This window comes from Sphingomonas sp. 4RDLI-65 (assembly GCF_049472435.1).
Taxonomy (GTDB): domain Bacteria; phylum Pseudomonadota; class Alphaproteobacteria; order Sphingomonadales; family Sphingomonadaceae; genus Sphingomonas.
Map to the genome: position 1 here is coordinate 115,344 of NZ_JBCEBT010000005.1, position 110,861 is coordinate 226,204.

Below are 110,861 nucleotides of genomic sequence, written 5' to 3' on the forward strand. Positions count from 1 at the left end.
TTGGACGACATGGCCGAGGAGGGGGTGACGCAGGTGTTCTACCCCGACATCGGCTCGAACTGGATCATCGGCGTGGTCGGCCAGCTCCAGCTCGAAGTGCTGCTCTCGCGCCTCGACGCGGAGTACAAGGTCGCGGCGGGGCTGGAGCCCGCGCCGTACGAGACCGCGCGCTGGATTTCGGCGGAAGACCCGCTGGAGTTGAAGACCTTCGCCGAGATCAACCGCGGCGCGATGGCCAAGGATCGCGACGGCAACCCCGTGTTCCTCGCCAAAAGCGCGTGGGAAGTGAACTACATCGCCGAGCGCTATGCGAAGATCCGCTTCGCCGCGACGCGGGAGCGATAGGTTACCCGCTAATCCTCCCCTTGCAGGGGAGGATCATGTGGAAGAGTCAGTCCGCGGCCAGAGCCTCGGCGAGCATGTCGCGGATCGCTCGTAGGGCGGTCATCGGCGACTCGGCCTGCGCGACGATCTCGCTCGGTCCCGGGATCGCAGCCGAGCCCTTCTCGCCCGCCAGCAATTGCTGGACGCCGCGCACGGTATACCCCTCGCGGTTGAGATACTGGTCGATCCGCCGCACCAAGGCGACGTCCTCCGCACGGTAATACCGCCGGTTGCCCGCGCGTTGCAGCGGCTTTAGCTGGGGAAAGCGCGTTTCCCAATAGCGCAGGATGTGCTGCGGCAGGCCGGTTTCGCGCGAAAGTTCGCCGATCGTCCGAAACGCCGCACCGGCCTTCTGCCCCCCGGCATCCGGTAGTGCGTCGTCAGTATCAGGCATCGGGTCGGTCAGTCGGCACCGACGATGCGTTCACGCATCATCTGGCTCGCGCGGAACGTCAGGACGCGGCGGGGTGCGATCGGCACCTCGATGCCGGTCTTGGGGTTGCGGCCGACGCGCTCGCCCTTGTCGCGGAGCACGAACGTGCCAAACCCCGAGATCTTCACATTCTCGCCATGCGAGAGCGCCCCGCACATCTCTGCGAGGATCTGCTCGACGATCTTGGAGGAGTCCGCACGCGACAACCCCACCTCGCGGTGCAGCGATTCGGCCAGGTCGGCCCGCGTCAAAGTACCTGTCATCGTCATTCACACGCTCCCACGCCCGGCGAACTACCTACACAAGCCGAGAGAGGACCGGAAGAACTTTTGTTCTGCATGCGAACCGATCGAATCCGGAGATATTAGAAGCGGATAACCGCCGCACCCCAGGTAAATCCACCGCCCATCGCCTCGAGCACGACGATCTGGCCCTGCCGTATACGTCCATCACGCACCGCAACGTCGAGTGCGAGCGGTACGGAGGCGGCTGAGGTGTTGGCATGCTGGTCGACCGTGACGACGACTTTTGCCGGCTCCAGACCCAGTTTCCGTGCGGTCGCATCGAGGATACGCGCGTTCGCCTGATGCGGCACGACCCAGTCGACCTGGTCCGCCTGTAGCCCGGCCATCGCCAGCGACTCGGTCATCACCGACGCCAGGTTGGTCACCGCATGGCGGAACACTTCGCGGCCCTTCATACGGAGCTTGCCGACGGTGCCGGTCGTCGAGACGCCGCCATCGACGTAGAGCAATTCGTTGTGACGGCCGTCGGCGTGCAGCTTGGTCGTCAGGATGCCGCGCCCGCCTTCGTCCGCAGTGTCCTGCGCCTCCAGCACGATCGCGCCGGCACCGTCGCCGAACAGCACGCAGGTCGTCCGGTCTTCCCAGTCGAGGATGCGGCTGAACGTCTCCGCACCGATGACCAGCGCGCGCTTGGCGACGCCGCTGCGGATCATGCTGTCGACGACCTGGACCGCGTACAGGAAGCCCGAGCAGACCGCGGCGACGTCGAACGCGACGCAGTCGTTTATGCCGAGCATCGCCTGCACCTTGGTGGCGCTGGCGGGGAAAGTCTGGTCGGGGGTCGCGGTGGCGAGCACGATCAGGTCGATGCTTGCGGCTTCGATACCTGCCGCGGCCAGCGCGGCCCGGCACGCGTCCGCGGCCAAGGTCGCGGTCGTCTCGCCTTCGCCGGCGATGTGGCGGAAGCGGATGCCGGTACGCTCGACGATCCACTCGTCGCTGGTGTCGACCTGCGCTGCCAGTTCGGCGTTGGAGACGCGACGCGCGGGCAGAGCGGAGCCGGTGCCGATGACAACCGAACGGATCATGCCGCCTTCTCCACGTTACCGAGATCGTCGGCGATCCGCCGCACAAGGTCGTTGCGGACCATCTTGGCGGCGTTGCCGATCGCGGTCGCCACGCCGCGCTCGTTGGCGCCGCCATGGCTCTTCACGACGATGCCGTTGAGCCCGAGGAATACCGCGCCGTTGTGATTGTTGGGATCGAGATGATCGCGCAGCAATTCGGTCGCCGGCTTCGAGATCAGGAAGCCGAGCTTCGAGCGGACCGAGCTGCGGAAGGCGCGCTTGAGCAGGTCGGCGACGAATCGCGCGGTGCCCTCGGCGGTCTTCAGCGCGATGTTGCCCGAGAAGCCGTCGCACACGACGACGTCCACGTCGCCACGCGACAGGCGGTCACCCTCAATGAAGCCCTCGAACTTCATGTCGACCGACGGCGTCGCACGCAGCTGGGCTGCGGCATCGCGAATCTGGTCGGTGCCCTTCATGTCCTCGCTGCCAATATTCAGCAGCGCGACACGCGGGTGCGGGATGTCGAGCGCGGTGCGGGCATAGGCGGCGCCCATGATCGCGAACTGGACGAGGTTGCGTGCGTCGCACTCGGTGTTCGCACCAAGGTCGAGCATCACCATGTCGGTATCGCCGAGCGTCGGCAGACGCGCGGCGAGTGCCGGCCGGTCGATCCCGGGCAGCATCCGCAGCGATATCTTCGCCATCGCCATCAGCGCGCCGGTATTGCCCGACGACACCGCGGCGGCGGCGCGACCCTGTTTCACCAGGTCGATCGCGATGCCCATCGACGTCTTCTTCGCACGCCTGATCGCCTGGCTCGGCTTTTCGCTCGAACCGACGACTTCGGGTGCGTGGACGATCTCGGAGTTCTGCGACAGGTTCGGATGGGCCTTCAGCCCCTCGCGAATCGCAGTCTCGTCGCCGACCAGGAAGAAGTGCGTGCCCTCGTAGCGATGACGCGCGCGGGCGACACCGGCGAGCATCACTGCCAGCCCGTCATCGCCACCCATCGCATCGACCGCGATCCAGCCGCTGTCGGGCATCGCTTATCCTTCGTTCAAGTTAGAGGTTCCGGATGGAAGCCTCAGCCCTCGATCGAGAGGATTTCACGACCGTTATAGTGACCGCACGAACCGCACAGGTTGTGCGGACGCTTCAGTTCGCCACAGTTCGGGCATTCCTGGAACGACGCGATCGTGAGCGAGTCGTGGCCACGGCGCATGCCGCGCTTGGAGGGCGAGGTTTTTCTTTTGGGGACGGCCATTTCGGCACCTTGTTCAATCTAAAGGTCGGGGCTCCGAGTACGTCCGGACACGGGACGCAGGCAACCGACATGAATGCCGGCCGCCTGAAGCAACCCATGCGGCCTGACGCTCGCGAAGCGTGGCGCTATAGCGATTTCACCCCGCGTTGCAAGCATTGGCCCGCGGTGGCAGGACCGGATCCGACATTCAACGAGGGGCAACGCCGTGATATTACCCGTAACGCTGACGATCGCCGCTGCGGCGGCCGTCGTCAATCTATGGCTCGCATTCCGAATCGTGCCGATGCGGCTGAAGGAGAGCGTGCTGATCGGCGACGACGGCAACCAGCGGCTGCAGGCGCGGATGCGCGCGCACGCGAACTTCACCGAATACGCGCCGTTCATCCTGATCCTGATCGGGCTGATCGAGCTGGCGGGCGGATCGACGTTTTGGCTGTGGATCGCTGGCGCGGTGTTCGTGATCGCTCGGATCGCGCACGCATTCGGGATGGACCGGACGACGTCGAGCGCACCGCGGGCAGGGGGCGCGCTGGCGACCTGGGCGCTAATGGCGTTGCTGGCCGGCTGGGCGCTGACGATCGCGTATCAGGCGAACAGCGTGCCGGCCGCCAAGACCTTCCAGGTCGTACCGTCGGGGTCGCAGGCATGAGCGCTCGTATTCTTGCTGTCGCTGCGCTGCTGGCCGCATCGCCTGCTGCCGCGCAGGTCTCCCCGGAGCGCCTGTCGGCCGACGTGAAGACGCTCGCCTCCGACGCGTTCGAGGGGCGTGCGCCCGGTACGCCTGGCGAGACCAAGACGATCGCGTGGCTAATCGCGCAGTTCAAGGCGATGAAGGCGCAACCCGGCGGCCCGAACGGCAGCTGGACGCAGCCCGTCCCGCTCGTCCACACCCGGATGGGCTCCGGCACCGTCCGCGCCGGCGACACCGCGCTGGTGCAGGGCCGCGACGTCTATCTCAGCACGGTCCGCGGGGTCGACCGCGTCGCGATCGCCGGCGCATCGATGGTGTTCGTCGGCTACGGCGTCAGTGCGCCCGAGCGCGGCTGGGACGACTTCAAGGGGCTCGACCTGAAGGGCAAGGTCGCCGTCTTCCTGGTCAACGATCCCGATTTCGAGGCGGTGGCGGGCGACGATTCGAAGGGTAAGTTCGGCGACCGCCGAATGACCTATTATGGCCGCTGGACGTACAAATACGAAGAGGCCGCGCGACGTGGCGCGGTCGGCGCGCTGATCGTCCACGACACGCCTGGTGCGGGTTATGGCTGGAGCACGGTGACGGCGCCGGCGGGCGAGAATTACGACATCGTGCGGAAGGACCCCGAGTCGCGGGTGATGCTTCAGGGCTGGCTCGAAGGCAGCGCGGCGAATCGCCTGTTCGCAAGTTCGGGCCTCGACCTGGCGACTCTGCGCAAGGCGGCGCGGCGGAGCGACTTCCGTCCGGTCGCGCTCAAGCAGGCGTTCACCACCGAGCTGCCGGTGAAGCACGACACCGCCGTCAGTCAGAACGTGCTGGCGAAACTGCCGGGCACCAAGCACGCGGACGAGGTCGTGATGTTCGGCGCGCACTGGGACGCGTACGGCATCGGCGCGCCCGACGCGCAGGGCCGCACGATCCGCCCCGGCGCGAACGACGACGGGCTCGGCGTGGCGGGCGTGCTCGAACTGGCGCGTGGGTTTGCCAAGGCGCCGCGGACCGATCGCAGCCTCGTCTTCGCGCTGTGGAGTGGCGAGGAGCGGGGGCTGCTCGGCTCGGAGACCTATGCGGTGAACCCGGTCTATCCGGCGGCGAAGACGGTCGCCAACCTGACGCTCGACATTCTCCAGACCGCAGGGCCGGCGAAGGACGTCATGCTGGTCGGCGCGGGCCAGAACAGTCTCGAGGACATGCTGGGCGATGCCGCAAAGGCGCAAGGCCGCGTCGTGACGCCCGAAGCGCTCCCCGAACGCGGGCTGTTCTACCGCGCCGACCATTTCTCGGTCGCGCGGCGCGGCGTGCCGACGCTGCTGCTGATGGCGATCAGTGGCGCACCCGATCTGGTCAAGGGCGGCCGGACTGCGGGGCAGGCTTGGCTCGATGGCTATATGAAATGCTACCACCAGACCTGCGACGCGTGGGGCGCGGACTGGGATCTGCGCGGTGCGGCGCAGGATGTCGGTCTGTTCCAGACGATCGGGACGAAGCTAGCGAACACGCGCTTGTGGCCGGAATGGCGCGATGGGTCCGAGTTCAAGTCGGTGCGCGGTGAAAGCGCTGGGGAGCGGAAGTAGGTCGACCACCCAGCTTAACACCACCCCGGCGAAGGCCGGGGCCCAATTGGAAAGGTTGCAGTAACGGAGCGCTACCTACCCAATCTATGTCCCCCAATTGGGCCCCGGCCTCCGCCGGGGTGGAGTGATCGGCAGGTCGCGCTTCTTCTTGTTCTCCCGCGAAGGCGGGAGCCCAGGGTTACAGCCGCTGCCGCTTGGTATCCTGGACCCCCGCGTTCGCGAGGGAACAGGAAGGTTCGCGGGGGAACGGCGGGGGCAGACGCTATTCCGCCAAAGCCCGATCGCTCACAAACATATTCGTCGCCCGCTCATGCGCAAACGTGCTCGCCGGCCCATGCCCCGGGATAAAGCTCGTATCGCTCCCCAGCGGCCAAAGCTTCTCGACGATCGACTTCACCAGCGTCTGATGATTCCCCCCAGGCATATCCGATCGCCCGACCGACCCCTGGAACAACACATCTCCCACCTGCGCGAACTTCGACGGTGCGTGGTGGAAGATCACATGGCCCTCGGTATGCCCCGGCGTCTCGTACACATCGAGCACCAGATCCCCGACCGACACCGTGTCGCCCTCGACCAGCCACCGGTCCGGCTCGAAATTGACCCCTGAAATCCCGTATTTCGGCCCATCCTGGTCGAGCCGCTGCAACCAGAAGCGGTCCGCCTCATGCGGCCCCTCGATCGGCACGCCGAGATCGTTCGACAGCCGCTTCGCACCACCCGCATGATCGATATGCCCATGCGTCAGCAGGATCTTCTCGACCGTCACCCCCGCCTGTTCGACCGCGGCCATGATCCGCGGCAGGTCGCCGCCCGGATCGATCACGGCCGCCTTCATCGTCGTCGTGCACCAGATGATCGTGCAGTTCTGCTGGATCGGCGTGACGGGCACGATTGCAGCGCGGAGGGGAGGATTTGTCATTGCCTCGAAATAGGATAGCGCGTCGGTTGGAGCAATCGCCGCTTGCGGTTTGCCCCGTGCCCCGTGCAACAGTCGCGGCGATGTGGACTGCGCCCTTCGTTTTGCTCGATGACGCCCGCGAGGGGGGCGCTCCTGCACGATTGTACCGCGACCCGGTCCGGATCGTCCGCGCCGATACGCTCGCCGAGGTTGGCCCCACACTCGAAGCGCTCCGAGACGCCCGCGCCGAAGGGCTCCACGCCGCCGGCTACCTCACCTACGAAGCCGGCACCGCGCTCGCGTCGAAGCCTCTCGACGTCCGCACCGAAGGCCCGCTGCTATGGTTCGGCCTGTTCGCAGACTATGAAACGATACCGACGCGGGACGTCGCTGCACTGCTCCCCGATCCCGCAGGCGCATGGACTGGCACACCCCGACCGCTGATCGACCGCGACACCTACGACGCCAGCCTCTCGCGCGTGCTCGACCTTATCGCGGCGGGCGACATCTACCAGGCGAACCTGACCTTCGCCGCCACCGTGCCGTTCGTCGGCGACCCGCTCGCGCTCTACGCCCGGTTCCGGCGCCAGGCGAAGGCCGGCTACGGCGCGCTGATCGACACCGGCGAGACGCGCTTCCTGTCGCTGTCGCCCGAACTCTTCTTCGCACTCGACGGCGACACGCTCACCTGCCGCCCGATGAAGGGCACCGCACCGCGAGGCGACACGCCCGACGCCGACCGCGCGCTCGCCGAGGCCCTCGCGTCGGACCCGAAGCAGCGTGCCGAAAACCTGATGATCGTCGACCTGATGCGCAACGACCTGTCGCGTGTCGCGCGCCAGGTCGCGGTCCCCGACCTGTTCACCGTCGAGACCTACCCCACCGTCCACCAAATGACCTCGACCGTCACCGCCACGCTGAAACCCGAGTGCGATGCGATCGATGTCCTGACCGCGTTGTTCCCCTGCGGATCGATCACCGGCGCCCCCAAACAGCGTGCGATGGAGGTCATCGCCGAGGTCGAGCACGCACGCGTCCGCAGCATCTACACCGGCGCGATCGGCCGCTTCGATCCAAACGGCGACGCGATCTTCAACGTCGCGATCCGCACCTTGGCGATTCAGGACGGCGCGGCGATGATGAGTCTCGGCTCGGGCATCGTCGCCGACAGCGACGCGGACGCGGAATGGGCGGAATGCCATGCCAAGGGCGCATTCGTCACCGCGGGCCAGCGCCCCTTCGACCTGATCGAGACGATGGCGTTCGATCCCGACGACGGGCTGCTCCGCCTCGAAGCCCATCTCGCGCGGATGAAGGCCAGCGCCGATGCACTCGGCTTCACCTTCGACCGCCACGCCGCGCGCAACGAACTCCAGGCAGCGACCTTCCGGTTGCGCGGGCCCCGCCGCATCCGCCTGCTGCTCAGCCCGACCGGCGCCGTCGCGATCGAGGCGGCCCCGCTTCCGCAATCGCCTGCGCAGGCAACCGTCGCGATCGTCCCCCTGCCGGTAGCGCCGACCGACTTCCGCCTCCGCCACAAGACGAGCGCACGCGGCTTCTACGACGACGCCCGCAAGGCCGCCGGCACGTTCGAGGTCGTGTTCGAAGATGCCGACGGCTTTCTCACCGAAGGCAGTTTCTCGAATCTGTTCGTACCGCGAGGAGCGGGTCTCGTGACGCCGCCGCTACGGAACGGCCTGCTCCCCGGCATCCTCCGCGCCGAGCTGCTCGAATCGGGCCGCGCGACCGAGGCGCCGCTCACCCGCGCGGACCTCGCCAGCGGATTCTTCGTCGGAAATGCGGTCCGCGGGCTCGTTCCGGCGATTGTTGCGGTTGCGAATTCAGTAACGCGGGGCGTATAGCCCGCGCGAATTCCGCGGCCCGAAACTGCGGACAACCGCAAAGGTTCCATCATGCACGCATCCGCCGCGCTCGGTCGCATCAGCCCTTCGCCGACGCTCGCGATCACTTCGCGCGTCCTCGAACTGAAGCGCGCAGGCGTCGACGTGATTGGCCTCGGTGCGGGCGAACCCGATTTCGACACGCCGGACTTTGTGAAGGAAGCCGCGATCCAGGCGATCCGCGACGGCAAGACCAAGTACACCAATGTCGACGGCACGATCGAGCTGAAGCAGGCGATCGTCGCCAAGTTCGCGCGCGACAACGGCCTGACCTACACCACCGACCAGATCAGCGTGAACGTCGGCGGCAAGCACACCCTGTTCAACGCGATGGTCGCGACGATCGATCCGGGCGACGAGGTCGTCATCCCCGCGCCGTACTGGGTGAGCTATCCCGACGTCGTGCAGTTCGCGGGCGGCGTGCCGGTGATCGTCAAGGCGGGCCCGAAGGTCGGCTACAAGCTCGATCCCGCCGCGCTCGACGCGGCGATCACGCCCAAGACCAAGTGGGTGATCCTCAACTCGCCGTCGAACCCGACTGGGGCCGGCTACACGATCGACGAACTGAAGGCGCTCGGCGCGGTGCTGGCGAAGCACCCGCACGTCTGGATTTTCGCCGACGATATGTACGAGCACATCGTCTATGACGGCTTCAAGTTCGCGACGATCGCCGAGGCCTGCCCCGAGCTGTTCGAGCGCACGCTGACCGTCAACGGCTGTTCCAAGGCGTATGCGATGACCGGCTGGCGGATCGGCTATGCGGGCGGCGCGGCGTGGCTGATCAAGGCGATGGCCAAGCTCCAGTCGCAGTCGACCTCGAACCCGTGCTCGATCGCGCAGGCGGCGGCGGTGGCTGCGTTGAACGGCGACCAGTCGTTCCTCGCCGAGCGCAACACCGCGTTCCAGGGGCGTCGCGATCTGGTCGTGGCGATGCTCAACGAGATCGACGGCATGCATTGCCCGACCCCCGAGGGTGCGTTCTACGTCTACCCGTCGTTCGCCGACCTGATCGGCAAGACGACGCCGAACGGCCGCCTGATCGATACCGACGAGGCGATGGTCGGCTATCTGCTCGACGACGCCAAGGTGGCCGTCGTGCAGGGCGCGGCGTTCGGCCTCTCGCCGGCGTTCCGGATCAGCTATGCGACCTCGGACGCGCTCCTCCGCGAGGCGTGCACGCGCATCCAGACGGCGTGCGCCGCGCTGAAGTAACCTTCGGCGAGCAACAATCGAGACACGCGGCGACATCTTCCGGCAACCCTGCCGGGAGATGAACCGATTGGCCACGCCGCGTTAATCGAGAGTTTCTAAAAACGACATTGTGGTTGTCCGGCATCTCTACGACATGCCGGTACGTAGCTGATGCAGACCAATCCGGTCGGCGTCATCATTTGGTTTCATTGGGATCGCATCATGCGCAGCATCGTAAAGTCGAGTTTCTTCTGGCAGTTCAGCGGCGGTTTCGTCCTCGGCGCCATCGGCTTGCTCGCATTGCAGCCGGCTGAAGCGCGCCAGACCTTTGCCAGCCATTTCGAGCACAGCGTTTCCGCCACCCGCTAATCTTGCGCCACCCGCTAATATTACGCCACCCGCTGATCTTACGGACATCTTGGCGAACGATCGCGGCAACCCCATGTATCTCCACATGAAAAAGCCGCTGATCGCCACGCTCGCCGCTGCCGGTATTGCCGGTGCGATCCTCTCCTCCGGCGCCGCGCAAGGCGCCCGGGCGGTCGTCATTCCAGCCGTGAAAACAGACGTTCCCGCCGCGCCCGGTTTCCAGACTGCGGTGCTGGCCGGCGGCTGTTTCTGGACGATGGAAGCGGTGTTCGAGCATGTGAAGGGCGTGAAGTCGGTCACTGCCGGTTACGCGGGCGGGACCAAAGACACCGCGACCTACGACCAGGTTTCGGCCGAAACGACTCGGCATGCGGAAGCCATCAAGATCGCGTACGATCCGCGTGTCGTAAGCTATGGCACGCTGCTCCGCGTGTATTTCTCGATCGCGCATGATCCGACCAGCCTGAACCGGCAGGGTCCGGACAGCGGTACCAGCTATCGCTCGGCGATCTTCCCGCAGTCGCCGGTGCAGGCGCAGGTTGCGCGAGCCTATATCGCGCAACTCGGTGCCACGCGTGCGTTCTCCGGACCGATCGTGACGAAGCTGGAGACGGGGGCGTTCTATCCGGCCGAGGCGTATCACCAGAACTTCTTCGACCGAAACCCGACGCATCCGTACATCGTGATGTGGGACAAGCCGAAACTGGCGGCGTTCCGCGCGGCGTTTCCGACGATCTCGAACTGAGGACTCCCTAAGCGCGACCCTGGCGAGCTAGCGGGGCCAAAGTAGCTTGTTCCCCCGCGAAGGCGGGGGTCCAGACTGGGCCCCCGCCTTCGCGGGGGAACAAGAAGGGCATGCTGTGGTGTTTTGGCACGCGCGGCGGCTCCGTCCGAAACGACTAACGGACGTTTAAGCCGCGACCGGAAATCGCAGCATCCGGTCCGCCACCGGCACCATCGCCTCGGCCCCAACCCCCACCGCCCGAACGATCTCCGGATGGTCGACATTCAGCCCCCCGGTCAGCGACCCGAACGCCGGCAAGATCAACTTAGTCGCGGTCGCCACGAAACAGCGCCGCGCGACCGACTTCCCCCGCACGCGCAGCCGCAGCTTCGGATGGAAATGCCCCGACAGTTCCGGTCGCGTCTCCGCCCGGTCGGCCTCGTGCCGCAGCACCAGCCCGTCGACGACCACCTCGTCCACCACCTCGCCACCGCACCGATCGAGGATCGCCGGATCGTGATTGCCCGTGATCCACGTCCAGCGCGTGGCATCTGTCATCGCCCGCAGCATGTCCTGCGCGCGCTGAGGCAGTCGCTCGCACCCGTCGCTGTCGTGGAAGCTGTCGCCGAGACACCAAACCTCGCCCGCACCTGTCGCGGCGACCAGTGCACTCAGGTCCGCCAGCGTCGCGATCGAATCATAGGGCGGCAGCATCTGGCCGCTTTTCGCGAACCAGCTTGCCTTCTCGAAATGCAGGTCGGCGACCAGCAGCGCGCGCCGCTCCGGCCAGAACAGCGCGCCTTGAGGCAGCGCCAGAAGCGCATGTCCGCCGAACGAAAAGGGAACCATCCGTCTGCCATGCCGCCCCGGCCGCACCGAATCAACCCGCCATCGTCGCGAACTGGGTGGGGCTTGCGCATGCCCCCAATCGGCGTAAAGCGCGCCGTCCCATCAGGAGGAGCGCTCTTCGCGCCATGACGTCCGTAGCCGGAACACCACAAACCGCCGTCGTGACCGAACCGACCGCCGATACGTCGGCGGGTCAGGCGGCGCAGGCGTGTGCGCCGGCCGATCTGTCGGCGGCGCATCTGCATCCACATCCGGCGCTGGCCGCGCTGACCGTCGGCGCGATCGGCGTGGTGTTCGGCGATATCGGCACCAGCCCGCTCTATGCGTTCCGCGAGGCGCTCGGCCAGACGTCCGCGGGCGGCATCGATCCGACCGAGATCCTGGGCGTGCTGAGCCTTGCGCTCTGGTCGCTGTTCCTGGTCGTCACGGTCAAATACGTCATCTTCCTGATGCGCGCGGACAACCAGGGCGAGGGTGGCGTTCTGGCGCTGGCCGCGCTCGCCCGCCGCGCGCTCGGCATGCGCTCGAAGATCGCGATCGTGCTCGGCGCGGCAGGGGCGTCGCTGTTCTACGGTGATGCGATCATCACGCCGGCGTTGTCGGTGCTCTCCGCGATGGAGGGCCTGCGGACGATCCCGAGCGCGGCGCACATCTTCGACGAAGGCACCGTACGCGCGCTGACGATCGCCATCCTGATCGCGCTGTTTATGATCCAGGCGCGGGGCACCGCGCAGGTGTCGAAGCTGTTCGGCCCGGTCTGCATCCTGTGGTTCGTGTCGATCGGTGCGCTGGGCATCTGGCATATCGCCGACGAGCCTTCGATCGTCCGCGTCTTCCTGCCGACCTACGGCATCTCGTTCCTCGCCACCCACGGCGTCACCGGCCTGTTCGTGCTCGGGGCGGTGTTCCTTACCGTCACCGGCGCGGAAGCGCTGACCGCGGACATGGGGCATTTCGGCAAGCTGCCGATTCGCATCGGCTGGTTCTTCCTCGTCTTCCCGGCACTCGCGCTCAACTATCTCGGGCAGGGGGCATTCGCGCTCGCCAAGCTCGAGGACGCGGCACGACAGGGCATTCCGTTCGTCAATCAGGACTGGTTCTTCCTGATGGCGCCCGAGCCGCTGCGCCCGGCACTGATCATCCTTGCCGGTTTCGCGACGGTGATCGCCAGCCAGGCGGTCATCACCGGCGCGTTCAGTCTGACGCAGCAGGCGATCCAACTCGGCCTGCTCCCGCGCCTGCGTATCCGCCAGACCTCCGCCGTGTTCGCCGGTCAAATCTATTTGCCCGCGATCAACTGGCTGTTGCTGATCGGCGTGCTGGTGCTGGTGATCCAGTTCAAGACCTCGTCGGCGATGGCGGCGGCGTACGGCATCGCGGTGACCGGCACGATGGTCGTCACCACCTTGCTCGCGTACATCGTCGTCCGTCACCGCTGGAACTGGTCGCGGCCATTGGCACTAGCGGCGATCCTCCCCTTCCTGACGCTGGACCTGATCTTCTTCGGCGCGAACATCCTCCGCGTGATCGAGGGCGGATGGGTCCCGCTCGTCATCGCCGCCGCAATCGGCCTGATCATCTTCACCTGGGTGCGCGGCAAGAAGATCGTCAGCGCGTTTGAGAAGCGCCAGAGCATCCCGCTGAGCGACCTCGCCGCAGCGCTGGAGAAGCGCCCGCCCGAGCGCGTGTCCGGGACGGCGGTGTTCCTCACCGCGAACCCGCATGCGACGCCGGGCGCGCTCCTGCATAACCTCAAGCACAACAAGGTGCTGCACGAGCGCAACCTGATCGTCAGCATTCGCACTGCGGACAGGCCGTTCGTCGAGGAATCGCAGCGGGCAAAGGTCGAGCGGGTCGACGATAATTTCTCGATCGTCGTGCTGACCTACGGCTTTATGGAATCCCCCGACGTGCCGCGTGACCTGGGGGTCGGGAACAAGACCGAGCAGCTTGGGCTGGACCCTATGCGCACCTCGTTCTTCATCGGCCGCAACACGCTGAAGCCCGATGCGGAGAAGGGCATGCCGCCATGGCAGGACCGGATCTTCATGTTCCTCCAGCGTAACGCGAGCGATCCAACGGACTTCCTGAAGATCCCGCCCGGCAAGGTGCTGGAACTAGGCGAACAGGTCACAGTCTAATCTCCCTCGCCCCTCCGGGGAGAGGGAAGGGGCCCGCGGCACTTGCCGTGGGAAGGGAGAGGGGAGTGAGGCTCGGGACGTGGATCCCAACTACCCCTCTCCCTTCCGTCGCCTAAAGCTCCTCCCTCCCTCTCCCCAGAGGGGCGAGGGACGTGGTATTCACCCCGCGAAGGCTTTCACCAGGTCGAAGAGGTAATCGCGGCCATCGTACAACGACGCCACGCGGATGCGCTCGTTGAGCCCGTGAATCCCCCCCATATCCTTGTCGATGAACACGCCCGGCACGCCGTACACCGGGATCCCGATCGCCTCGAAGAAGATCCCATCGGTCGCCCCGGTCGACATCATCGGCAGGATTGGGATACCCGGGAAGTGCTTCGCCGCAACCTTCGTCACCGGCCCCATGATCTTCGGATCGAGCGTCGGCGGGATCGCGGTCGGGCGGACCGGCTGGTTGGCCGTCACCGTCACTTTCGCCCCCGCGAGTTCCTTCAGCTTGGCGAGCGTGCCCTCCACCGTCTCGCCCGGAAAGATCCGGCAGTTGATGTTCGCCGTCGCGCGCTGCGGCAGCGCGTTCTCGGCATGACCCGCGTTCAGCAACGTCGCCACGCAGGTCGTCCGCAAGGTCGAGTGCATCGCCTTGTCGCGGCTGACGATAGCATCCGCCGCCTTGTCCTCGGGATTGGCGAGCAACCGCGTGATCGCACTGCCCATCTCGCCCGGCATCGCCTTCGCGCTTGCCGCGAAGAACGCCTTGGTCGTGTCGGTGAACTTCACCGGGAACTCATACCCCTGCACCGCCTTCACCGCATCGGCGAGTTCGTAGATCGCGTTCTCGGGCGTCGGCTGCGAGCTGTGCCCGCCCGGGTTGGTGGCGAGAAACGTGTAGTTCTGCGCGGCCTTCTCGCCGACCTGGATCGCCAGCAACTGGCGCTTGCCAGTGTCGTCGAGCCGCCCGCCGCCACCCTCGTTCAGCGCAAACTCCGCCGCGATCAGGTCGGGCTTCGCCTTCGCCAAATACTGCGCGCCGTTCCACGCGAACGTCGTCTCCTCGCCGCAGGTCAGCGCGAGCTTGATCGTCCGCTTGGGCTGGTACCCGCCAGTCTTGAAGCGGATCATCGCGTCGGACCAGATCGCCGCCTGCGCCTTGTCGTCGACGGTGCCGCGCGCGTAATAATAGCCGCCTTCCTCGATCAGCTTGAACGGATCGCGCACCCAATCCTCACGCTTAGCCTCAACCACGTCGAGATGCGCGAGCAGCAGCATCGGCTTGAGCGCCGCGTCCGAACCTTTCAGCACCGCGACCAGCCCGCCATCCTTGGGATGCTCGGGCACCGAGAAATAGGTGATGTCGGCATCGGCATAGCCCGCCGTCTTTAGTCGCGCGCCGATCTGCGCCGCCGCCTGCGTGCAACTGCCGGCGGACAGCGTCGTGTTGGTCTCGACCAGTTCCTTGTAGAGCCCGAGGAACGCCTTCTGGTCGGGCCGCGTCTGCGCCTGCGCCGAGAATGGTGTGGTCAGAATCGCCGCCGTGAGTAGCCAGCCAGTCGCGCGCATCGTCGTCCCCTTGTTCGTCTCTGCGCGGAGAGTTGCAGCGAACAGGCGCCGACGCAACCTCGACGCCGCGGCTCTCACCGTCGGCGTGTTCCGCGGGGCAAAGTGAGCCGCACCTCGCGATTGGCGAAGTCGATGTCGACGCGGCGGAACAGTTGCAGCACGTCCATCCCGAGCAGCATCGCCGGGCGCTCGGACAAGCCGAACTGGCGGAACGGCGGCGCATCGATCGCGGTGAACGCGACGGGCAGGTCGCCGAGCGTCAGGCTGCCGATCGAGACGCGGTCGATCGTCGTATAGTCGGCGACGACGGTCTCGCCGGTGACTCCGGTCAGCGACACCGGCTGCGACGCCCCCGCGCTGCCCAGTCCCTTGCGCGTCACCTTCCGGCGCAGCGCGCCATTGGCCATGCTGACCGACGTGCCGGTGTCGAGGATCACGCGAATACGGATGCCGTTGCAGTACGCATCGGTGACGACGAGCTGCCCGAACAGGCTGCGCGCGCGGATGACGATCTCGTCGGGGGCGGCGCGTTCGCGAATCTGACGTTTGCGCGAAGGGGTGACAGTCATCGTCTTCGTGTCGAAGTCGATCCCCACCGCATGATCCTGCAACATGTCGATCCCGAGCAACCCGCGCGCGCCGAGGTTGATCGCGCTGATCGCGGGCGCCTCGATCGCCTTGCTGCCGATCACGCTGACTTTGAGCGAGGGGATGATGACCGTGCCGATGCTGTCCGATCCGGTCATGCCGGTGACGCGCACGGTCCGGCCGGGCGCCAGGCCGAGCGTGGCGGCGAGTTCGCGCGCGATGACGGTGCGCTGCGCGCCGGTATCGACGATGAACGGGAATGGCCCGGCGCCGGCGATCGTGACCGGCACCGTCATGCGGGTTTCGTCGTCGCCGAACAGGAGCGTGGCGGGGTCTGGTTCTGCTGCGGATGCTGCACTCGGAGGGGGTGCAGCATTTGGTCGCGGGAGCGCTGCGTCCTGGGCGCTGGCCTGGGCGGCGATGCCTAGCAATAGAGGGGCTAGCCACCTGTGCATGCTGCAAATGCTGCGCCTGATTTTGCGTATACGCAACGGTCGTTGTTAGGGACGGACTTCGCTACAAACGGCACCACCCCGGCGGAGGCCGGGGCCCAGTTGGAAAGGTGGCAATAACGGCACGCCGCCCTTCGTTAGCAACGTCCCCCAACTGGGCCCCGGCCTTCGCCGGGGTGGCAGATTTTGGGGGGGGCGTGGTGGCAGGACGCGGCGGCGTTCGCCCTCAATCCGGCCGCATCGCGTCGGCGATCATCGCCTCCGCTTCGATCAGCAGCGCGTCGTCCGAACTGTTCGTCGCCACCTTCTCGCGCCCGATCAGCGTCAGCACGGGTACCGCCAGCGGCGTCACCCGCTCCAGGTCGACATGCACCATCGTCGCCGCCGCGCGGTCGAGCAAAGACGCCAGCCGCCCCACATCCGTCATCCGCGCGCGCGCATCCGCCCACGCCGCTTCCAGCAACAGATGCGTCGGCTCGTACTTGCGCAGCACGTCGTAGATCAGGTCGGTCGAGAACGTCACCTGCTTGCCGGTCTTGCGCTTGCCCGGATGCTGGCGCTCGACCAGCCCGCCGATCACCGCGACCTCGCGGAAGGCGCGCTTCAACAGATGCGATTGCTGCACCCACTCGACGAACTCGTGTTCGAGAATATCCGCCGAGAACAGCGCGGCGGGGTCCGTAATCTTCTCCAGCCCATACACCGCCAGCGCATAATCATTCGCGACGAAGCCGAGCGGTTTTAGCCCCTGCGTCTCCATCCGCCGCGTGATCAGCATGCCGAGCGACTGGTGCGCGTTCCATCCTTCGAAACTGTACGCAACCATGTAATGCCGCCCTTCGCGCGGGAACGTCTCGACCAGCAATTGCCCCGGCTCGGGCATCACCGATCGATAGGCCTGCATCTCCAGCCATTCGCGCACGTCGTCGGGAAAGCGCGCCCAGTCGCCGGGATGCGCGAGGAACCCGCGGACGCGGTCGGCGAGGTTGGTCGACAGCGGCATCCGGCTGCCCCCGTACGTCGGGATCCGCGCAGGCTTCGACGTCGCGCGCACCACCAGATCCTCGAGATCGATCTTCATCACCTCGAGGCTCAACCCCGCGAAGAAGAACGTGTCGCCGTGGCTCAACTGCGCCGCGAACGCCTCCTCGACCCGCCCCAGCACGCGGCCATTGCCGAACCGCACGTTGAGCATCGTCGCCTCGACGATGATCCCCGCGTTCAGCCGGTGCTGGCCGATGAACTTCGGGTGGCTGACCCGCCACGTCCCGTCCGCGTCCTTGGTCAGCCGCTTGAACCGATCGTACGCCTTCAGTGAATAGCCGCCGTCGCTGATGAAGTGCAGCACGCGCTCGAACGTCTCGGTCGGCAGCGCGGAATACGGGAGCGCCGAGCGAATCTCGTCGAGCAGATCCGCCTCGCGAAACGGCGCCGCGCATGCGCACGCCATCACATGCTGCGCCAGCACGTCGAGCGCACCGACGCGGAAAACGTCCGCATCGAGTTCGCCCGCCTCGACCGCGTCGAGCGCCGCGCGTGCCTCGAGATACTCGAACCGGTTGCCCGGCACGACGATCGCTTGAGACGATTCGTCGAGCCGGTGATTGGCGCGACCGATCCGCTGCAACAGCCGCGACGACCCCTTCGGCGCGCCCATCTGGATCACGCAATCGACATTGCCCCAGTCGACGCCGAGGTCGAGGCTCGACGTCGCGACCAGCGCACGCAGCTTCCCCTCGGCCATCGCGTTCTCGACTTTCCGTCGCGCTTCCTTGGCCAGGCTGCCGTGGTGGACGCCGATCGGCAGATTTCCCGCATTCACCTTCCACAGATCCTGGAAGATCAGCTCGGCGAGGCTGCGCGTGTTGCAGAACACGATCGAGGTTTCGTGCGCCTCGATCTCCGCCATCACCTGCGCGGCGGCATAGCGGCCCGAGTGTCCCGACCACGGGACGCGGCCTTCGGGCAGCAGGATCGCGATGTTGGGATCCGCGCCGGGCTCGCCGCGGACCATCGCGACCTGGTCGATATCGCCGTCGGGGGCGAGCCATGCGCGATAGCCGTCGGCGTCCGCGACCGTCGCCGACAGCGCGACGCGGCGCATCCCCGGCGAAATCGTCTGGAGCCGCGCCATGCAGAGCGAGAGCAGGTCGCCACGCTTGCCGGTCGCGAACGCGTGCACCTCGTCGACGACGATCGTGCGGAGGTTTTCGAACATCGTGATGCTGTCGGGATAGCTGAGCAGCAGCGACAATGATTCGGGCGTCGTCAGCAGAATCTGCGGCGGCTTGATCCGCTGCCGCGCCTTCCGGTCGGAGGGCGTGTCGCCGGTGCGTGTCTCGACGCGGATATCGACGCCCATCTCGTCGATCGGCGTCAGCAAATTGCGCTGCACGTCGACCGCGAGCGCCTTCAACGGCGAGACGTAGAGCGTGTGGAGCCCAGTCGTCGGCGCCTCGATCAGTTCGGCGAGCGTCGGCAGGAACCCGGCGAGCGTCTTTCCCGCGCCGGTCGCCGCGACCAGCAGGGCATGATGCCCCGCGCGGCCTTCCGCCAGCATCTCCAGCTGATGCCGCCGCGGCCGCCAACCGCGTGTGGCAAACCAGTTTTCCAAGGGGGAGGGGAGGTCGCTCACGGCCTGTTCACGCATCATCGCCATATGGGGGCGTCGCGCCGCACCGCTATGGACCGCGTGCGGAACGACCGCCACTTTGGCTAAAGCTCTGTTGTGAAAGACGATCGGTGTCGCTTTTTCGTTATCTCCTGCCCCTGCCGTTGCTCGCACTCCTGCCGTTCGCCAATGCCACTGCCGCCAACAAGTCGTTCGTCGGCGGGGGCGGCATGGTCCGCCTGTCCTATGCCTCCAGCCTGACGCCGACGCGCAATTTCGCAGGCCGGCCGCTGATGAACAGCGGCTGGCGACAGATGTGGGACGGCGCCCCGGTCGGGCGCGGCGTCGGCATCGTCCGCTTCTGGGAGGTCGCCAAGCCGACCGACGGCCAGGGCCAGGTAACCGAGATGATCCAGGTCGGCTTCAGCCGGAGCGCAGCCGTGGTCGCGACCTGCGGCACCGCAGGGCTGGTCTCGGGGCATGCGAAGCGCCTGCCGAACCGGATGCTCGGCGGCCACCGCTGGACGGTCTATACGAACGGCGATGCGGGCATGAGCCAGCAGGTCAACGCAACCAACTTCCGCAGCGTCATCAACGGCGCCTGCTACGCGATCGACCGCGTCACCTACGCGGTACGGGCAGCGAACCCCGCGAGCCGCAACGCGCCGACCCAGGCGGTGGCCGCAGCGCGGATGGACGCGATCCTCGCGACGATCAAGGTCGGCGGACGGCGATAAAGCAAGGACTTACGATCCTCCCCCGCCAGGGGGAGGTGGCTGGCACTTGCCAGACGGAGGGGGAGGGAGGCGATACGTCTGTTCCGTGTCCGCCCCCTCCGTCACCTTCGGCGACACCTCCCTCCTAGCGGGGGAGGATCGTTCGTTGCCGCAAACACGAGCCCGCGACGCCGACTTTAACTCGTCCTGGACGGGGGAATTACCGACCCACAACACTCCGTCACTCCGGACCCGTTCCGGGGTCCACCGTTCCGCGAACTCACCCCTCTCGAACGTGCGGAACCGTGGATGCCGGAACAAGCCCGGCATGACGGAGGCCATCGTTCATGGCACCACGCCCGCGCCGAGTGTTACGGCACCGCACGCCTTCGTCACGCGTTATCCCCGCATGGCAAAACTCGGCGACTGGCTCGAACCGCATCCGCACGGCATCCTCGTCAAGCCGATCGACGCGTGGATCGACCCGTCAATCCCGACCGCCAAGGCGCTCGTCACGCACGGCCATGCCGATCACGCGCGCGGTGGCCACGAGGCGGTCTGGGCCACGCCGGAAACGCTCGCGATCATGGACGCGCGCTATGGTCCGCAAGCCGGCAACCCGGTCGCGTATGGCGAGACGATCCGGATGGGCGAGGTGGATATTGGCTTCGTCCCCGCCGGCCACGTGCTTGGTTCCGCGCAGATCGTACTCGATTATCGCGGCGAGCGGATCGTTGTCTCGGGTGATTACAAGCGCCGCGCAGACCCGACGTGCACGCCGTTCGAACCCGTCAAATGCGATGTCTTCATCACCGAGGCCACGTTCGGCCTGCCGGTGTTCCGCCACCCCGACACCGGCGACGAGATCGACAAGCTGATCGCCGCGCTGCACGCCAACCCCGATCGCTGCGTCGTCGTCGGCGCCTATGCGCTCGGCAAGGCGCAGCGCGTGATCGCCGAACTGCGCGAGCGTGGTCACGAGGCACCGATCTACATTCACGGCGCGCTGCAAAAGCTGTGCGACCTGTATGCCGAGCACGGCGTGCGGCTTGGCGAATTGCTCCCCGTCGCCGATGCGAAGAAGGCGGACATGGCGGGGCATGTCGTGATGTGTCCACCGGGCGCGCTCAACGATCGCTGGTCGCGGCGGCTGCCCGATCCGATCACCGCGATGGCGAGCGGCTGGATGCGGGTGAGGGGTCGTGCGCGGCAGAAGAACGTCGAGCTGCCGCTGATCCTGAGCGATCATGCCGACTGGGACGAACTGATCACGACGCTGACCGAGATCGCGCCGCAGGAGGTGTGGGTGACACACGGCCGGGAGGACGCGCTGGTCCATTGGTGCATGACCCGCCAGATCAAGGCGCGCGCGCTGGCGCTGGTCGGGTTCGAGGACGAGGACGACTGAGGCCTTGCGCTTTACAGAGGCTGCGGCAGGATAGGACATTGCCCCTGTCGCAAGGATGATCCGTGGCCCGTTCGACCAAGTTCGCCGCTCTGTTACTGCTAGCGCTATCGACCACCGCCATCGCGCAGGACGCGCCGAAGAAGGACAAGTCGGAGAGCAACGCCGATCGGATGAAGGCCGAGGCGGAGGCGGATTACGCCAACGCACCGGTCGCCGAGCAGGAGGTCAAGTCGAAGGGCCGCGTCACGGTCGGCGGCAAGTCGCTCGGCTATACCGCGACCGTCGGCACGCTGACGCTGCGCGATACCGAGGGCAAGCCGACCGCCAGCCTGTTCTACACCGGCTACACGCTCGACGGGGTGAAGCCCGGGACCAAGCGGCCGGTGACGTTCTTCTACAATGGCGGGCCGGGGTCCCCCAGTTTCTGGCTTCACATGGGCTCGTTCGCGCCGGTCCGCCTGCGCACCGCCAACCCCGAATACATCAAGCCCGCGCCGTACGACTTCGGCCCCAACCCCGACACGTTGCTCGACAAGACCGACATGGTGTTCATCGACGCGGTCGGCACCGGCTATTCGCGGCCGCTCGGCGACACGAAACCGTCCGCCTTCTACGGCGTCGACGAGGATGCCGACGCGTTCGCCAAGGGCATCCTGCGCTACGCCACCAAATACGGCCGCTGGAACAGTCCGAAATTCCTGTTCGGCGAGAGCTATGGCACCACCCGATCGGGCGCGCTCGCCTACCAGTTGCAGGATCGCGGGATGGCACTGAACGGCGTCGTGCTGCTGTCGTCGATCATGAACTATGGCTACCGCCAGCCGGGGCTCGACGAGATCTACCTCAACTATCTGCCGAGCTATGCGGCGAGTGCCTGGTACCATAACCGCCTGCAGAACCGTCCCGCCGACGTCGCCACGACGGTCGCCGAGGCCCGCGCGTTCGCGACCGGGCCGTATGCGGCAGCGCTGTCGAAGGGGCAGACGATCTCGGACGCGGAGCGCGACACGGTCGCCACCCGGATGAGCCAGTTGATCGGGATCTCGCCCGACTTCATCAAGCGCGCCAATCTCCGCATCGACCTCGCCCGCTTCCAGAAGGAATTGTTGCGCGACCAGCGGCTGACGCTCGGCCGGTTCGATTCGCGCTATACCGGCATCGACAGCGATGCGGCGGGCGAGCGGCCCGAGACCGACGCGTCGGACACCGCGATCGCCGGCGCGTTCATCGCGACGTTCAACGACTATGTGACGCACACGCTCGGTTACAAGACCGAGATGCCCTACCGCCTCAGCGCGCGCGATGCGCCGGGCTGGACGTGGAACTGGAAGCACGACGCGCCGGGTCGTGGCGGCCAGTCGCAGAACAACCCCAACACCGCGGTCGACCTGGCCGCGGCGATGCGCGAGAATCCGTATCTCAACGTGCTGTCGATGAACGGCTATTACGACATGGCGACGCCGTTCTTCGGGACGGAGAACGATCTGGGGCACATGATGCTCGACCCGTCACGGCAGCGGAATTTGGCGTTTCGCTATTATCCCGCGGGGCACATGACGTATCTGAACCCCGAGGCGCTGCACCAGATGAAGGCGGATCTGGCGCGCTGGTATGATCAGGCGGTCGGCGAGGCGCGGAGCGCGACGCCGCCGGGTGGCGCGAGTGTTTCGGGTGCGGAGGGTTCGGGGCAGGTGCCGAACTAACCCAACACGCTCCGTCATGCCGGGCTCGTTCCGGCATCCACCGTTCCGCACAATCGAGAGACATGAGATCGCGGAACCGTGGGCCCCGGAACAAGTCCGGGGTAACGGAGTGGTTGGCGCACGTGGTCATCCGCACGCAAGCCGACAGCCTACCGAGCCCCTTCCAGCGCCTTCGCCCGGCGGCGTTGCACCGAGCTGCCGATCCCCAGCGCCTCGCGGTACTTCGCCACCGTCCGCCGCGCGATGTCGAAGCCCTTGCCGTTGAGCAATTCGACCAATGTATCATCCGACAGGATCTTCGCGCCCTCGGTGTCGATCAGCGCTCGGATCGCGGATTTCACCGCCTGTGCCGACACCGCCTCGCCGCCGTCCGCGGACTGGATCGCGCTCGTGAAGAAGTATTTCAGCTCGTACAGCCCGCGCGCGCACGAGACGTATTTGTTGCTCGTCACGCGGCTGACGGTAGATTCGTGCATCTCGATCGCGTCCGCCACCTGGCGCAGCGTCAAGGGCCGCAAGTGCGCGACGCCTTTCAAGAAGAACGCCTCCTGCTGCTTCACGATCTCGGTCGCGACCTTGATGATCGTCCGCTGGCGCTGGTCCAAGGCTTTCACCAGCCAGTTCGCGCTGGCAAGGCAGTCCGACAGCCACGCCTTCGACACCTTGTCCTGCTGCCCGCCCGAGAGTTCGGTATAATAACTGCGGTTGACCAGCACGCGCGGCAGGGTGGAGGCGTTGATCTCGATCGCCCAGCCGGCTTTCGTCCGCGCCACGAACAGGTCGGGCGTCACCGACTGCGACGGCTCGCCGCCATAGCGACACCCCGGCTTCGGATCATACCCCCGCAGTTCGCGGATCATGTCGGCCATGTCCTCGTCGTCGACGTCGCACATCCGCTTCAGACGCGTCAGTTCGCCACGCGCGAGCAGGTCCAGATTGTCGATCAACCGCGCCATGCACGGATCGTAGCGGTCCGCCTCGAGCGCCTGCAACGCTAGGCATTCGGCAAGATCGCGCGCGCCCACCCCGGTCGGGTCGAACGTCTGGATCGTCGCCAGCACGCCCTCGACGCGAACCAGCGGCACGCCGAGCCGGTTAGCGATGTCGAGCAGCGATACGGTCAGGTAGCCCGCCTCGTCGATCTGGTCGATCAGATGCGCAGCGATGAACGCGTCTTCGTGCGGGACCGCGGGCCCGGCTTGCGCGAGCAGGTGATCCGCGAGGCTGAGGCTGGTGTCGGCGAACGCGTCGAGATCGGGGCCGTCCTCGCCACCGACGCCGCCCGCGCTCGCGCCGGTCATCGAGAGCGCGCCGTCCATCCCGCTGCCGCCGTCGGCGACGCTGTCCTGCTGGTGACTTTCGGTGGCGTAGTCGACGTCGAGCGTCGGTTCGTCGCCTGCGCCGGTGCCGGAAACGAGTTCGTCGGCGGCGACGCGTTCGTCGCGGACTTCTGGGGCGGGTTCGCGGTCGGGGGCGTCACTGTCTTCGGCGGCGCTGGCTTCGAGCAAGGGGTTGCGCTCGACCTCTTCGGCGATGAACCCCTCGATCTCCAGGTTCGACAGCGCCAGCAGCTTGATCGCCTGCTGGAGCTGCGGGGTCATCACCAGCGACTGCGACTGGCGGATGTCCAGGCGAGGGGCGAGGCTCATGCGGGAGCCACCCATAACGAGTTCGACAACCCAATTCCGTCACCCCAGCGGAAGCTGGGGTCTCCCACGATCAGAGCGCGCGCCCTCACCGGGAGATCCCAGCTTTCGCTGGGATGACGGGTGGGGGTGGGGGCTGGGAGGGGGGGCGGCATAAGCTTAAAGCGAGAAGCCTTCGCCGAGATACAACCGTCGCACGTTCGCGTCGGCGACCAGTTCCTCCGGCGAGCCCGAGAACAGCACGCGGCCGTCATAGATGATGTACGCGCGGTCGACGATCTCGAGCGTCTCGCGGACATTGTGGTCGGTGATCAGCACGCCGATATCGCGGCGCTTCAGATCCTTCACCAGATCGCGGATGTCGGCGATCGAGATCGGATCAATCCCCGCAAACGGCTCGTCGAGCAGCATGATCGACGGATCCGCGGCCAGCGCACGGGCGATTTCCGCACGACGCCGCTCGCCGCCCGACAGCGCCATTGCCGGAGCCGCACGGAGCCGCGTCAGGCCGAACTCCTCGAGCAGCGTGTCGAGCTTCCGCTGGCGCGCCGCCTTGTCGGGCTCGGACAACTCCAGCACGGTCAGGATGTTCTTCTCGATCGTCAGCCCGCGGAAGATCGACGTTTCCTGCGGCAGATAGCCCAGGCCGAGGATCGCGCGCCGGTACATCGGCAGCTTCGTGATGTCCTCGCCGTCGAGCATAATCCGGCCAGAATCGGGCTTCACCAGCCCCATCACCGAATAGAAGCAGGTCGTCTTGCCCGCGCCGTTCGGTCCGAGCAGCCCGACCACTTCGCCGCGCCCGACCGACACCGACACGTCGGTCAGCACGACGCGCTTGTCGTAGGACTTGGCGATCGAGACGACCTGGAGCCCATTGCTCACCGGCGGCTCGGAAATCGGCTCGACCGCTTCGATCGGGGGCAGCGTGGTGGCGTCCATGGGATCAGGCCCTCGCAAAAGTCAGTCGCCGAACGCTCGGCGTGATGGTGTCGCCGAACCTCTGGGGTTTGGCAGGAAACATGCATGAGCGCGCCGCCGGAGGGAAGCCCCTGCGGTACGCTCGCGCGTCAGTTGCGCTTGGGGACCGAGAAGGTGCCGGTCACGCGGCCGCCGGTCTGCGTTACGGTGCCACCGCTCGCGGCCGATCCCGCGGCGCTGCCCCCGGCGACCGACGATCCGTCGATCACCGAGCGCCCGGTGTCGAGGTTCATCGTCAGGCGCCCGCCGTTCACGGTGTTGCCCGCCTGCGTCAGCGTGACCGCGCCGAGCATCGTGATGACGCGGCGATTGAGGTCGTAGATCGCGTACTGACTGCGGGCGGTCTGGTCGGGGCGCTTGACGATCACGCCGCCCGACGCGTCGAGCCGCGAGACCTGCGGGTTTCCGCCGATCACCTGGCCGGTATAGGCGACCGTCATCCGCGCCGAGTTCAGCGTCATCTCGGCCTGCTTGACCGCGACGTTGCCCGACAGGATGGCGCGGTTCGCCTTGTCCTGCAGCTCGATATGATCCGCGCCGAAATCGATCGGGGCGTTGGAATTGTGCGACTGCTGCGCGACCGCGGTCGTGGAGAGCAGGACGGCAGACAGAGCTGCTAATAAGTGAGTGGCGCGCATGGCGGTTATTTCGGCCCTCTGGGGATGATCCGCAAGCGCGCATTGCCATCGAGCGTCACGGTCCGCTCTTCGAGGTTCGCGCGCAGCTTGTTCGCGCTGAACGTTCCCTGCTGGACGGTGCCGGTCGCAGCACCGCCGCTTTCGAGCGTGCGCGCCTTCATGTCGATCGTCGCGTTGGTCGTCTTCAGGTCGTAGCCGCCCGCCGCAGTGGCGTTGAGCGGGCCGAACAGCTGCACCTTCTCGGTGTCCATGTCGTAGCGACCGTTGTTCGCCTTGATGTTGGCGGGGCCGTCGGTCAGCTGGATCTGCGCGGCGAGCTGGTTGAGCTGGACGATCGGTTCGGCCGAGCTTTTCTGGATCGCCGACTTCGCATCGAGCGTGAACGCCTGGCCCTTGCTGTCCTCGCCGCGATAGCGCGCGGCCTGGATCTTCATCCGCTCCTGCGCGACGTCGACCTTGTTCTTGTCGAGCAGGAACGACACGTCGCCGCCCGCGGTCAACGGCGCCATCACCAGGAACGCCGCCAGCACGCCGATCGCGGTCGGCAGCGCGACGCGCGCGATCGCGACGAATCGATCGTGGCTGCCACCGGGCGCGGCCCAGTCCTGCCGCGCGGTGCGTGCGCGACGGGCGACAGGTGAGGGCGGCGGAACGTCCATCAAGCGTGCGCGAAAATGTCGATTTCGGGCCAGCCGGCGAGATCGAGTGCGGCGCGGGTCGGCAGGAAGTCGAAGCACGCCTGTGCCAGCTCCATCCGGCCTTCGCGAATCAGGCGCTTGTCGAGCTCGGTCCGCAACCGGTGGAGAAAGCGCACGTCGGACGCCGCGTAATCCTTCTGCGCGTCGGACAGCTCGGGGCTGCCCCAGTCGGACGATTGCTGCTGCTTCGAGATATCCTGGCCGAGCAGTTCGCGAACCAGTTCCTTCAGGCCGTGGCGATCGGTGTAGGTGCGCACCAGCCGCGAGGCGATCTTGGTACAATACACAGGCGCCGCGACGACGCCGAGATAATGCTGGACCGCGGCGATATCGAACCGTCCGAAATGGTAGAGCTTCACGCGCGCCGGATCGGCCAGCAGCGCCTTCAGATTGGGTGCGTCATAGCCGGCACCCGCGGCGAAGCGGACGAGGTGCTCGTCGGGGCCGCCATCCGACAACTGGACCAGGCACAGCCGATCGCGCGGGGTGATGAGACCCATCGTCTCGGTATCGACGGCGATCGCGGCGCCGGCCGCGAACAGATCGGCGGGGATGTCGCCTTCGTGGAGATGAACTGTCATGACGGTGGCCGTAGCGGTCCGCGGCTGAACGCTCAATGGCCCAGTCATACGCAGCGGTGTCGAATCGGGCGATAAGATGGCCTGCTTGGCGCGCCTGCGACGAGTCGTGGCTTACAAGCGACACTTGCGTCAGTATCGATCCAAATCGCGCGACGTAGGACAAGAATCTATTCGCGACGGCTTGTAATTTGCGCTAAGGGTCTCCTCAAGGCGCAAAAGGTTTCGCGCTGGAAAACCCGCGTTCGTCGTCCGGCACAAGGGTTTTGAGAAATTTGCGGGCGAACCGGGAAGACGAACAGAGCTTATGGGTTTCGATAAAGGTGGCCGCGGGAACCGTGGCGGGCGTGGCCGCGACAAGCGCGACAGCTTCGGCGGCGGCGACAACGAGTTCGGCGGCGGCAGTAGCTTTGGCGGTGGCGGCGATCGGTTCGGCGGCGGCGGTAGCAGCTATGGCGGCGGCGGTGGCTCGAGCTACGGTGGCGGCGGTGGCAGCAGCTACGGTGGCGGCAGCAGCTTCGGTGGCGGCAGCGGCGGCGGCGGCGGTGGTTACCGCGGCGGCGGCGGTGGCGGCGGCTTCTCGGGCGGCGGCGGCGGCGGCGGTGGTCGCGGCATGCCTCCCCAGGTCGTCGGCGAAGGCACCGGCGTCGTAAAGTTCTTCAACGCGCAGAAGGGCTTCGGCTTCGTCGTTCGCGATGACGGCGGCGAGGACGTGTTCGTCCACATCAGCGCAGTCGAGCAGGCCGGGATGGTCGCGCTCGCCGAGGGTCAGCCGCTCGGCTTCACGCTCGTCGACCGCGGTGGCCGTATCTCGGCAACCGACCTGAAGATCGACGGCGAGCCGATGGCCGTCACCGATCGCGGCCCGCCGCGTGACCGTGATGCCGGCCCGGGCGCGCCCCGTGGTGGCGATCGCGACCGTGACGGTGGTGCAGGTGGCGCACAGCGTCAGCTCACCGGCGAGAAGGCGACCGGTACGGTCAAGTTCTTTAACGCGATGAAGGGCTTCGGCTTCATCCAGCGCGACGACGGACAGCCTGACGCATTCGTCCACATCTCGGCCGTTGAGCGCGCCGGCATGGCGACGCTGAACGAGGGCGACAAGCTCGAGTTCGAGCTCGAGGTCGATCGTCGCGGCAAGTACGCAGCGGTGAACCTGAGCGCAGGCGGCTGATAGCTGGCTGATCGTACCGTGTTCGGTAGGATAATGATTGCGGCCGGTCTCGCTTTGGCGGGGCCGGCCGTTCTCGTTTCTGGAGCGCCTGCGCAAACCGACGTGCCGGTACTGTCGGCAACGATCGTCGCGCGCTACCCGCACGACCGCACCGCGTTCACCGAGGGTCTGCTCTGGCACGACGGCGCGCTCTACGAGAGCACCGGCCAGGAACGCCAATCCGACGTCCGCCGCGTGTCGCTCAAGGAAGGCAAGATCCTGGCGAAGGCGCGTATCGACCCCGCGCAGTTCGGCGAAGGCCTCGCGCTGTGGAAGGACGAACTGGTCAGCCTCACCTGGCACGACGGCATTGCCCACCGCTGGGACATCCGCACGTTGAAGCCCAAGGGCGAAAACCGCTACACCGGCGAGGGCTGGGGCCTGACGAGCGACGGCGTGTCGCTGCTTCAGTCCGATGGTAGCGCCGACATCATCTTCCGCGATCCGCTGACGCTGGCCGAGCGGAAGCGCATCGCAGTGACGATCGACGGGCGCCCCTTACGCGACATCAACGAGCTGGAATATGTCCACGGCGTGCTGTTGGCGAACGTCTGGCACACCGGTTTCCTGGTTCGGATCGATCCCAAGACCGGCAAGGTTACCGCGGTGATCGACCTCCGCCCGCTGGTCGCTGAAATCGCCGCGACCGACCGCGAGGCGGTGCTCAACGGCATTGCCTGGAACGCGAAGGCCGACCGGTTGTTCGTGACCGGTAAATACTGGCCGACGCTGTTCGAGATAAAGATCGCCGCAGCCGCGCCGTAAGGCCTGCCCATCTGCCGAGGGATCGATCGAGGACAGCGGCCACGCTCCTCGATCGCCCCTGTCGCACCGTCAGGCCACGCTCATTTTTTCGGCGCGAACGAGAATAGTTCGGTCTTGATCGACGCCGGCGCACCAGGCTTGAACCAGTTGGTGTCCTGTATATGGCTGGCCGTCACATAGATCCGGCCATCCGGCCCTTCCGAAAACGTGTCGGGCCAGCGCAGGCGCGGGTCGGTCAGCACCGGCTCGACATGATCGCCGACCAGCCGCGTGATGCCATTGTCGGTCGGCGACGAGATATAGAGCACGCCTGCCTTGCTCATCCACAGGCCATCGGCGACGTGCGTCTGCGCGACCGTCTTCACGCCCGCCGCGCGGGTCGCTTCGCTGACGCCGACGCGCAACAGCGCGGTATCGATCGAATACAGCGTCTTGCCGGTCAGCGCCTGGTAATAGAGCGTCTTGCCGTCGTTCGAGATCGCGATGCCGTCCGCGGCAAAAGCGGGCTGGCGATTGTCGGGGCGGACGAGCGGCTTGCCGTCGGTCGTGACCGTCACGGTCTTGTCGATCTGTGTCGAGCCATGCCCGTCGAGCGCGCGGAAGCCTTTGCCGCTCTCCAGGTCGATGACGATGATCGCGCCGCGCGTGCCCGAATCGGTGATGTATCCGGTCTTGCCGTCGGGCGAGAAGCGGATGTCGTTGAGGTAGGTGCCCTGCAACGCGACATCGAGCGGCACCTTGATGACCTTGGTCACGCGGTTGGTGGCCAAATCGACCTTGACCAGCTTGGGTGCGCCTTCGAGGATCTTCTCGTTGCCGGGCGCGCCGGGATCGAGCACCCAGAGGTTGCCGTGGCCGTCGGGCACGATCGACTGCACGCAGACGAAATAGTCGCCGACCGGGAGTTCGTTGGCGCGCGCGTTACGCCAGCTGTTCCACTTCGCGTCGGGATAGGCCTTTAGCGAGCCGTCCTTCATCACCTCGGCGACCGAAATCGGCGCATCGTCGGTCCAGCGCGGGAAATTGACGAAGCGGCGGCCATCGGCGGTGACGGCGACGCCGGTCGCCTGGTGATCGAACTGCGCGACCTGGGTCAGTGGGCTTGCAGCAGTCTGCGCGTTGGCGACACCGATCGCCGCGGCCGCGACGACAGCAATCGCGGCGGCGCCGGCGAGAAAGGGCTTGGTCTTCGACATTAAGAGGCTCCGGTCGGTTTTATCGGATAGGTCGGCAGGATCGCCGGTGAACAGCTGGACGAGATGGCGCGCGACTGCGTCGGGGTTTTCGCGCTGAGGGAAGTGCCCGACACCGGCGAGTTCGACGAATGCGAACGGGCCGGTGAACTTGCCGGGCACGGCCTTGCCGGCGGAGGGTGGGTTCACGCCGTCGACCGCGCCCTGGACGTAGAGCGTTGGCAGCGACAGCGTGCGGGTCGTCTTGACCTTGTCCTCGAGCCACTGGCTGCGCGGATCGGGGTCAGCTTCGTCCCAGCGCGCGCGGTAACTGTGGAGCGTGACGTCGGCCCAGGCGGGGTTCTCGAACGACCGGGCGACACGGTCGAAAATTGCTTCGTCGAACCAGCCCGGCGGCGACCAGTTCTGCCAGTGGATGCGTGCAAAGCCCTTGTGATCGTCGCGCACTGCCTGCGCCCCGCGCTCGGTCGCCATGAACCAGTGATACCATTGGCGCTGCGCCTGCTCGAACGGTGGCGTCGGCATGCCACCGAGCCGGGGCGGCGTTGCCAGCATCGCCATCCGCTCGACGCGGTCTGGCCAGCCGACCGCCATCGCCTCGGCGGTGTTCGAGCCCCAATCGTGCCCGGCGACCATGAACCGCTCGATGCCGAGTGCATCCATCAATCCGATCATGTCCATCGCCAGAATCGCGCTGTTGCCGGTGCGGGGCGCGGCGTCGTCGACGAACCTCGTCGCGCCGAACCCGCGCAATGTCGGCACGATCGTCCGCAGGCCGGCGGCGTTGAGCTTGGGCACGACCGCATCCCAGGTGGACGAATCGTCGGGCCAGCCGTGGATCAGCAGGACGGGTCGTGCGCCCGGATCGCCTTGGTCGATATAACTGACGATGAGATCGCCAACGGTGATTTCAGGCATGGATTCGGCTCCGTGGGGACGGAGAGGTTAACCTGCGATACCGTGAAAGGTTCAGGGAGCTGCGTCAGATCAACCACTTAAGACGAAGGCCGGCGCCGCATTGCGACCCCGGCCCTTGTCAGCTTCACGATCCACCCCCTTGCGGCGGCGGATCGCTCAGTTGCTCCCGATCAGCGCTTCGGCGCGGCTGCGAACGCCATCTTCAAGCGCGTGATGGCCAGGGTGTTCGCGTCCTGTGCGCCGCGCACGATCATGCCCATGCCGAAGAACTCGTGCGTCACGCCCGGGAAGGTCCGCTGCTCGACCTTGTCTCCGGCGGACCGCATCGCGCGCGCCAGCGTCTCGCCGTCCGAGCGGAGCGGATCGATCTGCGCGTTGATGATCGTCGTCGGCGGCAGACCACGCAGGTTCGCCTTGACCAGGTTCAACCGCGGATCCTGCACATCGGCGGGCGTGCTCTGGTAATAATGACCGAACCATTTCAGCATCGCGGCATTGAGGGGCGCCGCATTCGCCGAATCCATGCGCGATGGCAGCGTGATGCTACTGTTAGCGATCGGATAGATCGAGACGATGTGCCGCGGCTTGGTCAGTCTGTTGTCGCGCGCGTAGATCGCGGTGGCGACGGCCAGATTGCCACCGGCACTCTCGCCGACGACTGCGATCTTGCGTGGATCGCCACCCCAGGCGGCGGCGTTCTGCAACGTCCAGCGATACGCGGCGGCGGCGTCTTCGTGCTGCGCCGGGAACTTGAATTCGGGCGCATGGCGATATTCGACCGAGACGACGATCGCACCAAGCTGTTTGGCGAGCAGGCGCGGGGCGGCGTCATAGGTGTCAACCGTCGCGATCACCCAGCCGCCACCGTGATAATACACGACCACCGGCAGGTTTTTCGCATTGGCCAGCGCTGCCGGCTTGTAGATACGGGCGAACTGCTGCGCGTCGCTGCCGTACGGCATGTCGCGCGTCGTCACGGTTGCGTCGGGCGTTCCCGCCAGACCGTGCTTGATCATGACCTGCTTGGCGGCATCGGCGGGCGAAGGCTGCATCCGCGCGACCGCTGGCGTCAGCGTCTCGATCGGCTTGCCGCCCAGGGCCGCGAGCTGGTCGAGTACGACCTGCATGTCGGGCGCCGCCTTGGCAGGCTGCGTCGCGGTCATCGCCGGGGGCGGTGGCGGGGCGGCATCGGCCGAGCGGGCCGACTGCGCCAGCGCCATGCCCGATGTGGTGACGAGTGCGGCGGCGGCGAGCGCCATCAACGATGCGCGCGACGAACGGCTGGTCATAGAACGGAATTCCTGTTTCGAGTGCCCCCACTCGCGGCTAGAACCTCAGCGCCGGGTTTCCGTTCCCTATATGCCCTAACCCGCGCAATTCACGGGCGATTCCTGGCGCGTAGGGCAGTCAGTGCAACGCGGACCGGTTGCATCGTCTGCGCCGGCCGGAACGAGAGCAGGGCGACCAGCGCGACGCCGCCGATCGAGGCTGCGCCGAGGAACCGGACGAATCGCTCGCCGGTCAACGGGGCGCCGCAGCAGACCAGCACGACGATCATGATCAGCGCCGCGATCAGGCGAAGCGCGCGGACCGTCGCGGGGTTGGCGATGCCCAGATCGCGGCGATATTTGAACGATGCCGCCGCCAGCAGCAACCAGGCGACGAAGCACATCAGCGCGGCTTCAAGCATATTCCTTCTCCCGTATCGTCCGGCGGACTTTCGCGGCCGGCTTGCTGCGCCCCGATCGCCACGCGCCCAGCGCAAGCAGCGCGGCGATCGCGAGCATCGCCAGGTCGAAGCCGGCGAACAGCATGTCGCCCGACAGCAGCGATCCCGGCAGGCCGCGCGAGGTGGTCACGATATCGACCAGCGGGATCGCCGCGAAGGCCGCCGCGCCCACCGCGAATCCTTCGCTCCAGGCACGGCGTGCGGGCCGGGCGAGCTGAAGCAGTGCTATGCCGCCCCATGCCCAGAACATCGCCGCGACCTCGGCCTCCGCGCGACCTGTGGCTGCCGCCGGGATCAGCCGGTTGGCGAGCAGGTATGCCGCCATGCCGATCGGCAGCCCGGCGATCACGCCGATATTGAGCCGCTCGACCAATTTCAGCCCGAAGAACGGCATGGCCCCCGGCTTGCGGCGCTTGGCGGTCCACAGCAGCAGCCCCGTACCGACCATCGCCGCGCCGGTCAGCCCGAGCAGGAGATACGCCCAGCGCAACGCCGGCCCGGCGAACTGCGCGACGTGCAAGCCCAGCATAACACCCGCCGTGGCCAGCGCGGGACCGACGTCGCCGGCCTTTTCGAGCAAGCGGCCGTCGCTGCCCGAATAGGTGATCGACGGGCCACGGCCGTTGAGCGATGCGGTCGTGCGGCGGTATAGCGTGACGGTGCTATCGCGGTCGTTCGGATGGCGGACGACCAGCGTCGAGACGGGGGCTGCGAACCGACGCTCCGCATCCGCGACGAGCGGACCGATCGGCACGAGCGGCGCAGGCGTCTCGCTCGCCTCCCGGTCCGCGGGCGTGCCGAACGCCGCGACGTAATAGTCGGCGGGCTTGGCGTAGTTCGCGGCGACCGGCCACGGCATATACATCGCCACCAGCGTGATCAGCCCGGTGTACGTGATCATCGCGTGATAGGGCAGCGCCAGCACCGCCGAGACGTTGTGTGCGTCGAGCCAGCTGCGTTGCCCCTTGTTCCAGCGCAATGTGAAGAAGTCGGCGAAGATCCGCTTGTGCGTAATCACGCCCGAGATGATCGCGCCGAGCATGAACATCGCGCACAGCCCGGCGACCCAGCGGCCCCAGATCGGCGGCAGCTGAAGCTGGAAATGGAAGCGGTAGAAATGCTCGCCACCGCGCGTCTCGCGGGCATGGACCTCATTGCCGGTCGCGGGATCGAGCACGATCTCGGGCGCGCGCCGGCGCTTTTTCGCGGCGTTCGGATCGGGCTTGCGCTGTTCGAAGATCCGCATCGCCGTCGTCCGCGCATCGGGCAGATACACATACCATTGGACGTCGTACGTGCCGACCCGCTGCATATGCGCGACCGCGGTTTCCGCCGCCTGCGCGGAGCTGACGGGGGCCGCGCGGTATTCGGGCTGCATCCACTGCGTGATCTCGGGCCGGAAATAGCTCGCGGTACCGGTCAGGAACATCGCGAACAGGATCCAGCCCGCCAGCAACCCCAGCCAGCCGTGGATCCACGCCATGCTCTGTCGCAGCGTCATCGTCACGGGCGGACACCGAGCAGCCAGAGCACGCCGCCACCGGCCAAGGCGATACCCCAGACCGCACCGGAGACCCGCACCAGCCGCGGCTCGTGGAAGCTCCACAGTCCGATCGCCGCGAAGATCAGGAACGACGCGATCATGCCCCAGCTGGTGGCCTCTACCCGTGCGATCGGGAGCAACCGGGCAAGCAACGTCGCCAGCACTGCCGCTGCGGCATAGCCACCGATCAGGGCGGTCATGCACCGGACTGTCATCGCCCAGACGCCTCGCCGCACCTTGCGACTGGCCGCCGGTGTGCGGAACGCCGCGCTACGGCCGCTCGTCAACTCATCGTCATTTCTTGGTGCCATCCATGGCGACCGTCTTTAGCGGCGTGTGCGAGTCATTATCAATATCAAAGTGGGCGGGGAGATTCGGCGATGGATCGACGAGCGCGCATCGCCTGCTGTTTCTTGGCCGGCAGTCATCATCTCGGCACGTCGCGCACCGATGTCGGCCCGCGGCGCTTCGCCGAGCGACGAAGCGGAACGATCGGGGACCGCCTAGCGTGCGTCCTCGATCGGTGCGGTCAGGATGACGCGGAGGCCGGGCATGTTGTCGTCCTGTTCGATCGCGCCCGACAGCCCGGCGACGATCGCCGTCATCATCCGGCTGCCGAACCCCTCGCGCGTGCCCGACTTGCCGACGCCATTGTCGGCAACGACCAGCCGCAGGCGGCTGCGATGCTGTTCCAGCGTGATCTCGATCGGGCCGGGGCGACCGGCATAGGCGTATTTGCTCGCATTGATGACGAGCTCGGTGAGCACCAGCCCGATATTGACCGCGCGATCGGTCGGCACCAGCACGGGTGCGAGATCGAGCGTCATCTGCGCCGCCCAGTCCGCGCCGAGCGAGGTCTTCATGTCGCCGGCCAGTTCCTCGAGATAGCGCGACAGGTCGACCGACTCGACCTGGTCGTCGCGGTAGAGCCGGCGATGCACCAGCGCGACCGCCGCGAGCCGCGCCTGCGCCTCGGCCAGATGCTCCTTCACCTTGGCGTCGTCGGACGATTTCGCCTGGAGCGACAGAAATGCGGCGACCAGCTGGAGGCTGTTCTGGACGCGGTGATTGACCTCCTTCATCAGGACGTCCTTCTGCGCGATCAGCGCATCCTTGTCGGCGAGCGTACGCTGCAGGTCGGCGTTCAGCAGTCGCAGCCGCTGGTTGACATGTGCATCGTGGAACGCGCGTCGCAGGCGGTGCGACGCCTCGATCTCCTCGCGCGTCCATCGTCGCGAGCGACCGCCGACCGCCTGCGTCCAGGATTCGAACGAGGTGCGCGGGGTCAGCACGGCGTTTGGATCGACCGACACCGCCTTGTGCGGATTGCCCGCCCATTCGATCTCCTCGACCTGCTCGGCACGGAACCACAGCAGGATCGCGCCCTCGTCGATTAGCGGCAGCGCCAGCACGCCGCTGGCCTTGGCACGATATGCCTCGGCGTAGGGATAGAGGGAGGAGAGCTCGTGCGTCGCAAACGGCTCGATGCCGCCGCGGACACGCGCCCAGCCAGCAAGGTCGAGGATGTCGTCGCGGTTCGGGCAAACCCCGGTGCGGTCGATGGTGGTCCCGTCGACGAACGCGAAACCGTCGCCATCGAGCATCCGCCGGAGGTCTTCGCGCAGTGCCTTGACGATGCTCAGCGGGGCAGGGTCTGTCGCAAGCTTCGGGATCACCGCGTCCTCCGCCGCGCGCAGCCGCAGCCGCTCGCGGTAAGTCTCGGCCTCCTCCTTCGCGCGGATCTGGCGCGCGAGGCCGCCGGCCAGCGTCGCCGCCGCCGCGCGGATGTCGGGCGTCAGGACACGCGGGGATCCGTGGTGGCAGGCGATCATGCCCCACAACAGCCCGTCCTTGACGATCGAGATCGACGCCGATGCTGCAACGCCCATGTTGGCGAGATAGCGGAGGTGGATCGGCGACACGCTGCGCAACGCGACATCGCTCAGGTCGAGCGTCTCGAACCCGGCGGGACGCAAGATCGCGGGGGTATAGTCGATCGCGGGGATCGTCCGGGTCCGGTTGCGGACGTAGAGCGCGCGCGCCTGCCGGGGGATGTCCGACGCGGGGAAATGATGATGGAGGAACGTGCCGAGCCCGGATACCTTGTCCTCGGCCATCACCCGGCCGGCCTCGTCGTCGAGGAAGCGGTAGATCATAACGCGGTCGAACCCGGTCAATTGCTGGAACGCGGTCGCGGCGCGTTCGCACAGCGCCTGGAGATTGCCTGCCCGCTCGAACGTGGCCGCCATCGCGTTCAGCCGCGCGAGCATGTGCGCCGCGGACATCGGCGCGGCCTCGACCGGCTCCAGCTCGACGAGCAGATGCGGCGCCGCACGGTGGATGGTGATATCGAAGCGTTCAGCCGGACCTGCCAGCGGAGCGCCGACGATCGCGCCGGTCGCCGGATCGCTGTCGGCGACCAAGGCAGCGATGTCCTGCGCGAGAACCGTGGAAAGATCCGCGCGAAGCCAGTCCGGGGTCAGCCGCGTTTCGAGATCGCCCGCGCCGGCGACGATAGCCAGGGTCGTCGCGTCCGCTACCAGCAACAGCCCATGTGGCTGGATCGCACCGGGAATGTGGATCGGCTCGCGGTCGCATGCCGTCAGATCAAGCCCCGTTGCGGCGGGGCCATCGGTATCGCTTGGCACGCTCATCTACGCGGAACTCTCCTGGAAGAGCCCGGACCATGCCGTCGCGCGTGGAACAAAGCAAATACCTGTAACGACTTACGGTATTAACCTGGCTCAATATCGACAGGTGCGGCATCGGCATAGCGGCGTGCGATCACCGCACAGGCAATCAACTGCAACTGGTGGAACAGCATCACCGGCAACAGGATCACGCCCACCTGCGCGGGCGGGAACAGCACGCCGGCCATCGGCACGCCCGACGCAAGGCTTTTCTTCGATCCGCAGAATTGCAGCACGATCGCATCTTCTCGCGGAAGCTTCATCAGCCGCGCGACCGCGAAGGTGAGCGCGAGCACGAATGCGAGCAACGCGGCGCACAACAGTCCAATAAGGATCAGGTCGCCGATCGACAGCTTGGTCCACAGCCCCTCGACCACCGCCGCGCCGAACGCGCTATAGACCACCAACAGGATCGAGCCGCGATCGACGACGGTTAGCATGGCTTTGCGCCGCGTCACCCACGCGCCGATCCATGGCCGCAGCAGATGGCCGGCAACGAACGGCACGAGCAGTTGCAGCACGATCGCTTCGACGCTCTCCATCGAGATCCCGCTGCTGCCGCCCCCGATATCCGACGTGTTCATCAGCAGCGCGACCAACGCGGGTGTGATCAGGATGCCGAGCAGGTTGGAGAACGACGCGCTGCATACCGCCGCCGCGACGTTGCCGCGCGCGATAGCAGTGAAGGCGATCGACGACTGCACGGTCGACGGCAACAGCGTCAAGAACAGGAGCCCAGCGGCGAGGGGCCCCGTCACGAACGGCAATGCGCTGAGCCCGAGCCCGAACAGCGGGAACGCGACGAACGTCACCGCGAGCACCGCGAGGTGCAGCTTCCAGTTGCGCAGCCCTGATAGAATCGCATCGCGCGATAGTTTGGCACCGTGCAGGAAGAACAGCAGGACGATGCCGATATCCGCCGCATACCCGACGATCGTCGCCATTTCGCCGCGTGCCGGCACAAGGCTCGCCAGGACGACGGTGCCGAGCAGCATCAGGATAAACGGCTCGAAGACCGACAGGAAGCGTCCGATCACGAATAGGCTTTCACATACGCATCCAGGGTCGCGAGGTGGCCGCTGAGCGCGTCGTCGTCGAGGAAGCTGCCGAGGAAGCTGTTGCGCGCGAGCGTCACCACCTGCTCGCGCGACAGTTGCCGCGCCGCCGCCGTCTGTCGAAAGTTCTCGCCGATATAGCCGCCGAAATAGGCCGGATCGTCCGAATGGATCGTCGCGCGCAGGCCGAGATCGAGCATCCGGTCGATCGGGTGGTTCTCGAGCTTGTCGACGTTGCGGAGCGCGACGTTCGACAACGGACACACCGTCAGCGTCATCGCGTCGCGGGCGAGGCGCGCGACAAGGGCGGGATCCTCCAGCGCGCGGTTGCCGTGGTCGATGCGGTCGACCTGGAGGATGTCGAGCGCCTCGTGGATATAGGCGGGCGGGCCCTCCTCGCCGGCATGCGCGCACAGCATTAGCCCGGCATCCGCCGACGCCGCGAACACGCGCGCGAACTTCGAGGGCGGATGGCCGACCTCGGACGAATCGAGCCCGACGCCGATGAACTGGTCTAGCCACGGCTCGGCCTGCGCGAAGGTCTTGAACGCGTCCTCCTCGTCGAGATGGCGGAGGAAGCTCATGATCAGCCCGACCGACATGCCGTGCTTCTCCTGCGCGACGTCGATCCCGGCGAACAGACCGCGCGCGACGACGTCGAACGGGATGCCGCGGTGCGTGTGCGTTTGCGGATCGAAGAAGATCTCGGCATGGACGACGCCGTCCTGCGCGACGCGGTCGAAATAGGCGACCGCGAGATCGCGGAAATCCTCCTCGGTCTGGAGCACGGCGGCGCCAGCGTAATAGATGTCGAGGAAGGTCTGCAGATTGGTGAAGCTGTAGGCCGCGCGGACGTCCTCGACGCTCTTGAAGGGGATCGCGACCTTGTTGCGCTCGGCCAGCGCGAACATGAGTTCGGGTTCGAGGCTGCCTTCGATATGCAGATGCAATTCTGCCTTGGGCAGGTTCGTGATGAAGTCGTTGGTCATAGCGAGTCCTGTCGAGAATAGGCGCGGTTACCAGCGATATAGGTGTGTGCGACCGCGCGGTCGTCCCCCAAAATCTGCAACGCGAACAACCGGTCGTGAAGCGAGGCGCCCGCGGTGCGGCGCGCGAGCAGCGGCGTGGCGGCGGGATCGAGCACGACGAAGTCCGCTTCCTGCCCCGGTTGCAACCCGCCGATCCGGTCGCCGATTCCGAGCGTCTTCGCGCCGCCCGCGGTTGCCAGATACAGCGCACGGAACGGATCGAGGCTGGTGCCGCGCAACTGGCCGACCTTGTACGCCTCGCCAAGCGTCGCGAGGATCGAGAAGCTTGTGCCTGCGCCGACATCGGTGCCGATCCCGACCTTGACGCCGTGCGCATCGGCTTGGGCGAGGTCGAACAGGCCCGAGCCAAGGAACAGGTTCGAGGTCGCGCAGAACGCGATACCGCTGCCTGCCTCGGCCATGCGTGCCATCGCCCGGTCGCTCACATGGACGCAGTGCGCGAACACCGACCTGGGACCGACCAGCCCGAAGCGGTCGTACACGTCGAGATAATCCGCCGCGTCGGGAAAGCGCGCCGCGACCGCGGCAATCTCGCCGTGATTCTCCGCGAGATGCGTGTGGAGCAGCACGTCGGGGTGCGCCTTCAGCAGCGCGCCGGCGTCCGCGAGTTGCGCATCGCTGGACGTCAGCACGAACCGCGGCGTCACTGCGTAGCCGAGACGTCCGCGGCCGTGCCATTTCGCGATCAACGCCTCGGTATCGGCACGGCCATCGTCGACCGTGTCGTGCAAGGTCAGCGGGCCCTGGTCCATCAGGACCTTGCCGGAGATGATGCGCATGTCTCGCGCGAGCGCGACCTCGAACAGCGCATCGACCGACTGCGCATGCACCGTCGCGAAGACGAGCGCGCTGGTGGTGCCGTTGCGCAGCAGTTCGTCGAGGAACACGCCGGCGAGCAGGTCGGCATGCGTGCGGTCGGCGAACCGCGCTTCCTCCGGGAAGATATGGCGGTCGAGCCATTCGAGCAGTTGCTCGCCGTGCGAAGCGATCCGGTCGGTCTGCGGGTAATGCACGTGGCAGTCGACGAAGCCGGGCACGATCGTCTTGCCCGGGAAGTGCGTGACCGGCACGCCCGCGAACCGTTCGGCAAGGTCGGCATACGCGCCGAACGCGACGACATGACCATCCTCGACCACCAGCAAGCCGTCCGCGTGATGACGGATTTCACCGCCGCCGGCGGGGTCTTCGGGTACGCTCAACAATTCGGCGCGGAAGGCGGTGAGCGTCATCGTGCAACTATTCCGCGTGCAGTGCACTTTCCGCAAGTGCGAATGGCGTTGCATGACAGCCCTGTCACGTTACCGAACGCGCACACTCACGCGAAGGACGGACTCGATGCCCACAGGACTGGTCGCACTGCTCGATGACATCGCCGGGATCACCAAGCTCGCCGCCGCCAGCCTCGACGATATCGCCGCGACCACCGGCAAGGCGGGCAGCAAGGCGATCGGCGTGGTGGTCGACGATGCCGCGGTGACGCCGCGCTACATGGTAGGGTTCGAGCCCAAGCGCGAACTGCCGATGATCTGGAAGATCGCGCTCGGCTCGTTTCGCAACAAGCTGGTCTTCATCCTGCCCGCGGCCTTGGCATTGAGTGCGTTCGCGCCGTGGTTGCTGACGCCGCTGCTGATGATCGGCGGCACTTATTTATGCTTCGAAGGCGCGGAAAAGATCCTTGAGGCATTCGGCGGCGGTCATGCCGAGGAGGTCGTCGCCGAGCCGGTCGATGCGGCAACGCTGGAGGCGCAGAAGGTGTCGGGTGCGATCCGTACCGACTTCATCCTGTCGGCGGAGATCATGGTGATCGCGCTGTCCGACGTCGCGACCAAGCCGATCTGGGAGCAGGCGATCGTGCTCGCGCTGGTCGGCATCGTCATCACCATCGGCGTCTACGGCGTGGTCGCGCTGATCGTGAAGATGGACGATATCGGGCTACATCTTGCGCAGCGCAGCAGTGCCGCGGTCCAGGCGATCGGGCGCGGACTGGTGAAGGGCATGCCGCTGGTGATGTCGGCGCTGTCGGTGATCGGGACGGCGGCGATGGTGTGGGTTGGCGGGCAGATCATCGTCCACGGGGTCGAGACGTTCGGGCTGACGACGGTGCCGCACTGGATCCATGATACTGCGGAGGCTGCCTCGCACGCGGTGCCGTTTGCCAAGGGGGCGGTGAACTGGGCGATGAATGCGTTCTTCTCGGGCGTCGTGGGGCTTATCCTCGGCGGCGCGATCGCGTTGGGGTTGCATGCGGTGAAGAAGCCGAAGGCGCACTGACCGGGAGAGCGTTGCTTGCCCTTCCTTGTTCTCCCGCGAAGGCGGGAGACCAGTCTGGGTCCCCGCCTTCGCGGGGAAACATGTCGCCGCTGGTTCTGAGGCGCAACCACCACCAAACACCACCCCGGCGGAGGCCGGGGCCCAATTGGAGAACGGAGGTAACGGCGGACACCCCCTCGTTACTGCGACCTTCCCAATTGGGCCCCGGCCTTCGCCGGGGTGGTGTTCATTCACCGGGGTGGTGCTTCTTCGCCGGGGCGGTGCCTGTAAGGGAGAGGGTTACCCCCTACTTCGCCGTCCACTTCCCCATCCACCCCAGCACCTCGCCATACCATTGCCGCGAGTTCTTCGGCTTCAGCACCCAGTGGTTCTCGCCCGGGTTGACCAGCAACCGCGACGGAATCCCGCGCCGCTGCAGCGCGGTGAACGTCGCCAGCCCCTGCGTGTACGGAATGCGGAAGTCCTTCTCGCCGGTGATCACCAGCATCGGCGTCTTCCACTTGGCGACGTAGTTGACCGGGTTCCACTTCTCGAACGCCTGCGGGTCCTCGTAATAGGCCTTGCCGCCATGCTCCCATTCGTCGAACCAGAGCTCCTCGGTTTCGTACGCCATCGCGCGCGCGTCGAACACGCCGTCATGCTGGACGATGCACTTGAAGCGGTCGGGCCACTGCCCCTCGATCCAGTTCATCATGTAGCCGCCGTACGATGCGCCGAGCGCACACGCGTTGTCCGCATCGAGCCACGCGAACTTGTCGGTCGCGGCCTTCAGACCCTTTTGCAGATCCTCCAGCGGCCAGCCGCCCCAATTGTTGCTGATCGCATCGGTGAAGCCCTGCCCGTAGCCGGTCGAGCCGTGGAAATCGACCGCGACCAGGCCGTAGCCCGCGGCGGCGAACACGGCAGGGTTCCACCGGTACGACCAGCTGTTGTTGCTCGATCCCTGTGGTCCGCCGTGCACCATGTAAGCGATCGGTACCTTACCCGCGGAGCCGTACGGCTTCACCGCATAACCCCAGACGGTGTCGGCGTTCGCGCCCTTGAAGTTGAACCGCGTGACGGTCGGCATGTCGATCCCGGCGAGCTTGGTCGCGTTGACCTGAGTCAAGCGCTGCGGTGCGCCGGTGCCGGCGACGCGGTAGAAATCGGCGGGTGCGGTGAGGCTGTCGATCGCCACCACGGGGCCGCGCGGGGTGATCGCGACCGCGCTGACATGACCCTCCTGAGTCAGCCGCGTGACCGCGCCGCTGCTCGCATCGACGCGGAACAAGGGCGTCTCCTGCGTGTCGTCTGCCGTCACGTAGAGCGACTTCGAGTCCGGGGCCCAGGCGATCGAGCCGACCGATCGGTCCCAGCGCTCGGTCAACGCGACCGTCTTGCCGCTAGCGATATCGCGCAGCGTCAGCACCTGCCGATCCGCCTCGAACCCCGGCCGCCGCATCGCGAAGAAGGCGAGCGTACGGCCGTCTGGCGATACCGTCGGGAGGTTGTCGGTCGCGGTGTTTGCCGCGGTCAGGTTCACCGGCGCCGCAGAGCCGTCCGCCGGGACAGAGAAGATGTCGAGATTGGTCGACAGCGCCTCGATCCGGCCGGCTTCGCGCAGCGCGAAATAGACGGTGCGGCCGTCGGGGCTCCACGAGACTTCCTCGCCGCCGCCGTAGGGTTTCGACGGCGTGTCGCCGACCAGCGCGCCGACCAGCGGAACGCCGTTGCCGGCCGCACCCGCTGCGGTCAGCGGCAATACGAACAGCTGCGACCGCGTGCCGTCCGCCCATGTGTCCCAATGGCGCACGAACAGCTGGTCGTAGGTGCGGCCTGCGCCCGCGTTCGGATCCTTCTTGATCATTGCGGGCTCAAGGCTCGGCGCACCTGGACGGCGGTCCGCCCAGACGAGTAGCTTGTCGCCGGTCGGCGCGACCTTGAAACCGCTGAATCCGCCCTTGAAGCTGGTCAGCTTGCGCGGCGTGCCGCCGGTGACGGGCACCGACCAGATGGCGTCTTCACCCCCCTTGTCGGAGGTGAAATAGACGGTGTTGCCGACGATCTGCGGATCGTTCTCGTTGACCTGCGGATCGGCGAGCAGCTTGACCGGCGTGGCGCCCTGCGTGCTGAGGTCGAGCCGCCAGAGGTCGAAACGTCCCTTGTCCGCGGCGAGATCGGTCTCGCGCTGCGCCCAGACGAGCCAGCGCCCGTCCTGCGACGCGGTCGGCGCGCCGACGCGGCTGAGCATCGTCACGTCGTCGATGGTGAGCTGCCGGGCGGCGGCAGGGGCACTCGCAAAGGCGAGCACGGCGAGGCTGGCGGAGAGCATGATCTTCATCGGCGTGTGATAGGACGCTTGCGGGATTATGCGCAATCACCGGGGTTTGGTTGCGGCCTAATTCACCGAGCACCACCCCGGCGAAGGCCGGGTCCAAGTGGAAAGGTAGCAATAACGACACGCACCACTCCGTTGGCACCGTCACTCAACTGGACCCCGGCCTCCGCCGGGGAGGTGGAATTGGTGGAACGCGAAGTTTCACGATCGGCCTGTCTGTCTGGCTGCGCTAAAGACACGCATGCCCCTCAAGCACTCCTTCCCCCCGATCGCGTCCCCCGATGCACGCGTGCTCGTCCTCGGCAGCCTCCCCGGTGATCGCTCGCTCGCTGCGGGGCGCTATTACGCGCATCCGCAGAACCAGTTCTGGCGGCTTATGTCGCCGGTCGTCGGCCGCGACCTCATGCCGCTCGCCTATGATGACCGGCTTGCCGCGTTGCGGGCGAGCGGCATCGCGCTCTGGGACGTCATCGGCTCGGCCCGCCGCGCAGGCAGCACCGACGCCGCTATCGTCGACATCGAGGGCAATGATCTGCTTTCGCTGATCGCCACGCTTCCCGGGCTCCGCGCGATCGCCTTCAATGGCGGCACCGCGCTGAAGCAGGGTTTGAAGCTGCTCGGCCGCGACTTTTCCGGTCCGGACATCATCGCGTTGCCATCCAGCAGCCCGCTCCACACGGTCGGGCTGGCCGCCAAGCAGCCCGCCTGGAACCAGCTGACGACGATCCTGTCCAGCCGCCTCGACGCGCGCAACCCGGGCCCCAAATAACCACGACTGGCTAAACGCTGCGCGGTCCGGCAAGGGCGGCGGATGTCGATCGAAAGCTTCATTTCGCAATACGGCCTCGCCGCGATCTTCCTTGGCGCAGCGTTCGAGGGCGAGACCAGCGTCGTCACCGGCGGGCTGCTCGCGCACCAGCATCTGGTGCCGCTGGCCGGCAGCGCGGCGGCTGCAGTGACCGGATCGTTCGCCGCGGACCAGCTCTTCTTCTTCATCGGCCGCCGGTACCGCGACACCAAGCGCGTCCGCCGGATCGCCGCCAAGCCCGCGTTCGCCAAGGCGCTCGACACGCTCGACCGGCATCCGACGGTGTTCATCCTCGGCTTCCGTTTCCTCTACGGCCTGCGAACGATCAGCCCGATCGCGATCGGTACGTCGCACGTGCCGGCGCGCACGTTCATGGTGCTGAACGCGATCTCCGCGCTGGTCTGGGGCGTGCTGTTCACCGGGATCGGCTATGTGTTCGGCGACGGGCTGATCGAACTGGTCGACGAGGTCATGCCCAGGCAGAAGCTGGTCGGGGTGGCGATCCTGGCTGTCGTCGCAGCGCTGGTGATCGCCGGTCTGCGCTATTGGCGCGGACGCCACGCGCGCAAGGCGGGCAGGGGTCAGGCGCGCGCGAACGCCGCCGCGGCTTCGACGTCGGATCGATCGGGACGGACGTCGGTATAGAGCACGAACTGCTCGAGCGCCTGCAACGTCGCGACCTCGGCGCCGGTGACGACGCGCTTGCCCGCCGCCCGTGCCGCGGCGAGGAACGGCGTTTCCGCGGGTAGCGCGACGACGTCGAACGCGACGTCGCACCGCGCGATCAAGGGCTTGGCGAATGCGAGTGCATCGGCATCTGCACCCGCCATGCCGAGCGGCGTCACGTTTATCAGCAGGCGCGCGCCGGCTGGATCAGGGTCTGCGGTCCAGTCGTAGCCGTGCGCGTCCGCGAGCGAGCGCCCGGCCGTCTCGTTGCGCGCGACGATCGTTCCCCGCTCGAACCCCGAGTCACGCAGGGCTGTTGCGACCGCCTTCGCCATGCCGCCCGATCCGCGCAGGATGAAGCGCATCGCCGGGTCGACGTCGTGCGACGTCAGCAACATCCGCACCGCGGTGTAATCGGTGTTGAAACCGGTCAGCGTGCCGCCGTCGTTGACGATCGTATTGACGCTGTCGATCGCCCGCGCCGACGGATCGAGCTCGTCGAGCATCGGGATCACCGCCTCCTTGAACGGCATCGACACCGCGCAGCCGCGGATCCCGAGCGCACGGATACCACCGACCGCGCCCGCCAGATCGTCGGTCGTGAACGCCTTGTAGACGTAGTCCAGCCCGAGCAGTTCGTAGAGCCGGTTGTGGAAGCGCGACCCGAAATTGCCGGGCCGCGCCGCCAGCGACATGCACAGTTGCGTGTCGCGACCGATCGGGGGTTTCACGCCCACCCGCTCAGACGTCGAGGTTGGCGACGTTGAGCGCGTTGTCCTGGATGAACTCGCGGCGCGGTTCGACGACTTCGCCCATCAACTGGGTGAATATCTCGTTCGCGCTCTCGGCGTTGAGCGCCGTCACGCGGAGCATCGAGCGGACCGACGGATCGAGCGTGGTTTCCCAGAGCTGTTCCGCGTTCATCTCGCCGAGGCCCTTGTAGCGCTGGATCGCGAGGCCCTTTCGCCCCGCGGTCAGGATCGCGTCGAGCAGGTGGCTCGGGCGCGAGACCTGCGTCGAGCCGCGTGCGGCGACGGCCGTGACCGACCCGATCACACCGGCACCGGCCTCTGCACCCTCTTCGGCCTCGGGCTCTTCGGCCTGCGAGGCCTTGCTGGCGGGAACGAGGTTTGAGGTCTGCGCATAGCTTTCGGCATGTTCGCCCGACAGCGCGTGGAGCTTGCGCGCCTCGGCCGACACCAGGAAGCTGGCCTCGATGATGTGGTGGTCGGTGACGCCGCGCCACGCGCGCTGGAAGTGGATGCCGCCGTCTTCGGTCAGCACCGCGGTCCAGCGGGCATCGCCGTCGTCGAGTTCGAGACGCCGCGTGACGATCTCCAGACGCGATGTGCGGTCGGCGACCGATGCCTCGGGATCGAACACGCCGCCGAGCGCGAGCGCCTCGATCATGCCGGCATCGTAGCGCTTGGGGACGTAGCGCATCAACGTCCGCATGCGGCGCGCGTGATCGACCAGGTCCTTGAGGTCACGCCCCGAACGACCGCCGCCTGGGCCGTCGAGCACCATCGTATTGACGCCGGCATCGACCAGATACTCGTCGAGCGCCGCGTCGTCCTTGAGGTACACCTCGGACCGGCCCTTGGTCGCTTTGTAGAGCGGTGGCTGGGCGATGTAGAGGTAGCCGCCCTCGATGATCTTGGGCATGTGACGATAGAACAGCGTCAGCAGCAGCGTGCGGATGTGCGCGCCGTCGACGTCTGCGTCGGTCATGATGACGATCTTGTGGTAGCGCAGCTTGTCCGCGTTGAAGTCGTCGCGGATGCCGGTGCCCATCGCGGTGATGAGCGTGCCTATCTCGCGGCTCGACAGCATCCGGTCTTCACGCGCGCGCTCGGTGTTGAGGATTTTCCCGCGCAACGGCAGGATCGCCTGGAAATGGCGGTCGCGGCCCTGCTTCGCCGAGCCGCCGGCGGAGTCACCCTCGACCAGGAACAGTTCGGACTTGGCGGGGTCGCGCTCTTGGCAGTCGGCGAGCTTGCCGGGCAGCGAGGCGATGTCCATCACGCCCTTGCGGCGCGTCAGTTCGCGCGCACGCTTGGCGGCTTCGCGGGCGGCGGCGGCGTCGATGATCTTCGCGACGATAGCCTTGCCGTGCGCCGGGTTCTCTTCGAGCCACTCGGCCATCTTGTCAGCCATCAGGCTCTCCAAGGGCTGGCGGACTTCGGACGAGACGAGCTTGTCCTTGGTCTGGCTGCTGAACTTCGGGTCGGGCAGCTTGACCGAGACGATCGCGGTCAGGCCTTCGCGCATATCCTCGCCGGTGAGCTGGACCTTTTCCTTCTTCAACATGCCCGATTTCTCGGCATAGTTGTTGAGCGTGCGGGTCAGCGCGGCGCGGAACGCGGCCATGTGCGTGCCGCCGTCGCGCTGCGGGATGTTGTTCGTGAAGGCGAGGACGTTCTCGTAATACGAGTCGTTCCACTGCAGTGCGACGTCCATCGTGACGTCGTCGCGCGTGCCGCTGATCGCGACCGGCTCGGGCATCAACGGCACCTTGGCGCGATCGAGATACTTCACGAATGCGGCGATCCCGCCTTCGTAATAGAGCTCGACGGTCTTCAGTTCCTCGTGCCGCGCGTCGGTAAGGAACAGGCGGACGCCCGAGTTGAGGAAGGCGAGCTCGCGATAGCGGTGTTCGAGCTTGTCGAAGTCGAAATCGGTGATCTTGAAGGTGGCAGGCGACGGGAAGAACGTGACGCGCGTCCCCTTCTGGCCTTCCGTGGCGGGGCCGACGACCTTCAATGGCGCGACCGCATCGCCGAACGCGAAGCGCATGTAATGCTCCTCGCCGTTGCGCCAGATCGTCAGGTCGAGCCATTCGCTGAGCGCGTTGACGACCGAGACGCCGACGCCGTGCAGGCCGCCCGAAACCTTGTACGCATTCTCGTCGCTCGTGTTCTCGAACTTACCGCCGGCGTGGAGCTGGGTCATGATGACCTCGGCTGCGGACACGCCTTCTTCGGTGTGGATGCCGGTCGGGATGCCGCGGCCGTTGTCGGTGACGCTGACCGAGCCGTCGGCGTTGAGGACGATGTCGATGCGGTCGCAATGCCCGGCGAGCGCCTCGTCGATCGCGTTGTCCGACACCTCGAACACCATGTGGTGGAGGCCGGAGCCGTCGTCGGTATCGCCGATGTACATGCCGGGGCGTTTCCGCACCGCGTCGAGGCCCTTGAGGACCTTGATCGAGTCGGCGCCGTAGTCGCCCATGTTCGGGAGGTTGGGATTATTGGATTCAGGGTTGGATGCCATGCCGAGCATATAGGCATCGGACGGCCGAAACGGAAGCGAAATGGCCTGTTGGAGGCGCTTGCCCACGCAGCGGGGTTTGTCCCTCTCCACTTGGGGAGAGGGAGGGAGGAGCCGTAGGCGACGGAAGGGTGAGGGGGAGTTGGAACGCGCTCCCGAGCCTCATTCCCCTCACCCTTCCCACTGCAAGAGCCGCGGGTCCCTTCCCTCTCCCCGTCGGGGAGAGGGAGCTGCTGCTCAGAAGCGATCCGCGCGCTGGCCCAGCAGCGTCACTTCGACGCGGCGATTGAGGCGCATCCCCGCCGCCGTTGCGTTGGTGGCGACCGGGTCGCGCTCGCCGTGGCCGACGACGCTGAACCGGGCGCGGACCACGTCCATGTCGTCGAACGCCTGGCGGACGCTGGCGGCGCGGCGCTCGGACAGGTCCTGATTGTGCGCGTCCGTGCCACGCGAATCGGTGAAGCCGTCGATCGAGACGCGTACGCCGGGGTTGCCGCGCAGATAGCGGGCGAGCGGACGGAGCTTCTCGATCGCGCCGGGACGCAACACGTCGCTGTCGGTGCGGAACAGCACGTCCTCCTGCAACGTCAGCGTCGCGCCGCGCGGGGTCTGCCGGAAGCCATAGTTGCGCATCGCGCCGCGATCCCACGTCGTGGTGGTCTCGACCACCGTCGTGCCGCCGCCGCGGTAGCCGCGTGGGTCACGGCCATACGCATCCCAGTCGAATCGGTCGCGGCGGGGTCCCGCGATCCGCGCGAATTCGCGGTTGGCGTCGTCGGCTTCCTGGCGGTTGATCCGGCCGTCGCCATTCGCGTCGAAGTTCGGCATTACGAACGCGCGGCCGCGTGGGCTATCGCGAAGTTCGGGGAACAGGATCGGGACGCCGGCGCCTTCAAGACGGTAGCCTGGGCGCGACCAGGGGGCGCGGCTCATGTCGTAACGGGCGCCGTCGCGGGCCTGCGCGAATGCAGGGGCAGTCGTTGCTGCGACCATCAATACGCCGAGGGCTGCGCGCGTGAAATTCCGGGTCATCATGATCTCTCCGTGTCGTCGATGGACGGAGCTTTGCCCGCGCCCGCTTGAACGCGCGGTGAGTCCGGTCGACAGCGCGCGTTCAGCCTAACGCCCGACCGCGATCCGCGTTGCGCGGCCGTCGATCGCGTCGAACAGCGCGTCCTCGGTGCCGGTCATCCACACCTGGCCGCGACCTGCGAGACGCGTGAAAAGGGCTGCACGGCGCGACGGGTCGAGATGCGCTGCGACCTCGTCGAGGAGGAGGACGGGGGGCTGGCCGGTGCGTTCGGCGACGAGATCCGCGTGCGCGAGGACGATGCCGAGGAGGAGTGCCTTCTGTTCGCCGGTCGACGCGAGCGAGGCAGCGCGTGCCTTGTCGAGATGCGTGACGATCAGGTCGACGCGGTGCGGGCCGGCGAGCGTTCGCCCGGCGGCGGCGTCGCGGGCGCGACCTTGGGCGAGGTCGGCTTGGAGGCGGGTTGTATCGCCGTTCCAGCCTTCGAGCGTGAGACCGGCGCGGGGAAACGGACCGTCGTCCTGATGCGCGAGCCGCGTGCCAAGCAAGGTGACGGTCTCGCGCCGGGCGGCGTCAACCGCGGCACCGTGCTCGGCCATCTGCGCTTCGAGCGCGGAGAGCCAGTCGCCGTCGGGGCGGCCTTCGTCGGCGAGCAGGCGGTTTCGCGCGCGCATCGCCGCGTCGTAGCGGGCGGCGTGGTGGGCGTGGGCGGGCGCGAGGGCTAATGTGAGGCGATCGAGAAAGCCTCGGCGTTCGCTGGCGGGGGCGACGAAGAGGCGGTCCATCGCCGGGGTTAGCCAGAGAATGGTGAGCCACTCGGCGAGCGCGTTCGCGGTGGTGGTGGCGCCCTGGATGCGGACGATGCGGCGTTCTGGGGCGGAGACTAGCGTGCCGGTGGCGACGTCGACTTCGGCTTGCACTTGTATTTCCGCACGCTTTTCTGCCTCCCCTCCCGCTTGCGGGAGGGGGCGGGGGAGGGGCGCGCTTTCCGCGACACCGGACGCCAGTACGTACGTCGCGCCCTCCCCTAACCCCTCCCGCAGGCGGGAGGGGAATAAGGTCGCCGCAACGCCGAAGCCGCCTGCGCTGCCCTGCCGCGCCATCTCGCCAAGCGCGGCGCGGCGCAGCCCGCGGCCGGGCGCGAGCAGCGATACGGCCTCCAGGATGTTGGTTTTCCCTGCGCCATTCTCGCCGGTCAGCACGACGAACCCTGAGCCCGGCTGGAGCGTCAGGTCGGCATGGTTGCGGAAATCGGTAAGGACCAGGCGCGACAGCATCGCCTCGGCCTTAGAGCAGTTTCGAAACCGATTGCATCGCCCTTTTCCGTTTGGGCTGGTTGAAGTCGAACGGCGGGGCTCAAGCTACGGTGCTGCGATTTCGCTCAGCACGAACGGTGGGGGTGGGGCGTTTGATCTGACACCCCGCTAGCGACGATTGCCGCGCCCTGCCTCCACTCAGGCGGCGATCCGCTCCGGCGCGGTCGCGGGTGCCGCCGCTGCGGTCGCTGCCTTCTGCGTGCTGAGATACGACGCAAGCGCCGGTCCGAGGTCGCGCTGCGCCCGCAGATAGGCGACCGGCGTGACGATCCCGAGCCGCGCGCGCGCCGCGTCGAGCGGTTCGTGGAGGAGGTGCAGATAATCCTCGCCCGAAATCCACTTCGCTTTGCGTCCGTTGCGATAGCCTTCCCAGACCGCCTTCGCGAACAGCTTGCTCCCCGTAACGCGCATGCTCTTCAACGCCGCCGCGGAACCGATCAGCGCCCAGCCGAGTCCGCCGACCTGCGCATAGCTGAACGCGACCAGCGCCGCCTCGCCCATGCTCTCGTCGGCCTTGTAGCCGGTGAGCACGTGCCAGATGTCGTGCGTGTCGCGCACCCGCCGGCCGAACCATGCATAGGGGTGCGCGATGTCGTCTTCGCTGGGCTCGAGCCGCGACACCTCGACCAACCCGTCCGCGGAATAGCCCGTCGTCTCGAGGAAATTGCGATACGCCGCCCCGACCGTGCCGGGCGCGAAGCTCGCGACGAACGCGGGGTCGGAGAAACGCTGCGCGAGTTCGACACGGTCATAGGCGATCCGGCCGCCCTGCTCGGAAGCGATCAACCGCGCGTAATTCATCGGCGCATTGCCGACGTTCAGCGCGCGCATGATCCGGAACACCTGCGTCGTGTCGTCACCGTTCGCGAGCAGTTTCCTGATCGCATCGAACGCGGTGCGCCAATCGCGACGACCGGTCGTACCGGGAAACGGAGGAAGCTTCGCCATCGAATCGACTCCTTACTGACATTGTTGTTAGTATTGAGCAACGGGCGGGGAGTCAATCGAAGACGGTATCTACTTCGACGCGCATTTGCCCGGCCGCTTGCGCAAGATCGTGATCGAGTGTCGCCAATGACCAGCCGCGATCCACGACGATCGCGAGATGAAGCGCATCGCCGGAGCGTAGCTTCAAATCACCGCGATCCATCAGCGCCGCCGCCCGCTCGAAATCGGCTGCGGTTATCGGCTCGACGCGCAGTTCTCCGGCGCAAAACCGCTGCCACGCCTTCATCACGCCGTTCCAGCCAACGGTATCGATGACGCCCAGTCGCCGTTTCATTGCGAGCGCCCCGGAAAACTCGGTGACGACCCAATGGCTAATCGCCAAACCGTCAGTCTGTCGCGTGAGCCAAGCACGAACATCCTCGCTTTGCGCCTCGGCGGTGAAGACCGAAACCATCACGGCGGTGTCGCAGTAAAGGGTCAATACCGCGAGTCGTCACGCATCTGCCGGACAAGGTCACGTGCAGATGTCGGATCATAAGGCAGCGACTTGGCCAACGCCTCTAACGCGTCGACGTCGATGGGCTTGCGGCGTGGTAACGGCGGTGCCTCGGGCGTGATCCGGGCGAAAGGTTGGCCGTTGCGCGTGATCTGCACGGCCTCGCCGGCTTCGAGCCGGTCGATCAACGTGTCCAGCTCGTCTTTCAGATCGGCGATGTTGATCGAGTCCATGATCCGGCTCCTGCCTGCCGCCCCGCTATACCACGAGGCGACGGGCAGACCGAATCACACGCGCATCGGCATTAGCACGTACAGCGCGGGCGACTTGTCGTTCTCGCGGATCAGCGTTGGGGCGGCGGCGTCGGCGAGGTGGACCTCGACCATATCGCCGTCGATCTGCGCGAGGATGTCCATTAGGTAGCGGCTGTTGAAGCCGATCTCGAACGGCAGCGCGACATACTCGCCGGGGACTTCCTCAGCCGCGGTGCCATTCTCTGGCGAGGTCACCGACAGCGTGATCTTGTCGCGGTCGAGCGCCATCTTCACGGCGCGGGTCTTCTCGGTCGCGATCGTGGAGACGCGGTCGACGCCTTCCATGAAGCTCTTCGGATCGATCTTGAGGATCTTGTCGTTGCCGGTCGGGATCACGCGGCTGTAATCGGGGAAGGTACCGTCGATCAGCTTCGACGTCAGGATCGCCTGGCCGAGATCGAAGCGGATCTTGGTCGGCGAGAGCGAGACGCCGACCGAGCCGTCGACCTCGTCGAGCAGTTTGCGGAGCTCGCCGATGCATTTGCGCGGCACGATCACGTCGGGCATCGATTCGGCGCCCTCGGGACGCGGCAGCGTGACGCGCGCGAGGCGATGGCCGTCGGTCGCGGCGGCCTTCAGCACCGGGTTCGAGCTGTCGCCGTCGGCCACGTGCAGGAAGATGCCGTTGAGATAATAGCGCGTCTCTTCGGTCGAGATCGCGAAGCGCGTCTTGTCGATGATCTGCTTGAGCGTCTCGGCGGGCAGCTCGAACTGGGTCGGCAATTCGCCTTCCGCGATCACCGGGAAATCGTCGCGCGGCAGCGTGCCGAGCGAAAAGCGCGCGCGGCCTGCGACGATGCTCATCCGGCCTTCCGACGCGGCGAGCTGGACCTGCGACCCCTCAGGGAGCTTGCGGGCGATGTCGAACAGCGTGTGCGCGGACACGGTGGTCGCGCCTGGCTGGTCGACCGCGGCCGCGATCGATTCGTTGATCTGGAGATCAAGATCGGTCGCCATCAGCTTGAGCGTGCCCTCGGCGGTTGCCTCGATCAGCACGTTCGACAGGATGGGGATGGTGTTGCGCCGCTCCACCACGGACTGGACATGGCTCAGCCCCTTGAGGAGCGTTGCGCGTTCGATCGTCGCCTTCATGAAAATCCCCCATGCCGCCGCGGTCTGACTCGATACCGGGGGCAACTCCAAACCTACCTACCCAACAACAAAGGGCCGGGGCAAGCACCCCGACCCTTCGATCATGCAGGTAAATTCAGGGTTAACCGACTCAGAAGCGGAAGCCGTAGCTGGCGACCACCTGGTGGCGATCGGTATCGACGTCGAAACGCCCGCTGGTGCCACCGGTCGCATAGTCGATGTCGCCGCGCTCATAGTTCGAATAGCGATATTCGAGCTTGGCGTAGCTGTTCGGGCCCATCGCGTGCTCGGCGCCCGCACCGACGCGCCAGCCGTCGAGTTTGAAATTGTTGTCGGTGGTCTGGCTGGTGCTGCCGGCGAGCACTTGGAGCTTCGAGTTGGTGTAGCCGCCCTTGACGTAGAGCATCGTCGTCGGTGCGACGACATAGCCTGCGCGTGCGCCGACGTAGATGTCGCGGCCCTGCTTGACGCGGCCATAGCCGAAGTCGCTGGTGTAATCGTTGCGGTCGCTCTTCGCGGTCGAGCCGGTCAGTTCGGCTTCGGCGCCAAGCACGATGTTGTCCGAGGTCGCGATATCGTAGCCGATGCCGCCGCCGTACAGCAGGCCGTCGATCTTCTGGTCGTCGCGCCCGTTGTTGTTGGACACGCTGCTGCCGGCGCCGGTGTGGTCGTAGCCGAGCGTGGCCTCGACGCGGGGGCCGGTGAAGGTCGGGTTGGTCTGCGCGAGGGCAGGGGCTGCGACGGCGGTGGTGGCGAGCAGCGAGACGGCGATAAGCTTACGCATTGTGGGTACTCCTTACTGATCTGGCGCCCCATTACGCGGGGCGGACCGTTCCAATGGACCAACCGCGCAGGCGTTGCATGAACCCCAGATAAACGCGGAAATCCGTTGCTTTTGCGCCACAGGGGGTTGAAACGCGGGCTATGATTCCAAGCCAACGGCAGGGTGAAGGCGACGCCCGATCAAGCGATATTTCACTCCTGCGCAAGGGTCGCGATTTCGTCGCGCGGCACGGCGAAACGGTGTTCAATGCGGCGCATCGGTTGCAGGGGGATGCGGCGCATACGCCGTTGACGCGGGCGGGGTTCGCGCAGGCGGACGAGCTTGGGCGGGCTTTGCGGGCGTTGCTGGGGGTGAAGCCGGCGTTGACGCTGTGGGCGTCGCCGACCGGGCGGGCATTGCAGACGCTGGCGGTGATCTGCGAGCATCTGGAACTCGACTGGCACGACGCGCGGACCGATGCCCGGTTGGTCGAGATCGACATGGGATCGTGGGGCGGGCGCTATTATGCCGACGTGATCGACGAGGTTGGGCCGGTGATGTTGCCGGGTGGCGCGCTGAAACCCGCACCCGATGGCGAAACCTATCCGCAGATCGCTGCTCGTGTGAGCGGATGGCTGACGGATACCGCGGATGATACGGGCGACCGCTTGGTGATCATGCACGGGATCTCGAGTCGGGTGATGCTGGGGGTGATGGCCGGGGCGCCGGTTGATCCGCTGCTGGGCGCGCCGGTCGCGAAAGGCCTGCCGCAAGGATCGGTGACGCTGGTCGAGAACGACCGCGCGACCGTGCCGCATCTCGGCACTGGTTTCGCCCCGGCGTGAGACTCGCTGGAGCGAGACTGGCGGCTCTGCTGATCCTCGCGATAGCGGTTCCGGCATCGGCGCGCGACACGATCGGCATCTACAAGGGCTGGGGCGCCTTTCGCGACACGACACCCGACCGGTGTTACGCGATCGCGCGCCCGGTGATGGCGGGGGGGCGGTCGAGCGGCTTCGCGAGCATCGCGACGTGGCCCAAACGCGGTCTAAGAGCCTCGCTCCATATCCGTCTCAGCCGGGAGCGGGATCGGTCCGCGGGGGCGACGCTGACGGTTGGCGAGCGGCGATTCGCGTTGGTGGCTAACGGGCTGGATGCATGGGCGGGCGATGCGCCGAGCGACCGCGCGATCGTCGCGGCGCTTCGATCGGGGCGGAGCATGAGTGTCGAGGCGGTCGGCGTCGGCGGGCGACCGTTTGCGGACGTGTATGCGTTGTCCGGGGCGGCGACGGCGATCGATGCGGCTGTGTTGGCGTGTAGCGGGGGGTGAAATTTGGGTGAGCCTCCATCCAATGGCACCACCCCGGCGAAGGCCGGGGCCCAATAGGGGGACGGGAGTGACGACACTCAGACCGCCGTTACGACGACCTTTCCAATTGGGCCCCGGCCTTCGCCGGGGTGGTGCTCTTCCTGGGGGAGGCCGGGATCAAACGGACAGACTCCGCCCCATCTCGCAGCCAGTAGAAAAATCAGCAAAATTCCGCTAAGGGCCCCGCCCATGCAGACCGCCGCGAACCTCATGCCTATTCCGGGGCACATCGATCCCGTGCCCGTTCCCCGCAGCTTCGTGCCGCGTAGCGATGGGCGGATCGACCTGCTCGGCCTGTCGCTCGCCGATTTGCGGATGGCGCTGGAGACGTCGCAGCTCGAGGAGAAGCAGGCCAAGCTGCGTGCCAAGCAGCTGTGGCACTGGATCTACAATCGTGGCGCGACCGAGTTCTCGGCGATGACCGATATCTCGAAGACGATGCATCCGTGGCTCGAGCAGCGATTCGTGATCAGCCGGCCGAACGTCGTCGAGGCGCAGGTGTCGACCGACGGCACGCGCAAGTGGCTGCTGCGCTCCGATGACGCGCAGGATTACGAGATGGTCTTCATCCCCGACGCGGATCGCGGCACGTTGTGCGTGTCGAGCCAGGTGGGCTGCACGCTGAACTGCACGTTCTGCCACACCGGCACGATGCGGCTGGTGCGCAACCTGACGCCCGCCGAGATCGTCGGCCAGGTGATGCTCGCACGCGATTCGCTGGGCGAATGGCCGAGCCAGCCGGAAGGCCGCATGCTCACCAACATCGTGATGATGGGCATGGGCGAGCCGCTGTATAATTTCGAGAACGTCCGCGATGCGCTGAAGCTGGTGATGGACGGCGCAGGGCTAGCGCTGAGCCGGCGGCGGATCACGTTGTCGACGAGCGGCGTGGTGCCGATGATGGCGCGCGCGGGAGCCGAGATCGGCGTGAACCTCGCGGTATCGCTGCACGCCGTGACCAAGGAAGTGCGCGACGAGATCGTGCCGCTCAACCGGAAGTACGGCATCGAGGAATTGTTGCAGGCGTGCGCGGATTATCCGGGCACGAACAACGCGCGGCGCATCACGTTCGAATATGTGATGCTGAAGGACAAGAACGACTCCGACGACGACGCGCGCGAGCTCGTGCGGTTGCTGCGGAAATACGAGCTGCCGGCGAAGGTGAACCTCATTCCGTTCAACCCGTGGCCGGGTGCGCAATACGAGTGCTCGACGCCCGAGCGGATCAAGTCGTTCTCGAGCATCGTGTTCGGCGCGGGGATTTCGGCACCGGTGCGGACGCCGCGCGGGCGCGATATCGATGCGGCGTGTGGGCAGTTGAAGACCGCATCGGAGAAGAAGAGCCGCGCACAGCTCGATCGCGAGGCTGCTGCCGAGTCCGACGCTTTTGCTTGAGTGGAGTGCGGTTGCGCTGGCGGCAGGGGCCGGGGTTCTCGGCGGGGCGATGAACGCGCTGGCGGGCGGCGGTAGCTTCGCGACGATGCCTACGCTGATCGGGCTCGGCGTGCCGTCGACCTTCGCCAATGCCACCAGCAACGTCTCGCTCCAGCCGGGCGCGATGGCGAGTGCGTGGGCGTATCGACATGGGCTCCAGCCGATCTCAGGCGTCGGCATGCGGACGATGGCGGGGGTGACCTTCGTCGGCGGGCTGGTCGGCAGCCTGTTGCTGGTCGCCACGTCGGCGCGCGCGTTCGACCTGATCGTCCCGTGGCTGCTGCTGTTCGCGACGCTGGCGATCGCGTTCGGGACGCGGGCGTCGTTGTGGCTCCGGTCGCGGGTCGAGATCGGGCCGAAGTCGCTGGTCGGGGTGCAGGCGCTGCTGGGGATCTACGGCGGGTATTTCGGGGGTGGCGTCGGGCTGATGCTGACCGCCGCCTGGGGGCTGCTGTCGGGCGCGACGCCCGCAACGCTCGCACCGCCGCGGACGTTGATGCTGGCGGTCGCGAACCTTGCTGCGACGATCATTTTCATCGCTACGGGGATGGTGGTGTGGGCGCTGTGCGTGCCGATGCTGATCGGCGGGATCGTCGGCGGGCATTTCGGCGCGAAGCTGGGGTTGTTGCTGTCGCCGCAGGTGATCCGCGTGTGGACTCTGCTGGTGACGATCGCGACGACCATCGTGTTCTTTTATAGGGCTTACGCCTGACACAATTTGTGTCACCGCGAAGGCGGGGACCCAGTCTGGGCACCCGCCTTCGCGGGTGAACACTCTCGCTGCGATTACCCCGGCCGGCGCATCTTGAAGAGCGCATCTTCCGTGATCTCGAAATAGTCCGCGGGGCCGCCGCCGCGCAGGATCGGGTTCGCACGGGCGGTCTGGTACACGCCCTCCTCGAGCATGCCGGAGTCGATGTGGATCGCGACCGCCTCGCCGAGCACCAGCCACTGGTCGAGCGCGCGACCCTCCTTGGTTTCCAACCTGATCAATTGCGTCAGCTTGCACTCGAACTGCGCGCGCGATGCGGCGACTCGGGGCGGCTTAACCTTGGTCGAGGCCGCCATCTCCAGCCCGGCCAGCGCGAACTCGTCGACGTCGGCGGCGACGTTCGCGGCGGTCGTGTTCATCGCCTCGCTCAGGTCACGGGACACCAGGTTCCAGACGAACTCGCCAGTCGCCTCGATATTGGCGACGCTGTCCTTCCAGCCCATCGACGAGAAGCCGATGATCGGTGGTGAATAATTGAACAGGTTGAAGAACGAATAGGGCGCGAGGTTCGCCACGCCGTCCGCGGACACGGTGCTGACCCAGCCGATCGGGCGAGGGGCAACGATCGCGTTTAGGGGATCGTGCGGCAGACGGTGGCCGTTCGCGGGTTCGTAAGAATGCCATTCGGTCATGCGCTTATCCCTGCTAGGGTCGTGTTCGACTGGCTATAGCGAAGGCCGCGCATGAACGATCCCATTGCTTCCTCCGATTCTGTCCTTGGTTCCGTCCCCGGTGCGGCGGCCGTCGTCAAACGCCACAAACTGGCGACGCGCGTCTGGCACTGGGTGACGGTGGTGACGATGTTCATCATGATCGGCAGCGGGATCGGCATCCTGAAAGCGCATCCGCGGCTGTATTGGGGCAGGTACGGGGCAAATTTCGACACAGCATGGACGACGCTCGACCAATGGCCGGGGTGGCTGGTGACGCTGCTCAACCTGCTGACGATCCCGGCAAGCTATAATCTTGCGATCTCGCGGCGCTGGCATCTGTTGTTCGCGCTGGTGCTCAGCTTCGCGCTGCTCGGGTTCATGGTCGTGAGCCTGATCAACAAGCATTTCCAGCGCGACCTTCGCGTCCGTGCCGCCGATCTGTCGCCGCGCGAGGTCGCGCATGACGTGAAAGAGCATCTCGCGTTCCGCTTCCACGATCCGAAGCGGCCGGGCGCGTACAATATTCTCCAGAAGCTGTCGTACGTCGCGACGATCTTCGTGTTGATCCCGGTGATGATCCTGACCGGGCTGACGATGTCGCCGGGGATGGATGCGGCATGGCCGTGGCTGCTGGAGGTGTTCGGCGGGCGGCAGTCGGCGCGCTCGATCCACTTCATCGCCGCGACCGGGCTGGTGCTATTCATCATCGCGCATCTCGCGCTGGTCATCCTGGCGGGCACCTGGAACGAGGTGCGGTCGATGATCACCGGACGCTGGCACGTCCCCAAGCACCCGTCGGAGGACGTTGCATGAGCGCGCTGATTACCCGCCGCTCGCTCGTTGTCGGTGCGTCCATCGGTGCGGGCGCACTGCTGACCGGCTGCGACAAGATCGCGCAGAACGGGTCGGCGCGGAAAATCCTGTTCATGGGCGAGGACATGAACCGGGGGCTGCAACGCGCGCTGACGAACCGCAACGCGCTCGCGCCTGAGTTCACGCCCGCACAGATGTCGCCGATCTTCCGCTCCAACGGCACGCGCGATCCGGGAACGCCCGGGTACAGTGCGATGGTCGCGAACAATTTCGCGGATTACCGCCTCAAGGTCGGTGGACTGGTCGACCGGCCTCTGTCGATCACCTTGCCGCAACTCCGCCAGATGCCGTCGCGCACGCAAATCACGCGGCATGATTGCGTCGAGGGCTGGAGCGCGATCGGCAAATGGCAGGGGCCGAAGCTCGGCGCGCTGCTGCAAGCCGCGCAGATCCGCGACACCGCGCGCTACATCGTGTTCACCTGCGCGGATCTGTACCGCGGTACGCCCTATTACGAATCGATCGATCTGGTCGACGCGTTCCACCCGCAGACGATCCTGGCCTGGGCGCTCAACGACCGCGTGCTCGACGTGGCGCATGGCGCGCCCGTGCGGCTTCGGGTCGAACGACAGCTCGGCTACAAGCACGCGAAATACGTCATGGCGATCGACGCGGTCGCCAGCCTCGCCGGGATCGGCAAGGGCAAGGGCGGCTATTGGGAAGATAACGTGGATTACGACTGGTATGCCGGAATCTGAGGTGCCCCGAGGGGTAGCGCAATTCCGTACCAGTCATTAGCTAACGCAGCATGGCTCTTTTCGATCGTTTCCTGGCCCGGCAGGTGAAAACCGGCGAACTCACGCTCATCCATGCGGACGGCACGACCAAGCATTTCGGCAAGCCCGACCCGGCCTATAACCCCGTCACGATCCGCCTGACTCAGCCCGGCGTGGCCGGCGCGATCGTCCGCCACCCGGCGCTCGGCGCGGCGGAGGCATTCATGGACGGACGCCTCGTGATCGAGCGCGGCGACATCCGCGACCTGGTCAATCTGCTCAAGGGCAACAGCCCTTGGGAGCGGGGCGGGGGGCTCAATCCTTCGCTACCGATCAAGCTGCTCGACAAGGTCGTCCACCGCGTCGACCGCGTGAACATGGCGCGCCGGTCGAAGAAGAACGTTGCGCATCATTATGATCTGTCGGACCGGTTGTACGACCTGTTCCTCGATGCGGACCGGCAATATTCCTGCGCGTACTTCACCGATCCGGGCAACAGCCTGGAGCAGGCGCAGTCGGACAAGAAGGCGCACATCGCCGCCAAGCTGGCGATCCAGCCGGGCATGCGCGTGCTCGACATCGGCTGCGGCTGGGGCGGCATGGCGCTGTACCTTCACGCGAAGACCGGCGCAGAAGTGCTGGGCGTGACGCTGTCCGAGGAGCAACTGAAGGTTGCCCGCCGTCGTGCCGAGGAGGCCGGCGTTGCCGACAAGGTGAAGTTCGAGCTGATCGACTATCGCGCGTTGACCGGCACTTTCAACCGGATCGTGTCGGTCGGGATGTTCGAACATGTCGGCCCCGCGCACTACAAGGCGTTCTTCCGCAAGTGCCGCGACCTGCTGACCGAGGACGGCGTGATGCTGCTCCACACGATCGGGCGGATGGGCGGGCCCGGCGTCACCGACACGTTCACGACCAAGTACATCTTTCCAGGCGGGTATAATCCGGCGCTGTCGGAGATCGTGAAGGGGTATGAGGGGCTGCGGATGTTCCCGACCGATATCGAGGTGCTCCGCGTGCACTACGCGATGACGATCGACCAATGGTACGACCGGACGGTGGCGGCGAAGGACGCGATCGTCGCGCTGTACGACGAGCGGTTCTATCGGATGTGGACATTCTATCTGGCAGGCGCGGCGGCGGCGTTCCGGACCGGGGGCATGGTCAACTACCAGATCCAGCTGTCGAAGAGTCGGATGACCCTGCCGCTGACGCGCGATTACATGATCGAGGGCGAGCGGGCTTTGCGCGAGGGCTGATCCGCCCACTCAGTCATTCCCGCGAAAGCGGGAACCCATACTGGCGAACCTTAACGATAGATTCGCGCACCTCAGCCAATATGGGTCCCCGCCTTCGCGGGGATGACGAAGAGGAATTAGGGACTCAGCGCGGCCCCTGCACGTCGGCCTTTGCAGCAGCGCGCTCGTCGCCGCCGATCTTGCCGTCCTTGTTGGCGTCGTACTTCGCGAACGTCGCCGCGAGCAGTGCCTGCGCTTCGGCCTGCGTGACCTTGCCGTCCTTGTTCTTGTCCGCGCTGGTAAACCACAGGTCCGCGAGGCGCTTGGCGTGGACCGGATCCGGGCGGCCTTGCCCGCCGACCTTCATGTTGCCGATCCGGGCCTGCACTTCGGCACGCGTGAGGACGCCGTCCTTGTTGGTGTCCGACGCGGCGAATTCGGCCTTGAACTTGGCCGAGGCAGACGCGCGGGTTTCCTGCGCGAGCGCCGGAGTCGCGAGGCCGGCGAGGACGAGAAGGGTGAGGCTTTGGCGTAGCACGGTGGGTAAACTCCAGAGGATTTGCGGCGCGGATAGACCGGTTTGGTTGTACGCGCCATGAATGCGCGCGGTTGCATGAGGGCCACTCAACGCATAGGGGCGCCGCATTGGATATTGCCCGAAGGACCCTGCCCGTGACCGATCAGATCAACCGCGTCGTGCTCGCCTATTCCGGTGGCCTGGACACGAGCGTGATCCTGAAATGGCTCCAGCAGACGTATAACTGCGAAGTCGTGACCTTCACCGCCGATCTCGGCCAGGGCGAAGAGCTCGAGCCGGCGCGCGCCAAGGCCGAGATGATGGGCGTCAAGCCCGAGCACATCTTCGTCGACGACCTGCGCGAGGAGTTCGTCCGCGACTACGTGTTCCCGATGATGCGCTCGAACGCGCTGTACGAGGGGCTGTACCTGCTCGGCACGTCGATCGCCCGGCCGCTGATCGCCAAGCGCCAGATCGAGATCGCCAAGATGGTCGGCGCCGACGCGGTCAGCCACGGCGCGACCGGCAAGGGCAACGATCAGGTCCGCTTCGAGCTCGGCTATTACGCGCTGTCGCCCGACATCAAGGTCATCGCACCGTGGCGCGAATGGGACCTGACCAGCCGCACCAAGCTGATCGAGTTCGCCGAGCAGCACCAGATCCCGGTGAGCAAGGACAAGCGCGGCGAGTCGCCGTTCTCGACCGATGCGAACATGCTGCACACGTCGTCGGAGGGTAAGGTCCTCGAGAACCCGTGGGACGAGGTTCCCGATTACGTCTATTCGCGCACCGTGAACCCCGAGGACGCGCCCGACGCGCCGGAATACATCACGATCGATTTCGAGCGGGGCGACGGCGTCGCGATCAACGGCGAGGGGATGAGCCCGGCGACGCTGCTGTCGACGCTCAACGACTATGGCCGCCGTCACGGGATCGGCCGTCTCGATCTCGTCGAGAACCGCTTCGTCGGGATGAAGAGCCGCGGCATGTACGAGACGCCGGGTGGCACGATCTATCACCTCGCGCACCGCGGCATCGAGCAACTGACGCTCGATCGCGGCGCCGCGCACCTGAAGGACGAGCTGGCGCCGCGTTATGCCGAGCTGCTGTATAATGGCTTCTGGTTCTCCCCCGAGCGCGAGATGCTGCAGGCGGCGATCGATCACAGCCAGGAGAAGGTGTCGGGCACCGTCCGGCTGAAGCTCTACAAGGGCGGCGTGTACGTGGTTGGGCGGAAATCGCCGAACTCGCTGTATTCGGAGAAGGTCGTGACGTTCGAGGACGACCAGGGCGCGTACGATCAGCGCGATGCGGAGGGCTTCATCAAGCTCAACGCACTGCGTCTGCGGTTGCTTGCGAAGCGCGACCGGTAAACCCCTGCTACGATTATACCTCCCCGGCGAAGGCCGGGGCCCAGTTGGGGGACGTAGCTAACGAAGGACGGTGCGTCGTCACGGAGACCTTTCCATCTGGACCCCGGCCTCCGCCGGGGAGGTGCACTTGGCGTGAGCGCTTCCGCTCCATCCCTTGACGCCTCCCGTTAACCACGCCTTAGGCATCTTCCTCCATAAATCCCGCATCTTGCGGGGAATGCCTGGATGCCGAACACACCTGTCGACGTTGCGATCATCGGAGCCGGCCCCGCCGGGCTCACCGCCGCCTATCTGCTCGGTAAGGCCGGCTATTCCGTCACCGTGATCGAGAAGGATCCGGTATATGTCGGCGGGATCAGCCGGACCGTCGAGCATGACGGCTTCCGATTCGATATCGGCGGACACCGGTTCTTCTCTAAGTCGCAGCCGGTGGTCGATCTCTGGAACGAGATCCTGCCCGACGACTTCATCGAACGCCCGAGGATGAGCCGGATCTATTACGAGGGCAAATTCTACAGCTATCCGCTGCGCGCGTTCGAGGCGCTCGGCAACCTGGGCATCTGGCGCTCGACTTTGTGCATGGCGAGCTATGCCAAGGCCAAGCTGCGGCCGAACCCCAACGTGCGCAGCTTCGAGGATTGGGTGGTCAACCAGTTCGGCCACAAGCTGTATTCGATCTTCTTCAAGACCTATACCGAGAAAGTCTGGGGCATGCCGTGCGACACGATGTCGGCGGACTGGGCCGCCCAGCGGATCAAGGGACTGAGCCTTGGCGGGGCGGTGCTCGATGGGCTGAAGCGCTCGCTCGGGCTCAACAAGCGGCCCAATGACGGGATGCAGACCAAGACCTTGCTGGAGAGCTTCCGCTATCCGCGGCTCGGGCCGGGGATGATGTGGGATGCGGCGCGCGACAAGGTGCTCGGCCACGGCAACACGATCCTGATGGGGCATGCGCTGAAGCAGCTTGCCGAGGATTCGACGGGTCGCTGGCGCGTCACCGCGACCGATCGGGATGGCGCGACCGTCACGATCGATGCAGGCCACGTGATCAGCAGCGCGCCGATGCGCGAGCTGGCGGGTCGGCTGCACCCGCTGCCGACGACGTTGCCGCAGGCGAGTGCGCTGCGGTATCGCGATTTCCTGACGGTCGCGCTGATGATCAAGTCGCCCGACCTGTTTCCCGACAACTGGATCTATATTCACGATTCGAAGGTGAAGGTGGGGCGCGTCCAGAATTTCCGCAGCTGGTCGCCCGAGATGGTGCCCGATCCGGACATCGCGTGCGTCGGGCTCGAATATTTTTGCTTCGAGGGCGATGGCCTGTGGGCGTCGAGCGATGCCGACCTGATCGCGCTGGCGACGAAGGAAATGGCGATCCTCGGGCTGTGCGATCCGGCGCACGTCACCGGCGGCGCGGTGGTGCGGCAGGAGAAGGCGTACCCGGTGTACGACGAGAATTACCGCGACAACGTCGATGCGTTGCGCGCGGAGATCGAGGCGCGGCATCCGAGCTTGCACTGCGTCGGGCGCAACGGGATGCACCGCTACAACAACCAGGATCACGCGATGATGACCGCGATGCTGACGGTGCGGAATATCCAGGCGGGGGCGCGCGTGCACGACATCTGGAGCGTCAACGAGGACGCGGAATATCACGAGGCGGGGAACGAGGGCGAGCAGACGGGGATCGCCGCGGCGCTGTCGAGTGTGCGTGAGGTACCGGAGCGGCTGAAGGCGGCGTGATGGGGGCGGCTGAGATCGACACGCCGCGACCCTGGCCGACCATCATTGGTGGGTGGGCGCTAGCGGCGATCGTGCTGTGCCTGGCGCTTTCCGGCCGAATAACCGCATTGCGTTTCCCCGATCCCGACGATGCGATGCGCCTGCTAGAGGTGCGGGACTGGATGGCAGGGCAGAGTTGGTGGGATGTCGGTCAGCACCGGTTAAACGGCGGCGCGTTCGCGATGCACTGGTCCCGGCTCGTCGACCTACCGCTGGCGGGCATCATGTTTATAGTGGATCCTTTCGTATCGACCGGCGCGGCCAACCGGATCGCGATGACGATCGTGCCGCTCGTCACCCTCCTGGCGGTGATGGCTCTCGCGGCCGAATTGACGCTGCGGACGAGCGGCGTGGAGCAGGCGAAGCTGGCCGTGCTGTTGGCGCCGCTATCCATTCCGATCCTCTATCAGATGCATCCGCTCCGAATCGATCATCACGGCTGGCAAATCGTTTGCGCCATGGCGGCGGTGACGTTGCTGGTCGGACGGGCGACTGCGCGGGCGGGCATGCTCGCGGGTCTTACCTTGGCGATTCTGATCACCATTTCGCTTGAAGGAATGCCTGTAGCGTTGGCGATCATCGCAACGGCGGCGCTTGCATGGGCGTGGGATCCGACCCGAGCTCGGTTCCTCGTCGGGCTGTCCGTCACATTCTTTGTGGCATCGTTGGCGTTTCAAATCGCTACTCGCGGCCCCGCCATGTTTGCAGCCGTGTGCGATGCCGTGTCGCCCGGTTGGCTCGCCGTATTGGGTAGCGCAGCGGCGGCGCTGTCGATCGCAACGCTGGTCGGATCACGAGGAATGGCCGTCCGGCTTATCGCACTCGTGCTGGGCGCCGTCGCATGCGGCAGCGTATTGATGCTTACCGCGCCGGAATGCCTACGCGGTCCTTTCGCCACGCTTGATCCGTTGGTTTACCGCGTTTGGTATCAGAATGTCGATGAGGGGCTGCCGGTCTGGCACCAGGGTTGGTCCATCGTCGCGATCACCTTCGGGTTTCCGCTGATCGGGCTGGTCGGCGGGATCTTGGCGTGCCGGCGCGCACACGGAGCAGCGCGGTTCCGGTGGATTTTGCTCCTTGGCGTTCTCCTTTCTGCATGCGTGCTGGCGGCAATGGTTATCCGCTCGGGCGCAACGGCCAACGCGCTGGCACTGCCCGGCGGCGCTTCGTTACTGCTGGTCATGCTCGAACGGGTGCGGCGGATCGTTGCGGTCGTACCGCGGACGCTTGCCACCGCTGCCGCTCTCGTCACCGCGTCACCAGGCCTAGCAGCCGGCGCAGTGTTCATGACGCTGCCTTCAGCGACGCAGCACCCGATGCTATCCGGACCAAGCCATCCGCCCTGCCACGGCGCAGCGGATGTTCGCGCACTTGCTCAATTACCGTCCGCACGGCTGTTCGCCCCCCTCGATGTCACGCCGGAAATTTTGAATACGACCCGGCATCAGGCGATCGCGAGCGGCTACCATCGCAATACTGCCGCTATTCATCGGGTGATCGCCGCGTTCACCGAGAGGCCAGATCAGGCCCGCCGATTGATCGACGAGACTCATGCTGGGTATCTGGTCGCCTGTCCCGGCATGTCCGAAACTGATATCTACCGCGAGATCGCGCCCAACGGCCTGTGGGCAAGGCTCGAACGCGGCGAGCGGTTCGCGTGGCTGACCCCCGTGCCGATCGCCGGATCGCCGGTTCTTGCATGGCGCGTGAACAACTTGTCGCGCGCACCCTTGTCTGGAGCGCCCGTCCGCCCCTAGGGTCGGACGATATGATTACTCAGGAGGAAACGCCGCACTGGTGGCAGACGCGCGGTTTCGTCGTCGCGGTGGCGCTGGCGTCGATGATACCGTTGCTGTGGCCGGAGATTCCGCCGCTCGTCGACCTGCCCGGGCATATGGGGCGCTACCGAGTCCAGCTCGCGATCGGTGATAATCCGTGGCTTTCACAATGGTATAACTTCCATTGGCAGATGATCGGCAACCTCGGCATCGACCTGCTGATCGAGCCGCTCGCGCCGATCTTCGGGTTGCAGCTGGCGGTGAAGCTGATTGTGATGACGATCCCGGCGCTCACTGTGACGGGCCTGCTGTGGATCGCGCGCGAAGTGCATGGGCGAATCCCGGCGACCGCGTTGTTCGCGTTGCCGCTCGCCTACAGCTATCCTTTCCAGTTCGGGTTCGTGAACTTCGCGCTGGCGATGGCGCTCGCGCTCAACCTGTTCGCGCTGTGGCTGCGGATGGGACGGCTCGGGCGGACCACGCTGCGTACGGCGATCTTCGTGCCCGTCTCGTGCCTGTTGTGGCTGTGCCATACGTTCGGCTGGGGCGTGCTGGGCGTGCTCGCCTTCTCCGCCGAGCTGATCCGCCAGCACGACATCCGCCGCGACAGCGATCCCAAGAGCTGGGCGCATGGCTGGTTCAGGGCGTTCGTCCAGGCGGGGCTGAATTGTCTGCCGCTCGCGTTGCCGATGGTGATGATGATCGTATGGCGCTCGGGCGATCATGTCGGCGGCAAGACGCAGGACTGGTTCAACTGGCGCTGGAAGATGAACTGGATCACGATGGTCCTGCGCGATCGGTGGATGGCGTTCGACATCGCCTCGGTCACCGTGCTGTTCGTGATCCTGTTCCGCGGCGTACGCGACCAGACGATCGAGTATTCGCGCAACCTGGGGTTGTCCGCGCTGTTCCTGGCGGCGGTCTACGTGCTGTTGCCGCGGATCGTGTTCGGATCGGCCTATGCGGACATGCGCCTCGCCCCGTTCGTGCTGGCGATCGCGGTGATCGCGCTGCGGCCTCGGCATGGGCTGTCGTTGCGTGGCGCGGCAGTGCTGGCGGTACTCGGGTTCGCGTTCTTCGCGGTGCGGCTCGGCGGGACGACGGTCAGCTATTTGATGTACGACCGCAGCTATGACCAGGCGATCGCGGCGATCGATACCGTGCCCGAGCGCTCCCGCGTCGTGTCGTTCGTCGGGCGCAAGTGCCGTGACGAGTGGGCCTATTCGCGGCTCGAGCACGTGCCTGCGCTGCTGCTGGAGCGGCGACTTGCGTTCACCAACGACCAATGGTCGATGGCGGGCGCGCAGTTGCTGACGACGCATTATCCGGCGGCGAAGGGCTTTGCGCACGATCCGTCGGAGATCGTCAGCGACATCAAGTGCCGGGGCCAGTTCTGGCGGCCTATCTCGATGGCGCTGGAGAAATTCCCGCGCGACGCGTTCGACTATATGTGGCTGATCCACCCGCAGAAGTTCGATCCGGCGCTGGTCCGCGACCTGACCCTGATCCGGCGCGACGGCACCAGCCTTTTGTACCGCGTCAACAAGCCTGCTGCTCGCCCCGCCGGAACGGAGTGAGCTCGCCGAGATACTCCTGCTGTTCGGCGACGGCCTCGCGCTCGCGGACGAGATAGTCGGCGATCGCGCGGCGGAAGCTCGGGTCGGGGATGTAGTGCGCGGAATAGGTCGCCACCGGCGCATAGCCGCGAGCGAGCTTGTGTTCGCCCTGCGCGCCGGCCTCGACGGTCTGCAGCCCCCGCGCGATGGCGGCGTCGATCGCTTGATAATAGCAGAGTTCGAAATGCAGGAATGGCACCTCCTCGGTCGCGCCCCAGTAGCGGCCGTAGAGCGTGTGCTCGCCGATCAGGTTGAGCGCGCCGGCGATGGGAACGCCATCACGCTCGGCGAGGATCAGCAGCACTTGATCGCCCATCGTTTGGCCGATCTGGTTGAAGAAGGCGCGCGTGAGGTACGGTTGGCCCCATTTGCGCGCGCCGGTGTCCTGGTAGAAGACCCAGAACGCGTCCCAGTGTGCGGGCGTGATCTCGGTGCCCGTGAGGTGGCGGATCGTCAGGCCTTCGACCGCGGCGGCACGTTCCTTGCGGATCGCTTTCCGCTTGCGGCTGGCGAGCACGGCTAGGAAGTCGTCGAAGCTGGCATAGCCGTCGTTCTTCCAGTGGAACTGCGTGCCCTGGCGGATCAGCCAGCCAGCCGCCTCGAACAGCGCCACTTCGTCGGGGTCGATGAAGGTCGCGTGTGCGGAGGACAACCCGCTCTGGTCGGTCACCGCCTCGAGCGCGGCGATCAGCGCGGGGGCCTGCTCGCGGTCGCGGAGGAGGAGGCGCGGGCCCGGCACCGGGCTGAACGGCGCGGCGATCTGGAGCTTCGGATAATATTGCCCGCCGGCCCGCTCCCAGGCGTCGGCCCAGCCCTGGTCGAAGACGTATTCGCCCTGGCTATGGCTCTTGGCATAGGCGGGCGCGATGGCCGCGGGCTTGCCGTCTGGGCCATCGACCACGATCGGTAGCGCTTGCCAGCCGGAGCGGCCACCGACGCTCCGCGACGTTTCGAGTGCGGAGAGGAAGGCGTGGCCGACGAACGGGTTGGCGGTGCCGGAGCACGCTTCCCAGTCCTCGGCCGCGATCGAGGTGACGCCTTGGGCGATGCGAGCAGTGACCGAATTCATCACTGCCTTAGGTAGAGACGCGAGGGCACGCCTCCAAGTGAGGTCAGGCGGAAACCTGTACGATCGCATCGATCTCGACCGCGGCGCCGAGCGGGAGGACGGGGACGCCGACTGCCGAGCGTGCGTGCTTGCCAGCATCGCCGAACAGAGCGACCATCAGGTCCGACGCGCCGTTCGCGACCTTGGGCTGGTCGGTGAAGTCGCCGGTCGAATTGACGAACACGCCGAGCTTCACGATCCGCTCGACGCGGCCAAGCGTGCCGAGCGCCGCCTTCATCTGCGCGACCAGCATGAGCCCGCAGAGCTTGGCTGCCTCCTGCGCACCTTCCAGAGACACGTCGTCACCGACGCGACCCTTGACGAGCTGGCCGTCCTCGAACGGCAACTGGCCCGAGATGTGGAGCATGCCGTTCGCCAGCACGGTCGGGACATAGGCGGCGACGGGCGCGGCAGCCTGGGGAAGGGTGAGGCCCAGCTCTTCGAGCTTGCGGTCGATACGATCGGTCATGGCGGAGGTATCACCACAGCGGTGGGGGATGGGTCAAGTGGGCGAGCATGCCCAACCCCTATCCTCCCCAGCAAGGGGAGGTGGCGGCGCGCAGCGCTGACAGAGGGGTGACCCGCTCTCGATAGCGCGATACCCCTCCGTCGCTTCGCGCCACCTCCCCTTGCAGGGGAGGATCGAGAGGTCAGCCGCCAGCCGGCACACCCGCTTCGAACCGCGCGGCGATCCAGTCGGCCGCCTCGCGCCAATCGTCGATCCGCGCGTGTGCTTCCGGCGCTTTAGGCACGTTCACCGCCAGCGTCGGTTCGGAGACCATGTGCAACCGGTGCACCCCCGGCGCGTGCTTCGCGACCGACTCGTGATGCACCGCCAGATCGTCGACGAACACCGTCACCGGCGACCCGTATTCCTCGACCAGTCGCGACACCGGCGTACCCTTGCCGCCCTGATTGCATTCGACCCGGTGGGCGATGCCGAACTTTGCGAGTTGCTCGATCCGCGGCTGGCGGCATTCGTCCTGGAGGTTGGTGAGGATGACGATGTCGGCCACCTGCGCCAGCCGCTCCAGCGCCTCGACCGCGTGCGGGACCAGCGTCTGGCGGTGCATCTCGCCGGGGAAGAACTCGCCGAGCATCGCCCACATGTCCTCGCGCGACGGCGGCGGGCTACCGTCGCGCCGGGTCATCGCGGTCGCGAAATCGCCGTGCTGGATCGCGAAGTCGATGTCGTGGCGCTCGTCGAGCCAGACGCCGAAATGCTTGACCATGTGCAGCAGCACTTCGTCGCAATCGCTGATCAGCAACGGCCTCATGCTTCAAGCTCCATACGGGCGCGGACCAGCGCCTCGGGCTTCACGCCGAGCGATTCGGCGCACGCGATCAGGTCCGGCTCGTGGTTTTCGAGGAAGCCGAGTGCTGCGGACAACACCGTCGGGTCGCTTGCTCGTGCGCGGAGATCGTGCGGCTCCAGCCCGGTCACCGACAGCAGCCGCATTGCGCGGTCGGGCTCGACCAGCGTCCATACCAGCGCGCGCAGGGCGAGCGCTTCGGCGTCTTCGTTTGAATCGCGGTCGCGCATTGCCTATCGTGCCCTCTTTCCGGATAAGGTGCGGCGGTGACAAAGAAGGTGCTCGTTGTCGAGGACAACGAACTGAACCTCAAACTATTCTGCGACCTGTTGCGCGCGCATCAGTTCGCCGTCGAACCCGTGCGCGACGGCCGCGAAGCCGTTGCGCGGGCGCGCGATTTCGTGCCCGACCTGATCATCATGGACATCCACATGCCGCACGTGACCGGCTATGAGATCATCCTCGAGCTGAAGGCGGACGAGGAGCTGCGTGCGATCCCGGTGATGGCGGTGACGGCGTATGCCGGGCGCGAGGACGAGGAGCGGATCCGGGCTGCGGGCGCGGATTCGTATGTGTCGAAGCCGATTAGTTTGGCGCGGTTCATGGATGCGGTCGGGGCGTTGATCTGAGGCAGAAGGGGGACTCAGCGCTTCCCGTCGCTTCCGAAGCTGACTCACAACCCACGGCCTTCCCCCACTTCCGTTCGTGCTGAGTAGAGACCGAGTAGCTTCGCAGAAGCGTATCGAGGGCTCGTATCGAAGCATGGGTTCCGCGCGCTAACCTGTCCTTCGATACGCCCTCTCGATACGCCGCCTACGGCGACTACTCGATGGCTACTCAGGACGAACGGAGGGGAGAGGACGAACGGAAGGGAACCACAAACGCCAAAAGCCGCGGAGTTACCCGCGGCTTTCACGATCTTCGCAATCAGTCGACGGCTCGCACCGCCAACCCGATTACTTGATCTTGGCTTCCTTGAACTCGACATGCTTGCGCACGACGGGATCGTACTTCGAGAAGGAGAGCTTCTCCGTCTTGGTACGGGGGTTCTTCTTGGTGACGTAGAAGAAGCCGGTGTCAGCGGTGCTGAGCAGCTTGATCTTTACGGTGGTCGGCTTGGCCATGAGCCCAATTCCTATGGCTTGAAAATGCGAAAGCGGCGAACTGACGCCGCCGCTCCATCAGGGGCGGCGCATGGCGGACGTAAGGAACGAAGTCAAGCTTTACGGCCCCCGCATGTACCGCAACGCCGCGTTTAACCCGCTATTCACCACCGCAAGCGCATCATATCATCAGATAAAAAGGAGCGGGATGATGGGGCAGGCGCTACGACTCACCGAGATGGTACCCGTGGACACAGGACGAATCGACGCCATGATCGCGGTGAAGGCCGACCTTGCCGCGCGAATCGCGGCTATCGACGTCCGGGCGCCCTATTCCCGCCCCTGCGACATCGCCACCGAGATCGACGCCATCCGCGTGATCGCGCACAGCAACGGCCTCAATCCCGCCGTCACCGTCGCACACTTCGTGGACTCGGCGCTGTCGCGCGGTGAGAACGGCGCGCTGGTGCATGGCTGGCTGGCGATCCTGCGCGATGCGGTCGGCTGCGAGCGGCAGGACGTCCAGGCGTGTCACGCGTTCGCCGCCGCCTGTTCGGTGCGTCTTGCGGGATAATCCATGGACGCCTTGATGGCGGCTCTGGTCGTGGCCGCGCTCGCGCAGGTCGGCGATCGGACTGCGTGGCTCGCCGCGATCCTGTCGGACCGTTATGCGAAGCCTGGACTGGTGATCGCGATGGCGGCTATTGCGTTGCTCGCGGCGAGCGGACTGGCGGCGACCTTCGGCGCAGTGATCGGACCGAAGCTCGCCCCCAATGCACAGCAACTGATGCTCGCGCTCGCGTTGCTGCTGCAGGGCGGCGGGTCGTTCTTTCCGGCCAAGGCGCCCGAGCGGCTGACCGGCTGGAAGATCGGCGCGCTCGCCACCGCCGCGCTCGGCCTCTTCATCCTCGCGTTCGGCGATGGCGTGCAGTTCATCGTCCTGACGCTGGCCGCCCGCACGCCCGTTCCTGCGCTGGCGGCGATCGGCGCGACGATCGGTTCGCTGGTTGTCATCACCCCCGCCGCGCTGATGGGGGAGGCCGCCTGGCGCAAGCTTCCGCTCAAGCCCCTGCGAATCGCGATCGGCATCCTGTTCCTGGTCTTCGGCGTCGTCCTCGCACTTGGCGCATTGCGGCTCGTCTGATCGCGGGGAGCAATTCGGCGTTCGGATCGTTAACGCAACGACTTTCAAGAACCGGAGCTTCCCATGGCCGATATCAACCCCGCCCTCGACACGCCAACCGACCTGCCGAGCAACAGCACCAAGTCGGTCGCCGACGCGCTGAACGCCGCGCTGGCCGATTGCTACGCGCTGTATCTCAAGACCAAGAACTTCCACTGGCACATGTCGGGGCCGCATTTCCGCGATTACCACCTGCTGCTCGACGACCAGTCCGCGCAGATCCTCGGCATCACCGACGCGATCGCCGAGCGCGTTCGCAAGACCGGCAACACGACGCTGCGCTCGATCGGCGACGTTTCGCGGCACCAGACGATCGCGGACAACGATGCGGCGTTCGTCGGCCCGACCGAGATGCTCGCCGAACTTCGCGAGGACAATCTGAAGCTCGTCGAGCAGTTCCGCATCGTCAAGGACGCCGCCGACGCCGCGAAGGACAATGCGACCGGCGGCATCGTCGACGAATGGACCGACCATGCCGAAGAGCGCGCATGGTTTCTGTTCGAGGCCAGCCGCAAGGCCTGATCGTTACAGCAGGGGAACAATCCGGTCGCCGTACCGGTTGAGTGACCCTATCGAAAACAGGAGGCCGCAATGCTGAAGCTCGCAATCACCTTTCTCGTTATCGGCGCCGTTCTCGCGCTGCTGGGCTTCGGCGGCATCGGTGGCGCGTTCATCGGCATCGCCAAGATCCTGTTCTTCATCGCGATCGCGCTGTTCGTGATCTTCCTCGTGCTCGGGCTGCTCGCGGGCAAGGGGATCAAGAACGCGGTCGACTGACGCGGCTGGATCTGGATCGCACGAAAACGACCGTCGTCGGGACCATCCGGCGGCGGTCGTTTCGCGTCTGCATCCCTTCGGGTGGCAGGCGCGTTGAACGACGATGCACGCTTTCGCCGCCCTGCTCGACTCGCTCACCTACACCCGGTCGCGCAATGCGAAGCTGAAGCTGATCGCCGATTACCTGCGCGCGACGCCTGATCCGGACCGCGGCTGGGCGATGGCGGCGCTGACCGGCGATCTCGATCTCAAGGGCGTGAAATCGGCGGTGATCCGCGGGCTGATCGAGGAACGCGTCGATCCGGTGCTGTTCCGGATGAGCCGCGATTATGTCGGCGATACCGCGGAGACGGTCGCGTTGCTCTGGCCCGAGCCGACGGTTCCGGTCGATCCGACGCCGCTGTCGATCACCGACGTTGTCGAGCGGCTCGCGGCGTTGTCGCGTGCGGATGCCCCGGCCGCGCTGGCCGACATGCTCGATCGATCCGATGCCGAAGAGCGGTTCGCGCTGCTCAAGATGGCGACCGGTGCGCTGCGGATCGGCGTGTCGGCGCGGCTGGCGAAGACCGCGCTGGCCGATGCGTTCGGGCTCGATGTCGATGCGGTCGAGGAGGTCTGGCACGGGCTCGATGCACCGTATCCGAGCCTGTTCGCCTGGGCCGAGGGTACCGGCGAGCAGCCGACGCCGGCCGACGTGCCCGTGTTCCGGCCGTTCATGCTCGCACACGGGCTGGAGGATCTGCGCGTCGATCTGACCGACTATGCCGCCGAGTGGAAATGGGACGGCATTCGGGTGCAGATCGTCCATGTCGCGGGCGAGACTCGACTCTACAGCCGGACCGGTGACGACGTGACGGGCAGCTTCCCCGAGATCGCCGCCGCATTTCGCACGCCGGGGACGGTCGATGGCGAACTGCTGGTGAAGGGCGAGCATCAGGGCGGCACGCTGGAAGACGGCGGCGGCGCGGCGAGCTTCAACGCGCTCCAGCAGCGGCTTGGCCGCAAGACCGTGTCGGCGAAGATGCTGGCCGAGTATCCCGCGTTCGTCCGGCTTTACGACCTGCTGATCGACGGCGAAGATGATCTGCGGACGCTGCCATGGACTGAACGCCGCGCGAGGCTGGAGGCGTTCGTGCCGCAACTCGATGCCGAGCGGTTCGATCTCAGCATGGTCATCGACGCTGACGACTTCACCGCGCTGGAGGCGATCCGCGCCACCGCACGCGACTCGGCGATCGAAGGCGTGATGCTCAAGCGTCGCGATTCGCCCTATGTCGGCGGACGACGCGCGGGGCTTTGGTATAAATGGAAGCGCGATCCGCTGACCGCCGACTGCGTGATGATGTATGCGCAACGCGGCTCGGGGCGGCGCTCGTCCTACTATTCGGATTACACCTTCGGTTGCTGGACCGAGGACGGCGAACTACTGCCTGTCGGGAAAGCGTATTCCGGGATCACCGACGAGGAGCTCAAGATGCTCGACAGCTTCGTTCGCAATCACACGCAGAACCGGTTTGGCCCGGTGCGCGAGGTGGAAAAGACGCTGGTGCTCGAGATCGCGTTCGATTCGCTCCACGAGTCGAAGCGGCACAAGTCGGGCGTCGCGATGCGCTTTCCGCGGATCGCCCGCATCAGGACGGACAAGCCGGCGGCAGAAGCGGACCGGATCGAGACGCTCAAGCGGATGATTACGTAATCCGCCCGTCATGATAGCCGTGACCGACCCCCGGTATCGGGACGGTCTTCGTACGCGCAGGACAATCCGGTGACCGCATTCAAACGATCGACCCGCACCGGAGCTGCACGGCGTTGGCGCCGCGGTGGCTGGGTGACCGGTATTCTCTCCGCGGTCATTGTCCTGTTCGTCTATCTGGCGGGGTATTTCGATCGCGACCCCGTCCATGTGTATCCCGCCATCGGCGTTCATGCTTCGGAAGCACCGGCGATCGCGGTGGTGAACTTTTCGGGCGACATGGGGCTGCGCTTCCTGCTCGGCGCGTCGACGTCGCGCGGGCTGACCGAGCACGGCATTCCCGTCGTCGGGATCACCACGCCTGCGCTGTTCGGTCGGCATCGCACCCGCGGCGAACTCGACGCGATCGTTGCCGACGGGGTCCGGATTGCACTGGCGAGGACGGGCGCGCGGCGGGTCGTGGTGATGGGCCAGTCGTACGGCGCGGACATCGTCCAGACGGGATTGGCGGACCTGCCGGCGGACTTGCGGCCGCGCATTGCCGCGATCGTGCTGATCCTGCCCGGCGAGACCGTCTTCTACCGTGCCGACCCGTCGGGGCTGCTATATGATCACGCGACGCCCGACGGTATCGGCGCGACCACCGCGAACACGCTGACCTGGGCGCCGGTCACTTGCATCTCCGGGGTGGAGGAAACCGACAGTCTGTGTCCGCGTATGACGCTCGCCAACGTGCGCAAGATCGGCATGCCGGGCGGGCACAACATCCGTCACGATGCCGATGGCCTGCTGACGCACGTCCTGGCCGCGATCCGACGTGTGGCACCGGGGGGCGGAGCGTTCGGCAGGACCACGAGCCGCTGACGAACACAGACTTGGCCGACGCAAATATTTGATCGGTCGGCCAAGTCTTGAAGCATCATGCTGCACCTGCAAAGTCGGCGGCATGACAGACCGCGCCGAATCCACCGTCAACATCCGCCTTGCATTGCTTGCGCTCGCCGTCGGCGGGTTCGCGATCGGCACCACCGAATTCGCCGCAATGAGCCTGTTGCCGCAGTTTGCGCGGGGGCTTGGCATCGACGAGCCGACTGCGGGGCATGTCATCAGCGCCTACGCGCTCGGCGTGGTCGTCGGGGCGCCAACGATCGCGGTGCTCGCGGCGAAGATCGAGCGGCGGGTGCTGCTGATCGGGTTGATGACGTTTCTCGGGATCGCCAACGGGCTGTCCGCACTCGCGCCGACCTATCACCTGATGCTGGTGGCCCGGTTCCTGAGCGGTCTGCCGCATGGCGCGTATTTCGGGGTAGGGTCGCTGGTCGCGGCGTCGATGGTGCCGCGCGAGAAGCGGTCGCGGGCGGTCTCGCGGATGATGCTCGGGCTGACGATCGCGACGATCGCAGGCGTGCCGCTGGCGAATGGGATCGGCCAGTGGTTCGGCTGGCGCTGGGGGTTCGGGATCGTCGCGATCATCGCGGCGGCGACGGTGGCGATGTTGTTGAAGTTCGCGCCAGTCCTGCGGCCTGCCAAGGATGCCAGTCCACTGGGGGAGCTGGCTGCGCTGCGTAACGGGCAGGTTTGGTTGACGCTGGCGATCGGTGCGGTCGGGTTTGGCGGGATCTTCTGCGTCTATACCTATCTGGCTTCGACGCTGACCGAGGTAACGGGCGTATCGTCCGCGTTCACGCCGGTCGCGTTCGCGCTGTTCGGCGTTGGCATGACGATCGGCACTTTGGTGTGCGCGAAGGCGGCGGACGTTGCGCTGATGCCGGCGGCGGGGATTACGCTGTTGTTCGGGGCAGGGGCGCTTGCGCTCTACGCACCCGCGACGCCGCATCTGTGGGCGATGCTGCCGGTGGTCGTGCTGATCGGGTGCGGGGGAGGGTTGTCGACGATCCTTCAGACTCGGCTGATGGATGTGGCGGAGGAGGCGCAGACCTTGGCGGCGGCGCTCAACCATTCCGCGTTCAATACGGCGAACGCGATCGGGCCGTGGCTTGGCGGGCTGGCGATTGCGGGCGGTTATGGGTTGCCGTCGACCGGCTGGGTCGGGACGGCACTGGCGCTTGGCGGGTTTGCGATCTGGGCGCTGTCTTGGGCGATTGATCGCCGACGGGTCTGATTGCCTAATCGTCATCCCAGCGAACGCTGGGATCTCCCCGTTCCGGGTCGCAGCGTCCGCCAACGGTGATACCCCAGCTTTCGCTGGGCCGACGGTTGCGTAAGGGCGTGGAGATATTCCAATCGCAACCACCCCGGCGAAGGCCGGGGCCCAACTGGCAAGGTCATGGTAACGGGCTGCTGCGCTCATTTAACACCGTCCCCCAATTGGGCCCCGGCCTACGCCGGGGTGGTGTCGGTAAGGGGGAGTGGCCCCCCAAACCTCACCGCGCGATGTCGCGCTTGGCCAGCTGCTTGTTGAGCCCCAGTGCGATCAGCGTGAACACCGCGCCCGAGAACAGGTAGGCGCCGCTTGCCGCGAGCCCCAGCTTGCTCGTGAGCAGCAGCGCCGCCAGCGGCGCAAACCCTGCACCGAACAGCCACGCCAGATCGGTCGTCAGCGCCGAGCCCGTATAGCGGTGCTGCGGCGACAGGCTCGAGGCGATCGCGCCCGAGGACTGGCCGAACGACAGGCCGAACAGCAGGAAGCCGATCCCCATGAACAGGCGCTCGCCGATCTCGCCGCCATCGAGCAGCGACGGCGCGGCGATCGCGAACAGGGCGATCAACACCGCGATCGTGCCGAGCATCGTGCGACGTCCGAACCGGTCCGCGAGCAGCCCCGACACCAACATCGCGCCGATCCCGATGATCGCGCCGATCACCTCGACGACGAGGAAGCGGCCCGGCGCTTCACGCGTGAACAGCACGACCCACGACAGCGGAAACACCGTGACCATGTGGAACAGCGCGAAGCTTGCCAGCGGCACGAACGAACCGAGCCAGATCGCCTTCCACTGCGACTGCACGGTCTCGACGACCGGTGCCGGCTCGAGCTCGCGCTTGGCGTACATCTCTTCGAACTCTGGCGTCACCACCAGGCGAAGGCGCGCGAACAGCGCGACGACGTTGATCGCGAACGCCACGAAGAACGGATAGCGCCAGCCCCAGGCGAAGAAATCCTCGTTCGGCAGCGCCGCCACGAAGAACGCGAACAGGCCGCTCGCGACCAGCAGGCCGATCGGCGCCCCGAGCTGCGGCAGCATCGCGTACCAGCCGCGATGCTTTTCCGGCGAATTGAGCGAGAGGAGCGACGCCAGGCCATCCCAGGCACCGCCGAGCGCAATGCCCTGACCGATGCGCAGCAGCGCGAGGATCGCGACCGACCAGTTGCCGACCGAATCATAGCCGGGGATGAACCCCATCGCGACCGTCGAGGTGCCGAGCAGGAACAGTGAGATCGTCAGCTTGACGCTGCGGCCGTAAGCGCGATCGACCGCGATGAAGATGATCGAGCCGATTGGGCGGGCGATGAACGCCAGCGCGAACACCGCGAACGAATAGAGCGTGCCCTGCAACCGGTCGACGTACGGGAACACCAAGGTCGGGAACACGAGCACCGAGGCGATCGCGTACACGAAGAAGTCGAAGAATTCCGAGGTGCGACCGATCACCACGCCGATCGCGATCACGCCCGGCGTGACGTGCTCGCCGTCGCTGTGGATACTGCGAGCATCGGCTTCGAAGCTCGTCTCGGGGATCGTGTTAGCACTCATTCTTCAACTCGCTCTTCGGGGCGCGGACCCATCATACGCTGTTCCGGCGGATGCGGGCAGGGGCAATCTATGCTACCCTTGGACATGATAAAGCCATGCCGATGTTGCAGTGCAGCGCCCATTGGACAAATTGTCCACTGTAGCGCAGCGCAACTGAGGCGTAGGGGGACCGAATGACCGTCGTGACACAGCTTTCCCGCACCAAAATCTCGGCCCGAAAATGGTTGGTTGCCATGCCCTTGGCATTGCTCACCAGCGGTTGCGACTGGGTAGTGATGTCCCCCTCGGGTGATATCGCAGTGCAGCAGCGCGACTTGGTGCTGATCTCGACCGGGCTGATGCTGCTGATCATCGTTCCGGTGATCTGCCTGACCCTGTTCTTCGCGTTCCGCTATCGCCAGTCGAACAAGGCCGCCAAGTACGAACCCAACTGGGATCACTCGGTCGGCCTCGAGCTGTTGATCTGGGGCATTCCGCTGTTGATCATCATCGCGCTCGGCGCGCTGACCTGGACCAGCACGCATCTGCTCGATCCGTATCGTCCGCTCGGCCGGATCAAGCCCGACACGCCGACGCTCGCGAACAACGTGCCGGTCGGCAATCTGGTCGACAAGCAGCAGGTTGGTAATGGCGCCAATGCTGCCGGCAAGCCGCTCGAGGTGCAGGTGGTGGCGCTCGATTGGAAGTGGCTGTTCATCTATCCGGAATACGGCATCGCCACGGTCAACGAACTGGCCGCACCGGTCGATCGCCCGATCCGCTTCCAGATGACCTCGTCGTCGGTGATGAACGCGTTCTACATCCCTGCGCTCGCCGGCATGATCTACACGATGCCCGGCATGCAGACGACGCTGAACGCGGTCATCAACAAGCCCGGCAATTACGAGGGCTTCTCGTCCAACTATAGCGGTGCGGGTTTCTCGGGGATGCGCTTCCGCTTCCACGGCGTCAGCGATGCTGGCTTCGATGCCTGGATCAACCAGGTGAAGCAGCGCGGGGGCGGCCTGAACCGCGCCAGCTATCTCCAGTTGGAGAAGCCGAGCGAGAAGGTCCCGGTCCGCTATTACAACACGGTCGAGCCGAAGATCTTCACGGCGATCGTCGAGCAGTGCGTACAGCCCGGCAAGGTCTGCATGTCGCAGATGATGCACGGCGGCAAAAGCGGGGGGGACTCGCATGCCGGCATGGCGATGCCGGGCGTCAATGGCGGCAAGGGCCCGCAAGAGGCGTCCGAGCGCGTCAAGGGTGCGTTGCTGAAGGACGCCGACGAAAAGGGCAACGGTAATCATTGGACCGCGCCGGCCGACATAAAACGGGACGGCGCCAACAGCGCGCCGGGCTCAGAAGCCAACCGCAACCACACGATGCTGACCCCCTCCATCATGCCGGGCACGCGCCCCGTCGCCAACGGCTAGAGACACATCATGAACGACACTCTGTTGAAGACAATCTTCGGCCGCCTGACCCTGGAATCGCTGCCGCTGCACGAACCGATCGTCGTCGCCACCTTCGCTATGGTGGCGATCGGCGGGCTCGGGCTCGTCGCCGCGCTGACCTATTTCAAGGTCTGGGGCTATCTGTGGAACCAGTGGTTCACCAGCGTCGATCACAAGAAGATCGGCATCATGTACATCATCCTGGCGATCGTCATGCTGCTGCGCGGGTTCTCCGACGCGATCATGATGCGCGCGCAGCAGGCGATGGCGTTCAACGGGTCCGAAGGGTACCTGACCGCGCACCACTATGACCAGGTCTTCACCGCGCACGGCGTGATCATGATCTTCTTCGTGGCGATGCCGCTGGTCACGGGCCTGATGAACTATGTCGTCCCGCTCCAGATCGGTGCGCGCGACGTGTCGTTCCCGTTCCTCAACAATTTCAGCTTCTGGATGACCGCGGCGGGTGCCGTGATCGTCATGATGTCGCTGTTCATCGGTGAGTTCGCGCGGACCGGCTGGCTCGCGATGCCGCCCCTCTCGGGACTGGCGTACTCGCCCGACGTCGGTGTCGATTACTATATCTGGGCCTTGCAGATCGCGGGCATCGGGACGCTGTTGTCCGGCGTCAATCTGGTCGCGACCATCGTCAAGATGCGCGCGCCCGGCATGACCATGATGAAGATGCCGATCTTCACCTGGACGTCGCTCTGCACCAACATCCTGATCGTCGCCGCCTTCCCGGTACTGACCGCGGTTCTCGCGATGCTGTCGCTCGACCGCTACATCGGCACCGCGTTCTTCACGAACGACTCGGGCGGCAACCCGATGATGTACGTCAACCTGATCTGGATCTGGGGTCACCCCGAGGTCTACATCCTGGTCCTGCCGGCGTTCGGCATCTTCTCGGAGGTCACCTCGACCTTCTCGGGCAAGCGCCTCTTCGGCTACAGCTCAATGGTCTATGCGACGCTCGTCATCACGATCCTCGCCTATCTCGTCTGGCTGCATCACTTCTTCACGATGGGGTCCGGCGCGAGCGTGAACTCGTTCTTCGGGATCACCACGATGATCATCTCGATCCCGACAGGGGCCAAGATCTTCAACTGGCTGTTCACGATGTACAAGGGCCGGATCCGGTTCGAACTGCCGATGATGTGGACGATCGCCTTCATGGTGACCTTCACGATCGGTGGCATGACCGGCGTGCTGCTCGCGGTGCCGCCCGCCGACTTCGTGCTGCACAACTCGCTGTTCCTGGTCGCGCATTTCCATAACGTGATCATCGGCGGCACGCTGTTCGGCATGTTCGCCGGCATCAACTATTGGTTCCCGAAGGCGTTCGGCTTCAAGCTGGACAAGAAGTGGGGCACGGTATCGTTCTGGTGCTGGGTGGTCGGCTTCTACTTCGCGTTCATGCCGCTCTACGTGCTCGGCCTGATGGGCGTGACCCGCCGGATGCGCTATTTCGACGATCCGAACCTGCAGATCTGGTTCGTGATCGCCGCCTTTGGTGCAGCGCTGATCGCAGCCGGTATCGGCGCCTTCCTGATGCAGATCTTCGTCAGCATCCGGAACCGTGAGAAGCTCGCCGATCACAGTGGCGATCCGTGGGGTGGCCGTACGCTGGAGTGGGCGACCTCGTCGCCGCCGCCGGAGTACAACTTCGCGTTCACGCCGATCGTCCACGACCTGGACGCCTGGTACGACATGAAGGAGCGCAAGGCGGTTCGTCCGGTCTCCGGCTTCAAGTCGATCCACATGCCGAGCGGCACCGGTACGGGCGTCGTGCTCGCCGGCCTCAGCGTGGCGTTCGGCTTCGCGATGATCTGGTACATCTGGTGGCTCGCAGGGCTCACGCTGGTCGGCATCTTCGCGACGACGATCTTCCACACCTTCAACTACAAGCGCGACTTCCACATCCCGGTCGAGGACGTGATCGCCAGCGAGGACGCGCGCACCCGCCAGCTCGCGACCCAGGGAGCCTGACGCGATGTCCGCAATACCCATGAAGGACGGCCTGAACGAGACCGAGAAGGTCTCGTTCTACGACCTGGACGAGCATGAGCATCCCGACGGCGGCAGCACGATGCTGGGCTTCTGGATGTACCTGATGAGCGATTGCCTCATCTTCGCGGTGCTGTTTGCGGCCTATGCCGTGCTCGGCAACAGCTATGCCGGCGGCCCCAGCCCGAAGGAGATCTTCGAGCTGCCGCTGGTGGCGGTGAACACCGCGATGCTGCTGTTCTCGTCGATCACCTACGGCTTCGCGATGCTGTCGATGGAGGAAGGTCGCCAGCGCGTCATGCAGATGTGGCTGGTCTTCACCGGCCTGTTCGGCCTCGCCTTCCTGTCGATCGAAATGTACGAGTTCGCCACCCTCATCCATGAGGGTGCGGGTCCGACCCGCAGCGCGTTCCTGTCGTCGTTCTTCACGCTCGTCGGCACGCACGGCCTTCACGTCACGATGGGCCTGATCTGGCTCGTCACGCTGATGGTCCAGGTCCAGAAGCACGGGCTTATCGCTGCGAACAAGCGTCGCCTGATGTGCCTCAGCATGTTCTGGCATTTCCTCGACGTCATCTGGATCGGCGTCTTCACCTTCGTCTATCTGATGGGCACCCTACGATGAGCGACCCCCACGCCAACACGCATGACGCGCATGCGGATCACGACCACGCTGCGCACGGTACGCGTGGCAGCTACCTGAAGGGGTTCTTCCTCTCGGTCATCCTGACCGCGATCCCGTTCTGGGCGGTGATGACCGGCGCGTTCAAGGACCCGTCGACCGCAGCCCTCGTCGTGATGGTGTTCGCGGTCGCGCAGATCGTCGTCCACATGATCTACTTTCTGCATATGAGCGGCAAGTCGGAGGGCGGCTGGACGATGATGGCGCTGATCTTCACGATCATCCTCGTCGTCATCACGCTCAGCGGATCGATCTGGGTGATGTATCACATGAACACGAACATGATGCCGATGCAGGCCGCGGCGGATATGTGATGAGCACGCGACCGGGCCCTGCCGTCTATGTCGCAGGCCTGGTCGCGCTCCTGCTGTTCGCCGGGTTCATGGCGCTCGGCATCTGGCAGGTCGAGCGCCGCGCCTGGAAGCTCAACCTGATCGAACAGGTCGCGGCGCGTGCACACGCCCCGCCGGTTGCCCCGCCGGGCCCCGCGTCCTGGGGCGCGATCACTGCCACCAGCGACGCCTATCGTCGCATCCGCCTCGACGGCACCCTCGACAACACTCGCGAAACGCTTGTCCGCGCGGCAACCGCGCTCGGTAGCGGCTATTGGGTAGTCACGCCCTTGCGGACTGCCCAAGGCTTCACCGTCCTCGTCAACCGCGGCTATGTCTCACCCGAGCAACGCACGGCGCATACCAAGCCGACCGGCCCGGTCACGATCACCGGCTATCTCCGCATCACCGAGCCCGGCGGAGGCTTCCTGCGCCACAACGACCCCGCCACCGGCAAATGGTATTCGCGCGACGTCGCCGCGATCGCCAGCGCGCGCGGTCTCTCGAACGTCGCGCCCTATTTCGTCGACGCGGACAAGTCCGGCACCGCCGCCCCGGTCGGTGGTCAGACGATAATCGCCTTCCCGAACAACCACCTCGTCTACATGCTGACCTGGTTCGCGCTCGCTGCGATGACGATCGTCGCGTTCGTCGTGTTCGTCCGCCAGGACGCGCGCAAGCGGCGAGGGGCCCCAGACGCATGAAAATGGGGGACGCATGACAACGGCAGGCGCACGCCAGGGCTGGCAACGCTGGCTCGCGCTCGCCACCGCGCGCACCGACGCGACCGGCAACGCCAACATGCGCCAGCTCGTGACGCTGCGCTGGATCGCGGTCGCCGGCCAGCTCGTCACCATCTTGTTCGCACGGTTCGCGCTCGGCTTCGACCTCCCGCTCGTCCCGATGATGGCCGCGCTCGCCGCCGCGGTCGGGCTCAACCTCGCCAGCATGCCGCTCTACGGCTGGCGCAAAGGCGCGAACATCCAGCTGCTGCTCGCGCTGCTGTTCGACGTAGGCCTGCTCACCACGCAGCTCTATCTCGCGGGCGGCGCCACCAACCCGTTCATCTCGCTCTATCTGCTCCACGTCGTGCTCGGCGCGGTGCTACTCGATCGCTGGTCGAGCTGGGCGATCGTCGTCGTCACCGCAGCCTGCTTCGGCCTGCTCACGCTCTACTACCACCCGCTGATCCTGCCCCCGAACTACAGCGGCGAGTATTTCCTGCTCTACACGATCGGCTCGCTGCTCTGCTTCATGCTGATCGCGACGCTGTTGATGCTCTTCATGACACGCATCACCGGCAATTTGCGCGCCCGAGACACGCGCCTAGCCGACCTGCGCCAGCAGGCGGCGGAGGAGGACCACATCGTCCGCATGGGGCTCCTGGCATCGGGCGCCGCGCACGAACTCGGCACGCCATTGGCATCGATCGCCGTGATCCTCGCCGACTGGCGCCGCATGCCGACGCTCGCACAGGACGCCGACCTCCAAGCCGAGATCGTCGAGATGCAATCCGAGGTCCAGCGCTGCAAGGCGATCGTCACCGGCATCCTCCTGTCCGCCGGTGAAGCGCGCGGCGAGGCGCCCGAGATCATGCCGCTCCACCAGTTCCTCGACGCGATCGTCGACGAATGGCGCGCGGTCCATGCGGGTGTAGAGTTCGACTACACCACCCGAGTCGGCGACGATCCGCAGGTTGTCTCCGACCCCGCGCTCAAACAGGTGATCGCCAACGTGCTCGACAACGCCGCCGAAGCCTCGCCGCACTGGGTCGCGTTCCGCGGCGAACGCAGCGACGGCGACCTCGCCCTGATCGTCCGCGACCGCGGCCCAGGCTTCAGCAAGGAGCGCCTCGCCAGCTTCGGCAAACCCTATCAGTCGAGCAAGCGCGAACCCGGCCACGGCCTCGGCCTGTTCCTAGCCGTCAACGTCATGCGCAAGCTCGGTGGCGGCGTATCGGTCGTGAACTGCGAGGGCGGCGGCGCCGAAGTCACAATCCGCATGCCCCTCTCCGCGATCGCCCTGTCATGACAAGCACCGTGACGGACGCCATGACCGAACCAAAGCTCCTTGCCATCGTCGAGGACGACGAGACCTTCGCCCGCACGCTCCGCCGCTCGTTCGAACGCCGCGGTTACGAAGTGATGCAGGCGGCCAGCCACGAGGAACTCGTCGAGCAGCTCGCCGAACGCACGCCCCGTTATGCCGTCGTCGACCTCAAGCTGGGCGGCGCGTCGGGCCTCGTCTGCGTCCAGACGCTCCACGCGCACGACCCCGAAATCCTGGTCGTCGTCCTCACCGGCTTCGCGAGCATCGCCACCGCGGTCGAGGCGATCAAGCTCGGCGCGTCGCACTATCTCGTAAAACCCTCGAACACCGACGACATCGAAGCCGCGTTCGATCGCACCGAGGGCAGCGTCGACACCGAACTCTCCGAGCGCCCGACCTCGATCAAGACGCTCGAATGGGAGCGCATCCACACCACGCTCGCCGAAACCGACTTCAACATCTCCGAGACCGCCCGCCGTCTCGGCATGCACCGCCGCACGCTCGCGCGAAAGCTCGAGAAACGCCCGGTAAAATAGCGGCAACGCATAGGGGAGGGCCGGCGTTGTCCTCCAATGCGTTCGCAAAAACTCTGGCAACCTCGCCGCCTGCTAGCGACCCCGTCCGCGCTGACCTGGGAGCACGGTGCCGAGATCGCCGCGCGCACCACCGCGCTCGGCGTGCCCGTCACGACGCTACCAAGCGACCGCCTCAAGCTCGACTTCCCCGACGACTCCCGCCGCGCCTATGCCGAAGCCAAGGCAACGCTGGCGCTGGTCGTCGCGCCGCCCTCGAAACGCAAGCTTCAGCCGATCGCCCCCAGCGCCGACTGGCGGATCGACCTCGCCGAAGGCCGCCCCGCGCATTGCGGTTATTGCTACCTCGCCGGCTCGCTCAAGGGGCCCCCCATCACGCGCGTCTACGCGAACCTGCCCGAGATCCTCGCCGAACTCCCCGCGCATCTTGGGCAAGGCACGGTTACCTCGCGCTCGACCGCCCGCGCGCACGAAGGCACAACGTTCGAGGCCTCCTGCTACACCGACCCGCTCGGCATCGAGCACGTCACCGGATCGCTCTCCGCGCTGATCGGGCATTTCGGCGCGTGGGAGGCGGACGTGCAACTCCGCTTCACCACCAAGTTCGACGCGGTCGAGCCATTGTTGACGCTAGACCACCGCGGCCGCACCCGCATGCGCGCCTCGATCAACCCCGCCGCCTATGCGCGCTTCGAAGGCGGCACGAGCCCCGTCGCCGCGCGGCTGGTGGCGCTGCGCAGAATGGCGGACGCCGGCTACAAGATCGGCCTGACGATCGCCCCGATCATCGCCGCCGAAGGGTGGCGGGAGGCGTATGGCGACTTGCTGACGGAGGCGGGCAGGGTGCTCGCCGACGTGCCCGACGTCACGATCGAACTGATCACCCACCGCTACACCCCCGGATCGAAGGCGGTACTCGAAACCTGGTACACCAGCTCGTCACTCGACCTCAGCATGGCCAATCGCACCGAGAAACGCACCAAGTTCGGCTCTATGAAATACGTCTACGACGCCGACACGATGCGCGCGCTCCGCGGTTTCTTCCAGGACGAGATTGCCGCCAAACTCCCCGAGGCTCGGATCCTCTACTGGACCTGACTGCCGCGCCAACCGGCAACGCAGCGTTGCCATTCGCGGCCTTCCGATAGCCGCCACCGCCGCCTACCTCAAGGCCATGACAAACTCCCGCCAGCCAAGCCTCTTCATCCCGCACGGTGGCGGGCCCTGTTTCTTCATGGACGACCCCGTCGGCAACTGGACCGGTATGGCCGCGTACCTCCGATCGATCGCCGCCTCGCTGCCCGAAAAACCAAAGGCGATCCTGGTCGTATCCGGCCACTGGGAAACGCGCGGCTTCGCGTTCACCGGCGCCGCAACGCCGCCACTGATCTACGATTACGGCGGCTTCCCCGCGCATACCTACGAGTTGCGCTACGACGCGCCCGGCGACCCCGCGTTGGCCGCTCGCGCCGCCGACCTGATCCGCAAAGCCGGCCTGACCGCCACCATCGACCCCAAGCGCGGCCTCGACCACGGCGTCTTTATCCCGATGAAGGTCGCATTCCCCGACGCCGACATCCCAGTCGTCGAAATGTCGGTCGACCGCGATCTCGACCCTGCGCTACACGCCGCTGCCGGCCGCGCGCTTGCCCCGCTGCGCGACGAAGGCGTGCTGATCGTCGGCTCGGGCATGAGCTTCCACAACATGCGCGGCTACGGCGACCCGCGCTTCACCGCACCGTCCGAAGCGTTCGACCAGTGGCTGACCGCCGCGGTCGAGTCCGAACCCACCGCGCGCACCGCCGCGCTAGCCAATTGGGCCGAAGCCCCCGCCGGCCGTCTCTCGCACCCGCGCGAAGAGCATCTCCTACCGCTGATGGTCGCCGCCGGCGCCTCCGACCAGCCCGGCGCACAAGTCTACGAGGAGCGAGTCCTGCAAACCGCGATCTCCGGCTACCGCTTCAACTAAAGGAATTTCCATGGCTCTTCCCGTCCTGCTCGCCATTTCAGGCAGCCTGCGCCGCAGCTCGTACAATGGCGCGATCCTTGCCACGCTTGGCGAAGCAGTCGCCGACAACGCCACGCTGACGATCTTCCCGCTGAACGACGTGCCCCTCTACGATCAGGATGCCGACACCGACACGCCCCCCGAAGCCGTCGCAGCCCTGCGCGCAGCGATCGCCAAAGCCGATGGGATCGTCATCGCCTCTCCCGAATACAACCACGGCATGTCCGGCGTGCTGAAGAACGCGCTCGACTGGGCCTCGCGCCCGCACGGCAAGGCGACGCTCACGGGAAAGCCGGTCTTCACGCTCACCTCGTCACCCGGCGCAGTCGGCGGAGCGCGCGCCCACGCGCAACTCAACGAGACGCTTGCCTCGATCGGCGCGCGGACCGTCCTGCGTCCGCAGGCCGTCGTCGGCGCGGTGCACGAGAAGATCGCCGACGGTCGCCTCACCGATCAGCGCACGCTCGACTTCCTCAAGGCCGGGGTCGACGACCTGCTCGCCGACATCGCCCGCCCTACCGCCGCCGACCGTGAGGCATCCTGAGATGCGGCGGGTCCTCAACCAATACCCCGCCCAGCGCGACGACATCGCCGATCTCGTCACCCGCCGCCCGCTACCGGGGCCGGGCCTGCCCCAAGTCGATCCGTTCCTGTTCCTCAACCATCACGGCCCGCAGACCTATCGCCCCGGCAATACCGGCCTCCCGTTCGGCCCGCATCCGCACCGCGGGTTCGAGACGGTCAGTTTCATACTGAAAGGCGAGATGGCGCATCTAGACAGCGGTGGTCACGAGAGCGTCATCCGCGCGGGCGGAATCCAGTGGATGACCGCAGGCTCGGGCCTGATCCACGCCGAAATCTCGCCCGCCTCGTTCAAGCGCGATGGCGGTCCGCTGGAGATCCTGCAACTCTGGGTGAACCTCCCCGGCCGGCTCAAGATGACCAAGCCCGCCTATACCGGCCTCCAGCGCGAGGACATTCCCGCGATCCCGGTCGAAGGTGGCACCGTGAACCTGATCTCGGGCAGCTTCGGCGATGATCGCGGCCCGATCGAATCGCTGACCGGTGTTGCGATGATGACCGTCGAACTCGAAGCCGGCGCCAAGGTCAACCTGCCAGCGCCAAGTGGCCGCGCGGTCTTCTTCTACGTCGTCGCCGGCTCGCCCTCGGCCAACGGCACACCGATCAAGCCGCATCATCTCGCCACGTTCGGCAGCGATGGCGACACGATCACCGTCGAAACCGAAACTCCCGCGACGATCCTCTACGGCCACGCCGACCCGATCGGCGAACCCGTCGTCTCGCACGGCCCGTTCGTCATGAACACGCGCGAAGAGATCGTGCAGGCGATCGAAGACTATAACGCAGGCCTGTTCGGCAAGCCGCCCGTCATCCGCTAGGGCGCTTTACGCACCGGTGGCAGCGCGGCGCAGATGTCCGCGCCGCCTGCCGGTACCGTAAAGAACGGCCCCGCCCGATTCTCCCGCGACGCGATCCAGACGGTGAACCGCACATTGTCCGCCGCGCGATACTGGAAATGCGGTCGCTCGGCCGCCGGCAGGTCGCTCGCCAGCCGCGCCGACACGATCGGGTTTCGTTCGCCCTCGGTCTCGTAGAACCCAAGGTCGCCGGTCCCGCGCGGCAATGACGACAGCCACTCGATCCCGTCGATCACCCGGCCCACCACTGCGATGTTGCGGTCCAGCGCCCGCGGAGAATGGCCGATCACCGTATACAGCTCCGCGCCGCTTCCCGTGCTCGGCGCCAGGTCGCGTGCGACGCCGACCATGCCATAGCAATGCGGCAGCCACTCGGTCGCGCCATTGCCTGCCAGCGGCCAACCGTCGCGGCTAAATCCCGCCCATTCGGCATAAGGATCGCGCTGCGACAGCCGCGCGACGGTCGTCGGTCCGGCATGCGAATATTCCGCCGGCGGGTTGGCAACGACGCCCTCGACCAGCGGCTTCTTATCGGTCGCATCGCCCCATTGCGCGACGTAATTGTCCTGCAACCGGTACACGCTCGTTCCCCGGTCCCACCAATGCGCCGCGGCCAGTTTCCGAATATTGGCGACATGCACGGGCGCGTACCGAGGCGCGAGCCGCACGGTGAAGTGGTGTCCGTTGGCCAGCGTGAACACGAGCAATTCGTCGTCTGGCACCGCCATCCAATCCGCCGGCAACGGATCCGAGGGAAGTGTCGCGGCGGCCGGGGGTGGGGCGGCAACGGCTTGGGCGAGCGCGGCAGCGAGAAGGAGATTCAGCATGTCGGGAGACTGCCCGAGCGCGTCCTTGCACGCAATCGCTTGCGCGCACGTGAAACCCGCACTAGCAGACCCCCTTCCAGAGCAATGCGGAGCGGTGGCCGAGTGGTCGAAGGCGCTCGCCTGGAAAGTGAGTATACGTCAAAAGCGTATCGTGGGTTCGAATCCCACCCGCTCCGCCACCATTCCATATTTTGCCGTTCTTTCCCGTTCGCCGGGCCCAATTTATGGCGGTTTTCTGGGCTTTTCGCGGCATTGGCTGTGCGCCCCTGTGCGCTACCGTCCATGCATCGGTATGGCACCTCGCATGGTATGAACTTCGAAATGGATGGTATGAGGCGTCATCATGTTCAACGACGCCAAGGTCAAAGCCGAAGGCCAAGGACACCGCTTACAAGCTGGGTGATTCTGGACAGCTCTATCTTTACGTCACGCTAGCCGGTGGCCGCCATTGGTGGATGAATTATGCCTATGGCGAGCCAACAAAGCCCGGCGGTCGGATGCCGCAGAACACGCTTTCTCTCGGGTCATACCCGGCGCTGACTCTTAGCGACGCTAGGCGGAAGCGCGACGAAGCGAAGGCGACGCTGGCCGACGGCCGTGATCCTGCCGTCAAGCGCAAGATCACGGCGAAGGCCCGCGCCTTCGCTGACGGCAACACGTTCGAGATCGTCGCGCGCCGATGGGATACGTTGCGCAAGCCGAACCGGTCGACCGTCCATGCGGAGGACGTGATCGAGAGCCTCGAGAACGATATCTTTCCCGCGATCGGTGACCTGCCGATCCGGCTCATCCTCGCGCCGAAGCTGCTCGAGGTGCTGAACAAGGTCGAGGAACGCGGGGCGATCGAGACGGCTCATCGTCTGCGCCAGCGGGTATCTTCCATCTTCGTGTATGGTATCGCTGCCGGCCTATGTGAAGCGGACCCGGCGGCCAGCCTCGGCAAGGCGCTGAAGAAGCAACCCCGCGCGACGAAGCAGCCGTCGATTATCGACGGCATCGAAGACTAGGACGAGCGTATCGCCGCGGTGCGCGCGGTGCTGATCAACTGCGACAACGAGCGCTGCCGAGCACTGACGAAGTTCGCCTTGCAGTTCCTGTCATTGACCGCGGTCCGACCGAACGAGGTCCACGGCGCTCGCTGGGATCAAATCGAAGGTATCGACTGGGCCAAGCCCGACGCACCCGCCCCGGCGGCGCTGTGGCGGATCGCTGCGGCGCGTATGAAGGGCGACGAGGATCGGAAGGCCATTAAGGCCGGCGATCACCTCGTGCCGCTCGCTCCGCAGGCGGCCGACCTGATCCGCGTCGTGCGGCGGCTGTCTGGCGACCTGCCGATCATCTTCCCCGGCGAGCGCCATGCACACCGGCCGATGTCAGAGAACACGCTGAATGCGTTGCTAAAGCGGGCAGGTTATCATTCCCGCCACGTCCCCCACGGCTTCCGTGCCGCATTCTCGACGGTCATGAACGAGCGCGCCGATCGCCAGTGGCGCGAGGCAGGGCACAAGGGCGCGTCGCCGGATCGCGCGATTATCGATCTCATGCTCGCGCACGCTCCGAAGGATAAGGTCGAGGGCGCCTACAACCGGGCAGCGTACATGCCACGGCGGCGCGAACTGGCGTGCGAGTGGGCGGCGATCCTTGCGGCGGACCTCACCACGTCCGATGCACATTTAGGCCAGCCGATCAGGTGGGCTGAGACGTCGCCGAAGGGGCCGCGGGGTTAGCCTATCCGAGCTAAATCTAAATTCCCTGAAATGCTCGGGCGATCATGACAGCTTCCCTGCGCGGGTGATCCGATCGGGAGAAAAGCGATGAAACATGGCGTGATGTATGGACTGTTTTTCACAGTAGGCGCGTTATCTTCTGTGAATGTCAGCGCGCAAGAAGGCACATGGTCGGCGTACCAATGCCAGTTGGTAGCAACCGGATGTATTAATAATTACGCCGAGTTCGATACTCCCAATCAATGCTGGGACGAGTACGCGGGCTCGCACTGTCCACCGCCGAGTAACGACTTACCCTTCGACCATGACTATGGGGGTAACCCGTTTCCCAATGCACCAATTGCATCTCCTGACGGTCCGAGATAAAGGCGCTGCGGCTACTGATTACGCTTCAATTAGCTGTCGAGGCGGTCCTAAAACTGGCTGAGTCGCAAGTACGCGAACGTTAGTGCTAAGCCGCTCTGGCTTCTTTGATCCGCGCCACCCAGGCGCGGACCTCGGCTTCGCTCCAACGCGATCCAACACCGCCGGGCTTGTATGGTGCTGGAAATCCGCTTTCCCGGATGAGCCTATAGATTCGGGTGCGCTTCAGCCCAACGATGTCCTCGACGACTTTGAGCATAACCAAGCGATCGGCGTTGGCAGTGACGCGTTGGCCAGCTTTGCGGGTCATCGTTGGTACCTCATTTCGAGAGCATCGAGCCGGCGATCGATCCCGGCCGGCAGTTCGTCGCGGTCAGCGGTACGGCGAGCGCATCCGCGACTGTGTGCGTCTGGACGCCGTGGCACTCGATGGCCAACTGCACAGACGACCTGGGGGCAGGAGCCAGACGTCATGTTGAAGACCATGTGGAATATGCCCGCCGAATTATTGCGCACCGGCGTCGATGCCGATGATGCCGAGTCCGGGGACGAGCGTCTCGCTTCTGGATCGCTAAAGCAGATGATCGAGGCGTTCGACGAGCACGACGGCGGGGAGGCTGAAGCTATCGTCATCAAGTGCGCCGGCCGCGATCGGCCGATTACCGCGCACGAGATCCGAGGCCTGCGACGGGGACAGGTTGCGGCGGCAGAGGCATGACCACTAGCAGTCCCGCCGACTGATCTTCGTGTTACGGGGCGGGCGCTTTCGGTTTGCGCAATCGCGATAGGATACAACGCATTTGCACCCCGGGGGCACGGGGACCAAATGGCCGAGTGATGCTGCGACGCAGCAATGTCTTGTCCGAGGTTCCTATGTTCTCCCTGATCGCCCTCTACTTCGACTATCGTAACGCGCGGAATGCACGTGCCCAGACCTTCGCGACGGTCGACGCGCGAGCTGCTCGTCCTGCAAACGATGTGGGTTCGAACCGCGCGGCCGCAAAGGTCGCTTAAGTCTGCGGCGCCTCTGGTACGCTGGCGCCGCTGCGGTATGGCAGCGGAGCAAGCGAGCAACGAGGCACTACCATGACAGCCACGATTATCACCCCCAGCGGCCCCGGCGCGATGGAAGCCGGCCTTGTCCTTGACGAGGAAGGCGGCCGCTTCGTCGTGCTGACGTTCAAGGAGCCGAAGGGTGAGCCCACTTTGGTCACCTTCACGGTTCCGATCTTCCAGAACTACGTCGAGCATCTGGTCCGTACGGCAAAGGCGGCCAACGAGGATGCCAACTGGGGCATTCCCGGCTGACGGTGATCGCTGCAGCGTGACGCGGCGATCATTTGGAACGGCATCGCCTATCTCGCCCTGGATCATCGTTGATATCTGTTCCCGCGTTGAATTGTGGCTGGCGGCGCGAGCGAGCGACCTGGGCGACGAAAACGATCGATGGTGTGCGCCTTGGCAGCCCTGACGACGCGCTTCGTCGTGCGATCAATGATCATGTCTGCGACCTTACCAGCTGCGCAGTCGGCGACGTACAGCGCAGCCTGCGCGGCGAAGGCGTTGCCCGCCATCACGCAACCCGCCGCAAGGGGACGACCGTGCTGTCAATCTCGCGGCCCGAGCCGACGCGCTCGCCGTCATCGTGACCGCCGCCCGCACTGGTTCGCGCAGCTCATTTACCGCAACCGCAAGTTTCGTGGGTCACCGGGAACATCGACACCGGGAACGGCGAGTTCCCTTGGACCACGCTGAGCGCCCGGCGTTCGCATGTGCCTTCATCCGCCGCGCACGAAGGATCGCGCTGGGCGTTGGCCAGCTTCGGACCCATGCGCCGCCAGTGGCGGCAGCTCGCGCACGAGTTCGCCGATCGGATCGTCAGCATGTAGGAACCTTCCCGTCCCATCGGCCGCACTCGCTTTCCTGGTGCGTGACCGGGAAGGCGCTGGCGACGTAGATGTCGCGCTCGATATCGTCGTACTCGGACAGTGGCACGCTCAGGCCGGGGAGCATCCGCGCGAGCAGCGTCTCGCCGATGCGCGGCGGGTTGTACCGGCAGTCGCCGAACTTCGTCGAGATGTCGCTCTCGGCGTAGCGATCCCAGAACCGGCAGGATTCGCAGGTCATGCTACCATCTCCACCTTGCGGGTCAGCAGCCGCTCGAGCCGTTTGAAATAGTCGAGACGGCTTCGTGTGCTGTCGTCGTACAGCCACAGGCTGCCGTCCCGCTGGTTCCACCAGACGTCCTTCAGCGCCGACGGATTGCGGCTAAAGTACACGGCGTGCCTCAGCGCAGTTTCGTCGTAGTTGATGAAGCCGTCCTGCCTGCGAAATCCGAGTGGAACGTAGTCGCGGTTGAGCGGCAGATACGCGTGCTTACGACCGGCAACGCCGATGCGCTGGTACAGGTATGGCATCCAGATTTTGAAAAACGTCGGCGTGTTGGCCATGCCGTGCCCGCAGGTCAGGGCCGCCGCTTGATCCAGGGTCACGAGGTTGCCTCCCCGGCCTTGGCGGCGGCGTGCATCTCCCGCTCGAGCCTGTAGCTATGCTGGGCGGGTTTCCCGCTCGATAACCGCGGTCACACTTTCGAAGTTTTCTGGCTCGGCGTCGTACCCGAACTGATGGATCGCACCATTCGGCAGTTCCAGATAGTCCGGGTACCAGTCACCGAGGCCGGCGGGATTGTATCCGCGTCGAATGCGGCAATGTGATCGCCGACAATATCACGATCGACGGTTCCGCCGGCAGCGGGGTTAAGGTGCAAGGCGCGGCCGGGTTCTCGATCCGCCGCCTGCGCGCCTATCGTTGCCACGACAATTGCCTAGTGGGCGGGAACCCGGGCACCGACGACTTCTATGCAGACGAGGTCATCGCGCTCGGGACCGCCAAGCAAAACACCGTCTTTCTGACGGCGAACCTCGCCAGTGCGAAGACCGACGACTTCATCGAGTGCGCGAAGCTCAGCAACATCGTCGCGCTGTGGGCGGGCGATAGCGGTCTCGAGCTTGGGATCCATGTTCGTGATCCGCAGGTCACGAATGCTACCGTCGGCAAGAGCCGCAAGCCCGCGCTGCTCTGGCGGGATACCGTCCGGCCGATCTGCACCGAAATCAAGTTCGAGAGCCTGCCCTACGACCAGCAGGCCTACGACAACACGCCGTTGGCGAACGTCGTGCAGCACGATGACGGCGGGTGGCCGGTCAACGGCACGCTGTCGATCTTCAAGTCTTCACCAGGGCCGTTCAAGCGGGGCTTTGCATACACCGATATCTCCTACGTCACGATCGAGGGCGGTCAGGGACTGGAGGGTGGCGGCTACGCGGCTGATGGGTCGGATCATACGACTCCGTTCCTCGTGCTCGGCAACGACCTCGCCAACATCACGATGCGGAACAACACCGGCTTCGGCTGGGCGGCGCCGGTTTGAAGCGACGGTGATCGACCGCATGCACGACGTCGCGAACAAGACGGTTCGGATCGTCGTGGTTGGCGGCAACGACGACGCATCGTTCGATATCAGCTTGGGCGCGGGCACGACCACCAAGCGCCGCGGTACCGCAGAATGGGTTGGCTCTGCAGGCGCTGCCGATTTCACCGGTGTCGCAGTCTACCCAGTGTCCGGCCAGCTGATCGCGCGACGTCGCGGACCCGACACTGGCCAGCCCGACAGTAGCCGGACATTTCAAAGGAGCCTCATATGAACGGACAATAGGCCCTCGCCGCGGCGAAGGTAGCACTCGTGACCAGCGGAGGTTTCGCCGCCCTCGGCACCGGCGTTCGGCTGCGCATCTCGGACGGCATTCGATTCCTGCTCGGCTATCCCGACGAGCCTGTGATCGAGGGCGATCTCATCGTCGAGACGGTCGACGGCGTCCTGACCGGCGATCTGCTTCTAAACCGCGTGCCGGTGATCTCCGCCGACGCGAGCGCGGCGATCGTGCATTCGGCATGGCTCGTCGGGTCGACCGGCGCGGTCGCCTGCCAGGTGTCGCTGGATCCGCGCCGGCCGATCGTCGGCGGCACCGGGAACGAGGTGCAGGTCGTTGGCCTCCGCTGGACCCTGCCCACCTAACTCACCGTGAATTTCTTGGCTTGGTCATTTCCTCCCACCGTCGCAGCTCTTCGAAGTGGCGCTGTCGGACCTGGCGTCTGAAATCGCGTCGACGGTGTTTTCTGACATGACTAGCGAGCAGCGCGGCAACGACGGCGACCAGCGCCAACACGAGAACTTCGGTCATCGACCATCTCCCTCAGTGTGCAGCGCAGCATAGTCCATTTCGGATCTATCCGCAGCCCCCATCCGCGGCACTGCTCGCACGACCTGTCCCGATAATGCTTGGCTCGCTTGGCGTCGCAACCGCGGGCGGGACCTTTGGAACCACTCGGTCACGATCTGGCGCGTTGCCGGGTTCTGCTTCGCGCTGGCGATCGTCATCCGCTGCGGCGGTGAAGCGATCTCACTCTGGAACTGGAACCCGCGCGATCCAGTGGCGACCGGTTGGTATCTGACGCTCAAGTGCTTCATAAATCCTTTTGCGCTGCTGTTCGGCGTAACCGGGCTTGGCATGCTCTATCTGTCGTCGCGCGGCATGGTCGCGCGGCTGCGTCGGCGTCCGTTCCCGATCGATATTTGGGCTAGCTTGCCCATGCTCAAACGTCCGGCCGCGATCGGCCTCCTCAGCCTCATCGCCGCGATCGGCGTGGTGTCCACTCGATGATCTGGAAAGCGGGGGCTACCATGGGGGCATTTCTACCGGTCGCTGCGGCGGCTATCGCCAGCGACCGCGGCGCAGTGGTCACGGTGGCCGGCCCGGCGATCTGGTATTTCGTCGGCTATCCTTTCGAAGCCGGCAGCATGATCGCGGCAATCTGCGCTTGTCTGGCGGTCCGGTTCTACGTCGTCCAGACTGGACGCGAGCAGCATCGCTGGACTGTCGACCTGCCGGTGACACTGCTCGCCGTCATGTTCGCCGCGGCCGGAGTAATCCGTCTGCGGCGTGATCCGGCGATGGCGCTGATGATCGGTACCGGCTTCGGCGCGCTTGGTGCCGGCATAATTGCCATCGCACTTGGCCGGTTGCGCAAGACTCTGCCCGGCGGCGAAGACAAGCCCGCCGCGTAATGGCCCTCCCCAATTTTGGAGATAAAGGGCGAGCCAACTGACGCGCTACCCGAAGCGCCTTGCCCTCGCGCTGGCGGCGTCGATGATGCTCGCCGACTGCGCGACGATGCCGACCCCGTCGACCGGGCAGGCTGCGCAGATCGAGTCCGCGATCGATCGGTCTCACGCTGCGTATGGCCGCATCGCGTCAACGGCCGTGCTCGTGCTCCCATTCTTGTCGCCGGAGCGCGCGGCGCGCGTGCGCCTGGCCATGTCGCTGGCGGAACGCGGTCTATTGGCAGCGCGGTATGCAGCAACGGCCTCGGAGCAGCTTGCCGCGCTGAACCAGGCAGTGGCAGCAACCGCGGTAATCGAGACGGCCGCAGGAAACTGAGCAGTATCGCGGCATCGCTCACCAAGGCAGAGATGACGCCAAGACAGGCCAGCCTGTATCAGGAAATTCTGAGATTGCACCGCAGCGGGGAGGCGTCTTGGGAAAGCTCAACCCGCTGCGATGTATAGGGTATATCGCCTGCCCAGCGCGACGATCAACAACCAAAGATTCCCGATTCGGAACAGTGTCGCGACGAGGACGTGTGACGAGCACGATTGAATAATACTCGCCGCGACAGCCAAAACTTAGCGAGCACGGCTTAAGAACGCACTCCGGGTTTTCTCCTGCCTGGGCTGCTCGGGTCGGATGAGTTCCCAGCGCGCGCCAACGCCGCAACGAAGTCGATATCTTGGGCCACTCCCACGTCTCGGCAAATCCCAGCGAACTGCGTATTCGCCCATGTCGATCGGAAGCTCTCTTTATGGGGCTGCCCTCGCCCGATCAGCGTTCGCCATAGCTCGTCGAACGACTCTCGGCTCTTCGTCAGCGTGATCGAATAGAGGTAGGCAAGGGCCAAGCGGACGCCGTGCTCGGGAGGTTTCAAGATCCCGTCGAACTGCAGCCTCCTGATCGCGCCGTGCGGAGAGGGTGCGGTGATCTGATCGACAGCGGCAGCGACGCGGCGCCAGTCCTCCACCGCTATCTGGTTTCCAATGACGTCGCCCAGCTGCGCGATGATATAGTCGGCGGTCAGCGCGCCATGCTCTGCAAGGATCGCTGATCGCCTTCACCATCACCTCGCGCTCGGTCATCACCCGGTCGGTCATCATCGAAACGACAGCCAGCCGAACGCGAGCAGCCCGGCGATCGTCACCGGGATCCAGAGCCACTGCCATCGCCTGACCGGCAGCGGCCCCCGCAATCCGCACTCGACGCGACCGCGGTCTTTCAGGCGATGCACGGTAGCGGGGCCTATATCCGGATCGGGTTCCGAGGCGGGGTACCTACCCTGCCCGATCCGGTCGCTGATGTTCCGAAGCCGGCACAACCTCGTCCGATGCAACTCGCAGTACGGCCGATATCTGATCCGTATGCGTTTTACCCAGACGAGGAAGGCCCTGAGTTCGGCGCTTAACAGCCGTAGTAAGTCTCTTCCTCGTAAAGGGTCGGTGTGCCGTTCTTGAAGAACGTCCCATCACAGAATCGGATCGATTGTCCAGAAATCTGCGTGTAGCTTTCGTCTGTATACCAGACGACCCGAAACTCCTGCTTCTTCCCTTGGGCCTGAACGGGCGCGGTTATCCCAACTGCGCAAAATGCTGCAAGTGCGGCCGCTGTCAGCACTTTTTTGAACATGACTATCTCCCGAGTCGTGAGATCGGCAGGAGAACTTTCTTACAATCCGTTGTCAACTGGGTCCGTGGCTTCTGACTGTCACAGCCACGCGTTCTATCCTGATGAGGCAGGGCAAAGTTCGGAGACTGAAAAAGAGCTTCGTGCGCTACCGCCCGTCCATCGAACGAGCCCCCGCACAGGGTCTTTGCCGACTCCGCTGTTGCCTCGCCCCGATCCGCGGCAGCGGAATGAATGTCCCCTCGGTGGGTCTCGCTGCGCGTCAATATGAAGGCGAGATACGAGAGGTTGCGACTGTCGAGCGCACGATTTACCCGATAAACTATCGAGTAATTACCGCGCTAATCATAGCTTGATAAGATGGTCTCCCGCTCCGCCACCCACCGGTCTCTTCGAATCCTGCGGTCTTGGGACGGGCTTTGTACATTCAGCGGACTGCTGGGTTTCAACCGAGACTCTGTGGTTTCGCGACGGAACCGATCGCCACCGCGGCGACCTTCGTTGAAACGCATTTGAACGGTTTGCCCGAATCACCTGAGCGGGCATAGGTTGCGATATGGAAAACACCGCATCGCCGCTCGACCTCTACACCCTCCTCCAAATCGCCCTGGAGGAGCGCAGCGAAGCCGCCGACGCGTTCGACCTCTTCAAGCAGGATGCCGTGATGGCGCATGCGCCCGCGCCCGGCGACGAGCCGGCCGTGACCAGCAACGATGCTGCGGAGGCTGCGGCCGAGGAAGTCGACGGGTTCAGTGCGGAAGTCCGGGACCTGTTGACTGAAGCGTCGGATGCAGACCTGACGAACGCCTATCGGCAATCCGGTGGCGAGGTCGGGCATCCGGTTGCCGAAGCATTGCTGGGCGAGATCAAGCGTCGCGGTCTCGCAGTCTGACCAGCATGTAGCTGTGCCGGTTCAGGTCGCGGCGCGAGATCGGCGACGAGGCGATGTCGATCGGCGTCCGGCCGGCGGGGTGCATGGCACCACCCGCGATCTGAGGGGTTGTCCTGTCGAGCCATGCCGGCTTGAGGGTTAGCATCATGAAATTGACCGCAAAATTCGATACCAGGCGCGAAGCCGAAATGACGGTGGAGCGGCTCGTGCAGCAATTCGAGATCGATCGCGCGAAGGTCGTGATTGCTGCCGATGGGAACGAGAATACGGCAGGCGTCGCAGAAGACGGTTCGGACAACAAGGCCGGCGGACCAAGCCCCGAAGCCCGCGACGATGCCGAACTGAACGGCAAGGTCGTCGTGCACGTCGAGGTTGCCGACGAGGCGACTGCGAGCGAAGTGCGCGAGGCGTTCAACGAGTTCGACGCCTCCGAGCAGGCCGCAACGTAATGACGCCCGACACTGCAACCCAGACGCGACAGCGCGAGATCGCCACCGAGCATCTGCTGTTCAAGCTCATGGAATATGTCGAGGCGCGGCACGCCGGGCTTCTCGACTTCATGGAGCAGAGCCTGGATCATCTCGGCGACCCGGCGACCGACGATACCAAGGACGACGAGGCGGTCCGCCAGATTGCCCGTGGTCTGATCGTGGGCGCGCGGAAGCAGGGCGTGCACTGAGCGCGCACCGTCCGGCATCGTGAGATGGCGGTCGTGCGTGCAGCCGGCCGCCTCTCGCTACCTCCCTTAAGCCGCGACCTGTCAGGCTTCGGCGATCGCGCGCCAAGCCGGCTCGGTTGAAAACGTCGCGGGGCAGCATGTCCGGATCATCTGTTTCGATCGACGGCGGCCGAGGATCGCGGAAATCGCAGGATCAAGGTCGTGCCGTGATCGACGTCGGCAAATGCGATCGTCGCGTTCAGCCGGGCCGCGGCGGATCGGACGATGGCGAGGCCGAGACCGCTTCCCTCCGGGCTGTCGACGCCGCCGAGGCGGACAAACCGATCGAACACCGTAGCGCGGTGGGATGGAGCGATGCCGGGGCCGTCGTCGGCGACGATGATCGTTGTATCCGCCGCCGTCGCGACGAGCCTGACCGAAACCGTGCCGCCAACGCGCCGATCGACATGATTATAGCGGATCCCGTTGTCGATCAGGTTGGACAGGATCTCGAAGATCAGCGTGCGGTGGCCGGAGACGATATACGGCAGGTCGCCCGCCTCGTCAGCCTCGCTATTTTCGACGTCCAGGGTCAGGTCGACACCGGCCTCGATCGCCTGGTTGATCCGGCGGGTGATGACCGCGGCGGCGACTTCGCGGAGGTCGACCGCCTCGAGTGGTGCGGATACGCCGGCCTCCTCGGCGCGGGCGAGCGCGAGCAGTTGCGTGACGAGGCGTTCGAGCCGGGCGACCGCGTCGGCGATCTCGTCGAGCGCCTCGCGGCGTTCTGCGTCCGAGCCGCGGCGGGCGAGTGCGACCTGGACCTTCAGCACCGACAGGGGCGTGCGCATCTGGTGCGAGGCGTCGGCGGTGAAGCGTCGGACGCCGACGGTGGCTGTGTCGAGCTGCGCCAGGAGGCGGTCGAACGCGCCGGCGAGCGGGCGGAGTTCGCTGGGAAGCGGGCCGGTGTCGAGCGGCGAGAAATCGGGGCGGGCGCGTTCGTCGCGCGCTTCGACTGCGCCGCGGAGGCGCGCGAGGGGACGGAGGCTCCAGCCTAATGCGGGGCGGAGGAGCAGCGCCGCCGCACCGACCAGGACGCATTCGCCGATCAACAGCGCTAGCATCAGGCGGCGGGTGAGTGCGCCGCGGTTGTCGAGCGTCTCGGCGATCTGGACGATGACCGGCTTGTCGATGCGAGGGAGCGATCGGCGGACTTCGGCGATCCGGATCTGCTGGTTGCGGTAGCGGGCGAAGCGGTAGCGCGGCACGTCGACCGCGAGCGTTGCAGGATCGGGGGCTGGTAGGTCCGCATAGCCGGTCAGCAGGTCGCTGCCGACGGCGACACGGTAATAGACGTTATCGCGCTCGGTGTTCTCCAGCATCCCGAACGCGGCGGCGGGCAGGTCGAGCGTCACCTCGCCGCGCTCGACCTGCACCGTCTCCGCGATCGCGCCGAGTGCCCCGCCGAGCACGCGGTCATTGGTGCGGCGGACGACGTCGGCGATCAGCGTCGCGCCGACCACGCCGATCAGGATCGCCGCCGCCAGCAGCGGGCCGAGCACCGCTGCCAGCAGGCGCGTCCTGAGCGCGAGCGCGCGCCGTTCCGTACTCGGCGCCTCAGCCAGCATCGAGCATGTAGCCGACGCCGCGGACGGTGCGGATACCGGGGCCGTCCGGCGCGAGCTTGGTGCGCAGGCGGGTGACGTGGACCTCGATCGCGTTGCCGCCGACCGGCTCGTCGAACCCGAACACTTCGCCGATCAGGAGTTCGCGGGGCACCACGCGGCCTGCGCGTGTCGCCAGCGTTTCCAGCACCGCGCGTTCGCGACGGCGCAAGTCGAGCGCGCGGCCGGCGATGTCGGCGTCGCCAGTCGAGCGGTTGATCGTCAGCGTGCCGACGCTGAGCACCGGGAGCGGATCGCCGCCGCGTCGACGTCCGAGTGCGCGCACACGCGCCTCCAGTTCTTCGGGCTCGAACGGCTTCCGCAGGTAATCGTCGGCGCCGAGGTCGAGACCGCGCACACGGTCGTCTAGCGCATCGCGTGCGGTAAGCATCAGCACCGGCACCCGCTCGCCGCGACGGCGCAGCGTTTCGAGCACCGAGAAGCCGTCGATACCCGGCAGACCGACGTCGAGGATCACCAGCGCATAGGGCTCGCCTGCGACCACCGACAATGCGTCCTCGCCGGTCACCACGTGATCAACCGCATTGCCACCCGCGCGCAGCAACGCGCCGATGCTGCGCGCGAGCGCCGCGTCGTCCTCGATCAGCAGGATGCGCATGAAAAACCATGAAAGGTTGGTGACAGGTTCGGTTCGTACTCCACCGATGCAGTCTATCCGAACACAGAGACGGAAGGCGAGGAGAGTGATGATGGCCCGAATTTTTCTGAAGATGGCACTGCTGGCTACGAGTTTCGCCGCGACTCCGCTCGTAGCACAGCGCCCGGCGGGCTATCCGCGATCCTACGACCAGTTGATCTCCGACGCGCGTGCCGAGCGGCAGGTGCGGATCTACGGCAATGCCGATCGCGCCGAACTGCTGCCGGTCGTCTCCGCGTTCCGGAAGCGGTATCCGGGGATCACCGTGCTGTACGCCGATCTCGGCTCGACCGAGATGTATCGCCGCTTCGTCACCGAGACGCGCGCCAGGAAATTGTCGGCGGATCTCGTCTGGTCGTCGGCGATGGACCTTCAGGTGAAGCTGATCAACGACGGCTTCGCGCAGGGCTATGCGAGCCCCGAAAAACCCGCGCTGCCGCCGGTGTCGGTGTGGAAGAACATGGGCTTCGGCGTCACCGCGGAGCCGATCGGGATCGTCTACAACAAGCGTCTCGTGCCCGCCGCGCAGGTGCCACGCACGCATGCCGCGCTGGAGACATGGCTGCGGAAGAACGTCCGCGCGCTCAACGGTCGCGTCACGACGTTCGACCCGGCACGCTCCAACGTCGGCTATCTGTATCTGTCGGAGGACCTCGCGATCACGCGCGATACGCGGTCGCTGCTGGAGGCGATCGCGGCGACCAAGCCCGTCCTCGCGCAGACCAGCGAGCCGATGCTGCGCGGCGTCGCCGAGGGGCGGCAGGCGATCGCGTACAACGTCATCGGCTCGTACGCGCTCGAGCGGGCGCGCACCGACCCGCGGATCGGCGTCGCGTTCCTCCAGGACTATACGATCGTCACCTCGCGGATCGCGTTCATCGCGCGTGAGGCCGCGCACCCGGCGGCGGCGAAGCTGTTCCTCGATTTCCTGCTGTCGCGCGAAGGCCAGTCACTGCTCGCCAAGCGCAGCCTGTGGCCGGTCCGCACCGACGTGGCCGCCCGCCGCCTTCCCCAAGCCCAGGCGCGCCCGATCCGCGTGGGCCCGCAACTTCTCGTCAACCTCGACCGCGTCAAGCGCCAGCGTTTCCTGCGCGACTGGACCGCGATTCTCGCCACCGGAGCCAAAGCCCAATGACCCTCTTCCGTACCGGGTGCGCCGCACTCGCCTTGATTGCAGCAACCCCGGCACTCGCGCAGGCTCCGACCGACGCCGACCTTGCCGCGCTGGTACGTGCGCAGGCTGCCGAGATCGCCGCGTTGAAGTCGCGGCTCGACCGGCTGGAGAACAACGCCGCCGTCACGCAGGCGTCCGCGCCGGCAGCACCCTTGCAGGCAGCACCGCAGGCGGTCGCGCAGAACACCGAGCCGCGTCGCACCGTGCCGTTCGCGCCGCAGCTCGCCCCTCCCGGCCCCGCCGACCGTAGCGTCGCGCAGGCGGTCGCCGCGCGCGACAATCCGTCGGGCGTGACCACCGAATGGGGCGCCGGCTTGCCCGTCTTCCACTCCGCGGACGGCGTCTACACGTTCAAGCCGCGCGGCCGCATCCTGACCGACGTCAGCTCCAGCTTCGGCTCGAAATACGACGGCCGCAACATGACGACGACCGGCATGCGCGCACTCCGCCTTGGCCTCGAAGGCGGCGTCGGCACGCATTTCTTCTACCAGTTCGAGAGCGATTTCTCGGAGAACGAGGTCGACGTCGTCACCGCGTTCGTCGGCTGGCGCAACAAGATCAAGCCCGGCCTCGATTACGACGTCCGCGCCGGTCATCTGTTCAACGACCGCAGCTTCGAGGGCTCTACGGGCTCGGATTCGACGCCGTTCCTCGAACGCTCCACCGTCTCGACCGCGATCATCCCGCAGCGTGGTTTCTACGGCATCGGCGTAATGCCGCGCATCTTTTGGAAGACCGGCCACGCCTCGGTCACCGTCACCGGCGACCGGATCGACGGCATGCAGACGGTTGGCGACAGCCGCACGGTGCTCGGCCGCGCCCATTGGAACCCGATCAAGTCGGATACCGGCGTACTGCACATCGGCGCGTGGGGCTTCGACGAATCGCTATCGTCGGTCGCCGGCACACTGACCCGCAACACGGTGATCGGCGGTCGCTTCAACGGTGCGCTACGCGTGTCGACCGGGCCGCTGATCGGCGGCACGGGTACGACCGGCTACGGCGTCGAGCTGGGCGGGTATCGCGGGCCGTTGTGGGTGATGGGCGAAGCAGGCCGCCGCAACGCGCGGCTCGACGGCGGACGTCCCGATTTCGTCAGCAAGGCGTGGAGCGTCTCGGGCGGTCTGTTCCTGACCGGCGACCTGCCGCCGTACAACCCGCGGCTTGGCAGCTTCGGCCAGCCCAAGGTGTTGAAGCCCACGTTCGACGGCGGGGTCGGCGCGATCGAACTCACCGCGCGCTACGAAAGCCTCGATTTCGACAATCTGCTGACCGGCGGCGATGGCTGGGCGGCAACTGTAGGCGTCAACTGGTACCTCAACAGCTTCACCCGTTTCCAGGTGAACGCGATCCAGTGGAACACCGACAACCGCGCCGGCGACTATGTCGGCAACGACAGCGGGCAGACGCTCAGCGCCCGGGTCGGCGTCACCTTCTGATCTCCCTATTCACGCCCTTTCCTAGGACGATGCGATGAACCTTGCCCTGCTCGGCTTCCTGATGGTCGCCACGTTCATGACGTTGATCATGACCAAGAAGATGACGCCGCTCGTCGCGCTCATCGTGATTCCGTCGATCTTCGGCGTGTTCGCGGGCGAGGCCGCGGGTCTCGGCCCGATGATGATCGACGGCATCAAGAACCTCGCACCGACCGGCGTCATGCTGCTGTTCGCGATCCTGTTCTTCTCGACGATGACGGACACCGGCCTGTTCGATCCGCTGGTCGGGCGGCTGATCCGGATGGTCCACGGCGATCCGATGCGGATCCTGATCGGAACGGTCGTGCTGTGCGCGCTCGTCAGCCTCGATGGCGATGGCTCGACGACGTACATCATCACGATCGCCGCGCTGCTGCCGCTCTACAAGCGCTTCAACATGAACCGGCTGTACCTCGTCTGCCTGTTGATGACGACGAGCGGGATCATGAACCTGACGCCGTGGGGCGGGCCGACCGCGCGTGCCGCGAGTGCCTTGAAGCTTGATCCGGCGACGCTGTTCCTGCCGCTGATCCCCGGCATGATCGCTGGCCTCGCCTTCCTGATCGGTCTGGCCGTGTATTTCGGCCGCAAGGAGCGGACGCGGATGGGTGAAGCAGGCATCACCGCGGACACCGAGTTCACCGGCATGGCCGTCTCGCAATATCCTGAGGCGCGCCGGCCCAAGCTGATCTGGTTCAACGCCGCGCTCGTCATCACGCTGCTGACGTTGCTGGTATGGGGCATCCTGCCGCTGTCGGTGCTGATGATGCTGGCGTTCGCGATCGCGATGATCGTCAACTATCCCGGCGTCGCCGACCAGAAGGAGCGCATTTCCGCGCATGCCGGTAACGTGCTGGCGGTGGTGTCGCTGATCTTCGCGGCGGGCATCTTCACCGGTATTCTCGGCGGCACCGGCATGGTCGAGGCGATGAGCAAGGCGGTGGTCGGTGTGATCCCGCCCGCGCTCGGGCCGTACATGGCACCGATCACCGCGGTGCTGAGCATGCCGTTCACCTTCTTTATCTCGAACGACGCGTTCTATTTCGGGATGCTGCCGATCCTCGCCGAGGCCGGCGCGCATTACGGCGTCGCGCCTGAGGCGATCGCCCGCGCGTCGCTGATGGGCCAGCCGGTCCACCTGCTCAGCCCGCTGGTGCCGTCGACCTATCTGCTGGTCAGCCTGGTCGGGATCGATCTCGCCGATCACCAGCGCTTCACGCTCGTGCCCGCGGTCGCGGTCTGCGTTGTGATGACGATCATCGGCATGATCGCGCTCGCTTTCCCGTTCGTGGCCTGATCCGATGGCCATTCCCCGCACGCAAATCCGCAACCGCATCCGCGCCCGTCGTCTCGAACGGTTGCGGACCCCGCTGATCCTGCTCCCGGCGATGGGCTGCGACGGGCAGCTCTGGGCCCGCCAGATCGTCGACCTCGCCGGCATCGCGCAGGTCGAGTTCGGCGACCTGTCGCAGGACGATACGCTGTCGGCGATGGCGGCGCGCGTGCTCGCCAGCGCACCGGCGAGGTTCGCGGTCGCAGGCGTGAGTCTCGGTGGCTACGTCGCGATGGAGATGGTGCGGCAGGCGCCGGATCGGATCGAACGGATCGCCTTGTTCGGCACGCGCGGGTCGATGGACGTCCGCCCGCGCACGGTGGCGGGGCAGGGCATGCTCGCCACCGCGCCGCATGCCGATCCACGGCTGTCGGCAAACGTCAGTGGCCCGGCGCAGGCGATGGCGGACCGCGTCGGTGCGATCGTCTTCGAACGCCAGCAACGCGCGTTGCTCGCCCGACCCGACATCAGCGAAGCGATCGCCGCGATCCACGTGCCCACCCTGGTCGCGGTCGGCGATCGCGACCGAATCTGTACGCCCGAGGACGCGCTAGCGCTCTCGTTGCGGATCCCGGGCGCCAGCTTCCACCTGCTGCGCGGCTGCGGGCACCTGTCGCCGATGGAACGTCCGGGCGAGGTCACCGCGGTGCTGCGGCAATGGCTGAAATCCGGCTGACATCTGCGCCCGCGCGGTGCATGGCGCGTAGATGGATCCGCTGACCTTCGACCGCCCCGACGAGCGCACGCGTGCCCGACCCGACTGCCACCAGGCGATCAGTATCCTCGACCTCTTCACGATCGGGATCGGGCCGTCGAGTTCGCATACTGTCGGGCCGATGCGTGCTGCATGGTTGTTCGCCGATCTGGTCGCGGATGAGAAGCCGGTGGCGGTGCGCGTCGATCTGTATGGCTCGCTGGCGCTGACCGGGCGCGGGCATGCGACCGACAGCGCGGTGATGCTGGGGCTCAGCGGTGCGCAGCCGGAGACGATCGATCCGGACCTGATTCCGGTGCGGCTGGCGGCGATCCGGTCGAGTGGGCGGCTGGTGCTGGCGGAGCGGGTCGAGATCGGGTTCGAGGAGAGCCAGCACCTGCTGTTCCATGCGCAGACATTTCTGCCGGGGCATCCCAACGCGGTGACCTTCACCGCCGCGTTCGCCGACGGGCGGACTGTCGAGCGGACCTATTTCTCGATCGGCGGCGGCGCGATCGTCGAGGCGGGGTCTGGGCCGGTCAAGGCTAACATCCTGTTGCCGCGGCCGTTCTCGTCGGGGGCGGAATTGCTCGCGACGGGCGATGCGACGGGGATGACGATCGCCGAGATCGTCCGCGAGAACGAGATCGCGTGGCGGCCGGACAGCGAGACGGATGCGTTTCTCGATGCCGTCCGTGGTGCGATGTTCGCGTCGATCGATCGCGGCTGTCGGCAGGGCGGTATCCTGCCGGGCGGATTGAAGGTGCCGCGTCGGGCAAAGGCGCTGTTCGAGGGGTTGCAGGCTCGCGATACTGCCGCTGATCCCTCTGCCGTGTTCGAATGGGTGAGCCTGTACGCGCTCGCGGTGAACGAAGAGAATGCCGCGGGTGGCCGCGTCGTCACCGCGCCGACCAATGGCGCAGCGGGTGTGCTGCCCGCGGTGCTGCGGTTCTATGAAACCTTTACCAAGGACCCGACGGCGAAGGGCGCGCACGATTTCCTGCTGACCGCCGCGGCGATCGGCTTCCTCTACAAGAAGCGCGCGTCGATCTCGGCGGCGGAGATGGGGTGCCAGGGCGAGGTCGGCGTCGCATGTTCGATGGCGGCGGGGGCGCTGGTCGCAGCGCTCGGCGGCACCAACGAACAGATCGAGAATGCGGCAGAGATCGGCATGGAGCATAACCTCGGCCTCACCTGCGATCCGATCGGCGGGCTGGTCCAGATTCCGTGCATCGAGCGCAACACGATGGGCGCGATCAAGGCGATCAACGCCGCGTATCTGGCGCTGCGGGGGGACGGTCGCCATATCGTCAGCCTCGATGCGGTGATCGAGACGATGCGCCAGACCGGTGAGGACATGCGCTCGCAATATAAGGAGACGTCGCTTGGTGGCCTGGCCGTCAACGTCGTCGAATGCTGAAGGATTCCAAATGACTGCCCCGACGAACCCGCTTCTCGATACGCTGTCGCTGCCCCGTTTCGCCGAACTGTCGCCCGACCAGATCGCACCGGCGCTGGACGAGGCGATCGCGCGGCATGAGGCGATGGTCGAGGCGCTGACGACCGCACGGCCGACCGATTTCGCGGGTGCGTGGCTGCCATACGAGCGCGCGAACACCGAGATCGGCGCGATCTGGTCGGCGGTGTCGCACCTGCACGGCGTCGCGGACACGCCCGAGCTGCGCGCGGCGTATTCGGAGGGGCAGAAGCGGCTCGTCGAGAACGACATGAAGGTCGGGCAGAACCGCGATCTGTACGAGGTGTTCGTGGCGTTGAGCGTGTCGCCCGAGTTCGCCGACTTGGCCGTTGAAGACCGGGTCGCGGTCGAGCAGGCGATCCGCGACTTCACGCTGTCGGGCGTGGCGCTGGAGCCAGACGCACGCGACCGGTTCAGCGAGATCTCGGTCGAGCTGTCGGGCCTGTCGAACGAGTTCGGCAGCGCGGTACTCGATGCGACCGATGCGTGGTCCGAACTGGTGACGGACGAGGCCGATCTCGCCGGAATTTCGGACGCGGACAAGGCGATGTTCGCGGATGCAGCTAAGGCGAAGGGGCAGGCGGGTTGGCTCGTCACGCTGCAACAGCCGAGCGTCAACGCCGTACTCACCTTCGCCGAGAACCGCGACCTCCGCGCCCGCATGTACCGCGCATTCGCGACGCGTGCGTCGGACCAAGGGCCGAACGCGGGCGAGTTCGACAACAGTGCCCGGATCGCGCGCATCCTCGAACTCCGGCACGAGGGCGCCAAGCTGCTCGGCTTCACCGATCCGGTCGCGTGGTCGCTGGAGACCAAGATGGCTCCGAACGGCGCCGAGGTGATCGCGTTCCTGCGCGATCTGG

At 65.9% G+C, this 110,861-nt stretch carries 118 protein-coding genes and 1 tRNA gene (2 of these 119 cut by a window edge); 66 read left to right on the forward strand and 53 right to left on the reverse strand.

Annotation, left to right across the window (positions count from 1 at the left end):
- Positions 1-345 carry the end of a peptide chain release factor 3 gene (locus tag VH567_RS12905; protein WP_423326672.1) on the forward strand. It extends 1,224 nt beyond the left edge of the window, so only the last 345 of its 1,569 coding nucleotides appear in the window; its start codon lies beyond the left edge, outside the window; its stop codon occupies positions 343-345.
- A 46-nt stretch (positions 346-391) separates the two neighbouring features.
- Here VH567_RS12905 and VH567_RS12910 read toward each other — a convergent pair whose 3' ends face one another.
- From VH567_RS12910 to rpmF, 5 genes are all read right to left on the reverse strand, one after another.
- Positions 392-778 carry a MerR family transcriptional regulator gene (locus VH567_RS12910; RefSeq protein WP_423326673.1) on the reverse strand — a complete coding sequence of 129 codons (387 nt, stop codon included), beginning with the start codon at positions 776-778 and terminating at the stop codon, positions 392-394.
- An 8-nt stretch (positions 779-786) separates the two neighbouring features.
- Entirely contained in the window at positions 787-1,086 is a 300-nt protein-coding gene (locus VH567_RS12915) for an integration host factor subunit alpha (RefSeq protein ID WP_307088196.1), read from the reverse strand.
- A gap of 95 nt (positions 1,087-1,181) precedes the next feature.
- Positions 1,182-2,150, reverse strand: a complete 969-nt coding sequence (locus VH567_RS12920; protein WP_423326674.1) for a beta-ketoacyl-ACP synthase III — start codon at positions 2,148-2,150, stop codon at positions 1,182-1,184.
- Positions 2,147-3,175 (reverse strand): phosphate acyltransferase PlsX, encoded by a 1,029-nt coding sequence (gene plsX / locus VH567_RS12925; RefSeq protein WP_423326675.1) that lies wholly within the window; start codon positions 3,173-3,175, stop codon positions 2,147-2,149. Before plsX ends, VH567_RS12920 begins: the two co-directional genes overlap by 4 nt.
- A 41-nt stretch (positions 3,176-3,216) precedes the next feature.
- Positions 3,217-3,396, reverse strand: coding sequence for a 50S ribosomal protein L32 (gene rpmF / locus VH567_RS12930; RefSeq protein ID WP_056054400.1), 180 nt, complete (start codon positions 3,394-3,396; stop codon positions 3,217-3,219).
- Positions 3,397-3,601: 205 nt separating this feature from the next.
- On the opposite strand from rpmF, the gene VH567_RS12935 reads away from it, so the two are divergent.
- Both VH567_RS12935 and VH567_RS12940 read left to right on the forward strand, forming a co-directional pair.
- Complete coding sequence (locus VH567_RS12935) at positions 3,602-4,045, forward strand: MAPEG family protein (RefSeq protein ID WP_423326676.1); 444 nt, start codon at positions 3,602-3,604, stop codon at positions 4,043-4,045.
- Complete coding sequence (locus VH567_RS12940; protein WP_423326677.1) at positions 4,042-5,664, forward strand: M28 family metallopeptidase; 1,623 nt, start codon at positions 4,042-4,044, stop codon at positions 5,662-5,664. Before VH567_RS12935 ends, VH567_RS12940 begins: the two co-directional genes overlap by 4 nt.
- Positions 5,665-5,926: 262 nt before the next feature.
- On the opposite strand, the gene VH567_RS12945 is transcribed toward VH567_RS12940, so the two are convergent.
- On the reverse strand, positions 5,927-6,586 hold the full coding sequence (locus tag VH567_RS12945) for an MBL fold metallo-hydrolase (RefSeq protein WP_423326678.1): 660 nt from the start codon (positions 6,584-6,586) through the stop codon (positions 5,927-5,929).
- Between the two features lie 80 nt (positions 6,587-6,666).
- Here VH567_RS12945 and pabB point away from each other — a divergent pair, with 80 nt between their 5' ends.
- The 4 genes from pabB (at position 6,667) to msrA (ending at position 10,771) form a co-directional block, all read left to right on the forward strand.
- On the forward strand, positions 6,667-8,427 hold the full coding sequence (gene pabB / locus VH567_RS12950; RefSeq protein WP_423326794.1) for an aminodeoxychorismate synthase component I: 1,761 nt from the start codon (positions 6,667-6,669) through the stop codon (positions 8,425-8,427).
- 51 nt (positions 8,428-8,478) lie between these two features.
- Positions 8,479-9,678: a pyridoxal phosphate-dependent aminotransferase gene (locus VH567_RS12955; RefSeq protein WP_423326679.1), complete on the forward strand. Its 1,200-nt coding sequence runs from the start codon at positions 8,479-8,481 to the stop codon at positions 9,676-9,678.
- Positions 9,679-9,828: 150 nt separating this feature from the next.
- Entirely contained in the window at positions 9,829-10,026 is a 198-nt protein-coding gene (locus tag VH567_RS12960; RefSeq protein WP_423326680.1) for a hypothetical protein, read from the forward strand.
- Positions 10,027-10,111: 85 nt separating this feature from the next.
- On the forward strand, positions 10,112-10,771 hold the full coding sequence (msrA, locus tag VH567_RS12965) for a peptide-methionine (S)-S-oxide reductase MsrA (RefSeq protein WP_423326681.1): 660 nt from the start codon (positions 10,112-10,114) through the stop codon (positions 10,769-10,771).
- 165 nt (positions 10,772-10,936) lie between these two features.
- On the opposite strand, the gene pdeM is transcribed toward msrA, so the two are convergent.
- Complete coding sequence (gene pdeM / locus VH567_RS12970; RefSeq protein ID WP_423326682.1) at positions 10,937-11,599, reverse strand: ligase-associated DNA damage response endonuclease PdeM; 663 nt, start codon at positions 11,597-11,599, stop codon at positions 10,937-10,939.
- Between the two features lie 224 nt (positions 11,600-11,823).
- Here pdeM and VH567_RS12975 point away from each other — a divergent pair, with 224 nt between their 5' ends.
- On the forward strand, positions 11,824-13,740 hold the full coding sequence (locus VH567_RS12975) for a potassium transporter Kup (RefSeq protein WP_423326795.1): 1,917 nt from the start codon (positions 11,824-11,826) through the stop codon (positions 13,738-13,740).
- Between the two features lie 159 nt (positions 13,741-13,899).
- Here the strand turns inward: VH567_RS12975 and VH567_RS12980 are convergent, their stop codons facing one another.
- The 3 genes from VH567_RS12980 to VH567_RS12990 all read right to left on the reverse strand — a co-directional run bounded on the left by VH567_RS12980 (position 13,900) and on the right by VH567_RS12990 (position 18,987).
- Positions 13,900-15,297 carry a M20/M25/M40 family metallo-hydrolase gene (locus tag VH567_RS12980; RefSeq protein WP_423326683.1) on the reverse strand — a complete coding sequence of 466 codons (1,398 nt, stop codon included), beginning with the start codon at positions 15,295-15,297 and terminating at the stop codon, positions 13,900-13,902.
- 74 nt (positions 15,298-15,371) lie between these two features.
- Positions 15,372-16,181 (reverse strand): aspartyl protease family protein, encoded by an 810-nt coding sequence (locus tag VH567_RS12985; protein WP_423326684.1) that lies wholly within the window; start codon positions 16,179-16,181, stop codon positions 15,372-15,374.
- 382 nt (positions 16,182-16,563) lie between these two features.
- The gene (locus VH567_RS12990) at positions 16,564-18,987 is read right to left on the reverse strand and encodes a ligase-associated DNA damage response DEXH box helicase (protein WP_423326685.1); all 2,424 of its coding nucleotides are present in this window, start codon (positions 18,985-18,987) and stop codon (positions 16,564-16,566) included.
- 92 nt (positions 18,988-19,079) lie between these two features.
- Here VH567_RS12990 and VH567_RS12995 point away from each other — a divergent pair, with 92 nt between their 5' ends.
- The 3 genes from VH567_RS12995 (at position 19,080) to VH567_RS13005 (ending at position 22,775) form a co-directional block, all read left to right on the forward strand.
- On the forward strand, positions 19,080-19,685 hold the full coding sequence (locus VH567_RS12995) for a hypothetical protein (protein WP_423326686.1): 606 nt from the start codon (positions 19,080-19,082) through the stop codon (positions 19,683-19,685).
- A gap of 388 nt (positions 19,686-20,073) precedes the next feature.
- Entirely contained in the window at positions 20,074-21,072 is a 999-nt protein-coding gene (locus VH567_RS13000; protein ID WP_423326796.1) for a ligase-associated DNA damage response exonuclease, read from the forward strand.
- Positions 21,073-21,134: 62 nt separating this feature from the next.
- Positions 21,135-22,775 carry a S10 family peptidase gene (locus tag VH567_RS13005; protein WP_423326687.1) on the forward strand — a complete coding sequence of 547 codons (1,641 nt, stop codon included), beginning with the start codon at positions 21,135-21,137 and terminating at the stop codon, positions 22,773-22,775.
- A gap of 149 nt (positions 22,776-22,924) precedes the next feature.
- Here the strand turns inward: VH567_RS13005 and rpoN are convergent, their stop codons facing one another.
- The 5 genes from rpoN to VH567_RS13030 form a co-directional block, all read right to left on the reverse strand.
- Positions 22,925-24,424, reverse strand: a complete 1,500-nt coding sequence (gene rpoN / locus VH567_RS13010; protein ID WP_423326688.1) for an RNA polymerase factor sigma-54 — start codon at positions 24,422-24,424, stop codon at positions 22,925-22,927.
- Positions 24,425-24,580: 156 nt separating this feature from the next.
- The gene (gene lptB, locus VH567_RS13015) at positions 24,581-25,363 is read right to left on the reverse strand and encodes an LPS export ABC transporter ATP-binding protein (protein WP_056474335.1); all 783 of its coding nucleotides are present in this window, start codon (positions 25,361-25,363) and stop codon (positions 24,581-24,583) included.
- A gap of 128 nt (positions 25,364-25,491) precedes the next feature.
- Positions 25,492-26,040, reverse strand: coding sequence for an LptA/OstA family protein (locus VH567_RS13020; RefSeq protein ID WP_423326689.1), 549 nt, complete (start codon positions 26,038-26,040; stop codon positions 25,492-25,494).
- A gap of 5 nt (positions 26,041-26,045) precedes the next feature.
- The gene (lptC, locus tag VH567_RS13025) at positions 26,046-26,699 is read right to left on the reverse strand and encodes an LPS export ABC transporter periplasmic protein LptC (protein ID WP_423326797.1); all 654 of its coding nucleotides are present in this window, start codon (positions 26,697-26,699) and stop codon (positions 26,046-26,048) included.
- On the reverse strand, positions 26,699-27,319 hold the full coding sequence (locus tag VH567_RS13030) for a ribonuclease D (RefSeq protein WP_332797695.1): 621 nt from the start codon (positions 27,317-27,319) through the stop codon (positions 26,699-26,701). Before VH567_RS13030 ends, lptC begins: the two co-directional genes overlap by 1 nt.
- 304 nt (positions 27,320-27,623) lie before the next feature.
- Between VH567_RS13030 and VH567_RS13035 the strand changes: the two genes are divergently transcribed.
- Together VH567_RS13035 and VH567_RS13040 are read left to right on the forward strand one after the other, a co-directional pair.
- Positions 27,624-28,490, forward strand: a complete 867-nt coding sequence (locus tag VH567_RS13035) for a cold-shock protein (protein ID WP_132734722.1) — start codon at positions 27,624-27,626, stop codon at positions 28,488-28,490.
- Between the two features lie 33 nt (positions 28,491-28,523).
- Positions 28,524-29,294, forward strand: a complete 771-nt coding sequence (locus VH567_RS13040) for a glutaminyl-peptide cyclotransferase (protein ID WP_423326690.1) — start codon at positions 28,524-28,526, stop codon at positions 29,292-29,294.
- An 80-nt stretch (positions 29,295-29,374) separates the two neighbouring features.
- Here the strand turns inward: VH567_RS13040 and VH567_RS13045 are convergent, their stop codons facing one another.
- The 9 genes from VH567_RS13045 to guaD all read right to left on the reverse strand — a co-directional run bounded on the left by VH567_RS13045 (position 29,375) and on the right by guaD (position 40,700).
- Positions 29,375-31,405, reverse strand: a complete 2,031-nt coding sequence (locus tag VH567_RS13045) for an L-dopachrome tautomerase-related protein (RefSeq protein WP_423326691.1) — start codon at positions 31,403-31,405, stop codon at positions 29,375-29,377.
- A gap of 170 nt (positions 31,406-31,575) precedes the next feature.
- Positions 31,576-32,694, reverse strand: a complete 1,119-nt coding sequence (locus VH567_RS13050) for an alpha/beta hydrolase (RefSeq protein WP_423326692.1) — start codon at positions 32,692-32,694, stop codon at positions 31,576-31,578.
- An 89-nt stretch (positions 32,695-32,783) separates the two neighbouring features.
- Positions 32,784-33,095, reverse strand: a complete 312-nt coding sequence (locus VH567_RS13055) for a hypothetical protein (protein ID WP_423326693.1) — start codon at positions 33,093-33,095, stop codon at positions 32,784-32,786.
- On the reverse strand, positions 33,088-34,635 hold the full coding sequence (locus VH567_RS13060) for a PepSY-associated TM helix domain-containing protein (RefSeq protein ID WP_423326798.1): 1,548 nt from the start codon (positions 34,633-34,635) through the stop codon (positions 33,088-33,090). The genes VH567_RS13055 and VH567_RS13060 overlap by 8 nt, the downstream gene beginning before the upstream one ends.
- A gap of 2 nt (positions 34,636-34,637) precedes the next feature.
- Entirely contained in the window at positions 34,638-34,877 is a 240-nt protein-coding gene (locus tag VH567_RS13065) for a hypothetical protein (RefSeq protein WP_423326694.1), read from the reverse strand.
- A 303-nt stretch (positions 34,878-35,180) separates the two neighbouring features.
- Positions 35,181-37,331, reverse strand: a complete 2,151-nt coding sequence (locus tag VH567_RS13070) for a histidine kinase dimerization/phosphoacceptor domain -containing protein (protein ID WP_423326695.1) — start codon at positions 37,329-37,331, stop codon at positions 35,181-35,183.
- 80 nt (positions 37,332-37,411) lie between these two features.
- Positions 37,412-38,401, reverse strand: a complete 990-nt coding sequence (locus VH567_RS13075; RefSeq protein WP_423326799.1) for a bile acid:sodium symporter family protein — start codon at positions 38,399-38,401, stop codon at positions 37,412-37,414.
- A complete protein-coding gene (locus VH567_RS13080) occupies positions 38,401-39,411 on the reverse strand; it encodes an adenosine deaminase (protein ID WP_423326696.1) in 1,011 nt (336 codons plus the stop codon). The genes VH567_RS13075 and VH567_RS13080 overlap by 1 nt, the downstream gene beginning before the upstream one ends.
- The gene (guaD, locus tag VH567_RS13085; protein WP_423326697.1) at positions 39,408-40,700 is read right to left on the reverse strand and encodes a guanine deaminase; all 1,293 of its coding nucleotides are present in this window, start codon (positions 40,698-40,700) and stop codon (positions 39,408-39,410) included. The genes VH567_RS13080 and guaD overlap by 4 nt, the downstream gene beginning before the upstream one ends.
- Before the next feature lie 106 nt (positions 40,701-40,806).
- Here guaD and VH567_RS13090 point away from each other — a divergent pair, with 106 nt between their 5' ends.
- Entirely contained in the window at positions 40,807-41,742 is a 936-nt protein-coding gene (locus tag VH567_RS13090; RefSeq protein WP_423326698.1) for a DUF808 domain-containing protein, read from the forward strand.
- A 286-nt stretch (positions 41,743-42,028) separates the two neighbouring features.
- Here VH567_RS13090 and VH567_RS13095 read toward each other — a convergent pair whose 3' ends face one another.
- Positions 42,029-44,062: a prolyl oligopeptidase family serine peptidase gene (locus tag VH567_RS13095; RefSeq protein ID WP_423326699.1), complete on the reverse strand. Its 2,034-nt coding sequence runs from the start codon at positions 44,060-44,062 to the stop codon at positions 42,029-42,031.
- A 238-nt stretch (positions 44,063-44,300) separates the two neighbouring features.
- On the opposite strand from VH567_RS13095, the gene VH567_RS13100 reads away from it, so the two are divergent.
- Together VH567_RS13100 and VH567_RS13105 are read left to right on the forward strand one after the other, a co-directional pair.
- On the forward strand, positions 44,301-44,828 hold the full coding sequence (locus VH567_RS13100; RefSeq protein ID WP_423326700.1) for a DNA-deoxyinosine glycosylase: 528 nt from the start codon (positions 44,301-44,303) through the stop codon (positions 44,826-44,828).
- Between the two features lie 42 nt (positions 44,829-44,870).
- Positions 44,871-45,512 carry a DedA family protein gene (locus VH567_RS13105; protein ID WP_423326701.1) on the forward strand — a complete coding sequence of 214 codons (642 nt, stop codon included), beginning with the start codon at positions 44,871-44,873 and terminating at the stop codon, positions 45,510-45,512.
- Here VH567_RS13105 and VH567_RS13110 read toward each other — a convergent pair.
- The 9 genes from VH567_RS13110 to VH567_RS13150 form a co-directional block, all read right to left on the reverse strand.
- A complete protein-coding gene (locus VH567_RS13110; protein ID WP_423326702.1) occupies positions 45,449-46,270 on the reverse strand; it encodes a shikimate 5-dehydrogenase in 822 nt (273 codons plus the stop codon). The two genes, VH567_RS13105 and VH567_RS13110, sit on opposite strands and share 64 nt — an antisense overlap.
- 4 nt (positions 46,271-46,274) lie before the next feature.
- Positions 46,275-48,806, reverse strand: a complete 2,532-nt coding sequence (gene gyrB, locus VH567_RS13115; RefSeq protein ID WP_423326703.1) for a DNA topoisomerase (ATP-hydrolyzing) subunit B — start codon at positions 48,804-48,806, stop codon at positions 46,275-46,277.
- A gap of 234 nt (positions 48,807-49,040) precedes the next feature.
- The gene (locus tag VH567_RS13120) at positions 49,041-49,838 is read right to left on the reverse strand and encodes an OmpA family protein (RefSeq protein ID WP_423326704.1); all 798 of its coding nucleotides are present in this window, start codon (positions 49,836-49,838) and stop codon (positions 49,041-49,043) included.
- Positions 49,839-49,922: 84 nt separating this feature from the next.
- Complete coding sequence (locus VH567_RS13125; RefSeq protein ID WP_423326705.1) at positions 49,923-51,110, reverse strand: DNA replication/repair protein RecF; 1,188 nt, start codon at positions 51,108-51,110, stop codon at positions 49,923-49,925.
- A 177-nt stretch (positions 51,111-51,287) separates the two neighbouring features.
- Positions 51,288-52,097, reverse strand: coding sequence for a Coq4 family protein (locus tag VH567_RS13130; RefSeq protein ID WP_423326706.1), 810 nt, complete (start codon positions 52,095-52,097; stop codon positions 51,288-51,290).
- A gap of 52 nt (positions 52,098-52,149) precedes the next feature.
- The gene (locus VH567_RS13135; RefSeq protein ID WP_423326707.1) at positions 52,150-52,578 is read right to left on the reverse strand and encodes a type II toxin-antitoxin system VapC family toxin; all 429 of its coding nucleotides are present in this window, start codon (positions 52,576-52,578) and stop codon (positions 52,150-52,152) included.
- Positions 52,575-52,826 carry a type II toxin-antitoxin system Phd/YefM family antitoxin gene (locus VH567_RS13140; protein WP_423326708.1) on the reverse strand — a complete coding sequence of 84 codons (252 nt, stop codon included), beginning with the start codon at positions 52,824-52,826 and terminating at the stop codon, positions 52,575-52,577. Before VH567_RS13140 ends, VH567_RS13135 begins: the two co-directional genes overlap by 4 nt.
- Before the next feature lie 54 nt (positions 52,827-52,880).
- Complete coding sequence (dnaN, locus tag VH567_RS13145) at positions 52,881-53,999, reverse strand: DNA polymerase III subunit beta (RefSeq protein ID WP_277983735.1); 1,119 nt, start codon at positions 53,997-53,999, stop codon at positions 52,881-52,883.
- A gap of 130 nt (positions 54,000-54,129) precedes the next feature.
- Positions 54,130-54,783: an outer membrane protein gene (locus VH567_RS13150; RefSeq protein ID WP_423326709.1), complete on the reverse strand. Its 654-nt coding sequence runs from the start codon at positions 54,781-54,783 to the stop codon at positions 54,130-54,132.
- Positions 54,784-54,923: 140 nt separating this feature from the next.
- Between VH567_RS13150 and VH567_RS13155 the strand changes: the two genes are divergently transcribed.
- From VH567_RS13155 to VH567_RS13170, 4 genes are all read left to right on the forward strand, one after another.
- The gene (locus VH567_RS13155; RefSeq protein ID WP_423326710.1) at positions 54,924-55,607 is read left to right on the forward strand and encodes a histidine phosphatase family protein; all 684 of its coding nucleotides are present in this window, start codon (positions 54,924-54,926) and stop codon (positions 55,605-55,607) included.
- Positions 55,604-56,092 (forward strand): invasion associated locus B family protein, encoded by a 489-nt coding sequence (locus tag VH567_RS13160; RefSeq protein ID WP_423326711.1) that lies wholly within the window; start codon positions 55,604-55,606, stop codon positions 56,090-56,092. Before VH567_RS13155 ends, VH567_RS13160 begins: the two co-directional genes overlap by 4 nt.
- A gap of 228 nt (positions 56,093-56,320) precedes the next feature.
- The gene (gene rlmN / locus VH567_RS13165; protein WP_176500988.1) at positions 56,321-57,526 is read left to right on the forward strand and encodes a 23S rRNA (adenine(2503)-C(2))-methyltransferase RlmN; all 1,206 of its coding nucleotides are present in this window, start codon (positions 56,321-56,323) and stop codon (positions 57,524-57,526) included.
- A complete protein-coding gene (locus VH567_RS13170; protein WP_423326712.1) occupies positions 57,519-58,277 on the forward strand; it encodes a sulfite exporter TauE/SafE family protein in 759 nt (252 codons plus the stop codon). Before rlmN ends, VH567_RS13170 begins: the two co-directional genes overlap by 8 nt.
- Before the next feature lie 74 nt (positions 58,278-58,351).
- On the opposite strand, the gene VH567_RS13175 is transcribed toward VH567_RS13170, so the two are convergent.
- Complete coding sequence (locus tag VH567_RS13175; RefSeq protein WP_423326713.1) at positions 58,352-58,969, reverse strand: flavin reductase family protein; 618 nt, start codon at positions 58,967-58,969, stop codon at positions 58,352-58,354.
- Positions 58,970-59,020: 51 nt separating this feature from the next.
- On the opposite strand from VH567_RS13175, the gene VH567_RS13180 reads away from it, so the two are divergent.
- From VH567_RS13180 to VH567_RS13190, 3 genes are read left to right on the forward strand one after another with little or no spacing between them, the layout of a single operon-like run.
- Complete coding sequence (locus VH567_RS13180; RefSeq protein WP_423326714.1) at positions 59,021-59,803, forward strand: cytochrome b/b6 domain-containing protein; 783 nt, start codon at positions 59,021-59,023, stop codon at positions 59,801-59,803.
- Positions 59,800-60,561, forward strand: a complete 762-nt coding sequence (locus tag VH567_RS13185) for a molybdopterin-dependent oxidoreductase (protein WP_423326715.1) — start codon at positions 59,800-59,802, stop codon at positions 60,559-60,561. The genes VH567_RS13180 and VH567_RS13185 overlap by 4 nt, the downstream gene beginning before the upstream one ends.
- A 50-nt stretch (positions 60,562-60,611) precedes the next feature.
- Positions 60,612-61,838, forward strand: coding sequence for a class I SAM-dependent methyltransferase (locus tag VH567_RS13190; protein WP_423326716.1), 1,227 nt, complete (start codon positions 60,612-60,614; stop codon positions 61,836-61,838).
- Positions 61,839-61,962: 124 nt separating this feature from the next.
- Here VH567_RS13190 and VH567_RS13195 read toward each other — a convergent pair whose 3' ends face one another.
- Positions 61,963-62,355: an EF-hand domain-containing protein gene (locus VH567_RS13195; RefSeq protein ID WP_423326717.1), complete on the reverse strand. Its 393-nt coding sequence runs from the start codon at positions 62,353-62,355 to the stop codon at positions 61,963-61,965.
- Positions 62,356-62,489: 134 nt separating this feature from the next.
- Here VH567_RS13195 and VH567_RS13200 point away from each other — a divergent pair, with 134 nt between their 5' ends.
- The 4 genes from VH567_RS13200 (at position 62,490) to VH567_RS13215 (ending at position 68,844) form a co-directional block, all read left to right on the forward strand.
- Positions 62,490-63,707 carry an argininosuccinate synthase gene (locus VH567_RS13200; RefSeq protein WP_333923802.1) on the forward strand — a complete coding sequence of 406 codons (1,218 nt, stop codon included), beginning with the start codon at positions 62,490-62,492 and terminating at the stop codon, positions 63,705-63,707.
- 225 nt (positions 63,708-63,932) lie between these two features.
- Entirely contained in the window at positions 63,933-65,450 is a 1,518-nt protein-coding gene (locus VH567_RS13205; RefSeq protein ID WP_423326718.1) for an NAD(P)/FAD-dependent oxidoreductase, read from the forward strand.
- Entirely contained in the window at positions 65,450-67,246 is a 1,797-nt protein-coding gene (locus VH567_RS13210; RefSeq protein ID WP_423326719.1) for a hypothetical protein, read from the forward strand. The genes VH567_RS13205 and VH567_RS13210 overlap by 1 nt, the downstream gene beginning before the upstream one ends.
- A gap of 11 nt (positions 67,247-67,257) precedes the next feature.
- Entirely contained in the window at positions 67,258-68,844 is a 1,587-nt protein-coding gene (locus VH567_RS13215; protein WP_423326720.1) for a hypothetical protein, read from the forward strand.
- On the opposite strand, the gene VH567_RS13220 is transcribed toward VH567_RS13215, so the two are convergent.
- From VH567_RS13220 to VH567_RS13235, 4 genes are all read right to left on the reverse strand, one after another.
- Positions 68,807-69,952, reverse strand: coding sequence for a GNAT family N-acetyltransferase (locus VH567_RS13220; RefSeq protein WP_423326721.1), 1,146 nt, complete (start codon positions 69,950-69,952; stop codon positions 68,807-68,809). The genes VH567_RS13215 and VH567_RS13220 overlap by 38 nt on opposite strands.
- 43 nt (positions 69,953-69,995) lie before the next feature.
- Positions 69,996-70,460 (reverse strand): RidA family protein, encoded by a 465-nt coding sequence (locus tag VH567_RS13225; protein ID WP_423326722.1) that lies wholly within the window; start codon positions 70,458-70,460, stop codon positions 69,996-69,998.
- Positions 70,461-70,641: 181 nt separating this feature from the next.
- Positions 70,642-71,268, reverse strand: coding sequence for an HAD family hydrolase (locus tag VH567_RS13230; RefSeq protein WP_423326723.1), 627 nt, complete (start codon positions 71,266-71,268; stop codon positions 70,642-70,644).
- The gene (locus tag VH567_RS13235; RefSeq protein ID WP_056490061.1) at positions 71,265-71,534 is read right to left on the reverse strand and encodes a DUF3572 domain-containing protein; all 270 of its coding nucleotides are present in this window, start codon (positions 71,532-71,534) and stop codon (positions 71,265-71,267) included. Before VH567_RS13235 ends, VH567_RS13230 begins: the two co-directional genes overlap by 4 nt.
- A gap of 36 nt (positions 71,535-71,570) precedes the next feature.
- Here VH567_RS13235 and VH567_RS13240 point away from each other — a divergent pair, with 36 nt between their 5' ends.
- Positions 71,571-71,933 carry a response regulator gene (locus tag VH567_RS13240; RefSeq protein WP_423326724.1) on the forward strand — a complete coding sequence of 121 codons (363 nt, stop codon included), beginning with the start codon at positions 71,571-71,573 and terminating at the stop codon, positions 71,931-71,933.
- A gap of 327 nt (positions 71,934-72,260) precedes the next feature.
- Here VH567_RS13240 and rpmG read toward each other — a convergent pair whose 3' ends face one another.
- Positions 72,261-72,428 carry a 50S ribosomal protein L33 gene (gene rpmG / locus VH567_RS13245; RefSeq protein ID WP_055881863.1) on the reverse strand — a complete coding sequence of 56 codons (168 nt, stop codon included), beginning with the start codon at positions 72,426-72,428 and terminating at the stop codon, positions 72,261-72,263.
- Between the two features lie 112 nt (positions 72,429-72,540).
- On the opposite strand from rpmG, the gene VH567_RS13250 reads away from it, so the two are divergent.
- From VH567_RS13250 to VH567_RS13280, 7 genes are all read left to right on the forward strand, one after another.
- Positions 72,541-72,981, forward strand: a complete 441-nt coding sequence (locus VH567_RS13250; RefSeq protein ID WP_423326725.1) for a hypothetical protein — start codon at positions 72,541-72,543, stop codon at positions 72,979-72,981.
- Positions 72,982-72,984: 3 nt separating this feature from the next.
- Entirely contained in the window at positions 72,985-73,551 is a 567-nt protein-coding gene (locus tag VH567_RS13255) for a TMEM165/GDT1 family protein (protein WP_423326726.1), read from the forward strand.
- A gap of 63 nt (positions 73,552-73,614) precedes the next feature.
- Positions 73,615-74,112, forward strand: coding sequence for a Dps family protein (locus tag VH567_RS13260; RefSeq protein ID WP_423326727.1), 498 nt, complete (start codon positions 73,615-73,617; stop codon positions 74,110-74,112).
- 69 nt (positions 74,113-74,181) lie between these two features.
- Entirely contained in the window at positions 74,182-74,367 is a 186-nt protein-coding gene (locus tag VH567_RS13265) for a DUF1328 family protein (RefSeq protein WP_107955576.1), read from the forward strand.
- Positions 74,368-74,470: 103 nt separating this feature from the next.
- Entirely contained in the window at positions 74,471-76,063 is a 1,593-nt protein-coding gene (locus tag VH567_RS13270; RefSeq protein ID WP_423326728.1) for a cisplatin damage response ATP-dependent DNA ligase, read from the forward strand.
- 69 nt (positions 76,064-76,132) lie between these two features.
- On the forward strand, positions 76,133-76,924 hold the full coding sequence (locus VH567_RS13275) for an AcvB/VirJ family lysyl-phosphatidylglycerol hydrolase (protein ID WP_423326729.1): 792 nt from the start codon (positions 76,133-76,135) through the stop codon (positions 76,922-76,924).
- An 82-nt stretch (positions 76,925-77,006) separates the two neighbouring features.
- A complete protein-coding gene (locus tag VH567_RS13280) occupies positions 77,007-78,182 on the forward strand; it encodes an MFS transporter (protein ID WP_423326730.1) in 1,176 nt (391 codons plus the stop codon).
- Positions 78,183-78,444: 262 nt separating this feature from the next.
- Here VH567_RS13280 and VH567_RS13285 read toward each other — a convergent pair whose 3' ends face one another.
- Positions 78,445-79,776, reverse strand: a complete 1,332-nt coding sequence (locus VH567_RS13285) for an MFS transporter (RefSeq protein ID WP_423326731.1) — start codon at positions 79,774-79,776, stop codon at positions 78,445-78,447.
- A 173-nt stretch (positions 79,777-79,949) separates the two neighbouring features.
- Between VH567_RS13285 and VH567_RS13290 the strand changes: the two genes are divergently transcribed.
- The 11 genes from VH567_RS13290 (at position 79,950) to VH567_RS13340 (ending at position 90,223) form a co-directional block, all read left to right on the forward strand.
- Positions 79,950-81,191, forward strand: a complete 1,242-nt coding sequence (locus VH567_RS13290) for a COX aromatic rich motif-containing protein (protein WP_423326732.1) — start codon at positions 79,950-79,952, stop codon at positions 81,189-81,191.
- Positions 81,192-81,200: 9 nt separating this feature from the next.
- Positions 81,201-83,201 (forward strand): cytochrome o ubiquinol oxidase subunit I, encoded by a 2,001-nt coding sequence (gene cyoB / locus VH567_RS13295; protein WP_423326733.1) that lies wholly within the window; start codon positions 81,201-81,203, stop codon positions 83,199-83,201.
- A gap of 4 nt (positions 83,202-83,205) precedes the next feature.
- Complete coding sequence (gene cyoC / locus VH567_RS13300; RefSeq protein WP_423326734.1) at positions 83,206-83,844, forward strand: cytochrome o ubiquinol oxidase subunit III; 639 nt, start codon at positions 83,206-83,208, stop codon at positions 83,842-83,844.
- Complete coding sequence (gene cyoD, locus VH567_RS13305; protein WP_332756165.1) at positions 83,841-84,215, forward strand: cytochrome o ubiquinol oxidase subunit IV; 375 nt, start codon at positions 83,841-83,843, stop codon at positions 84,213-84,215. Before cyoC ends, cyoD begins: the two co-directional genes overlap by 4 nt.
- Entirely contained in the window at positions 84,215-84,937 is a 723-nt protein-coding gene (locus VH567_RS13310; RefSeq protein ID WP_423326735.1) for an SURF1 family protein, read from the forward strand. Before cyoD ends, VH567_RS13310 begins: the two co-directional genes overlap by 1 nt.
- A gap of 13 nt (positions 84,938-84,950) precedes the next feature.
- Positions 84,951-86,264 carry an ATP-binding protein gene (locus VH567_RS13315; RefSeq protein ID WP_423326736.1) on the forward strand — a complete coding sequence of 438 codons (1,314 nt, stop codon included), beginning with the start codon at positions 84,951-84,953 and terminating at the stop codon, positions 86,262-86,264.
- Positions 86,265-86,284: 20 nt separating this feature from the next.
- Positions 86,285-86,818: a response regulator transcription factor gene (locus VH567_RS13320; RefSeq protein WP_056490014.1), complete on the forward strand. Its 534-nt coding sequence runs from the start codon at positions 86,285-86,287 to the stop codon at positions 86,816-86,818.
- A 36-nt stretch (positions 86,819-86,854) separates the two neighbouring features.
- The gene (locus VH567_RS13325) at positions 86,855-87,913 is read left to right on the forward strand and encodes a spore photoproduct lyase family protein (RefSeq protein ID WP_423326737.1); all 1,059 of its coding nucleotides are present in this window, start codon (positions 86,855-86,857) and stop codon (positions 87,911-87,913) included.
- A 76-nt stretch (positions 87,914-87,989) separates the two neighbouring features.
- A complete protein-coding gene (locus VH567_RS13330) occupies positions 87,990-88,784 on the forward strand; it encodes a DODA-type extradiol aromatic ring-opening family dioxygenase (RefSeq protein ID WP_423326738.1) in 795 nt (264 codons plus the stop codon).
- Positions 88,785-88,794: 10 nt separating this feature from the next.
- Complete coding sequence (locus VH567_RS13335; RefSeq protein WP_423326739.1) at positions 88,795-89,367, forward strand: NADPH-dependent FMN reductase; 573 nt, start codon at positions 88,795-88,797, stop codon at positions 89,365-89,367.
- Position 89,368: 1 nt separating this feature from the next.
- Entirely contained in the window at positions 89,369-90,223 is an 855-nt protein-coding gene (locus VH567_RS13340; RefSeq protein ID WP_423326740.1) for a pirin family protein, read from the forward strand.
- Here VH567_RS13340 and VH567_RS13345 read toward each other — a convergent pair.
- Positions 90,220-91,089 carry a peptidylprolyl isomerase gene (locus VH567_RS13345; protein ID WP_423326741.1) on the reverse strand — a complete coding sequence of 290 codons (870 nt, stop codon included), beginning with the start codon at positions 91,087-91,089 and terminating at the stop codon, positions 90,220-90,222. The two genes, VH567_RS13340 and VH567_RS13345, sit on opposite strands and share 4 nt — an antisense overlap.
- 88 nt (positions 91,090-91,177) lie before the next feature.
- Here VH567_RS13345 and VH567_RS13350 point away from each other — a divergent pair.
- The 3 genes from VH567_RS13350 (at position 91,178) to VH567_RS13360 (ending at position 92,816) form a co-directional block, all read left to right on the forward strand.
- Positions 91,178-91,268: transfer RNA gene (locus VH567_RS13350), tRNA-Ser, on the forward strand.
- A 12-nt stretch (positions 91,269-91,280) separates the two neighbouring features.
- On the forward strand, positions 91,281-92,096 hold the full coding sequence (locus tag VH567_RS13355; RefSeq protein WP_423326742.1) for a tyrosine-type recombinase/integrase: 816 nt from the start codon (positions 91,281-91,283) through the stop codon (positions 92,094-92,096).
- Positions 92,097-92,114: 18 nt separating this feature from the next.
- Entirely contained in the window at positions 92,115-92,816 is a 702-nt protein-coding gene (locus VH567_RS13360; protein ID WP_423326743.1) for a tyrosine-type recombinase/integrase, read from the forward strand.
- A gap of 451 nt (positions 92,817-93,267) precedes the next feature.
- On the opposite strand, the gene VH567_RS13365 is transcribed toward VH567_RS13360, so the two are convergent.
- The gene (locus VH567_RS13365; protein WP_423326744.1) at positions 93,268-93,489 is read right to left on the reverse strand and encodes a helix-turn-helix transcriptional regulator; all 222 of its coding nucleotides are present in this window, start codon (positions 93,487-93,489) and stop codon (positions 93,268-93,270) included.
- Positions 93,490-93,499: 10 nt separating this feature from the next.
- Entirely contained in the window at positions 93,500-93,622 is a 123-nt protein-coding gene (locus tag VH567_RS13370) for a hypothetical protein (RefSeq protein ID WP_423326745.1), read from the reverse strand.
- Between the two features lie 29 nt (positions 93,623-93,651).
- Here VH567_RS13370 and VH567_RS13375 point away from each other — a divergent pair, with 29 nt between their 5' ends.
- Both VH567_RS13375 and VH567_RS13380 read left to right on the forward strand, forming a co-directional pair.
- Positions 93,652-93,897 carry a hypothetical protein gene (locus VH567_RS13375; RefSeq protein ID WP_423326746.1) on the forward strand — a complete coding sequence of 82 codons (246 nt, stop codon included), beginning with the start codon at positions 93,652-93,654 and terminating at the stop codon, positions 93,895-93,897.
- Positions 93,898-94,265: 368 nt separating this feature from the next.
- Positions 94,266-94,487 (forward strand): hypothetical protein, encoded by a 222-nt coding sequence (locus VH567_RS13380; protein WP_423326747.1) that lies wholly within the window; start codon positions 94,266-94,268, stop codon positions 94,485-94,487.
- Between the two features lie 570 nt (positions 94,488-95,057).
- Here VH567_RS13380 and VH567_RS13385 read toward each other — a convergent pair.
- Together VH567_RS13385 and VH567_RS13390 are read right to left on the reverse strand one after the other, a co-directional pair.
- Positions 95,058-95,306 carry a hypothetical protein gene (locus tag VH567_RS13385; protein ID WP_423326748.1) on the reverse strand — a complete coding sequence of 83 codons (249 nt, stop codon included), beginning with the start codon at positions 95,304-95,306 and terminating at the stop codon, positions 95,058-95,060.
- Positions 95,303-95,671 (reverse strand): hypothetical protein, encoded by a 369-nt coding sequence (locus VH567_RS13390; protein WP_423326749.1) that lies wholly within the window; start codon positions 95,669-95,671, stop codon positions 95,303-95,305. Before VH567_RS13390 ends, VH567_RS13385 begins: the two co-directional genes overlap by 4 nt.
- Before the next feature lie 218 nt (positions 95,672-95,889).
- On the opposite strand from VH567_RS13390, the gene VH567_RS13395 reads away from it, so the two are divergent.
- From VH567_RS13395 to VH567_RS13405, 3 genes are read left to right on the forward strand one after another with little or no spacing between them, the layout of a single operon-like run.
- Positions 95,890-96,609, forward strand: coding sequence for a hypothetical protein (locus VH567_RS13395; protein ID WP_423326750.1), 720 nt, complete (start codon positions 95,890-95,892; stop codon positions 96,607-96,609).
- 7 nt (positions 96,610-96,616) lie between these two features.
- Complete coding sequence (locus VH567_RS13400) at positions 96,617-96,883, forward strand: hypothetical protein (protein ID WP_423326751.1); 267 nt, start codon at positions 96,617-96,619, stop codon at positions 96,881-96,883.
- Between the two features lie 38 nt (positions 96,884-96,921).
- Complete coding sequence (locus tag VH567_RS13405; RefSeq protein ID WP_423326752.1) at positions 96,922-97,254, forward strand: hypothetical protein; 333 nt, start codon at positions 96,922-96,924, stop codon at positions 97,252-97,254.
- A 1-nt stretch (position 97,255) separates the two neighbouring features.
- Here VH567_RS13405 and VH567_RS13410 read toward each other — a convergent pair whose 3' ends face one another.
- Positions 97,256-97,420, reverse strand: coding sequence for a hypothetical protein (locus VH567_RS13410; protein WP_423326753.1), 165 nt, complete (start codon positions 97,418-97,420; stop codon positions 97,256-97,258).
- Positions 97,421-97,669: 249 nt separating this feature from the next.
- Between VH567_RS13410 and VH567_RS13415 the strand changes: the two genes are divergently transcribed.
- From VH567_RS13415 to VH567_RS13425, 3 genes are all read left to right on the forward strand, one after another.
- Complete coding sequence (locus VH567_RS13415) at positions 97,670-97,900, forward strand: hypothetical protein (protein WP_423326754.1); 231 nt, start codon at positions 97,670-97,672, stop codon at positions 97,898-97,900.
- Positions 97,901-97,920: 20 nt separating this feature from the next.
- On the forward strand, positions 97,921-98,304 hold the full coding sequence (locus VH567_RS13420) for a hypothetical protein (protein WP_423326755.1): 384 nt from the start codon (positions 97,921-97,923) through the stop codon (positions 98,302-98,304).
- An 82-nt stretch (positions 98,305-98,386) separates the two neighbouring features.
- A complete protein-coding gene (locus VH567_RS13425; protein ID WP_423326756.1) occupies positions 98,387-98,677 on the forward strand; it encodes a hypothetical protein in 291 nt (96 codons plus the stop codon).
- A gap of 766 nt (positions 98,678-99,443) precedes the next feature.
- Here the strand turns inward: VH567_RS13425 and VH567_RS13430 are convergent.
- Entirely contained in the window at positions 99,444-99,578 is a 135-nt protein-coding gene (locus VH567_RS13430; protein WP_423326757.1) for a hypothetical protein, read from the reverse strand.
- 170 nt (positions 99,579-99,748) lie between these two features.
- Entirely contained in the window at positions 99,749-99,973 is a 225-nt protein-coding gene (locus tag VH567_RS13435) for a hypothetical protein (RefSeq protein WP_423326758.1), read from the reverse strand.
- Between the two features lie 553 nt (positions 99,974-100,526).
- Here VH567_RS13435 and VH567_RS13440 point away from each other — a divergent pair.
- A complete protein-coding gene (locus tag VH567_RS13440; RefSeq protein ID WP_423326759.1) occupies positions 100,527-100,862 on the forward strand; it encodes a hypothetical protein in 336 nt (111 codons plus the stop codon).
- Here the strand turns inward: VH567_RS13440 and VH567_RS13445 are convergent.
- Positions 100,837-101,010: a hypothetical protein gene (locus VH567_RS13445; RefSeq protein WP_423326760.1), complete on the reverse strand. Its 174-nt coding sequence runs from the start codon at positions 101,008-101,010 to the stop codon at positions 100,837-100,839. The two genes, VH567_RS13440 and VH567_RS13445, sit on opposite strands and share 26 nt — an antisense overlap.
- Here VH567_RS13445 and VH567_RS13450 point away from each other — a divergent pair.
- Positions 101,009-101,311 (forward strand): hypothetical protein, encoded by a 303-nt coding sequence (locus VH567_RS13450; RefSeq protein ID WP_423326761.1) that lies wholly within the window; start codon positions 101,009-101,011, stop codon positions 101,309-101,311. The genes VH567_RS13445 and VH567_RS13450 overlap by 2 nt on opposite strands.
- The gene (locus VH567_RS13455; RefSeq protein WP_423326762.1) at positions 101,311-101,541 is read left to right on the forward strand and encodes a hypothetical protein; all 231 of its coding nucleotides are present in this window, start codon (positions 101,311-101,313) and stop codon (positions 101,539-101,541) included. The genes VH567_RS13450 and VH567_RS13455 overlap by 1 nt, the downstream gene beginning before the upstream one ends.
- Positions 101,542-101,687: 146 nt before the next feature.
- On the opposite strand, the gene VH567_RS13460 is transcribed toward VH567_RS13455, so the two are convergent.
- Positions 101,688-103,148 (reverse strand): sensor histidine kinase, encoded by a 1,461-nt coding sequence (locus VH567_RS13460; protein WP_423326763.1) that lies wholly within the window; start codon positions 103,146-103,148, stop codon positions 101,688-101,690.
- Complete coding sequence (locus tag VH567_RS13465; RefSeq protein ID WP_423326764.1) at positions 103,138-103,803, reverse strand: response regulator transcription factor; 666 nt, start codon at positions 103,801-103,803, stop codon at positions 103,138-103,140. The genes VH567_RS13460 and VH567_RS13465 overlap by 11 nt, the downstream gene beginning before the upstream one ends.
- A gap of 91 nt (positions 103,804-103,894) precedes the next feature.
- Here VH567_RS13465 and VH567_RS13470 point away from each other — a divergent pair, with 91 nt between their 5' ends.
- The 6 genes in view from VH567_RS13470 to VH567_RS13495 are tightly spaced (at most 34 nt apart) and all read left to right on the forward strand, a layout consistent with a single transcriptional unit that may run on beyond the window.
- Positions 103,895-104,977: an ABC transporter substrate-binding protein gene (locus VH567_RS13470; RefSeq protein ID WP_423326765.1), complete on the forward strand. Its 1,083-nt coding sequence runs from the start codon at positions 103,895-103,897 to the stop codon at positions 104,975-104,977.
- On the forward strand, positions 104,974-106,455 hold the full coding sequence (locus tag VH567_RS13475) for a porin (RefSeq protein ID WP_423326766.1): 1,482 nt from the start codon (positions 104,974-104,976) through the stop codon (positions 106,453-106,455). The genes VH567_RS13470 and VH567_RS13475 overlap by 4 nt, the downstream gene beginning before the upstream one ends.
- 34 nt (positions 106,456-106,489) lie before the next feature.
- On the forward strand, positions 106,490-107,791 hold the full coding sequence (locus VH567_RS13480) for a CitMHS family transporter (protein ID WP_423326767.1): 1,302 nt from the start codon (positions 106,490-106,492) through the stop codon (positions 107,789-107,791).
- A gap of 4 nt (positions 107,792-107,795) precedes the next feature.
- Positions 107,796-108,503, forward strand: coding sequence for an alpha/beta fold hydrolase (locus VH567_RS13485; RefSeq protein WP_423326768.1), 708 nt, complete (start codon positions 107,796-107,798; stop codon positions 108,501-108,503).
- 31 nt (positions 108,504-108,534) lie between these two features.
- Entirely contained in the window at positions 108,535-109,941 is a 1,407-nt protein-coding gene (locus VH567_RS13490; protein WP_423326769.1) for an L-serine ammonia-lyase, read from the forward strand.
- A 10-nt stretch (positions 109,942-109,951) separates the two neighbouring features.
- Positions 109,952-110,861: the beginning of a M3 family metallopeptidase gene (locus tag VH567_RS13495; RefSeq protein ID WP_423326770.1), read on the forward strand. Its footprint extends 1,124 nt past the window's final position; only the first 910 of its 2,034 coding nucleotides appear in the window; it begins with the start codon at positions 109,952-109,954; its stop codon lies beyond the right edge, outside the window.

Bases quoted from the DNA above. Each gene is read 5' to 3' on its own strand.
- VH567_RS13225 (WP_423326722.1), bottom strand. From the start codon at position 70,460: ATGACCGATCGTATCGACCGCAAGCTCGAAGAGCTGGGCCTCACCCTT.
- VH567_RS12940 (WP_423326677.1), top strand. From the start codon at position 4,042: ATGAGCGCTCGTATTCTTGCTGTCGCTGCGCTGCTGGCCGCATCGCCT.
- VH567_RS13035 (WP_132734722.1), top strand. From the start codon at position 27,624: ATGGGTTTCGATAAAGGTGGCCGCGGGAACCGTGGCGGGCGTGGCCGC.
- gyrB (WP_423326703.1), bottom strand. From the start codon at position 48,806: ATGGCATCCAACCCTGAATCCAATAATCCCAACCTCCCGAACATGGGC.
- VH567_RS13130 (WP_423326706.1), bottom strand. From the start codon at position 52,097: ATGGCGAAGCTTCCTCCGTTTCCCGGTACGACCGGTCGTCGCGATTGG.
- VH567_RS13030 (WP_332797695.1), bottom strand. From the start codon at position 27,319: ATGACAGTTCATCTCCACGAAGGCGACATCCCCGCCGATCTGTTCGCG.
- VH567_RS13215 (WP_423326720.1), top strand. From the start codon at position 67,258: ATGATTACTCAGGAGGAAACGCCGCACTGGTGGCAGACGCGCGGTTTC.
- VH567_RS13310 (WP_423326735.1), top strand. From the start codon at position 84,215: ATGAGCACGCGACCGGGCCCTGCCGTCTATGTCGCAGGCCTGGTCGCG.
- VH567_RS13410 (WP_423326753.1), bottom strand. From the start codon at position 97,420: ATGACCGAAGTTCTCGTGTTGGCGCTGGTCGCCGTCGTTGCCGCGCTG.
- lptC (WP_423326797.1), bottom strand. From the start codon at position 26,699: ATGGACGTTCCGCCGCCCTCACCTGTCGCCCGTCGCGCACGCACCGCG.
- VH567_RS13190 (WP_423326716.1), top strand. From the start codon at position 60,612: ATGGCTCTTTTCGATCGTTTCCTGGCCCGGCAGGTGAAAACCGGCGAA.
- VH567_RS13065 (WP_423326694.1), bottom strand. From the start codon at position 34,877: ATGACCGCCCTGATCGGTGGCTATGCCGCAGCGGCAGTGCTGGCGACG.
- VH567_RS12985 (WP_423326684.1), bottom strand. From the start codon at position 16,181: ATGACGGTGCCGGTCACGATCGCCGGCGCCGGGCCATTCCCGTTCATC.
- rpoN (WP_423326688.1), bottom strand. From the start codon at position 24,424: ATGAGCCTCGCCCCTCGCCTGGACATCCGCCAGTCGCAGTCGCTGGTG.
- VH567_RS13460 (WP_423326763.1), bottom strand. From the start codon at position 103,148: ATGCTGGCTGAGGCGCCGAGTACGGAACGGCGCGCGCTCGCGCTCAGG.
- plsX (WP_423326675.1), bottom strand. From the start codon at position 3,175: ATGCCCGACAGCGGCTGGATCGCGGTCGATGCGATGGGTGGCGATGAC.
- VH567_RS13470 (WP_423326765.1), top strand. From the start codon at position 103,895: ATGGCCCGAATTTTTCTGAAGATGGCACTGCTGGCTACGAGTTTCGCC.
- guaD (WP_423326697.1), bottom strand. From the start codon at position 40,700: ATGACGCTCACCGCCTTCCGCGCCGAATTGTTGAGCGTACCCGAAGAC.
- VH567_RS13070 (WP_423326695.1), bottom strand. From the start codon at position 37,331: ATGAGCGTGCCAAGCGATACCGATGGCCCCGCCGCAACGGGGCTTGAT.
- cyoC (WP_423326734.1), top strand. From the start codon at position 83,206: ATGTCCGCAATACCCATGAAGGACGGCCTGAACGAGACCGAGAAGGTC.
- msrA (WP_423326681.1), top strand. From the start codon at position 10,112: ATGAAAAAGCCGCTGATCGCCACGCTCGCCGCTGCCGGTATTGCCGGT.
- VH567_RS12915 (WP_307088196.1), bottom strand. From the start codon at position 1,086: ATGACGATGACAGGTACTTTGACGCGGGCCGACCTGGCCGAATCGCTG.
- VH567_RS13180 (WP_423326714.1), top strand. From the start codon at position 59,021: ATGAACGATCCCATTGCTTCCTCCGATTCTGTCCTTGGTTCCGTCCCC.
- VH567_RS13435 (WP_423326758.1), bottom strand. From the start codon at position 99,973: ATGTTCAAAAAAGTGCTGACAGCGGCCGCACTTGCAGCATTTTGCGCA.
- VH567_RS13455 (WP_423326762.1), top strand. From the start codon at position 101,311: ATGACGCCCGACACTGCAACCCAGACGCGACAGCGCGAGATCGCCACC.
- VH567_RS13465 (WP_423326764.1), bottom strand. From the start codon at position 103,803: ATGCGCATCCTGCTGATCGAGGACGACGCGGCGCTCGCGCGCAGCATC.
- VH567_RS12980 (WP_423326683.1), bottom strand. From the start codon at position 15,297: ATGCGCGCGACTGGCTGGCTACTCACGGCGGCGATTCTGACCACACCA.
- pabB (WP_423326794.1), top strand. From the start codon at position 6,667: ATGTGGACTGCGCCCTTCGTTTTGCTCGATGACGCCCGCGAGGGGGGC.
- VH567_RS13055 (WP_423326693.1), bottom strand. From the start codon at position 33,095: ATGCTTGAAGCCGCGCTGATGTGCTTCGTCGCCTGGTTGCTGCTGGCG.
- VH567_RS13210 (WP_423326719.1), top strand. From the start codon at position 65,450: ATGGGGGCGGCTGAGATCGACACGCCGCGACCCTGGCCGACCATCATT.
- VH567_RS13100 (WP_423326700.1), top strand. From the start codon at position 44,301: ATGCCCCTCAAGCACTCCTTCCCCCCGATCGCGTCCCCCGATGCACGC.
- VH567_RS13425 (WP_423326756.1), top strand. From the start codon at position 98,387: ATGATGCTCGCCGACTGCGCGACGATGCCGACCCCGTCGACCGGGCAG.
- VH567_RS13480 (WP_423326767.1), top strand. From the start codon at position 106,490: ATGAACCTTGCCCTGCTCGGCTTCCTGATGGTCGCCACGTTCATGACG.
- VH567_RS12960 (WP_423326680.1), top strand. From the start codon at position 9,829: ATGCAGACCAATCCGGTCGGCGTCATCATTTGGTTTCATTGGGATCGC.
- VH567_RS13285 (WP_423326731.1), bottom strand. From the start codon at position 79,776: ATGAGTGCTAACACGATCCCCGAGACGAGCTTCGAAGCCGATGCTCGC.
- VH567_RS13080 (WP_423326696.1), bottom strand. From the start codon at position 39,411: ATGACCAACGACTTCATCACGAACCTGCCCAAGGCAGAATTGCATCTG.
- VH567_RS13095 (WP_423326699.1), bottom strand. From the start codon at position 44,062: ATGAAGATCATGCTCTCCGCCAGCCTCGCCGTGCTCGCCTTTGCGAGT.
- VH567_RS13150 (WP_423326709.1), bottom strand. From the start codon at position 54,783: ATGCGTAAGCTTATCGCCGTCTCGCTGCTCGCCACCACCGCCGTCGCA.
- dnaN (WP_277983735.1), bottom strand. From the start codon at position 53,999: ATGAAGGCGACGATCGAACGCGCAACGCTCCTCAAGGGGCTGAGCCAT.
- VH567_RS13320 (WP_056490014.1), top strand. From the start codon at position 86,285: ATGACCGAACCAAAGCTCCTTGCCATCGTCGAGGACGACGAGACCTTC.
- VH567_RS13265 (WP_107955576.1), top strand. From the start codon at position 74,182: ATGCTGAAGCTCGCAATCACCTTTCTCGTTATCGGCGCCGTTCTCGCG.
- VH567_RS13125 (WP_423326705.1), bottom strand. From the start codon at position 51,110: ATGCTGTCGCGCCTGGTCCTTACCGATTTCCGCAACCATGCCGACCTG.
- VH567_RS13290 (WP_423326732.1), top strand. From the start codon at position 79,950: ATGACCGTCGTGACACAGCTTTCCCGCACCAAAATCTCGGCCCGAAAA.
- VH567_RS13485 (WP_423326768.1), top strand. From the start codon at position 107,796: ATGGCCATTCCCCGCACGCAAATCCGCAACCGCATCCGCGCCCGTCGT.
- VH567_RS13260 (WP_423326727.1), top strand. From the start codon at position 73,615: ATGGCCGATATCAACCCCGCCCTCGACACGCCAACCGACCTGCCGAGC.
- VH567_RS13330 (WP_423326738.1), top strand. From the start codon at position 87,990: ATGACAAACTCCCGCCAGCCAAGCCTCTTCATCCCGCACGGTGGCGGG.
- VH567_RS13230 (WP_423326723.1), bottom strand. From the start codon at position 71,268: ATGAGGCCGTTGCTGATCAGCGATTGCGACGAAGTGCTGCTGCACATG.
- VH567_RS13250 (WP_423326725.1), top strand. From the start codon at position 72,541: ATGTACCGCAACGCCGCGTTTAACCCGCTATTCACCACCGCAAGCGCA.
- VH567_RS13280 (WP_423326730.1), top strand. From the start codon at position 77,007: ATGACAGACCGCGCCGAATCCACCGTCAACATCCGCCTTGCATTGCTT.
- cyoB (WP_423326733.1), top strand. From the start codon at position 81,201: ATGAACGACACTCTGTTGAAGACAATCTTCGGCCGCCTGACCCTGGAA.
- VH567_RS13155 (WP_423326710.1), top strand. From the start codon at position 54,924: ATGATTCCAAGCCAACGGCAGGGTGAAGGCGACGCCCGATCAAGCGAT.
- VH567_RS13335 (WP_423326739.1), top strand. From the start codon at position 88,795: ATGGCTCTTCCCGTCCTGCTCGCCATTTCAGGCAGCCTGCGCCGCAGC.
- VH567_RS13185 (WP_423326715.1), top strand. From the start codon at position 59,800: ATGAGCGCGCTGATTACCCGCCGCTCGCTCGTTGTCGGTGCGTCCATC.
- VH567_RS13345 (WP_423326741.1), bottom strand. From the start codon at position 91,089: ATGCTGAATCTCCTTCTCGCTGCCGCGCTCGCCCAAGCCGTTGCCGCC.
- VH567_RS13175 (WP_423326713.1), bottom strand. From the start codon at position 58,969: ATGACCGAATGGCATTCTTACGAACCCGCGAACGGCCACCGTCTGCCG.
- VH567_RS13450 (WP_423326761.1), top strand. From the start codon at position 101,009: ATGAAATTGACCGCAAAATTCGATACCAGGCGCGAAGCCGAAATGACG.
- VH567_RS13445 (WP_423326760.1), bottom strand. From the start codon at position 101,010: ATGATGCTAACCCTCAAGCCGGCATGGCTCGACAGGACAACCCCTCAG.
- VH567_RS13120 (WP_423326704.1), bottom strand. From the start codon at position 49,838: ATGATGACCCGGAATTTCACGCGCGCAGCCCTCGGCGTATTGATGGTC.
- VH567_RS13045 (WP_423326691.1), bottom strand. From the start codon at position 31,405: ATGCCTGAAATCACCGTTGGCGATCTCATCGTCAGTTATATCGACCAA.
- VH567_RS13315 (WP_423326736.1), top strand. From the start codon at position 84,951: ATGACAACGGCAGGCGCACGCCAGGGCTGGCAACGCTGGCTCGCGCTC.
- VH567_RS13140 (WP_423326708.1), bottom strand. From the start codon at position 52,826: ATGGACTCGATCAACATCGCCGATCTGAAAGACGAGCTGGACACGTTG.
- VH567_RS13000 (WP_423326796.1), top strand. From the start codon at position 20,074: ATGGCAAAACTCGGCGACTGGCTCGAACCGCATCCGCACGGCATCCTC.
- VH567_RS13255 (WP_423326726.1), top strand. From the start codon at position 72,985: ATGGACGCCTTGATGGCGGCTCTGGTCGTGGCCGCGCTCGCGCAGGTC.
- lptB (WP_056474335.1), bottom strand. From the start codon at position 25,363: ATGGACGCCACCACGCTGCCCCCGATCGAAGCGGTCGAGCCGATTTCC.
- VH567_RS13220 (WP_423326721.1), bottom strand. From the start codon at position 69,952: ATGAATTCGGTCACTGCTCGCATCGCCCAAGGCGTCACCTCGATCGCG.
- VH567_RS12990 (WP_423326685.1), bottom strand. From the start codon at position 18,987: ATGCGTGAACAGGCCGTGAGCGACCTCCCCTCCCCCTTGGAAAACTGG.
- VH567_RS13050 (WP_423326692.1), bottom strand. From the start codon at position 32,694: ATGACCAGCCGTTCGTCGCGCGCATCGTTGATGGCGCTCGCCGCCGCC.
- VH567_RS12945 (WP_423326678.1), bottom strand. From the start codon at position 6,586: ATGACAAATCCTCCCCTCCGCGCTGCAATCGTGCCCGTCACGCCGATC.
- rpmG (WP_055881863.1), bottom strand. From the start codon at position 72,428: ATGGCCAAGCCGACCACCGTAAAGATCAAGCTGCTCAGCACCGCTGAC.
- VH567_RS13020 (WP_423326689.1), bottom strand. From the start codon at position 26,040: ATGCGCGCCACTCACTTATTAGCAGCTCTGTCTGCCGTCCTGCTCTCC.
- VH567_RS13385 (WP_423326748.1), bottom strand. From the start codon at position 95,306: ATGACCTGCGAATCCTGCCGGTTCTGGGATCGCTACGCCGAGAGCGAC.
- VH567_RS13365 (WP_423326744.1), bottom strand. From the start codon at position 93,489: ATGACCCGCAAAGCTGGCCAACGCGTCACTGCCAACGCCGATCGCTTG.
- VH567_RS13090 (WP_423326698.1), top strand. From the start codon at position 40,807: ATGCCCACAGGACTGGTCGCACTGCTCGATGACATCGCCGGGATCACC.
- VH567_RS13380 (WP_423326747.1), top strand. From the start codon at position 94,266: ATGACAGCCACGATTATCACCCCCAGCGGCCCCGGCGCGATGGAAGCC.
- VH567_RS12955 (WP_423326679.1), top strand. From the start codon at position 8,479: ATGCACGCATCCGCCGCGCTCGGTCGCATCAGCCCTTCGCCGACGCTC.
- VH567_RS12910 (WP_423326673.1), bottom strand. From the start codon at position 778: ATGCCTGATACTGACGACGCACTACCGGATGCCGGGGGGCAGAAGGCC.
- VH567_RS13060 (WP_423326798.1), bottom strand. From the start codon at position 34,635: ATGACGCTGCGACAGAGCATGGCGTGGATCCACGGCTGGCTGGGGTTG.
- pdeM (WP_423326682.1), bottom strand. From the start codon at position 11,599: ATGGTTCCCTTTTCGTTCGGCGGACATGCGCTTCTGGCGCTGCCTCAA.
- VH567_RS12920 (WP_423326674.1), bottom strand. From the start codon at position 2,150: ATGATCCGTTCGGTTGTCATCGGCACCGGCTCCGCTCTGCCCGCGCGT.
- rpmF (WP_056054400.1), bottom strand. From the start codon at position 3,396: ATGGCCGTCCCCAAAAGAAAAACCTCGCCCTCCAAGCGCGGCATGCGC.
- VH567_RS13235 (WP_056490061.1), bottom strand. From the start codon at position 71,534: ATGCGCGACCGCGATTCAAACGAAGACGCCGAAGCGCTCGCCCTGCGC.
- VH567_RS13325 (WP_423326737.1), top strand. From the start codon at position 86,855: ATGCGTTCGCAAAAACTCTGGCAACCTCGCCGCCTGCTAGCGACCCCG.
- VH567_RS13440 (WP_423326759.1), top strand. From the start codon at position 100,527: ATGGAAAACACCGCATCGCCGCTCGACCTCTACACCCTCCTCCAAATC.
- VH567_RS13490 (WP_423326769.1), top strand. From the start codon at position 108,535: ATGGATCCGCTGACCTTCGACCGCCCCGACGAGCGCACGCGTGCCCGA.
- VH567_RS13340 (WP_423326740.1), top strand. From the start codon at position 89,369: ATGCGGCGGGTCCTCAACCAATACCCCGCCCAGCGCGACGACATCGCC.
- VH567_RS13105 (WP_423326701.1), top strand. From the start codon at position 44,871: ATGTCGATCGAAAGCTTCATTTCGCAATACGGCCTCGCCGCGATCTTC.
- cyoD (WP_332756165.1), top strand. From the start codon at position 83,841: ATGAGCGACCCCCACGCCAACACGCATGACGCGCATGCGGATCACGAC.
- VH567_RS13420 (WP_423326755.1), top strand. From the start codon at position 97,921: ATGGGGGCATTTCTACCGGTCGCTGCGGCGGCTATCGCCAGCGACCGC.
- VH567_RS13475 (WP_423326766.1), top strand. From the start codon at position 104,974: ATGACCCTCTTCCGTACCGGGTGCGCCGCACTCGCCTTGATTGCAGCA.
- rlmN (WP_176500988.1), top strand. From the start codon at position 56,321: ATGCAGACCGCCGCGAACCTCATGCCTATTCCGGGGCACATCGATCCC.
- VH567_RS13270 (WP_423326728.1), top strand. From the start codon at position 74,471: ATGCACGCTTTCGCCGCCCTGCTCGACTCGCTCACCTACACCCGGTCG.
- VH567_RS13375 (WP_423326746.1), top strand. From the start codon at position 93,652: ATGTTGAAGACCATGTGGAATATGCCCGCCGAATTATTGCGCACCGGC.
- VH567_RS13205 (WP_423326718.1), top strand. From the start codon at position 63,933: ATGCCGAACACACCTGTCGACGTTGCGATCATCGGAGCCGGCCCCGCC.
- VH567_RS13040 (WP_423326690.1), top strand. From the start codon at position 28,524: ATGATTGCGGCCGGTCTCGCTTTGGCGGGGCCGGCCGTTCTCGTTTCT.